Below are 115,343 nucleotides of genomic sequence, written 5' to 3'. Positions count from 1 at the left end.
CATGAGGTGGATGGTGGTCGCGACCATGGGGTCAGTCTCGCAAACCCGGCTGGGTGCTCGGGCCGGGAGGTGGCGGTGCAGCCCGCGGGCGGGGGCTACGCGCGCTCGGCCTCCGCCAGCGCGGCGGCGCAGCCGGCCTGCAGCGCGGCGCCGACGGCGCCCATCGCGTCGCCGAGGGCCTGCAGCTGCCGCGGGGTGAGCACGTCGACGAGGCGTGCTCGTACGGACTCGACGTGGGCGGGGGCGGCCTCGACGAGCCGGCGCCAGCCCGTGTCCGTCATGGTGCAGTTCACGCCGCGGGCGTCCTCGAGGCACGGGGCCCGCTCGACCAGTCCGTCGGCCTCCATGCGGCGCACGGTGTGCGTCAGGCGGCTGCGGGAGTGGGCGAGCTCGCCGGCCAGCTCGGACATGCGCAGCGTGCGGCCGGGCGCCTCGGAGAGCCGGACCAGGACCTCGTACTCGCCGAGCGACAGCCCGGTCTCCTGCTCGAGGTCGTGCGCCAGCACGTCCAGCAGCCGGGCCGTGCCGTCGCGGTACGCGCGCCAGGCCTGCTGCTCGTCCGCCGACAGCCAGCGGACGTCGTCGTGGGCGCGCGTCGCGCTCGTCGTCCGCTCCGTGGCGCTGCTCATCGCCGGTCCTCCTCCCGGGGCGTCCCCGGCGGGCTGCCGCGGTCGCGCGGGCCCGCACTGTGACGTCGGTCGCTGATCGTCCCACAGGTGTTGCGCCCTCGTCCGCAGTGTAGTAGAAATCTCAACTAACCGCAGTTGACGCTTCAACCAATGCAGGAGGCACCATGTCCGTCACCACGCTGCCCACCGGTCTCACCGCCGGCACCTGGACCCTCGACCCCTCGCACACCGAGGCGTCCTTCACGGTCCGCCACGCCGGCATCTCCAAGGTCCGCGGCACCGTCGCGGTGACCTCCGGCGCCATCACCGTGGTCGAGGACCTCACGCTCTCCGCCGTCACCGCGACGCTCGACCCGACGACGATCAACACCAACGACGCCGGCCGCGACGGCCACCTCAAGAGCGCCGACTTCTTCGACGTCGAGACCTTCGGCGAGTGGACCTTCACCTCCACCGCCGTGCGCCCCGACGGCGAGGACTACGTCGTCACCGGCGACCTGACCATCCACGGCGTGACGCAGTCCGTCGACCTGGCCGTCGAGTTCGGCGGCGCGGCCACCGACCCGTTCGGCAACCAGCGCGCGGGCTTCTCCGCCACCACGACGATCTCCCGCAAGGACTTCGGCATCACCTGGAACGCGGCCCTCGAGGCCGGCGGCGTCCTGGTGAGCGACAAGGTCGTCATCTCCCTCGAGGTCTCGGCCATCAAGCAGGCCTGACCTCCCCCGGTCCACGAGGGCCCGGTCGCGCACCCCCTGCCGCGACCGGGCCCTCGTGCACGTCCCCGGGCACGTGCCGGCCCGGGCGGGCACGGCAGCGGCCGGGCCACCGCGCACGACGGCCCGGCCGGTCGGGCTCAGTCCGCCGCGACCGGCTCCGGCTCGGCGGCGGGAGCGGCGACGGGAGCCGCGACGGGGCGGGCGGCCCGCTGCCGCGCGTGGAACCCGAGGATCTGCAGCTCCGACCCGAGGTCCACCTCCCGCACGTCCACGCCGTCGGGCACCCGCACCGTGCGGGGCGCGAAGTTGAGGATGCCGGTGATGCCCGCCGCGACCAGCCGGTCCGTCGTCGCCTGGGCGGCGGACCCCGGCGTCGCCACGATCGCGACGCTCGCCTCCGTCTCGTCGATGACCCGCTCCAGCTCGTCGACGTGCTGGACCACGTGGCCGCCGACGCGCGTCCCCACCAGGTCCGCGTGCGTGTCGAACAGGCCCACGAGGACGAACCCGCGGTCCGCGAACCCGGAGTAGGTGGCGAGCGCGTGACCCAGGTTGCCGATGCCGACGATGACGAGCTGGCGCTCCTCGGCCATGCCGAGCGCGCCGGCGATCTGCTTGCGCAGGTGGTCGACCTCGTACCCCACGCCGCGGCGTCCGCCGGCCCCCAGGTAGGACAGGTCCTTGCGCAGCTGCGCGGGCGAGGCGCCGACCAGCTCCGCGAGCTGGTCGGACGAGGTGGTGGTCACACCCTCCGAGGCGAGGCCGCCCAGGGAGCGCAGGTATCCGGGGAGGCGGGCGACGGTGGTCGGCGGCAGGGCTCGCACCCCCCCAGATTAGGCGGTCGGCGGCCCTGCCAGCGCGTCCCGCAGGCGGTCGGCGTCGATCTGCCAGTAGCCCACCCGCGCGCCGTCCACCTCGACGACCGGCACCAGCTCGCCGTAGACGTCCGCGAGCGACCTCCCGCCGGGCGCCGCGCCCCCGGCGTCGACGTCCACCTCCGCCCACGACGCGCCGCGCTCCGCGGCCACGGCAGCGACCACCGCGCGGGCGTCGTCGCACAGGTGGCAGCCGCCGCGGGCGTAGAGCACCACGCGCGCGCGGTCCGGGCCGACGGGGGCGAGGGGGGCGGTGGGCTGCACGGCACGAGCCTAGGCATCTGGCTACAGTGGCCGCGTGCCCGAGCCCACCGAGCCCGACACCGGCGCCGCCGTGCAGCCGGGCCGGGTGGCCGCCTTCTTCGACGTGGACAACACCATCATCCGCGGGGCCAGCTCGTTCCACCTCGCGGTCGGGCTGTACCGGCGGGGCTTCTTCCGCAGCTCCGACATCGTGCGGTTCGCCGGGCACCAGGCCCGCTACCTCGCGTTCGGGGAGAACCGGCAGCAGATCGACGAGGTCCGGGAACGGGCGCTCGAGATCATGCAGGGCCGGTCCGTCGCGGAGGTCGTCGCCATCGCGGAGGACATCTACGACGAGGTGCTCTCGCTGCGCATCTTCCCCGGCACCCAGCGACTGCTGGACCAGCACCTGCGCGCCGGCCACCAGGTGTGGCTCGTGACCGCGACGCCCGTCGAGATCGCCGACATCATCGCCCGCCGCCTGGGCGCGACCGGCGCCATCGGCACCGTCGCCGAGCACCGCGAGGGCTTCTACACCGGCCGCCTGGTCGGGGACCTGCTGCACGGCAAGGCGAAGGCGTCGGCCGTGCGCGCCCTCGCCGAGCGGCAGGGCGTCGACCTCTCGCAGTCGTTCGCGTACGGCGACTCCACGAACGACGTGCCGATCCTGTCCGAGGTCGGTTTCCCGTGCGCCATCAACCCCGACGGACGTCTCCGGCGGCACGCGGCCGAGGTCGGCTGGCCGGTGCGGGAGTTCCGCGGCCGGCGCAACGCCACCCGCCGCGGCGTCGACGCGGCGACCGTCGCCGGGTCCGCCTGGGTGCTCGGGCTGGTCGTGCGCGCCGTCCGCCGCGCGCTACGGGCCCGCTGGGAGGGCCGGTGACCACCGCCGGGACGGCTCCGGGCCGGGCGGGTGCGACCGTGCGCCGGGCCCGCCCGGAGGAGGCCGCCGCGATCGCCGGGCTCGCCGCCGCGACGTTCCCGCTCGCGTGCCCGCCGTCGTCGACCCCGGCGGACCACGCCGCCTTCGTCGCGGCGCACCTCACCGCCGCGCACTTCGCGGACCACCTGACCGACCCGACGCGCGACGTGCTCGTGGCGGACGAGGACGGCGAGCTGGTCGGCTACACGCTGCTGGTGGCCGGTGAGCCGTCCGCGCCGGAGGTCGCCGCCGTCGTCCCGCTGCGCCCGACCACGGAGCTCAGCAAGTGCTACGTGGTGGCAGGCCGGCACGGCGGCGGCGTCGCCCGGGACCTGATGGCCGCGAGCCTCGACGTCGCGCGCGCCCGCGGGGCCGTCGGCGTGTGGCTCGGGGTGAACGGGGAGAACGTGCGGGCGCAGGCGTTCTACCGGCGCTCCGGCTTCGACGTCGTCGGGACGCGGACCTTCCAGGTCGGCGAGCAGCGCCACCACGACCTGGTGCTGCACCGTCCGCTCTGACCGGCGCGGGGTGCGGGGGCGCGGTCGACCCTCCCCCACGCGGGGACGCGGGGACGCGGGGCGCGGGCCGGTGGACCGACCGCGCCCCGCGTCGTGCCGGCTCAGGCCAGCCGCACCACGTTCCACGACACCGGCGGCACCTGGACGGTGAGCCGGCCGCCGTCGACGACCGCGGTGCCGTTCGGGCGGGGCGCCACCGAGGTGTCGTCGTCGGCCGTCGCCACCCACGTGTGGTCCGGGTTCGACAGGCTCGTCGCCTCGACCACCCGGAGCCCGGGGATCGCGCGGGTGTCGACCTCGAGGGTGACCGTCTCGGTGGTCGAGCGGTTGACCGCGAACAGCGCGACGGCGCCGGTCTCCGGGTCCCGCGTCGCGACGGCGTCGACCAGCGGGGCGTCCCCGAACTTCGCGGTCTCGTACGTCGGGGCCTCGACGGCCACCTGGAGCACGTCGCCCGCCGCGTACCGGGACGCCTGCGCGAACGGGTGGAACGTGGTCTGGCGCCACACCCGGCCGCCGGGCTCCGTCATGATCGGGGCGATGACGTTGACGAGCTGCGCGAGCGACGCCGAGTGCACCCGGTCGGTGTGCCGCAGCAGCGAGATCAGCAGGTTGCCGACCACCACGGCGTCCGCGACGTTGTACTTGTCCTCGAGCAGCACCGGTGCGACCGGCCAGTCGTCACCCGAGGGCGGCACGGACTCGGCGCGCTTCTGGTACCAGACGTTCCACTCGTCGAACGAGATGTGGATGCGCTTGTCCAGCTTCTTGTGGGCCCGCACACCGTCCGCGACGGCCGCGACCGACGCGATGAAGTGGTCCATGTCCATCGCGGAGGCCAGGAACGAGCCGAGGTCGCCGTCCTCCTCGGCGTAGTAGGCGTGGGCGCTGATGAGGTCGACGTGCTCGTACGTCTCGCTCAGCACGATCTGCTCCCACTCGCCGAAGGTGGGCATCCCGACGCCGGAGGACCCGCAGGCCACGAGGGTGAGGTCGGGGTCGACCATGCGCATGGCCCGGGCGGTCTCGGCGGCGAGCCGACCGTACTCGTGGGCGGTCTTGTGGCCGATCTGCCACGGCCCGTCCATCTCGTTGCCGAGGCACCACATGCGGATGCCGTACGGGTCGGGCGCGCCGTTCGCGCGGCGCTGGTCCGACAGCGCGGTGCCCCCGCGGACGTTGCAGTACTCCAGGAGGTCGAGGGCCTCCTGGACGCCGCGGGTGCCGAGGTTCACGGCCATCATCGGCTCGGTGCCGGAGGCCGCGGTCCAGCGCACGAACTCGTCGACGCCGACCAGGTTCGGCTCGGTGGAGTGCCAGGCCAGGTCGAGCCGGCGGGGGCGCTGGTCGCGCGGGCCGACACCGTCCTCCCAGCGGTACCCGGAGACGAAGTTGCCGCCGGGGTAGCGGACGGTGGAGACACCGAGCTCCCGGGTGAGCTCGATGACGTCGCGGCGGAACCCGTCGGCGTCCGCGGTGGGGTGCTCCGGGTCGTGGATGCCGGTGTAGACGCAGCGGCCCAGGTGCTCCACGAAGGCGCCGAACGTGCCGCGGCGGACGGGACCGACGCGGAACGCGGGGTCGAGGGTGAGGGTGACGGTCGGCATGCGGCGCAGCTCCTTCGCTGACGTTTCTGCATCGTTGTACTAGACATCCTGCCGAGCGGGGACGCGCGCCGTCAACCGGCACCGGCAGCGTCAGACGAGCGCGGCGGAACCCGCCGTCGACTCCCGCACGACCAGCTCGAAGTCCGCCACGACCTGGACCGGGGCCTCGGGCGCGGTGCCCGCGACGCGCGCCAGCAGCAGCTCCACGGCGGTCTGCGCGATCTGCTCGCGCCCCGGCGCCACGGACGTCAGCCCCGGCGACGCGTACGCCGCGTCGTCCACGTCGTCGAAGCCCACGACGGCCACGTCGCCCGGCACCGCGTACCCGTGCAGGCGGAGCTCGTGCAGCGCCCCCAGCGCCAGGGCGTCGTTCAGGCCGAACACGGCGTCGACGGCCACCCCCGCCTCGAGCACGCCGCGCATCGCCTCCGCCCCCGTCGCCCGGTGCCACATCCCGGCCTCCGCGACGAGCGCCGGGTCGTACGGCACGCCCGCCTCCGCCAGCGCCTGCCGGTACCCGCGCAGGCGCAGCGCCGCGGACCCCATGACCTCGCCCTCGTGCGCGCCGAGGACCGCGATGCGGCGGCGCCCCAGGCCCAGGAGGTGCCGGGTGGCCGCGCGAGCCGCCTCCACGTTGTCCATCGTCACGTGGTCGGCCGGCCCTCCGAAGATCCGCTCGCCGAGCAGCACCATCGGGACGTCCACCGCGAACCGGTCGCGGTCCTCCGGCCCCAGCGCCAGCGGGGAGAAGATCAGCCCGTCGGTCAGGTGCCGCCGCGGGCCGTGCAGCACCTCGAGCTCGCGCTCCCGGTTGCCGCTGGTCTGCTCGATCAGCACGACGACGCCCCGCGCGTCGGCCGCCCGGATCACGGAGTCCGCGAGCTCCGCGAAGTACGGCAGCCGCAGCTCCGGCACCGCCAGCCCGATCATCCCCGTGCGTCCCCGCCGCAGGCTCCGCGCCGTCAGGTTCACGCGGTAGCCGAGCTGCTCGATCGCCGCCTCGACCCGCGCGCGCGTCTCCGCCCGGATGTACGGGTAGCCGTTGATGACGTTCGAGACGGTCTTGATGGACACGCCGGCCACCGCTGCGACGTCGTGCATCGTCGCGGCACCCTGCCGGTTCCCGGCCACGTCCCGCCTCCCGTCCGGCCCGCGCGACCCCGGTGCCGCGCGAGCCCAGCGTAGGGGCCGGCCGGGCGGCGCCGCGGGCAGGTCCGCGCACGGTCACCCGGTCGGGAGCCCGTCAGCGCCCGCCGAGCCCGGTCGTCGCGACCGCCTTGACGATCTGCCGCTGGAACAGCATGAACAGCAGGATCAGCGGCAACGCGGCGATCATTGCCGACGCCATCGTCTGCGCGTAGATCGTGCCGTACGCGTTCTTCACCGTCGAGAGCCCGACGGGCAGGGTCATGAGGTCCGGGTTGTTCGTGACGATGAACGGCCACAGGAAGTTGTTCCACGCCCCGATGAACACGAAGATCGCGACCGCCGACACGATCGGCCGCGAGATCGGCAGCACGATCGACCAGAACGTCCGCCAGTGCCCGGCGCCGTCCACCCGCGCCGCGTCCTCGATCTCCTGCGGCACCTCCGCGAAGAACCTCGCGAAGATGTAGACCATCACCGGCGCGACGAGCTGCGGGAGGATCACGCCCTGGTAGGTGTCGACCGCGCCCAGCGCGTCCATCTGCCGGAACAGGGGGACGATGAGGATCTGCCCCGGCACCGCGATCAGGGCGATCGTCGCCGCGAACAGCAGGTTCTTGCCGCGGAACCTGGTCCGGGCGAACCCGTACCCCGCGAGCGCGCACACCGCCACCGTCAGGACCGTGACCGACCCCGCGACCAGCAGGGTGTTCACCATCCAGCGCCCCACCTCGCCGCGCTCGAACACGGTCCGGTAGTTCTCGAGCGTGAACCCGCCCTCCGGGAACCACCGCAGCGGGACGGACTGCGCCTGGGCCTCCGTCTTGAACGAGGTGTCGACCGCCCACAGCAGCGGCAGCAGCCACGTCGCGGCCATCAGCACCAGCAGCACCACCGCGAGGACGGTCGCGACGCGGCTGCGCCCCAGCACCAGGGCCCGGGTGCGCCGGTTCTCGTCGCGGCGCTCGGCGTACGCCCGGCGGAAGCCTCCCGCCGGGGCGGGGATCGTCTCAGCGGCCACGGGCCTGCTCCTTCCGGCGGGCCGTGGTCAGCACCTGGAACCCCACGGCGACCACGATGATGAGCGCGAAGTAGATGTACGACATCGCCGAGGCGTACCCCATGCGGTAGCCGGTGAACCCGGTGTCGTAGATGTACTGCAGGATCGGGCGCGTCACGCCGTCGGGGCCGCTGCCGCCGTTGAACGCGATGAACATCTGGTCGAAGACCTTCAGCGACGCCAGCACCTGGAGCACCGTGATGAGCACCGTCGTGGCGCGCAGCTGCGGCAGCGTGATGGACCACAACCGGCGCCACGAACCCGCGCCGTCCAGCGCCGCGGCCTCGTACATCTGGTCGGGGATCGCCTGCAGCGCCGACAGGTACAGCAGGAAGTTGAAGCCGACCGTCCACCAGAGCGTCAGCAGGGCCATCGACCACATCGCCACGGACGGGTCCGTCAGCCAGCCGACCTTCTCCAGCCCCAGCCGGTCCAGCCAGTAGTTGAAGAAGCCGATCTCCGGCTGGTACAGCCACACCCAGATCTGCACGACGACAGCGACCGGCAGCATGTACGGCGCGAAGAACGCCAGCCGCCACACCCACTGGCCGGGCAGCCCCGTGTAGACCAGCAGCGCCATCGCCAGCGCCACCAGCACGAGCGGGACGGTGCTCATCAGCGTGAACGCGACGGTGTTGCCCAGCGTGGACCACATGGTCGCGTCGCCGAACGCCTCCGCGTAGTTGTCGACGCCGACCCAGCCGCCGTTGCCCATCAGCGACTGCTCGGTGAAGCTCAGGCCCAGGCCCCACAGCGTCGGCACCACGAGGAACAGCACGGCGACGACGACGAACGGGATGACGAACGGCCAGCCGCTGCCCTCGCGGCGGGAGCGGCCGCGGCGCACCGGGGGCTCCGGCGTGCGCGGCGGCTGGACGGGGCCGGTGGCGGCCTGCGACTGCTGCGGTGTGGTGACCGTGCTCATGACTGCGTTCCCCCCGTCACGCCGGCGGCTTGGTCTGCAGGGCGGCGTCGAGCGCGGCGATCAGCCGGTCGACGGCGGCCTCGGGCGACGACTTGTCGAGCCAGGCGCCCTGGAGCGCCTCCCCGACGCGCGCCTGGAAGTCCGACCCCGAGCCCGTGAACCACGCCTGGGGGTCGAAGACGGCCTGCTCCGCCGCGACCGCGTAGTGCGACTGCGGCACCTTCTCGCGGTACGCCGCGGACGCGGTGACCTCCCGGTTGGCCGGGATGTGCCCGCCGTCCGACCACAGCAGCGACTTGCGGAGCATCGCCGCCACGGTCGCGTACGCCGCCTCTCGACGGTCGGGGTCGGGGTCCGCCTGGTGCGGCAGCACGAAGACGTGCGAGTCGCCGTACGTCGCGGGCGAGCCGAAGACCGTCGGCATGGGCATCGCGTCCACGTCGACGCCCGCGGTGAGGAACGACTGCAGCTCCCAGTTGCCGTTGAAGCACATGCCGACGCGGCCGGTCGAGAAGTTCGCGACGGCCGACGGGTAGTCGCTGTTCGCGATCGCCACGGTGTCGTCCATCCAGGACTGCACCCAGCTGACGACCTCGACCATCGCGTCGCGGTCGACCTGGGCCCTCTCGCCGGGGTTGAGGACGACCTCCGCCCCGGTCTGCGCGTACAGGCCCCAGAGCATCCGGGACATCTGTGCGCCGTCGCCGGTGTAGCCGTAGCCGACGCCCGCGTAGCCGGTGACCTCGGCCATCGCCCGGCCCGCCTCGACGAAGCCCTCCGGGGAGTCGACGCCGACGAGCTTCCCGTCGCCGCCCAGCAGCCCCGCCCGGTCGGCGAGCCCCCGGTCGTAGAACAGCAGGAACGCGTGGAAGTCGAGCGGGACCGCCCAGAGCTGACCGTCGATGACCGCCCGCTCCCACAGGGCCGGCGCGAACAGGTCCTCGGTCACGCCGTGGTCCGCGAGGCGGTCCAGGTCCCACGGGTCCAGCACCCCGCCGGGCACCCAGCCCGCCACCCGGGTGAGGTGCATGGCCGCGAGGTCCGGGGAGCGGCCGCCGACCGACGCCATCACGAGCTTCGTGTAGTACGGGGCACCCCAGGTGAGCACCACGGGGTCGATGCCGACCGTCGGGTCCTCCTGCTGCACCTCCGTCAGCATCTGCTGGAAGATGCCCCCGTCACCGCCGGAGAACAGGTGCCAGAGCTGGATCCGGGTGTCCGAGGCGGCCGCCGGCGCACCCGCCCCGCACCCGCTCAACGCCCACACCCCCGCCAGCGCTCCCGCGCCTGCGGCCGCCCCGCGGAGCACCGAGCGCCGGCTCAGCGCCGCACCCCCGGCTCCGCCGCGCGCTGCTGAGATCATCGCCGGCCCCCTCGCCCCGGTGCGCGCACCGGATCTTCATCGTTGAAGAACGCTTGCGAGTGAATCAAGGCCACGCGGATCCGTCAAGACCCGGGCGCACGCGGCGCGTCGGGCCGCGGCGACGGCGGTCGCGGCGCGCGGGGGCTGGGCGCGGCGGACGCGCGAGGGCCCGGCCACCGCTCGGTGGCCGGGCCCTCGTCCCCGCGCCGCGTCAGCGGCGGCGGGTCACTTCTTGTTGCGGCGCTGGTGGCGCGTCTTGCGCAGCAGCTTGCGGTGCTTCTTCTTCGCCATGCGCTTGCGGCGCTTCTTGATGACGGAGCCCATGGGTCCTCACTCGCTTCCGGTGGCGAGCGCTCGGGCGTCCGCCAGTTCTGGTCGTTCGACGCGCGGCACGACCGGCCAGGGAGCCGGTCCGATCACCTCGGCCCGGCTGCCGCGGAACGCCCACGCACGGGAAAGTCCGCCCCCCACCTTACGCGATCCCGCGGGCCGCCGCCGAAACGACCGGGAGGACCTGCTTCAGGACGAGAGCCGCCCGGCCCGCGGGCCCTCGCCGGCGTCGCCGTCCACGTCCTGGTCGAGCCGCGCGGTCGCGAGGTAGTGGTCGAGCGCGTCCTGCGGAACGCGGAACGAGCGCCCGACGCGCACGGCCGGCATCTCGCCGGAGTGCAGCAGCCGGTACACGGTCATCTTCGAGACCCGCATGACCTCGGCGACCTCGGCCACGGTGAGGAACCGCACGCGCCCGGGCTGCTCGCTCGTCATGGCCGCTCTTCTCGTTCGTGCGCGCTCGGGGCGCGGGACGGGGTGCGGCGACGGTTCGCCGCGCTGACACCCTAGAGCCTGGTGGGGCTGCTGTGAAAGGGGAGGCAGGTGTGACCACCCGTGCGGGGGCGCAGGCCTGCCGACCCGGCGACGCGCGGGCGGCGCGACTCACCCGACGGCGCCGCGCCTGAGGCGCTGCCGTCAGTCGTGCAGCGGGTCGAGCCCGAGCAACGGGAAGACGGCCGTCCGGGTGGCGCGGACCGCGCGGTCCACGTCGTCGGCCGGGTCGAACCCCGCCGACCACGGGGTCCACCGCAGGTCGGCCCCGTCGGACATCGAGCCCGGCCCCTCCCGGCCGTAGAGCTCCACGACCTGTGCCCGCCACGCCGCCGGCATGCGCGTCGCCGGGTCGAGGGGGTGGTGCGCCGCGATCGCGAGCAGGTGCGTCCACGCGCGCGGCACGACGTCGACGACCGCGTACCCCCCGCCGCCGAGCGCGAGCCACCGGCCGCCGGACACCTCGTGCGCGAGGTCGTGCAGCCACGACGACGCGAGGCGCTCGGCGTCGACGGAGACGTCGAGGTTCGCGATCGGGTCCTCGACGTGGGCGTCGCAGCCGTGCTGCGTCACCAGGACCTGCGGCGCGAACGCCCGCAGCACCGGCGGCACGACCGCGTCGATCGCGCGCAGCCACGCGGCGTCCTGCGTGTGGGACGGCAGCGCCACGTTGACGGCCGAGCCCGGGGCGCCCGGCCCGCCGGTCTCGTCCGGGAACCCGGTGCCGGGGAACAGCGTCGCGCCGCTCTCGTGCACCGAGACGGTCAGCACCCGCGGGTCGTCCCAGAACGCCCGCTGCACACCGTCCCCGTGGTGGGCGTCGACGTCGACGTACGCGACCCGCTCCGCGCCGTCGGCCAGCAGCGCCCGGATCGCGACGGCGGCGTCGTTGTAGAGGCAGAACCCGGACGCCGCGCCGGGCATGGCGTGGTGCATCCCGCCCGTGAGGTTCACCGCGTGGTCGGCCTCGCCCCGCCACACCGCGAGCGCCGCCTCCCGGCTGCCGCCGACGATCCGGGCCGCGGCCTCGTGCATCCGGGGGAACACGGGGTCGTCCTCGGTGCCGATGCCGCGCAGCGCGTCGCCCCGCCCGCTGTCGGAGGCCCGCCGGACGGCCTCGACGTACGCGGCCTCGTGGACGGTCTCGAGCTGCGCGTCCGACGCCGGGTCCGCGCCGACCACCTCGACGCCCGGCAGGTCCAGCAGGCCGAGCGCCCGGGCGAGTCGCACCGTGAGGTCGAGCCGCAGGGGCGCCATCGGGTGGCCGGGTCCGAAGTCGTAGTCCAGGAGCTCGGGGGTCCACACCACGCGCACCCCGGTCATGACCCACACCGTAGTCGCTGCACGCCGGGGACAGCGCGGGCGTGCCACAGTGGAGCCCGCGCCCGGGCCGGAGGCCGGGCGACCGGGGTCGGACGGCGGGCGGGAGGGTCGATGGCTGGGGGTCTCCCCGGGGTGCTGTGGTCGGGGCGCGAGCTCGTCGACCGGCTCGCCCGGCAGTCGCCGGCCCGGCTCGCGCTCGGCGTGTTCGCGTCCGTCGTCGCGCTGTTCACGGTGCTGCTGTCGATGCCGTGGGCCACGGCGAGCGGGGAGCGCGCGCCCTTCGTCGACGCCCTGTTCACCGCCACCTCCGCGGTCTGCGTGACGGGCCTGGTCACCGTCGACACCGGCACGTACTGGTCGGGCGCGGGGCAGGCGACGATCCTCGTCGGCATCAAGATCGGCGGGCTGGGCGTCATGACCCTCGCGTCGATCCTCGGCCTGGCGGTGTCGCGGCGGATCGGGCTGACCCAGAAGCTGCTGGTCAGCTCGGAGACGAAGACCACCCGGCTCGGTGAGGTCGGCTCCCTGGTGAGGACCGTCATCATGACGTCGACGCTGCTCGAGGTCGTGATCGCCCTGGTGCTGCTGCCGCGGCTGCGGGTGCTCGGCGACTCGTGGGGCGAGGCCGCCTGGCACGCGGGCTTCTACGCCGTCTCGGCGTTCAACAACGCCGGGTTCATCCCGACCGAGCAGGGCCTGGCCCCGTACGCCTCGGACTGGTGGGTGCTGCTGCCGATCATCGTCGGGGTGTTCGTCGGGTCGCTCGGGTTCCCCGTGATCCTCAACGTCGCCCGCACCTGGCGCCGTCCGCGCCGGTGGAGCCTGCACTCGAAGCTGACGATCACGACGAGCGCGGCCCTGGTGGTGTTCGGGTCGGTCGTGGTGGCGGCGTTCGAGTGGACCAACCCGCGCACGTTCGCGCCGCTGAGCTGGAGCGAGACCCTGCTCGCCGCGCTGTTCGCCGGCGTCATGCCGCGCTCCGGCGGGTTCTCCACGGTGGACGTCGGCTCGATGCACGAGGGCACGTGGCTGCTCAACGACGCGCTGATGTTCGTGGGCGGCGGCTCCGCGTCGACGGCCGGCGGCATCAAGGTCACGACGCTGGCCGTGATGCTGCTCGCGATCGTCGCGGAGGCCCGCGGGGACCGGGACGTGGAGGCGTTCGGGCGGCGCATCCCCCGCGAGGCGCTGCAGGTCGCCATCGCGGTGTCGCTCGTCAGTGCGACGATCGTCCTGGTGGCCTGCCTGCTGCTGCTCGCGATCACCGGGCTGACGCTCGACGTGGTGCTGTTCGAGGTGATCTCGGCGTTCGCGACGGTCGGGCTGTCCACCGGGATCACCGGCGACCTGCCCGACGCCGGGAAGTACGTGCTCACCGTCCTGATGTTCATCGGCCGGACCGGCACGATGACGCTGGCCGCGGCGCTCGCGCTGCGCAGCCGTCGTCGGGTCATCCGGCTGCCCGAGGAGAGGCCGATCATTGGATGACCTGAAGCGCACCGGCGCGACCGGGCTGCGCCCGCTCGGCGGTTCGCAGCCGCGGTCGCGCGACGAGGCGCGCGCCGCCAAGGAGCCGAAGCGGGACGCGGGCATCCTCGTGATCGGGCTGGGCCGGTTCGGCTCGGCCATCGCGGGGACGCTGGACCGGCTGGGTCAGGACGTGCTGGCCGTGGAGCGCGACCCCGAGCTGGTCGCGCAGTGGACCGGACGCATCCCGCTCGTCGAGGCCGACGCCACGAACCCGGAGGCACTCGAGCAGCTCGGTGCCCGCGAGTTCGCCGTCGCCGTGGTCGGGGTCGGGTCCTATCTCGAGGCGTCGGTGCTCATCACCGGCAACCTCGTGGACCTCGGCACGCCGCAGATCTGGGCCAAGGCCATCAGCACCGAGCACGCGCGCATCCTGCAGCGCATCGGCGCGCACCACGTCGTGCTGCCCGAGGCGGATGCCGGGTCCCGTGTCGCGCACCTCGTGTCGGGGAAGATGCTCGACTACATCGAGGTCGAGGACGGCTTCACGATCGTCAAGATGAAGCCGCCCCGCGAGACGCAGGGCTTCACGATCGGGCAGTCGCGGATCCGGGAGCGGTACGGCGTGACGGTGATCGGCGTGAAGAGCCCGGGGGTCGACTTCGTCTACGCGACGCCCGACACCCGGATCTCCGCGAACGACCTGCTGATCGTGTCGGGGCACGCGGACCTGCTCGAGCGGTTCGCGGCCCGGCCGTGAACCGGCGGGACGGGTCCGGGCCGGCCGGGGTCGCCCCGCGGGACAGCAGGGCGCTGCTGCTCGACGCGCTGCGCCGGGCGGACGCGCTCACGCAGGTGGAGCTGGTCGCCGCGACGGGCCTGTCACCGGGCACCGTGTCGACCGCGGTCGCCGCGCTGCAGGCGGAGGGCCTGGTGCGGGTCGCGCCGACCACGCGGTCCGGACGGCGGGCGCGGGCGGTGTCGCTGGCGACGCCCGGGGGCGTGCTGGCGGGCGTGCACTGCTACCTCGACGAGGCGCGGGTGCTGCTGGACCTCGGTGACGGCGTCCCGGTCGAGCGGACGGTGCCGCTGCCCGGCGGCCACCGGGCGGAGCGCGCCGTCCGCGAGGCCCGGGCGGCGCTGGACGCGCTGCTCGCGGAGACCGGGACCGACCCCGCGGCCGTCGCGGCGGTGGGCGTCGGCGTGCCCGCGCCGGTGGAGGTCCGCACCGGCCGCGTCGCCGGCTCGGGGGTGCGCACCGGGTGGGGCGGCATGGTCGCGGCCCCGGGCCTGCTCGCCCCGGCGCCCGGGGTGCCCGTGGTGTTCGACAACGACGGCAACCTCGGGGCTCTGGCGGAGGCCCGGCTGGGCGCCGGACGCGGCTGCAGCACCGTGGTGCACGTCGCGCTGAGCGAGGGCGTCTCCGGCGGCATCGTCGTCGGCGGGGAGATCGTGCACGGCCGCACCGGCACCGCCGGCGAGCTCGGCCACCTGACCATCGACCCCGACGGGCCCGTCTGCTCGTGCGGGAACCGCGGCTGCCTCCAGGTGTACGCCGGCTCGGCCGGGGTGCTGGACCTGCTGCTCGCCAGCCACGGCCCGATGACGCTGGGCGACGTCCTGGCACGCGCCGCCGAGGGCGACCCCGGCTGCCGGCGGGTGCTGTCCGATGTCGGCCGGCACCTGGGCACCGCGCTCGCGTCGGTCTGCACCGTGCTCGACCCGGACGTCCTGGTGGTCGGCGGCGTCCTCGCCGAGGCCGGCGGGCTGCTGCTCGACCCCTTGCGCGAGGTCCTGGCCGAGCCCACGGCGGTCACGTCCGGCGCGGTCGTGGACGTCGTCGCGGGGCACCTCGGCGCCGCCGCCCCCGCGCGCGGCGCGCTGCTGCTGGCGCGCGACGCGGTGCTGGCGGGGCACGCCGCCGCGGGATGACCGGCGGCCGCCGGGGCGCGGTGACCGCCACCCGCCGGGGCGCGGCGTGCCTGGTGGGACGGGAGGGAAGGGCTCAGGTCGGCCCCGGACCTGCCGATACCGTCGCATGTAGGACCATCTCCGCCGGAGGTGGCGCGGCAGGGACCGGAGGTGCCAGGTGTCCGCACCGGTGACCGCCGGATCGTCGGCGCCCGGACCTCGCGGCGGCGACCGGGCGACCTCGGACACCGACGCCGGCGCGGAGCCCGGGGTGCCGCAGCAGCCGGGGACGACCGGCGAGGCCCTGGCTCGGGACGCCCACGGCGCCGGGCCGGGACCGTCCGCGATCACCCGCCGGCTGGACGCCCTCGAGCGCCTGGGGGCGGTGGCCGCCGGGCCGGAACCCCGGTTCGACCGCGTGGTGCGCCTGGCGCGGCTGGTCTTCGACGTGCCGACCGCGACCGTGTCGCTGATCGGGGCCGACGCACCGCGGGGCACCGCGGCCCCGGCCGTGCTCGAGGACCGCGGCCCCGACGTCCGCCTGCGGTTCTACGCCGAGCACCCGCTGCTCGGCGCCGACGGTCGCACGCTCGGCACGCTGTGCATCGCCGACACCCGGCCGCGGACCTTCACCGCCGACCAGACGGCGCTGCTGCGGGACCTCGCGGCCTGGGTCGCGCACGAGCTCGGGGTGGACGCCGAGCTCGGCCGGGCGCAGCAGGTGCAGATGGGGCTGCTGCCCCGCGAGACCCCCCGGGTCCCGGGGTACGAGCTGGCCGGCGCGTGCCTGCCGAGCCGCACGGTCGGCGGCGACTTCTACGACTGGTACCCGGCCGGCGACGGCCTCGTGGTGACCCTGGCGGACGTCATGGGCCGTGGGCCCGCCGCCGCCGTGCTGGCCGCCGCGGTGCGCGAGCTGCTGCGCGAGTCCGCCCACGGCGAGGCCGTCGACCGGGCGATGCTGCACGCGGGCGCCGTGCTCCAGACCGACCTGTCCGGGGCGGGGCTGTTCGCCACCGCGTTCCACGCGCGGCTCGACCCGGCGACGGGTGAGGTGACCTACGCCGACGCCGGCCACGGCCTGACCCTCGTGGTCCGGGTGGACGGCACGTGGGAGCGGCTCGACGCGCTCGGCCTCCCGCTCGGAGCCTCCGACGAGGCCGCACGGGCGCTCGGGCGGACGGTGCTCGAGCGCGGCGACCTCCTGGTGACGTTCAGCGACGGGGTGCTCGACCTGTTCGACGGCTCGCTGCGCTGCCTGCCGCTCATCGCCGGCGAGCTGCTGGACTGCCCGTCCGCCGACGAGGCCGTGCAGCGCCTGCTGCGCCTCGCCGCCGTGGCGGACCCGCGGCCGGACGACATCACGGTCGTCGCGCTGCGCCGCACGCCGGCCTGACCCCGTCCCGCGCCGCGCACGACACGTGCTCCGCGCACGACACGGGGGCCGGGCCGGATCGCTCCGTCCCGGCCCCCGGCCGTGCTGCGCGGCGTGCTCAGCGAGCGGCGCCCGCGCGGCGCTTGTTGAAGATGTCGAACGCGACGGCCAGCAGGAGCACGAGGCCCTTGACGATCTGCTGCGTCGACTGCGGCACGCCCATGAGCTGCATGCCGTTCGACATGACGGCCATGATCAGACCACCGACCATGGCGCCGGTCACGCGGCCGACACCGCCGGTGGTCGACGCGCCGCCGATGAAGCAGGCGGCGATCGCGTCGAGCTCGAACATGTTGCCCGCGCCGGGCTGGGCGCCGTTGGAGCGGGACGAGTAGATCGCGCCCGCGACACCGGCGAGCAGGCCCATGTTGACGAAGATCCAGAAGTTGACCTGCTTGACCTTCACGCCGGACAGCTGCGCGGCGTTGAGGTTGCCGCCGATGGCGTACACGTGGCGGCCGAACACCGTCCGGTTCGTCACGACGTTGTAGGCGAGGATCAGCACCGCGAGGATGATGAGCACGATCGGCAGGCCGCGGGAGTGCGCGAGCTGCCAGGCGAACGCCATGACGACCGCGGCGACCAGGACGATGCGGAGCACGAACAGCGGCATCGCCTCGACGGCCTGCTGGTACCGGATCCGGCCCATGCGGGACCGCCACGAGCTGATCGCGAAGGCGACCACGGCGAGCGCCGCGACGACGAGCGTGAACACGTCGTAGCCCGGACCGCCGAACAGCCCGTTGAGGAACCCGCCGGCCACCTTCTGGTAGGTCTGCGGGAACGGCGACAGCGAGATGTTGTCCAGCACCTCGTAGGTGAGGCCGCGGAACAGGAGCATGCCGGCCAGCGTCACGATGAACGCCGGGATGCCGACGTACGCGACCCAGAAGCCCTGCCACGCACCGACCAGGACACCCACCACGAGCGCGGCGAGGATGCCGACCCACCACGGCTGGCCGTTCTTGATCACGAGGATCGCGGAGACCGCACCGGTCAGCGCCACGACCGACCCGACCGACAGGTCGATGTGCCCGCCGATGATGACGATCACCATGCCGATCGCGAGGATCAGGATGTACGAGTACTGCAGCACGATGTTCGTGACGTTGTTCGGCGCCAGGAGCAGGCCGTCCGTCAGGAACGCGAACAGCGCGATGATCGCGACGAACGCGATGTAGATACCACTCGTCCGCAGGTTCTTCGTGAAGATGTCCCGCAGGCCGTCGACCGCCGTCATCGGACCGTCTCCCTTTCCTTCGTCATGAGCTCCATGAGCCGTTCCTGGGTCGCCTCGGCACGCGGCAGCACACCCGTGATCCGGCCGAAGGCCAGGGTGTAGATGCGGTCGCAGATGCCGAGCAGCTCGGGCAGCTCGGAGGAGATGACCACGACGGCCTTCCCGGAGTCAGCGAGCTTGTTGATGATCGTGTAGATCTCGTACTTGGCACCGACGTCGATGCCGCGGGTCGGCTCGTCCAGGATCAGCACCTCGGGGTCGGTGTAGATCCACTTGGACAGGACGACCTTCTGCTGGTTGCCGCCGGACAGCTTGCCCGCCAGGGCCATGACCGTCGGCGACTTGATGTTCATCGACCGCCGGTACTCCTCGGCGACCTTGATCTCCTCGTTGCCGTTGACCCAGCCGCCCTTCGACAGCTTGCCGAGCGCGGCGGCCGAGATGTTGCGGCGGATGTCCTCGATGAGGTTGAGGCCGTAGGTCTTGCGGTCCTCCGTGGCGTAGGCCAGGCCGTGCTTGATGGCCTCGGCCACGCTGCGGGTGGAGATCTCCTTGCCGTGCAGGAAGACCTTCCCGGAGATGTTCCGGCCGTAGGAGCGGCCGAAGACGCTCATCGCGAGCTCGGTGCGCCCGGCGCCCATGAGGCCCGCGATGCCGACGATCTCGCCGGCCTTGACCTCGAACGACGCGCCGTCGACGACCACGCGGCCGGGCTGCGTCGGGTGCTCGACGTGCCAGTCCTCGACGCGGAAGACCTCCTCGCCGACGTGCGACACGTGCTCCGGGTACCGGTGCTCGAGGTCGCGGCCGACCATGCCCTTGATGATCCGCTCCTGCGTCACCTGGTCGGCCACCATGTCGAGCGTCTCGATGGTGCGGCCGTCCCGGATGATCGTCGTGGAGTCGGCGATCTCGGCGATCTCGTTGAGCTTGTGCGAGATCATGATGCAGGTGATGCCCTGGCCCTTGAGGTGCCGGAGCAGGTCGAGCAGGTGCTCGGAGTCCGAGTCGTTCAGGGCCGCGGTCGGCTCGTCGAGGATGAGCAGCTTCACCTTCTTGGAGAGCGCCTTGGCGATCTCCACGAGCTGCTGCTTGCCGACGCCGAGCTGGCCGATCGGGGTGGTCGGGTTCTCGTCGAGGCCGACCCGCGCGAGCAGCGCCGCCGACTCGGAGTTCGCCCGGTTCCAGTCGATGAAGCCGCGGCTCTCGCGCTCGTTGCCGAGGAAGATGTTCTCGGCGACGGACAGGTAGGGCACCAGGGCGAGCTCCTGGTGGATGATCACGATCCCCTTGTGCTCGGAGTCGTTGATCGAGCCGAACTCGACCGTCTCCCCGTCGAAGCGGATCTCACCGTCGTAGGTGCCGTGCGGGTACACGCCCGACAGCACCTTCATGAGGGTGGACTTGCCGGCCCCGTTCTCGCCGCAGATGGCGTGGATCTCCCCCCGCTTGACGCTCAGGTTGACGTCCTGCAGAGCCTTGACCCCGGGAAAGGTCTTGGTGATGGAGTGCATTTCCAGGATGTGGTCGCTCATGCGGCCTCGACCGTCCTCGTTCGTCGGGCGATGGGGGGCGCCGCGGCCCTGGCCGGCCGGACTCGTGCCGGCCGGCCAGGGGTGACGCGGGTGCTGTCAGGCGATCAGGCCTGGCCGCTCGCGACCTGCTCCTCGGTCCAGTAGCCCGAGTCGATCAGGAGCGACTGGATGTTGCCGGCGTAGACGATGTCCGACTCCAGCAGGTAGGACGGGACGACCTTGACGCCGTTCTCGTACGTCTCGGTGTCGTTGGCCTCCGGCTCCTCGCCGGCGAGGAACGCCTGCGCGGAGACGACGGCCTGCTCGGCGAGCTTGCGGGTGTCCTTGAAGATCGTCGAGAACTGCACGCCGTCGTTGATGAGCTTGACGGAGGCGATCTCGGCGTCCTGGCCGGTCACGATCGGCAGGCCGGCGTCGATGCCCGGGCCGTAGCCCGCGTTCTGCAGCGCCGTGATGATGCCGCGGGAGATGCCGTCGTAGGGCGACAGCACGCCGTCGACCTTCGAGCCGTCCGCGTACGTGGAGGTCAGGAGGTCCTCCATGCGCTTCTGGGCGGTCTCCTGCAGCCAGCGGAGCGTGGCGACCTGCTCGATGTCGGTCTGGCCGGACTTCACGACGAGGGTGCCCTCGTCGATGTACGGCTGGAGGGTGTCCATCGCGCCCTGGAAGAAGAAGTGCGCGTTGTTGTCGTCCAGCGAGCCGGCGAACAGCTCGATGTTGAACGGGCCGGTGGCGTCGCCCTCGGAGCCGTCCTCGGTGAGCAGGCCGAGGCCCACGAGCAGCGAGGTGGCCTGCTGGACACCCACGTTGTAGTTGTCGAACGTGACGTAGAAGTCGACGTTCTCGGTGTCGCGGATCAGGCGGTCGTACGCGATGACCGGGATGCCGGCGTCGGCGGCGGACTGCAGCTGGTTGGCCAGCGCGGTGCCGTCGATGGAGGCGACGATCAGCAGGTCGACGCCCTTCGTGATCATCTGCTCGATCTGCTGCGACTGCGTCGGGATGTCGTCGGCCGCGTACTGCAGGTCGACCGAGTACCCCAGGTCCTCGAGCTGGCTCTTGACGGCGTTGCCGTCGGCGATCCAGCGCTCCGAGGTCTCGGTCGGCATCGCGACGCCGATCGTCTGGTCGCTGGGCTCCGCGGTGCTGCCGCCGCCGTCGCCGCCCTCGCTGCTGCCGGCGCCACCGCCGGAGCATGCCGCGAGAGCGAGCACGAGCGCGCCGCCGAGCGCGGCGAACCGGATGCTCTTCATGTCCTTCTCCTCCTCGAGAGGGTTGCTGACCTCGTCGTCTGCGGGCACGTCATGCGCCGTCGCCCGTCCTGCCCTGCGCCGCCCTGGAGGGTCACGGACCCCCGCCGTCGGCGAGCACGGAGCACACTCTCCCGGGCTTGAGTTCGGGAAGTCAAGCCAAGGTTCAGGCTCCAAGGTTGCAGATGGATAACGGTCGATCACAACCTGCGTCTGTGCTGGTCAGGGCGTTTGTGCGCGCTCACTTCCTCGGCCCCGGACCCCCGTTCGGACCACACCCGTCTGCCAGAATTGAGTTTGGCTGTCGAACTCATGCGGTCGGTTTCTCGCACGTGATGGGCTTCACGACGGCCCAGGCCACCCTGGTCCTGAACGCAGCGACGGCCCGTACCGCGGAGTGCGGGACGGGCCGTCGAGGCTCTCGGCTGCGGGCTCAGAGCCCCTGGGCGAGGCGGTAGTACACCTGGTTCCACCGCACCTGGTCGCGGAAGCCGCGCCGCGTGGTGTGCTCGTCGATCACCAGCAGCTCGGTGCCGGCGATGTCCGCGTAGATCTCGAACGCCTCCACGCCCGCCGCGGTCGACATCACCGTGTGGTGTGCGCCGCCCGCCGTCAGCCACGCCTCGGCCGACGTCGCGAAGTCCGGCCGGGGCTCCCACACCGCGCGGGCCACGGGCAGGTTCGGCAGCTCGTGCGTCGGGGGCACCACGTCCACGACGTTCGCGGTCATGCGGAACCGGTCCCGCATGTCCGCCAGGGACACCACGACGGCCTCGCCCGGGTCCGCGTCGAACACCATGCGGACCGGGTCCTCCTTGCCGCCGATGCCGAGCGGGTGGATCTCCACCTTCGGCGTCGACGTCGTCAGGGAGGGGCAGATCTCGAGCATGTGGGCGCCGAGGATCTTCTCCGCGCCCGGCGTGAGGTCGTAGGTGTAGTCCTCCATCAGCGACGCGCCGCCGGGCAGGCCCTCGCCCATGACCTTCGCCGCGCGCACCAGGACGGCCGTCTTCCAGTCGCCCTCCGCCCCGAAGCCGTAGCCCTTCGCCATGAGGCGCTGCACGGCGATGCCGGGGAGCTGGCGCAGCGCGCCGAGGTCCTCGAAGTTCGTCGTGAACGCCTTCGCGCCCAGGCCGGTCAGGAAGGTCTCGAGCGCGACCTCCTGGCGGGCGGCGTACCGCAGCGACTCGTGGCGCTCGCCGCCGCGGCGCAGCTCCGCCACGACGTCGTACAGGTCCTCGTACTCGGCCACGACGCGGTCGACGTCGGAGTCGGCCACCGCGTCGACGGCCGCCACCAGGTCGTTGACGCCCCAGGTGTTCACCGAGACGCCGAACCGCAGCTCGGCCTCGGTCTTGTCTCCCTCGGTGACCGCGACGTTGCGCATGTTGTCCCCGAACCGGGCGAGCTTCAGCTCGTGGGTCGCCGCCCAGCCGGCCGCGGCGCGCGTCCAGGTGCCGACGCGCTTCGTCACGGCCGGGTTCGACGCGTGGCCGACGACGGTCGTGCGGGCGACGCCCAGGCGGGACGCGATGTACGCGTACTCCCGGTCGCCGTGCGCGGCCTGGTTGAGGTTCATGAAGTCCATGTCGATGGTGGACCACGGCAGCTCGACGCCGGCCTGCGTGTGGAGGTGCAGGAGCGGCTTGCGCAGGGCGTCGAGGCCCGCGATCCACATCTTCGCCGGGCTGAACGTGTGCATCCACGTGATGACACCGAGCACCCGGTCGTCCGAGTTCGCGTCGAGCATCGCCCGGCGGATCGACACGGAGTCCTTGAGCACCGGCTTCCAGACGACCGTCGCCGGCACGTCCGGGGACGCGTCCAGCAGGCGCGCGACCTCCTGCGACTGCTCGGCGACCTGGCGGAGGGTGTCCTCGCCGTACAGGTCCTGGCTCCCCGTGAAGAACCAGATCTCGCGTGCGTAGGGCTTGGTCATGCGTCCTGCTCCTTCGTGGTGGCGGCAGCACCGGTGCTGCCCTGGCCGTAGACGTTCTGGTACCGGGCGTACAGCGAGTCGACCTGCTCCTGCGGGATCGGCAGCGGCTCGCCGAGCTGGCGGGAGACGTGCACGGTGCGCGCGACCTCCTCGACCATCGCGGCGGCCTTCACGGCGGCCTTGCCGTCCCTGCCGATCGTGAACGGACCGTGGTTCTGCATGAGGACCGCGGGGCTGCGGGAGTCCCGCAGGGTCTCGACGATGCCGCGGCCGATGGAGTCGTCGCCGATGAGCGCGAACGGCCCGATCGGGATGTCGCCGCCGAACTCGTCCGCCATCATCGTCAGCACGCACGGCACCGGCTCGGCGCGGGCCGCCCACGCGGTCGCGTAGGTGGAGTGGGTGTGCACGACGCCGCCGACGCGCGGCATGTGGCGGTAGACGTACGCGTGCGCGGCCGTGTCCGACGACGGCGAGCGGGTGCCCTCCACGAGGTTCCCGTCGAGGTCGCACACCACCATCGACTCCGGGGTCAGCTCGTCGTAGGTCACGCCGGACGGCTTGATGACGAACAGGTCGGCCTCGGACGGCGTGCCGTCGGGCGACACCGGCACGCGCTGCGAGACGTTGCCGGCCGTCCAGACGATGAGGCCCCAGCGGGGCAGCTCGGCGTGCAGGGCCGAGACGACCTCGCGGGTGCGCGCGACGGCGTCGCGCACCTCCTGCGGGTAGTCGGCGAGGGTCGTGGTCATCGCGGGTCTGCCTCCAGGGTCGGGGTGCGGGTCACAGGGCGGTGGTGGCGGCGCGCTCGACGGCCAGCCCCGCCTCGTAGCGGTCGAGGAACGCGGCGAAGCCCGCCACGTCGGCGGCGTCCGGCGTCACGGTGTCGAGGACGACGTCCCCGAACACGTGCTCGGCGAGGTAGGTGCCCAGGTCGGTGTCGCCCGCCGCGTCGAGATAGGCCGCGAGCACCGCGATGCCCCACGCGCCGCCCTCTGCCGCGGTCTCGCCGACGGCGACGGGCGCGTCGACGGCGGCGGCCAGCAGGCGCTGCGCCACGCCGGCGGTCTTGAACATGCCGCCGTGCGCGAACATCGCGTCGATGCCCACGCCCTCGCCGGACAGCACCCGCATGCCCAGCGCGAGCGTGCCGAACGCCGAGGAGATCTGCGTGCGCATGAAGTTCGCGAGCGTGAGGCGGCTGCCCGGCGTCCGGACGACCAGCGGCCGACCCTCCTCCAGGCCCGTGATCGGCTCGCCCGCGAGGTAGTTGTAGGCGAGCAGCCCGCCGCCGTCGGCCTCCCCGTCCAGCGCCGCGCGGAACAGCGCGCCGAACACCGCGTCGGCACCCGCTGGGGAGCCCAGCGCGGTCGCGAACTCGCCGAACAGGCCGGCCCACGCGTCGAGCTCGGAGGCGCCGTTGTTGCAGTGCACCATCGCGACGAGGTCGCCCGCGGGGGTCGTGACGAGGTCGAGCTCGTGGTGCACCCGCTGCAGCGGCTGCTCGAGCACGACCATCGCGAAGATGCTGGTGCCCGCGCTGACGTTGCCGGTGCGCGGGGCGACGGAGCCGGTCGCGACCATGCCGGTGCCGGCGTCGCCCTCGGGCGGGCAGAGCGGCGTACCGGGGCGCAGGGCCCCCGACGGGTCGAGCAGCGCGGCGCCCTCCTCCGTCAGGCGGCCCGCGTCCTGGCCGGCGACCAGCACCTCGGGCAGCAGCTCGCGCAGGGACGTCCCGGGCCGGCGCGCGGCGATCAGCTCGTCGGCCTGCGCGAGCATCCGGTCGTCGTAGTCGCGCGTCGCGGGGTCCACCGGGAACATGCCCGAGGCGTCCCCGACGCCCAGCACGTGCCGCCCGGTGAGCCGCCGGTGCACGTAGCCGGCCAGCGTCGTGAACGAGGCGATCTGCGGGACGTGCGGCTCGTCGTCCAGCACCGCCTGGTAGAGGTGCGCGACCGACCAGCGCAGCGGGATGTTGTACCCGAGCAGCTCGGTCAGCGCGGCGGCGGCCGGGCCCGTCGAGGTGTTGCGCCACGTGCGGAACGGGACGAGCAGCTCGCCCTGCGCGTCGAACGCGAGGTAGCCGTGCATCATCGCCGAGACGCCGAGGGCGCCGACCGACCCGAGGCGGACGCCGTGCCGGCGCTCGACGTCGGCGTGCAGATCGGCCACCGCGGCGCGCAGGCCCTCCCACACCGCGTCGAGCGAGTAGGTCCAGACCCCGTCGACGAGCTGGTTCTCCCACGCGTGGCTGCCCGTGGCGAGCGGCGCGTGGTCCGGCCCGATGAGGCAGGCCTTGATGCGGGTCGAGCCGAGCTCGATGCCCAGCGACGTGCGTCCCTGCGTGATCGCCGTGCGTGCGACGTCGTCGTGCTCCTGCGCCATGGCGGTGCTCCGTCCCTCGTGCGGGCTGCTCTGCCCGGGGCGTGGCGTGCCCGGCCGGCGCTCACCCGTCCGCGGCGCCGGTCACCGGCATTGATGTTAGCGCTCACACACCGCCGGGCCAACCACGCCGGTCAGCGCGGCGCGGCGGAGCTCGCGCGGACCACCAACGTGGCGGGGAGCAGAGTGCGCGGCACGTCCTCGTCGGCGAGCGCGCGCACCAGGGCGTCGATCGCCGACCGACCCAGCGCCGGGAAGTCCTGCCGCACGGTCGTCAGCGGCGGCACGAAGTACGCCGCGCCCGCCTCGTCGTCGAACCCCACCACCGAGACGTCCTGCGGCACCCGCAGGCCCCGCTCCCAGAACGCCCGCAGCAGACCGAGCGCGAGCTGGTCGTTCGCCGCGAACACCGCCGTCGGCAGACCCTCCTCGACCATCCGGAGCCCCTGGCGGTAGCCCGACTCCGCCGACCAGTCGACCTCCACCGGGTCCGGTGCCGCGACACCCGCCGCCGCGCACGCCTCCCGCCAGCCCGCGAGGCGCTCGCGCGCGTCGAACCAGTCCTGCGGCCCCGCGAGGTGCACGACCTCCCGGTGACCGAGCTCCGCGAGGTGACGGGTCGCGGAGCGGGCGCCGTCCCGCTGGTCGACGCCCACCGCGACGACGGGCGCGTGCTCCGCGGCGGGCTCGACCAGCGGCCCCGACGTCACGGTCACCACGGGCACCGGGGCGGCGGCCTCCGCCACCGCGTCCGCCACGTCGACCTGCGGCGCGATGATCGCGATGCCCTCGACGCCCTGGTCGAGGAAGTGCTCGAGCGCCCCGCGCAGCGTGCCGGCGTCGAACCGGTCGATCGCCGCGACGCTCACGTAGTAGCCGACCTCGCGGGCGGCGCTCTCCAGGCCGAGCAGCGTGCTCGTCGGGCCGTGGTGCGCCGACGACGTCGTGACGACCCCCAGGGCGCCCGAGCGACGCGTGACCAGGGCCCGCGCCGCGCTGTTGCGCCGGTACCCGAGCTCGGCGATCGCCCGCTGCACCCGCTCGCGGGTCTCCGGGCGGACGCTCGGGTGCTCGTTGAGCACCCGGGACACCGTCTGGTGCGAGACGCCCGCGAGTGCGGCGACGTCGCTCATCGCCGGCGGGCGGCGGGCCGGGACGCCGGCCACGGCGGGCCTACCGCTCCGCGCCGGGGGCGGGGCGGGCGGCCGCGCCCAGCTCCCGGGACCGGTCGTACGCCGCACGCGCCGCCGCGACGACGCCCGCCCGCACGCCGTGGGCGTCGAGCTGCGCCACCGCCGCCACCGTGGTCCCGCCGGGTGACGAGACGCGCTCGCGCAGCACCACCGGGTGGTCACCCGTGGACGCCGCGAGCGCACCGGCGCCCTCGACGGTCGCGACCGCCAGCCGCGTCGCGAGCTCGCGGGTCAGCCCGAGCAGCACGCCGGCCTCCGCCATGGCGTCCACCAGGTACAGGGCGTACGCCGGGCCGGAGCCGGACACCGCCGTCACCGCGTCGAGGTCCTTCTCCGCGACCCGCACCACGAGGCCGGTCGCCGCGAGCGCGGTCTCCGTCAGCGCCAGGTGCTCCTCGGTCGCGTGCGTCCCCGCGGCGATCGCGCTCGCCCCCTTGCCGACCAGCGCCGGCGTGTTCGGCATGACCCGCACCACCGGGGTGCCCTCGGGCAGCGCGTCCTCGTACACCGCCAGCGGCACGCCCGCCGCGACGGACACCACGAGGGTCCCCGGACGCAGCGACGGCGCGATCTCGGCCAGCACCTCCGCCACCACCTGCGGCTTGACCGCCACCAGCACCAGACCGGCCCGGCGGGCGGCCTTCGCGTTCGGGTCGGCCGCCCGCACGCCGTAGCGGCCCGACAGCTCGGTCGCCCGCGCCGCCGAGCGCTCCGTGACGTCGACGTCGTCCGCCGTCCAGCCCGCCGCGAGGAGGGCGGTGACGAGGGCCTCGCCCATGACGCCGCCGCCGAGGACCGCCGCGTGCGGTCGAGCCGTGCTGTCGGACATGGACGCTCCTCGTGCCGGGGACGCGGCCGCGCGCACCGGCCGTCGGTGGGCGAGCCTAGTCCGGAGCTCGCGCTCCGGGCAGGAAGCAGGGCGCCCGGCCCGACCGGCGCAGGGGGAGGCGGGTCGGACCGGACGCCGTCCGTGGGAGCGGCTCAGGAGCCCGGCGGGGCCATCCCCTGGGCGCCGCCGGCTGCACCACCCGGACCCATCATGCCGCCTCTGACCTGCTCCTGGGTGCCGTTCGACGACCCGGACAGCCCCGTGAGGCCCGCGCCCGACGTCTCGTCCCCGGACTCCATGGCCAGGCCGAGGTCCGCCAGCACCACCACGTCGCCCGCGGACAGCCCGTCGACGATCTCCGTGCGCTCGTCGCCGACCGCGCCGCGCTCCACCTCGACGTCCGCCACGACGCCGTCGCGCAGCACCTGCACCGTCGCGGTCGTGCCGTCGAGGTGCACCGCCGAGGACGGCACCGTCAGCGTGCCCGCCGACGACGCGACCGCGATCGACACCTGCGCGGACGACCCGTCGAACAGGGCCGCCCCCTGCGCGTCCAGGGCGACGTCCACCGTGTAGGACGGGTCCGCCGTCGAGGTCGAGGCGTTCAGCACCCCGATCGCCGTCACCGTCCCCGTGAGGTCCGCGTCCGAGGTCGCCACGGAGACGTCCGCGGACTGCCCCACCTCGAGCAGGTCGACCTGGCTGAGCGGCACCGTGGTCGAGACCGTCCAGCCGTCGTCGCCCAGGACGGTGACGACCGCCGACGTCGACGCGGCCTCGACCGTGTCACCCGCCGCGATCGACACCGCCGCCACCGTGCCGGCGACCGGCGTGGTGAGGTCCACCAGGGCGAGCCGGCTCTGCGCCACCGCCAGGGCGGCCTCCGCCTCGTCGATCCGTGCCTGGTCCGCCAGCAGGTCGGCGGCGCTCGCGACCGAGCCGCCGCCCGCGGCGCCGGCCGACGTCGCGGCCGCACCGGAGCCCGTGGCACCGGCCGTGGACGCCCCGGAGGCCGACGCGACCGAGGCGGCACCGGCGGCGGCCGGTGAGCCGGGCTCCTGCTCACCGGTCTCCGTGGCGGGCGTGGTGCCCGTCCCGTCCGCCCCGGAGCCGTCGGTGCCCGAGGACAGGGCCGCGAGCGCGTCGGTGACGGCCGCGTCGAGGTCGACGGCGAGCTGCTGCAGCGCGCTCTGCGCCCCGTCCACGGCGGTCTGCGCATCGAGCACGGCCGCGGTCGCGTCCTGGCACGCGACGAGCTGCTCCTGCGCGTCGGCGGTCCCCGTCGACGCGGCGTCCGTGGCGGTGCCGTCCGACGTGGTGCCGTCGTCCGGCGACGCACCCGCGCCGTCCTCCCCTGCCGACCCCTCGGTCCCGCCCGCCTCGTCCCCTCCGCCGTCCGCCGAGCCGTCGGAGCCGTCGGCACCGCTCGTGTCCTCGCCCCCTCCGTCCGTGGTCCCGTCGAGGTCCAGGAACGGCCGGCAGGTGTCCTGGGCCGTGGTCACGGCGTCCGAGGCGGTGACCAGCAGCCCCTGGGCCGTGTCGTACTGCGCGAGCAGCGCACGCTGTGCCGCGGTCACCGCGGCGACGGCTGCCGCCGCGGCCCCCTGGTCCGAGCCGCCCGACGAGCCCTGACCCGAGCCCCCGGCCGCGGACCCGTCCGTAGCCTGCCCGCCGGACGCGGACGTGGTGCCCGACCCGGCCGTCGTCGCGTCGCCGGCGCCCGCGCCCCCGCCCGCGCCCGCGGCACCGTCAGACGAGGTGCCGCTCGACGCGCCGGCCGAGGTGCTGCCCGAGGTGCTGCCCGACGACGAGGCCGACGACGACGTCTGCGAGTCGATGTCGTCCTCCAGCTGCTGCTGGGCGTCAGCGAGCACCTGCTCGGCGTCGGTCACGGCGTCCTCCAGGGAGGTCGGGTCCAGCGAGGCCAGCACCTGGCCCGCTGTGACGGTGTCGCCGACCGCGACGGCGACGTCCGCCACGGTCCCGGCGACCGGGAACGCCCGGTCCGAGCGGGTCGCAGCGGCCACCGTCCCGGTGGTGTCGACCGTCTGGTCCACCGTCCCGGGCTCCGCGGTCGCGGTCCGGTAGCCCGGGCCGGACGTCCGGGTCAGGGCGAAGGCCACCCCACCCCCCGCCAGCAGCAGGGCGAGCGCGCCCGCGATGCCGCCGACGACGACGCGGCGGTGCCGGCGGGAGCGGCGCGAGGGCCGCGAAGGGCGCGAGGGGCGCGCGGACGCGGCGTCCCGCCACCGCCGCGGGACCCGGGGCCTGATGCGGCGCAGGCTGTCACGCACCGGCGGCCTCCTGGTCCTCGGTGCCGGCGTCGGGCCGGCCCGGCATCCCGCCGCCGAACCCGCCGCCGAACCCGCTGGTGCAGCCCTCGTCGCCCGCCTCGGACAGCGTCAGGCTCGTGGCGGCGACCTGCCCGGAGTCGTCGGCCTCCCCCTGGGCGACCACGCAGAGCCCGACGGCGATGGCGGACGCGTCGGCGGCGGTGGTCGTCGTGTAGGTCGTCGCGTCGTCGACGGTGACCGTCGTGGTGGTCGCGTCGCCGTCGTCCGCCGTGCCGTCGTCGTCGCCCGCCGGGACGCCGGCGCTCTCCACGGTGATCACGCTGCCGGACACCTCGGTGACGAGCCCGGCGGTCATCCCGCCGCCGGGCGCCATCCCGTCGGCGCCGTCCGGCATCCCGGTCGGGGCCCCGTCCGGCCGGTCGCCGTCCGCGGGTGCACCGGACGGCAGGTCCGACGGCCCGTCGCCGTCCCCCCGCGGACCGCCGGCGAACCCGTCGGAGCCGCCGGACCCGCCGGTGCAGCCGTCGTCGGTCGCCGCGCTCACGGCGACGCTCGTCGCCGCCGCGTCGTCGCCCGCGCCGAGCACGACGACGCACGACCCGACCGTGACGTCCGCGAGCGACGCCGTGACGGTCTGCGTGATCGACGTGCCGTCGTCCCACGTCACCGCGGTCTGCCCGTCGTCGCCCTGCACCTGCATCAGCGCGTCCGCCACGGCGGCGATCTCGCCGCTGGTGCCGCCGCCGGGCCCGCGGCCCGTGCCCGCGCCGGCGGCGGGGTCCTGGGCGGTGCCCGAGGTCGCGGCCGGAGCCGCCTCGGACGCGGCGGTGCCGGACGAGCAGGCGCCGACCAGGGTCAGCAGCGCCACGGTGCCGATCGCGCCGACGGTGGTCCTGCCGGCGCGGGGTCGCCGCGGCCGGCGGGTGCGCGTGGTGGTGGTCATGTCTCTCCTCGGGGTGCGGGCGGGGGTCACTCGGACCGCAGCGCGTCGATGGGGGCGAGCCGGGCGGCCCGGGTGGCGGGGTAGACGCCGAACACGAGGCCGATCGCGAGGGCCACGGCGACGGACCCGGCGACGGCGGCGCCGGACACGACGACCGACGTGCCGAGCACGCCCGGCAGCACGGCCGCGGCGACGACTCCGAGCACGGCGCCGAGCAGGCCCCCGGCCAGGCCGAGCACCGCTGCCTCGACGAGGAACTGCCGTCGGATCGCCCACGGCGGGGCGCCGAGCGCCTTGCGCAGGCCGATCTCGCGGGTCCGCTCGGTGACGGACACCAGCATGATGTTCATGACGCCGATCCCGCCGACCAGCAGCGACAGCGCCGCGATGCCGGTGAGCAGGACCGTCAGCGTCCGGTAGACGGACGTGGCGGTGCTGACCAGGGCGTCCTGGCTGTCGATGCTGAAGTCGGCGCTGTCCGCGTCGGTGATCCCGTGCAGGTTGAGCAGCAGCGTCTGCGCCTCCTGGTACGCCGCCGAGAGCTGGTCGGCCGACGCCGCCTGCACGTAGACCGTGGTCAGCGAGCTGCGCGTCAGGCCGCCGGAGACCGTGTCCGCCGCGGTGGTCAGCGGCACCACCACGACGTCGTCCAGGTCGCTGTCGGTGCTCGACCCGGCCTCGGCGAGCACGCCGACGATCGTGAACGGGGTGTCGGCGATCGTGAGCTGCTGCCCCACGACGGCCGTCGTGCCGAACAGCTCGGTGGCCGTCGTCGCGCCGACCACCGCGACCGCGGCGCCCGAGGCGTCGTCCTCCGCGGTGAAGAACTCCCCGGCGGCGACGGTCCGCGAGCGCACGGCGGGCCAGTCGACCGTCGTCCCGACGACGCTGGTGGTCCAGTTGGTGTCGTTCGCCTCGACCGTCAGCGACGACTCCTTCTCCGGGGCCACCGCCCCGATGTCCGGGGCGTTCACCGACGACGCGAGGGCCTCGGCGTCCGAGCGGGTGAGCGTGGCCCCGGTGCCGAACCCGCCGCGGAGCCCGTCGGAGTCCGTCGACGACCCGGGCGTCACGATGAGCAGGTTCGAGCCGAGGGCGCTGATCTGCTGGCTCACGTCCTTCTGGGTGCCCAGGCCGAGGCCGACGGTGAGGATCACCGCGGCGATGCCGATGAGGATGCCGAGCACGGTCAGCAGCGAGCGGAGCTTGTGCCCGCGCACCGCCGACCAGCCGGTGCGCAGGGTCTCGGACCACGTCATCGTGGGTTCACCTCGTCGGACTGGATGACGCCGTCCCGCACGAAGACGATGCGCCGCGCGTGCTGCGCCACCTCGAGCTCGTGCGTGATGAGCACGATCGTGCGGCCCTGCGCGTGCAGGTCGTCGAGCAGCGCGAGCACGTCCTCGGTGGACGCCGAGTCGAGGTTGCCCGTCGGCTCGTCCGCGAGGATCAGCGCCGGCTCCCCCACGAGGGCGCGGGCGACCGCGACGCGCTGCTGCTGACCGCCGGAGAGCTCGCCCGGGCGGTTCTCGAGCCGGTCCCCGAGCCCCACCCGCTCGAGCGCGGCCACCGCCCGGTCACGGCGCTCGGGGGCCGGCACCCGGCCGTACACCAGCGGCAGCTCGACGTTCCGCCAGGCCGGCAGGGACGGCAGCAGGTGGAACTGCTGGAACACGAACCCGAGTCTCCGGTTGCGGACCTCCGCGAGCTCCTCCTCGTCCAGGTCGCCGACGTCCTCTCCCGCCAGCCGGTACGCCCCCGCGGTGAGGACGTCCAGGCAGCCCACGACATTCATCAGGGTGGACTTGCCCGAGCCCGACGGACCCATGATCGCCACGTACTCGCCGACCGCGATGCCGAGGTCGACCCCCCGCAGCGCCTCGAACTCGATGCTGCCGGTGCGGTAGGTCTTGCGCGCGCCCGCGAGCTCGATGACCGGCACCTCGTCCGGCGGGACGTCGGGCGCCGGGCTCTCCAGCACGGCCTCACCCATTGCTGCCACCGGGCATCTGCCCGCCGGGGAACCCCCCGGAGAAGTCCGGCATCTCCCCGGAGAAGTCCGGCATCCCGCCGCCGGCGCCCGCGCCGCCCTGCTGCTCGTCGTCGGAGTCGGAGCCCGCGCGCGGCGAGAAGGCCGTGACCAGCACCTCGTCGCCCTCGGCCAGCCCGTCGGTGATCTCCACCACGGTGCCGGAGGTCTCACCGACGGTGACCTCCGTGGTGACCTGCTCGCCGTCCGCACCCTCCTGCGTGACGACGGAGCGGCCGTCCACGGTGGTCACCGCCGCCGCAGGCACGGTCAGCACGTCGGTGCGGCGCTCGTAGATGATCGAGACGTCCGCGGACGCGCCGTCGTGCAGGCCCTCCGGGGAGCCGGTGACGTCGATCGTCACCGGGTACGCGGCGACGCCCGAGGAGCTCGACGGGACGAGGCCGACCTCCCCGACCGTGCCGTAGACGGTGTCCGCCACGTCGTCGACGGTCAGCTCCACCTGGTCGCCCGCCTCGACGAGCGCGACGTCGGACTCCCCGACCGACACGGACACCTGCCAGGCGTCGGTGCCGACGATCACGAACGGTGCGGTGGAGGTGCCGCTCGAGGTCCCCGTGGACCCCTGGGACGACCCGCCGGTCGCGCCGGTGCCGGCCGACCCGCTCGACGCGGCGCCCCCGGAGCCGCTCGACCCCGAGGTACCGGACACGACGTCCCCGACCTCGAGGTCCACGGTCGTGACCAACCCGGCGACGGGTGCGGTGAGCGTCGCACCGGCCAGGTCCTCCTGCGCCGCGTCCACGGCCGCCTGCGCGACCTCGACCTGCGCGGTGAGCGCGGCCACCTGCGCGTCGGAGGCGTCCGAGCCGTCCGCGTCGTCCTCGGCGTCAGCGAGCGACGCCGCCGCGGACGCCAGCTCGGCCTTCGCCGACAGCAGCGCCGCGTCGAGCTGCAGGGTGTCGACCGTGGCGAGCTGCTGGCCCGCAGCGACGGTGTCGCCCGCCTCGACGTCGACCGACTGCACGGTCCCGCTCACGGCGAACGCCACGTCCTCCTGCACGGCCGGCGTCAGCGTGCCGCTCGCCGAGACGGACTGCTCGATGGTCGACAGGCTCGCGGCGACCGCGGTCGTCGTCGACTCCGGGACCGCGGCCTGCGCCGGCTGCTCCCGCAGGGCGAGCAGGTAGCCGCCCGCCCCGGCGACGCCGACCAGCAGCACCACGCCCAGCACCCGCACCCAGGCGCGGGTGCGTCTCCACAGCGTCAGCATGTTCTCCCTCACGACGGTCCCGCGCGGTATCGCGGCTGGTCAGGACCGTAGGGAGGGTGACTGGAGCGGTCGTAGCACCCACCTGTGGCGACGCTGTGGGCGGGGGCGGGCGCCGTCCGCACGGCCGGACCGGAGGAGGGCGGGCCCGGGTGTCGGGGTGCAGCCCGGGGCGCTCAGGCGGTCAGCAGCAGCCCGTCCGCGAGCAGCCCCCGGGCCGCGGGCAGCACCTCGGCCGCGACGCCCGCGGCATCCACGCCGAGGAGGGCCGCGAGCGCACCGACGATCTGCCCGACCGTCAGCTCGCCGTCGCAGGCGCCGACGAACCCGGCGAGCGCGGTACCCGCCCGGACCGTGCGGCCGAAGCCGCCACCCTGCCGCAGCAGCACCACCTGCGGGTCGACGTCGCCGGGCCGCAGGTACCGCTCCTCCGTCACGTCCGGCGCCACCCGCAGCCGGGACGCCGCGAGCACCGCGTCGTCCTGCCCGCGCAGCACCTCCTGGGCGCCCAGGCTCGCGCCGATGGCCGGGCCGAGCGGCTGCCGCACGGTGCCGGTGACCTCCTCGAGCCGGCGCAGCAGCGGCCCGTCCGACGCCGGCCGGCGCAGCACGACGATGCCGAACCCGATCGCCTCGACGTCGCGGGAGGCGAAGTCGTCGAGCCACGCGCCGTACCGGGTGCGCCAGGCCGCCGGGTCCCGGTCCGGGGTCGTCCCGCCGTCACGGATCCACGTCTCGGCGTACTGCGCCGGGTCCTGCAGCTCGCGCTGCACCACCCAGCCGTCCAGGCCGGACGCGTCGAGCCAGGCGCCGACACGCTCGTCCCAGCGTTCGCCCCGGCGCACCTCCCAGTTGCCGAGCAGCTGCGCGACACCGCCGGGGGCGAGCACGTCGCAGACGGAGGTCACGAGGTCCGCCACGACGGCGTCCCCGGTGCGGCCGGCGTCGCGGTACTCGTACGTGGGCACGTCGCCGGCCGCGCGCGGCGTGATGACGAACGGCGGGTTGCTCACCACCAGGTCGAAGCGCTCTCCCGCGACGGGCTCCAGCATCGACCCGAGCCGCAGGTCGAGCGCCTCGAGACCCGCGAGCGCGGCGTTGAAGCGCGCGAAAGCCAGCGCCCGGGAGGAGACGTCGGTGCCGACCACCGACCTCGAGTGCCGCGACGCGTGCAGCGCCTGGATCCCGCAGCCGGTCCCGAGGTCGAGCGTCCGCCCGCGCGGGTCCCGCACGGTCACCTGCGCCAGCGTCGTGGAGGCACCCCCGACGCCGAGCACGTGGTCGGTCCGCAGCGCGCCGCCGGTGGCGAGCTCGCCCAGGTCGGACGCGATCCACCAGTCCACGGCGCCCGCGCCGTCCTCGGCCTCGTAGGGTCTCAGGTCGACCAGGGCCCGCACCTCGTCGTCCGCGCCGGCACCCGCGGCGGTCACGAGCCCGAGCCGTTGCGCGCCCTCGACGCCGAGGGCGGGCAGCGCCGCAGCGAGGCGGGACGCAGGCACGGGCACGCCGAGCACCATCGCGCGGACGAGCGTCGCCCGCGGGTCCGCTCCGGAGGCAGCCGTGACCCGCAGCGCCGGCACCGGCTCCTCCCGGTGCAGCGCCGCCGACGCCACCGGGCCGAGCAGGTCGGCGACGCCCGCGACAGTGAAGCCCGCGGCCGCGAGGTCGGTGCGCAGGGCGTCCAGCAGGTCGGCGGGGGCGGCGTCCGGGGAGGTGGGTGGCTGCACCCACCCATCCTCCCCGATCGCCGTCGTCAGGCGCGCCGCCGCCGGACCAGGACGACGCCCAGCGCGATGGCCAGCGCTGCCGCCGCGAGCAGCGCCGCCAGGCCTGCGGGCCCTGTCACCGCGAGGACGGCCGAGGCGGGGCCGCCCGGTGCGGCGCCCTCCCCGGGGCCGGCAGGCACCGTCGGGTCGGTCGGATCCGTCGGATCGGTCGGATCGGTCGGGTCGACCGGGTCGACCGGGTCGGTCGGGTCGGTCGGGTCCGTCGGGTCGACCGGGTCGACCGGGTCCGTCGGGTCGACGGGGTCCGTCGGATCGACCGGGTCCGTCGGGTCGGCGGCGAGCACGGTGACGGTCACCGGTCCGGTCGAGGCCAGGTGGTTCCCGTCCCCTGCGTACCGGGCCTCCAGGGCGAGGGGCCCGGGGACGACCGCGGAGGCCGGGACCTCGGCCGCGTACGTGCCGTCCGCCTCCAGGGGGGCGGTCCCGACCACCTCGCCGGCCGCGACGAGCTCCACGGACCCGCCGGGCACCGTGCCGTGCTCGCCCGCGACAGTGCCCGTGACGGGCAGGGCCACGCCCGACGGGTGCACCGGGGCCGGGCCGGCGTCGATCGTCGTCGTGGTCGCGGCAGGCAGCACCCGCAGCAACGCCGTACCGGCCGCGACGACGTCGCCGCCGGCCTCACGCTGGACGGCGACCGACACCTCGTGGTCGCCCGCGTCGTAGGCGGCGGCCGCGACCTCCGCCGTGACCGTCCCGCCGGTGCTGCTGACGCCCCCGAGCGCGATGCCGTCGACCGACACCGAGGCCCCCGCGGGCACCATCCCGGTCACGGTCGCCGTGAGGGTCGCCGGCAGGCCGTACGTGATCGTGACGTCCGGGACGTCGACGGCCACGGGCTCGGGCACGACGGCGTCGAACAGGTAGACCTTGCCGCTGGCGGTCGCCCCGGTCGCGAAGGCAGCGACGACGGCGCTCCCCCCGGAGACGGCCACGCCGCCGCCGATGTCGCTGCTGCCGAAGCGAGCACCCGGCTCCATGTCGGAACCGCGCAGGGTCTGCACCGGGACGACGGTCTGGCGCAGCAGGCCGCCGTCGTCCGGGAGCGCCGGGTCCACCGCCGCGGGGTCCAGGACGTGCACCTCGCCGCGCAGGCCGTCCGCGGCGCTGGAGGCCGAGGCGAGCAGCACGTCCGCGGTCGCGTCGATGCGGTAGCCGAACCCGTACGAGTGCGGCGGCGGCATCAGCTTGCCACCCACCTGGGCGGGGGCCGCGGCGTCGGACGGGTCGTACACGTACACCGCGCCCTGCGTCGTGGTGCCGGAGTCGATCGAGGAGACGTTGTAGCCCCCGACGGGGTCGGCAGGGTCCTCGGCGGTGTAGTTCACCTCGAGCGGCGAGCCGACGTAGAGCCGCCCGCCCGCCAGGGCGAGGGCGTATCCGAACGCCGGCCCGCCGCCGTTGCCGGGCGGCACGGAGCGCAGCTGCTCGCCGACGGGCTGCGAGGTGAGCGACGGCCCCGCGTCGAGGGCGGCGGTGTCCCACAGGTAGACCCCACCGACCCGGAACTGCCCGCCGTAGAAGTCCAGCGTCCGGCGCAGCTGGGGGGCACCCACGGCGACCCGGCCGTCCGCGACGGCGACGGCCTGCCCGGCGATCGAGTCGCCGACGACGAGCCCCGGCGCCGGGAGCAGCGGGCGCGACGTGCCGGCGTCCAGGTCGTACAGGTACGCGAGACCGGCGTTCGCCTGGCCGTCCACCGTCGAGTTCGGCGCACCGACCACCAGCGTGCCGTCGTCGAGCGCGACGGTCTCCCCGAAGGTGCGGACCGTGCCCACCCGGGGGTCCGCGGGCGCCTGGAGGACACGGTCGACCTCCCAGGTGTCCGGGCCGGTCCGCGCGTAGACCACCACGTGCTGCGAGGCGATCGCCCCGACGACGACCCGCCCCGCGTCGGCGTCGACGGCGACGGAGACCCCGTAGCCCCGCACGTCGGCGGGGACGGGCAGGTCGGTGGTGGTCCAGTCGGTGGCGGCGGGGCCGGTCCGGCGCGCGACCTGGACCAGGCCCGTCCCGGCGGCGCCGCGCGAGTCGTAGCGCCCGGTGTACACGGCGAGGTCGTCGTCGAGGTCGAGGGCGTACCCCGTGGCACGGGGGTCGGGGACGGAGAACGTCCGGGTCTCCTCGAGCGAGGGCGGGGCGGCGACGGCCGCCGGCGCGAGCAGCACGCCCGCGGGCAGGAGGACCAGGGTCGCGACGGTGCCGGCGAGCACACGGGAGAGAGGCACGGGAGGGTCCTACGGAGCACGCCGGTCCGCGCGGCGACGCACCGGGTTCGACGGGCTCGACGGACGCCTCCAGCGTCCCCGCGGCCGGTGGTACCTCCCGCGCCGCTGAGTGGTCCCCACCGCGTCCGGCCCCGGCGCCACTGCGCGACGAGGAGCCGAATGGGGTGGTCGCCGGGCCGACCTGAGTGGCCGCTACTCAGTAGTGTGCAGCGTGACGGCGCCCCGACGGCGTCAGACCGGCAGCGGCTCGCCGCCCGGGCCGTCGCCCGCCGGGGCGTCGTGCGGCACGCTCTCGTCCTGCCACCGCGTCGCGTACCAGCCGCTCGGCCCGCCGGTCTCGAGCGTCACGACGCCGGTGTTGTCGAGCACCTGCACCACGGCCGACCGGGTGTGGAGGTTGGCGGCCCGCGTGATCGACCACAGCCGGATCACCGCGCCGTGGCTGACCGCCGCGACCGTGCCCGCCCCGGTCGCGAGCATCTCCTCGACGACCGCGTCGAACCGCTCGAGCGTGTCGCGCCCCGTCTCCCCGCCGGGCATCCGGGCGTCGAGGTCGCCGCCCGCCCACGCGAGCATCGTGCCGAGGTACCGCTCCACCGCGTCGGCGTCCGTCCGCATCTCCAGGTCACCGGCGAGCACCTCCCGCAGCCCCTCCCGGACGGTCACGCCCAGGCCGTGGGGGCGGGCGACCTCCGCCGCCGTCGCCCGGGCCCGGTCCAGGTGCGAGGCGTAGACGGCGTCGAGCCGCTCCGTCGCGAGCACCTGCCCGACGGCGCGGGCCTGCCGCTCGCCCTCCGGGGTGAGCGCCGCGCCGGGCGCTCCGGTGTCGAGCGCGTGCCGCAGGTTCGACCCGGTCTGACCGTGGCGGACGAGGTGCAGCCGCATCACGCCTCGCAGTTCTCGGCCAGGTAGCTGCCGATGCGGTCGGACGCGTCCGCGAGGCCGTCGGTGTCCGCCGAGCCGGAGAACTCCGTGAGGGCCTGGTCCAGGGCTGCCTGGTCGGTGGTGTCGACGGACTGCAGCGCGTCGTCCAGCTGCGCGAACGCCGTCGCGAACGTCTCCCAGTCGTCGGCGATCTCCGACGGCGGGTCGATGGACTCGAAGCCCTCGCGCTGCTGCGCGATGGCGTCGGCGAACGCCTGCGGGTCGTCGCCGAGCGCGCCCGAGGCGTCGATGCCGGCGAGGGCGTCCTCCGCCTCCGAGCAGAACCGCTCCGCGTCGTCGCCGCCCGAGCAGGCGGCCACGGACAGCGGGAGCAGCACGAGCAGAGCGGCGGTGCGGGGCAGGCGGGGGCCGGTGCGGCGGGTCCGGGTCATGCCGACAGCCTGCCCGACGGGCGCCAGCCGGTCGAGGCGGGAGAGCACGACCGTCGCGTCCGCCGCCTCCTCACGACGCCGGCAGCCCGACCTCCCGCTCCAGGCGCGCCTCCTCGTCCACCCGGGCTGCCCGGAGCCGCGACGCGATGACGGCGCCGAACGCGACGCACGCCGCCAGCACCGCGATGGTGAGCCGGAGCACGGGGTTCGCGTCGTCCCCGACCGACACCGCGACCACCGCCGGGGCGACCAGCAGCGCGACGAGGTTCATCACCTTGATCAGCGGGTTGATCGCCGGCCCCGCCGTGTCCTTGAACGGGTCGCCGACGGTGTCGCCGATGACGACGGCGGCGTGCGCCGCGGAGCCCTTGCCGCCGTAGCGGCCGTCCTCGACGAGCTTCTTCGCGTTGTCCCAGGTGCCGCCCGAGTTCGCGAGGAAGACCGCCATGAGCACGCCGGAGCCGATCGCGCCCGCGAGGAACCCCGCGAGCGGCCCGATGCCGAGCCCGAACCCGACCGCGACCGGGGCGGACGCCGCGAGGAGGCCGGGTGTCGCGAGCTCGCGCAGGGAGTCCCGGGTGCAGATGTCGACGACCTTGCCGTACTCGGGGCGCTCGTCGCCCGTCATGATCCCGGGGTGCTCGCGGAACTGGCGGCGCACCTCGAGCACGATGGCGCCGGCCGCCCGGGTCACCGCGTCGATGGCCAGGCCGGAGAACAGGAAGACCGTCGCTCCGCCCAGGATGACGCCGACCAGCGTCACGGGGCTGATCACCTGGTAGTCCGTCATCGCCAGGACGATGTCGCCCGGCACCTCCGTCAGCCGCAGGTCCGCGACCGCCACCGCCACCGCGTCGGCGTACGAGCCGAACAGCGCGGTCGCCGCGAGCACGGCCGTCGCGATCGCGATGCCCTTGGTCACGGCCTTCGTGGTGTTCCCCACGGCGTCGAGGTCCGTGAGGATCTGCGCGCCCTCCTCCGTGACGTCCCCGGACATCTCCGCGATGCCCTGGGCGTTGTCGCTCACCGGCCCGAACGTGTCCATCGCGACGATCACGCCGACCGTCGTCAGCAGCCCGCAGCCGGCGAGCGCGACCAGGAACAGCGCGAGCGCGATGGACCCCCCGGCCATCAGGAACACCCCGCAGATCGCCGCGGCGATGATGCCCGCGGTGTACACCGCCGACTCGAAGCCCACCCCGATGCCCGACAGCACGACCGTCGCCGCGCCCGTCTGGGACGTCCGCGCCACGTGGATGGTCGGCTTGGACGTCGTCCCCGTGAAGTAGCCGGTCACCCACAGGATCAGGCCCGCCAGCACGACGCCGACCGCCACCGCGCCGGCCGCGACCAGCCGCGGGTCGCCGCCGTGGTCACCGAGGCCGGCGGTGCCCCCGAGCGCCGCGAACGACGACGGCAGGTACGCGAACGCCGCCACCGCGGCGAGCACCGCCCCGGCGACCGCCGCGACGGCGAACCCGCGGTTGATGGCCGTCAGCCCGCTCTCGTCGCCGCGTACCCGGGTCACGAGCACGCCCAGCGCCGCGACCAGCGCCCCGATCGCGGTGACGATCAGCGGGAACACCAGGCCCTCCTCGCCGAACGCCGCCCGGCCGAGGATCAGCGCCGCGACCAGCGTCACCGCGTACGACTCGAACAGGTCCGCCGCCATGCCCGCGCAGTCCCCGACGTTGTCGCCCACGTTGTCCGCGATCGTCGCGGCGTTGCGCGGGTCGTCCTCGGGGATGCCCTGCTCGACCTTGCCGACGAGGTCGGCGCCCACGTCCGCCGCCTTGGTGAAGATGCCGCCGCCGACCCGCATGAACATCGCGAGCAGCGCGGCGCCGAACCCGAAGCCCTCGAGCACCGCCGGCGCGTCGCCGCGGTACAGCAGCACCACGACCGCCGCGCCGAGCAGGCCCAGGCCCACCACCGACATGCCGACGACGCCGCCGGTGCGCAGTGCGATCCGGGCGCCCTCCGCGCGACCCCCGGGCAGCGACGCCGCAGCGGCGACGCGCACGTTGGCGCGCGTCGCCAACCACATGCCCAGGTAGCCGATCGAGGCCGAGAAACCCGCGCCGACCAGGAAGAACACCGACCGGCCGATCTTCACCCCCGCGTCACCCGGCAGCAGGAACAGCAGCGCGAACACCACCACCGCGAACAGCACCAGCGTCCGGAGCTGCCGCGACAGGTACGCCGCCGCGCCCTCCTGCACCGCCGCCGCGATGGACCGCATGGCCGCGGACCCCTCGTCCGCCGCGAGCACCTGACGTCGGAGCACCACCGCCACGACCAGCGCCGCGACCGCGACAGCGGCGATGACGGAGACCACCACGAGACTCGCCGGACCGAGATCGACCATGCATCCTCCTCGGACACGGGCACGGCCTCGCCCGGCCGCCCCCGACCTCACGCCGCCCCGTTGCCGCGTGGAGGACGCCACTGTAGCCACGAAACTCCGACGCGCGTCCGGAGGAGCGGGTACAACCTCCAGCGGGTCCCGGTCGTCGAGGCTGCGAACAACCGGCACGAGCCCGGAGGGGGCGCAGTGGCACACGAGGACGAGGTGGTCGAGGCGCTCGTCCGCGACCGCGGGCGGGCGCTGGTCGGCTACGCCTACCTCCTGACGGGATCCGTGAAGGACGCCGAGGACCTGGTCCAGGACGCGCTGGTGAAGACGGTCCTGCGCGCCCGCTCCGGCCTGGACATCGCGTCGGCGGAGGCGTACGTCCGCCGCGCGGTCCTCACGACGTTCGTCGACGGCCACCGCCGCCTGCGCCGGTGGCGCGACGCCGTCCCGCGGCTCGGCCACGACTCCCTGCTGCCCGTCCCGGACACGGCGGACCGGGTGACGGCCCAGCTCGACGTGCGGGCCGCTCTCGCCACGCTCCCGCGCCGGGAACGGGCGTGCGTGGTGCTGCGCTACTACGACGACCTGCCGCTCGCGGACATCGCCGACGTCCTCGGCGTCAGCACCGGCGCGGTGAAGCGCTACCTGTCGACCGGGACCCGACGGCTCGAGGACGTCCTCGGGCCCGTGCACGGCCACGCCGGGCGCGACACGGAGAGGAGCTCGCTGTGAACCTGGACCTCGGCCGTGCCCTGGAGGAGATCGCCGACGAGGCGGGCGCCCTCGCCGACCTCGGACCGGCCTCGGGTCTGGTGCAGCGCCGGCGGCGTCGTCGAGTCGTGCGCCGGACCGTCGGCGGGACGCTCGCCATCGCCGTCGTCGGGGGTCTCGCGCTCGCGGGGTCCGCGATCGGGTGGGTGGCGCCCGACCCGCAGCCCGCCGTCACGGGCCCGGCACCGACGCCGTCGGCGTCGGCGTCGGCGTCCGGCACGCTGCCCGGCTGCGGGGACACGTTGCCGCGGCTCCGCGGCGCCCTCACCGTGACCGCACCGCCGGAGGTCACCCGAGGCGGTGCGGTGCCGGTCGTCGTGACCGACACCGGCGGAGTCGCCGACGACGCGGACCCGGTGCGGGTCGTGCTCGTCGACGACGGCCGCGTGGTCGCCTTCGCCGACGTCGCGACCCCCGACTGGGAGGACACCTCGACCACGCCGGAGCTGCGGGTCGACGCCGCCCCGGAGCCGTGCGGCGAGCTCCCGGACGAGCTCACGCTGACCGCGGTGGTCCTCACGCAGGAGGGGCCGGTCGTGGCGGACGCGGTCCCCCTCACCCTCACCGCCCCGGAGGAGGGGCCCGACCCCGGCGGCACCGACCAGGGCCAGGGCACGGCACCGGCGGACGGCGCCGACGGCGCGGGTGGCGGACGGCCGCTCGCCGATCCCGACGTGCCCCGCTGGGACGGCGTCACCAGCATCGTCTCCGACATCCCGGTGTCCGGCGACGACCTCGCGGACGGGGACTACCTGGCGGACGTCGTCGCCGTGGACCCGCAGGCGCGGACGATCACCGCCGACATCGTGGTGTTCTACGGCGGCGACGCCGCCGACGAGTGGCTCCGGGTCAACGAGCCGGAGGCCGCCGCCGAGCTCGGCGGGAGGGCCGTCAGCGGGTACATCGTGGTGAACGACGTGACACGCCTGCGGACCCTGGCCCTCGCTCCGGACGCCCCGATCACCGGATTCTGCGTCGACAGCGAGGGGCTCCGGCAGCCCCGCCGGACGCTCGAGGACCTGACGACGCCCGAGCCCAGCGGCGGCTGCCACTCCTCCAGCGTGGTCGAGGGGTCTCCGGGCATGACGATGCGCTACTTCTGGCTCGACGTCCGGGACGGCGTTGTCGCCCAGCTCGTCGGGCAGTACGTCCCGTGAGCCGTGCCGTCCGCGGGGCGGTGCCGGTGCGTCAGTCCGACGCGGGTGCGTCCGCGAGCGCCTCGGCCACGGTCTCGCGGATCGTGAACACCTGCGTCAGGGCCGTGATGCGGAAGACCTTGAGCAGCCGCTCCGAGTCGATGACCAGCTGCAGGCGGCCGTCGAGCCCGCGCACCCGCTTGAGCACGCCCACGAGCAGGCCGAGCCCGGTGGAGTCCATGAACCGCACCCCGGTGAGGTTCACGACGAGGTCGGTGTGCCCCGCGTCCACGAGGGACGTCAGCCGTTCCCGCAACGCAGGAGCGGTGTACACGTCGATCTCACCCGTGACGTCGACGACCGTGCGGCCGTCGACGGTCCTGCTGGCCACGCTCACGTCCACTAGGACTCCCCTCGGCTGTCGTCGCCATTCAAACAGACGCCGCTCACCGGGCGGGGCGTCCCTCCGCAGGCGTGTCCGGGGCCGTCACCGACCCGTCCCGCCCGGGACCGGGGCGAACCGGACGGCGTCGCCGGGACGGAGCTGCGCCGCGACGTCGCGGGACGGGGCGTCGAGCACCGCGAGCACCGGGTAGCCGCCGGTCACCGGGTGGTCGGGCCCGAACACGACCGGCAACCCGTCGGGCGGCACCTGCACCGCGCCCGCCACGAGCCCCTCGGACGGGAGCTCGCCGCGGTCCAGGCGCGGCAGTGCCGGACCAGCGAGCCGCACGGCGACCCGGTCGCTCGCCGGGGCCACCGTCCACGCCGCCGCCACCAGGGCGTCGAGCGCGCCCGCCGGGAACCAGTCGGCCCGCGGCCCGGCCAGCACGCGGAGCACGGCGGGCGACGACGCCGACGGCCACGCGCGTGGCGGGTCCGGCCACGGCTGCGCGGCGGCCCCGACCGCGGAGCCCACCGCCAGCACGTCGCCCGGCCGCAGCGGTGCGGGCCCGATGCCGGCCAGCCGGTCCGCCGCGCGGGAGCCCAGCACCGGCGCGACGTCGACACCCCCGCGCACCGCGACCGTGAGCCGCAGACCGTGCGTGGCCGACCCCGTGCGCAGCACCGCGCCCGCCGGGACGCGCGTCGCGGTGTGCGGGGCGACCGGCACACCGTCGAGCGTCGCCGGCACCTCCGCGCCCGCGAGCGCGACCACGCCGCCGGCCGGGAACGCGAGCTCGAGGCCGCCCAGCAGCACCTCCAGCACCGCCGCGTCCGCGCGGTTGCCGACCAGGCGGTTCGCGAGCCGCCTGGCCCCGGCGTCCGCGGCGCCCGAGCGGCCGACGCCCACCGCCGCGAGGCCCTGGCGGCCGGCGTCCTCGACGAGGGCGAGCGGGCCGGTGGCGAGGACCTCGACGGCGGCCGGGGCGGGTGGGCGGGGGGTGGCGGGGGTGGGGGATGCGGCGGGGGTGGTGGGCGACGCGTCGTCGACGGGCGAGGCGGCCGGGGGCCGGACGGGGGCGACGTTCCCGCCGGCGCGGGGGGCGACGACGCGGCCCGGGGTGGCGGCGGCGTCGTCGGGCGGGGCGGCGTCGGAGGGGACGAACCGCACGCGCGTGCCCGGTCGCAGCAGCGCGGGCGGGTCGCGGTCCACGTCGAAGAGCGGCACGTCGCAGGTGCCGAGCAGCCGCCAGCCGCCCGGGGTGGCCGCCGGGTAGACGGCCGCGTACTCGCCGGCGACGGCCACCGCACCGGCCGGGACCCGCTCGCGCGGGGTCGCGCGGCGCGGGACGTGCAGGGCGGGATCGAGGCCCGTGAGGTACGCGAAGCCGGGCATGAAGCCGCCGAACGCCACGGTGTACGTCGACGCGGCGTGCCGGCGCACGACCTCCTCGGGGGCCAGGCCGGTCAGCCGCGCGACCTCGGCGAGGTCGGGACCGTCGTACCGCACCGGCAGCTCCACCTCCTCCGCGGGCTGCCGGCCAGCCGGCCCGGGTCCCCCGGTCGCCCGCGACGCGGCCCGCGCAGCCTCCGCCACGGCGTCGACCGCCGCGTCCGCCGCGGACGACGACCCGAACCGGACCAGCACCGTCCGCGCTGCGGGGACCACGTCCACCACCCCCGCGGGCGGCGCGGACCGCAACGCGTCGTCGAGCGCCCGGACCTGACCGGCGCCCGCCAGGTCGACGAGCAGCGCGTCCGGCCCGTACCGCGTGACGCGGACGGCTCCCTCGCCGGGTACCGCTGCTGCCCCGGGCACCGCGCCGCCGCCGGCGCGCGCCGGGTCCCCCGCCGGGCTCGGCGTCCCGGTCACCACGTCCTCCGCCGCGGGAGCGCGGACCCGTCCCGGCCCCGACGCCTGCCGTGCCTCACGGCGCAACCGGCCGCAGCTCGACCCCCGCCGCCTCCAGGGCCGCGCGCACCGCCCGCGCGACCGCGACCGCGCCCGGGGTGTCCGAGTGCACGCACAGCGACGCGGCCGTGACCTCGACGTCCCCGCCGTCGACGCTCGCGACCCGTCGCTCCCGGACCATCCGCACCGCCCGGGCGGCGGCCTCCTGCGGGTCGGTCACCAGCGCCCCCGGCCGCCCGCGCGGCACGAGCGTCCCGTCCGCCCGGTAGCCGCGGTCGACGAAGGCCTCCTCGACCGTCCGCAGCCCCAGCTCGCGCGCCCGCACCAGCACCGCCGACCCGGGCAGCCCCACGACGGCCAGCCCCGGGTCGACCTGCGCCACCGCCGCCGCGACCGCGAGCGCCTGCACGTCGTCGCCGACGACGCGGTTGTACAGCGCACCGTGCGGCTTCACGTACCCGACCCGCGCACCGACGGTCCGGGCGACGGCCTGCAGGGCACCGACCTGGTACGCGACCTCCTGCAGCAGGACGTCCGGCGGGACGTCGAGCGGCCGTCGGCCGAAGCCCACGAGGTCGCGGTAGCCCACGTGCGCGCCGACCGCGACGCCCCGCGACGCCGCCGTCGAGCAGCGCGCGGCCATGATGGCCGGGTCGCCGGCGTGGAACCCGCACGCGACGTTCGCGCTCGTGACGACCTCGAGGAGCAGGTCGTCCGTCCCCGGCTCGCCGAGCGTCCAGACCCCGAGCCCTTCGCCCAGGTCGCAGTTGAGGTCGATGTGCACGGACCCATCCTGCCGCGCGGCCCACCCGGGCGACCCGGCATCCCGGTCGCCCGGCCCCAGCGCGTGGACGCGTCCGGGCGGTGGAAGGGCGAGGATGGAGGCGTGACGGACACCGGCGGGCTGCTCGACGTGCTGCTCGCCGGAGGCCGGCGGACGGACCGTCTCACGCACGTCCGCCACCTGCCCGCGCGCGAGGGCCGCACCGCCGCGTGGCCGGACTGGGCCGACCCGGACCTGGTGGCCGGCTACCGGGCGCTCGGCGTGGCCCGGCCGTGGGTGCACCAGGCGGAGGCGGCCGAGGCGGCCTGGTCCGGGCGGCACACCGTGCTGTCCACGTCCACCGGGTCGGGCAAGTCGCTCGCGTTCTGGCTGCCGTCGCTGTCCGCCGTCCGCGCCCAGGCGGCCGCCCGCAGCCTCGACCCGGGGCGCATCGAGTCCGTCACCCGCCGCGGCTCCGTGCTGTACCTCTGCCCGACGAAGGCCCTCGCGGCCGACCAGCGGCACGCGCTCGACCGGCTGCTGGACGCGGCGCGCCTGCGGGACGTGCGGGTGTCGACCTGTGACGGCGACACCGCCCTCGAGGAGCGCCGCTGGGTCCAGGACCACGCGGACGTCGTGCTCAGCAACCCGGACTTCCTGCACTTCGCCCTGCTGCCCCAGCACCGGCGGTGGGCCCGGCTGCTCGGGTCGCTGCGGTACGTCGTGCTCGACGAGTGCCACGCCTTCCGCGGGGTGTTCGGGGCCCACGTCGCGGCCGTCCTGCGGCGCCTGCGTCGGGTCGCGGCGGTCTACGGGGCCGAGCCGGTCTTCCTGCTCGCGTCCGCCACGACTGCCGAACCTGCCGCGAGCGCCGGGCGGCTCATCGGCGTGCCCGCCGAGGAGGTCGTGTCCGTCGCGGACGACGCCTCCCCCGCGGGGCGCAAGACCGTCGCCCTGTGGCAGCCCGCCGAGGTGCCGCCGGCCGAGGGGCCGTGGAGCGGGCTCCTGCCCGAGGACGACCCGTGGGCGCTGCCCCTCGACGAGCCGCCCGTCGACGTCGACCGGGACGGAGGCGGGGCCGCCGGTGACGTGCGCGCGGGAGTGCCCGGACCCCCGCGGCCCGGCGGCGTCGAGGACCGGGCCGGCGCGAGCAGCACCCCGGACCACGACGACGGGGACGCCGGCGGCGGTCCTCGCACCGGCGCGCGGGCGGCGGACCGGGCGGTGCGCGGCGGGGACGCGCGCGGCACCGCCCCGGCCCCTGGTCCGGACGCCGGCTCGGTCGGGCCCGCGCCGGAGGGCTCGGGACCCCTCGGCACCGGGGAGGACCTCGTCGCGGAGGACCCCGAGCGGCCGCGCCGCTCCGCCACCGCGGAGGTCGCCGACCTGCTCGCCGACCTCACCGCCGCCGGAGCCCGCACGCTCGCGTTCACCCGGTCGCGACGGGCCGCCGAGTCCGTCGCAGCGGTCACGCGCGAGCACCTCCGGGACGTCGACCCCGGCCTCGCGGGGGCCGTCGCGGCGTACCGCGGGGGCTACCTGCCCGAGGAGCGTCGGGAGCTGGAGGAGGCGATCCGGACCGGTCGGCTGCGCGCTCTCGCGACGACGAACGCCCTGGAGCTCGGCGTCGACATCTCCGGTCTGGACGCGGTCGTCATCGCGGGGTGGCCGGGCACGCGCGTGTCCCTGTGGCAGCAGGCCGGGCGTGCCGGGCGTGCGGGCGCCGACGGGCTGGTCGTCCTGGTGGCCCGCGAGGACCCGCTCGACACGTTCCTCGTGCACCACCCCGAGGCGGCGCTGGACGCCCCCGTCGAGGCCACGGTGTTCGACCCGGCGAACCCCTACGTGCTCGCGCCCCACCTGTGTGCTGCGGCGGCGGAGACGCCGATCCGGGCGGAGGAGCTCGACCTGTTCGGACCGGCGACCCGCGAGCTGCTCGACGTGCTGGTGGCCCGCGGGGCGCTGCGCCGCCGACCGTCCGGCTGGTACTGGACGCACGCCGAGCAGGCGTCCCGCCTGACCGACCTGCGGGGCACCGGCGGTGACCCCGTCCGCGTCGTCGAGTCGGTGACCGGCCGGCTGCTCGGGACGGTCGACGCGGCGGCGGCGGACTCGACGGTCCACGAGGGAGCCGTGTACGTCCACCAGGGCGCGACCTACGTCGTCGCGGAGCTGCACCTCGACGACGGCGTGGCCCTCGTCGACCGACGGGACGTCGACTTCGGGACGTGGGCCCGGTGGGTCACGAGCACCGAGATCCGGTCGACCACCGCGGAGCGGCGTTGGGGGCCGGTGACGTGGGGTCTCGGCGCGGTCGACGTCACCACCCAGGTGCTGGGCTTCCAGCGCAAGCGGATCCCCGGCATGGAGGTGCTGGGCTCGGAGACGCTGGACCTGCCCGCCCGGACGCTGCCGACCACCGCCGTGTGGTGGACGGCGCCGGTCGAGGTCCTCGAGCAGGCCGGCATCACCGTCGAGACGGCGCCCGGTGCCCTGCACGCCGCCGAGCACGCGTCGATCGGCCTGCTCCCGCTGCTCGCCACCTGCGACCGCTGGGACCTCGGTGGGGTGTCGACCGCCCTGCACGCCGACACGGAGCAGGCCACGGTGTTCGTCCACGACGCGTACCCCGGGGGCGCCGGGTTCGCGGAGCGCGGCTACGCCCTGGGCGCGACGTGGCTGCGCGCGACGCGCGAGGCGATCGCCACGTGCCCGTGCCGCAGCGGCTGCCCGGCGTGCGTGCAGTCCCCGAAGTGCGGGAACGGCAACAACCCGCTGGAGAAGGCCGCGGCCGTCCGACTGCTCGACGCCGTGCTGGCGCACGCGCCGGCGGACTGACCGCGGCCGGCCCCGTCAGCGGTCACGCACCGGCTGGCACACCTCGGTGACCCACCGGGAGGGATCGGGCTCCTGCCCCGGCCCGACCCGGTAGATGTCGAACATCGGCCCCGCGAGCTCGAGGTCGTGCTCCGCGATCCAGTCCCCGAGCGCGGTCGTGACCGCGGTGACCTGGTCGTAGGGGCCGTGAACGTCGCCGCGACCACGTCGCGCGCGGGCAGGTCCACGCAGCGGACGCCGTCCGCGCCGGTGAAGGGCGCCGCGACCTCCACCCAGATCTCGACGTCGACGTCGTGCTCCTGGAAGCCCTCGTCGTGGAACGTGGCGCCCACGGCTCCGTCCGGGGCGGGGACGGCGCCGGACGCGCCGAGGGCGGGCATGAGGCGCTCCCAGAGCCGGCCCTCGTCGGCGTAGGTGGGGATCACGTCCCGCAGGGCCGCGACCGTGGCGGCGGGGACGGTGGTGCGTCGGACGTCGATGGACATGGCGCTCTCCTTCAGGGTGGCGAGGAGGTGGTCGACCCGGGTGATCCGCCGGCGGACGTCCTCGGCGTCCGCCAGCAGCCGGTCCCGGTGCTCGCCGAGCACCTGCCGCACGACGTCGGGCTGGTCGTGCACCGGCAGGAGCCGGGCGATCTGCGCGACCGGGAGCCCCGCGTCCCGGAGCGCGCAGATGCGTGCCGCGGTGCGCAGCTGGTCCGGTGCGTACCGGCGGTACCCGGTGAACGGGTCGACGGAGGCCGGGACGAGCAGGCCGTGGTCGTCGTAGTGCCGGAGCATCCGCACGCTGATGCGCGCCAGCCGGGAGAACTCCCCGATGCTGAACAGCCGGGGCTCGGGTCGGGTCATGTCCACGACTCCACACCCTGACACCGTGGCAGGGTCCAGGGCCGCGTGTCCGCCGGGTCCGCGACGAGGGTCCCGTCCGGGTCCGGACCGGTCCGGCACCGCCCGGTGAGGGCCCGTCAGGTCGCGGCCCGCGGTCCGGCGCGCGCCGCGGCGGAGGCCACGCCCCAGACCCCGGGCACGCTGGCTGCGACCTCGACCACCGCCCCGGGGAGCTCACGGCACCGGTCGAGGCCGGCCCCGTTCCGCGTGGCCACCTCGCGCGCGAGCCCGCACGCATCACCGGCCACCAGGGCACGCTGCGCGCCCGCGAGCGCGGCGAGATCGGCCGCGGCCTGCGCACGTCCGCGCGCCGCGTGCGCGGACGCCAGCAGACCGAGCAGGGTCGCGAGCGCCACCGTGACGGCCACGAGGGCGAGGACGAGCACCGACGCCGACCCGCGCTCGCGAGCAGGCCCACGGGCAGGCGGGCGGCCCGCGCACCGAGCGCCCCGCGGCTCCCCGCGCCGGCCACCGAGGAGCACCGCCGCGCCGACCACGGGGGGCGCCGTTCCCCGGACCGTCGCGCCCGGGCCCATCACGGCTCGGCCCTCGAGGTCGCGGTCCCTCGTACCGTCATCCCCCCGACGAGCGGCAGCGACGGTCCGACCCCCGACTCGACGACCACCTCGACCCACCCGCCGTCGCGCCGGACGGCGACCGCGGCGCCCGACCCCGCGACGCGTCGGGCCACGACCGCGACCTCCCCGTCCGGCTCGCCGAGCGCCGCGGCCCGTGCGCCCGCGCGGGCGGCGTCGGCGCACCGGAGGTGCGTGGCGGCCGTGGACGTCACGGCGACCACTCCGCCGAGCAGCAGCACCACGACGGGCAGCAGGACCGCGAACTCCGCCGTGACGGACCCGCGGTCGGCAAGGGCCCGCCTCGCCGGGCCCCCGGGGACGGACACGTCGGGGACAGGCGGGCCGCCGGGGACGCCCCGGCCACCGGGGACGCGCCGGCCACCGGGATGCCCCGACGGGCCGGCCGCGCCCGCGACCACCCACCGCCGGCACGTCCTCGTCACGAGCCGGAGCCGGAGCCGGAGCCGGAGCACGGTCACACCGACAGCGCGTCGCGCACGAGCGAGAGCAGCGCCTCCCGCACCTCGGCGCTGCTGAGGATGAGCACCAGCAGACCGGCGAACCCCACCGCGGCGATCATCACGACCGCGTACTCGGCCGTGGCCATCCCGGCGTCGACGGGGCGACCGTCCGGCCGCAGCCGAGCGAGGACCCGTGCCGTGCGGCCCGGCCCCTGGTCCTCCGGTCGACGGTCCCCCGGTCGACGGTCCCCCGGTCGACGCCGTCCCCACCGTCGCCCGTGCACGGCGCCCCGTTCCGGACCGTCCGTCACGCCTGCCGGGTCCACCGCCCCCGACCCGGAACCCCCGCCGTCCTGCACCATGTCGCACCTCCCGTCCTCCCCGCCGGCCCGGTGCCCGCGGGGGTGCTCACGACTCTGGTCCGCGCTCCCGCGTCCCCGCCCGCCCCTCGCGCCCGCCCTGGGGACCGCCGGATCCCCCGCCACCTGTGGAGGACTCACGCCCCGCCCGCGGCGGCCGACGACGGGACGCCGTCGCCGCCTCAACCGAGCAGCCGTGACAGGAAGGACGCCAGCACCGGGACCAGCCCCAGGAGCACGAAGGCCGGGAGGAAGCACAGCCCGAGCGGCAGCACGAGCCGCACCCCGAGACGTCCCGCCGCCTCGTGCGCCGCCCGCGCGCGTCGACGGCGCAGCTCGTCCGCGGCCGTCCGCAGCGCCGGTCCGGGGGCGGTCCCGCCGGCCCACGCCGCGCCGAGCCCGTCCAGTGCCGCCCCGAGGACCGGGGCGTGCGCCCAGGCCGTCGACCACGCCGCACCCAGGAGGATGGCCGCACCGGCACGCGCGAGGTCGTCCCCGCGCCGGCCGCCGAGCGCCGCCCCCACGGAGCGGAGCGCGTGCGGGACGCTGGCACCGGCCCCGACGGCGACCGCGACGAGGTCCACCGTCGTCGCGAGGTCCACCTCGACCTCGACGGTCACCGGGTCGCTCGCGCGGGCCGCGGAGACGCGCCGTGCGCCCGGTCGTGCCAGCAGCCACGCCGCCGTGACCAGTGAGGCGAGCAGGACCTCGGTCACCGCGCTCCCTCGGCACCGGTGCCGGGCTCCCGCGCAGCCGCGACGGTCCGGGCCACCCACGCCCGCCCCACGAGCGTGAGGAGCACCCCCGCCCCGGCCGCGAGCGAGCCGGCACCACCGTCGAGCAGCACGGCGTGCGGTCGGGCGCCGAGCAGGACCCCGGTCAGCAGGCCGAGCGCCGGGAGCCACGTCAGCAGCCGGGCGGTGTGCTGCGGTCCGGCGAGCGCCCCCCGGACCTCGGTCTCGGCGTCCGCGTCCGCCTGCATCGACCGGGCGCACTCCTCGAGGACCCCCGCGAGCGGCGCGCCGAGCTCGCCCGCGAGCCGGGTGGCGGCCCGGAGCGCGTGGACCCGGCGCAGGAGCTCCCGGCGCCGCGCCGCCGGGAGCGGACGTCCTCGCGGCAGCCGCGCACTGCCCGGGCGGGTCGTTCCCGGCGGGCCGGGCCCTCGCGGCGGGGTGATGGCCCGGACGCCGCCCGCCCCCGGTGCCCCGACAGCGGCCAGGAGGTCCCACTGCGCCGGGACCCCGTCCGACGCGACGGGGACGTGCGCGCCCACGCGCCACGCGTCGGCCGGGGAGCGCCCGGCACGCAGCTCCGCGGCGACCGCGACGACCGTCGCGGCCAGCACCTCCGACGGGTCGCGGTCACCGGTCCCGCGCACCCGCCACCGCGCCGAACGTCGGTCCGGCCGCCGGGGGACCGCCCCCGCACGAGGCCGCAGACGGCGGCGCGTCCGCCCCGCCGGGGTCGTCGCGAGGAGCACCGCGAGGACCACCAGGACGACGGGCACCGCGGCCCGCGTCATCACGACGGCCCCCGGCGCGCACGCAGGGCGTCCTCGGGACGGGCGTGCACCGGAGGGGGCGTCGGCGGCTCCGCCCCGCCCGGCCCCGGCGACCACCACCGGGCGGCCACGCGCGCCGCGAGCGCCTCCCACCCGGGGCCGGTGCGGACGGTCCCGTCCGGGTCGACGAGGACCGCGGTCCGCACCACCAACCCCTCGGAGCCCTCCCGCTCGACGACCCCGACCTCCGCGACCCGGCGCCGGCCCGCGTCGCGGCGCAGGTGCACCACGGCGTGGAAGGCGCTGACGGCCTGGGCGGCGAGGGCGGCGCGCCCCAGCCCGGCGGACGCACCGAGCGCCTCGAGCCGGGCGGGCACGTCCGCCGCCGTGTTGGCGTGCACGGTGGTGCAGCCACCGTCGTGCCCGGTGTTGAGGGCGCTGAGCACCTCGCGGATCTCGGCGCCCCGGCACTCCCCCAGCACCACACGGTCCGGTCGCATGCGCAGCGACTCACGGACGAGGTCGGCGAGGTCGACGCCTCCGGCGTGCTCGACGTTCGGACGGCGGGCGAGCAGACGGACCACGTGCGGGTGGCGCGGTGCGAGCTCGCCGGCCTCCTCGACGCACACGATCCGCTCGCCGTGGTCCGCCAGCGAGAGCAGGGTCGACAGCAGCGTCGTCTTGCCGGTTCCCGTCGCGCCCGACACGAGCAGGTTGGCGCGCACCCGCACCAGGCGGTGCAGCAGCTCGCCCACCGGTGCGGCCACCGTCCCGGACGCGACCAGCTCCGGGAGGCTGAACGCCCGGTGCCGCACGGTGCGCAGGGACAGCAGCGTGCAGCCGTCCGCGACCGGGGGCAGCACCGCGTGGAGCCGTGTCCCGTCGGCCAGCCGCGCGTCGACGGCGGGGCGCGCGTCGTCGAGGCGCTGCCCGCCCGCCGCGGCGAGTCGCACGGCGAGCTCCCGCACCCGGCCGGGGTCGCCCAGCGAGACCGGGACGCGCACCAGACGCCCCCGGCGCTCGACCCAGACCTGCTCCGGTCCGTTGACGAGCACGTCGGTCACGTCGGGGTCGTCGAGCAGCGGCTGCAGGGCGCCGGCCCCGAGGATCTCGGCGCGCACCACGGGTCCCAGCTCCGCGAGCGCGGCGCTGCCGAGGACGCGCCCGCAGTCCCGCAGCGCGGAGTCCACCGCGGCGGGATCCACCGGGTCGCCGGTCTCGGCGAGCCGTCGCCGGACGGCGGCCACCAGGCCGGTCAGGTCGACGGCTGCGGGCGCCGCTCGTCCGGTCACGGGAGCCGCGCCGCGATCCGGGCGACGGCCCGTGCCGCGGACCGGGTGAGCGCCGGCCCCGCACCGTGGTCGACCGCCGCGGCCAGCCTCCTGACCTGCGGCAGCGTCCCGACCAGCGGCAGCCCGACGGCCTCGGCGAGCTCGGTGGTGCCGAGACCTCCCGGGGCCCGGCCGCACGCGACGATCCCGCTGCGCGGGACGCGGTCCCGGAGCACCAGGTGCAGGAGACGGGCCCCGGCGACGCCGGGCACGTCGCGGGGGACGGCGAGCAGCACGCGGTCGCACGCGTCGAGGGCACCGGCCGGCTCGCCGCCCGGTCCCGCCCCGAGGAGCGCCGACCGGTCGAGGTCGAGCACCACCGAGGGGAACGCGCGCGTGAGGGCGTCGAGGACGTCGGGCAGCACACCGGGCGCCGGCGGGCCGGGGCGCGCGTCGTCCGTGGCCAGCACGGCGCACCGGCCCCACCGGACCAGGCCCCCGGCGAGCGGTACCGGGTCGACGGCCCCGCGGGCACCGGCGAGGTCCGACCACCGCAGCCCGGGGGCGGCCTCGAGGCCAAGCACCGTGTCGACCGACGGCCCCGGGCCGGCCTGGACCAGGACGGCCGGTGCACGGCGGGCCAGGTGCCGCGCGAGGGTCGCGGCGAGCACGGTGGCCCCGGCACCGCCCCGGGCCCCGATCACGCCGACCACACCGGCCCCGGTCCGCCCGTCCGGGAGCGGCCCGGCGCGGCCGCCCGGCACCGCCTCGCCCTGCCTGCGCCACGGCGCCCCGCCGCGCCCGCCGGGCGGCGCCTCGCGTGGCCCGCGCTCCTGCACGACCGTCACCTGCCACCTCCTCCGGGCCAGGGTGCCTCCGGGGTGGCGCAGCCCGGCGGCGTCGGACCGGCATGCTGGGGACGACGCAGCGCTCGCGAACCTGTGGAGGACCCGGCGCCTGGTTAGGCTCGGGCGAGGAGGCCCACCGGATGAGCGAGAACCACGCCGCACCGGCACCCGATGCCCCCGCGCCGGGCGGCGTCCCGTCGGGCGACACGCCGCCGGCGGACGGGCACCCCGACCGCACGACGGAGGACGCCGCCACCCCGGGCCTGCGTCCCGCCGCGTTCTTCGACCTCGACAAGACGATCATCGCGACGTCCGCGGCCACCGCGTTCGCCCGGCCCTTCCTGGCCGGTGGGCTGCTCAGCCGCGGCGCGATGCTCCGGTCCGCCGGCGCGCAGATCGCGTTCCTGCTGGGCAGCGCCACGGAGGGCCGCACGGAGAAGGTCCGCGCGCAGCTGTCGGCGATGGTGACCGGCTGGGACGTGGACCAGGTGTCCGCGATCGTGGCCGCGTCCGTGCACGACGCGATCGACCCGGTGCTCTACGCCGAGGCACTGGAGCTGATCGAGCAGCACCACGCGGCGGGCCACGACGTCGTGGTCGTGTCGGCCTCGAGCCAGGAGCTGGTGCGGCCCGTCGCCGCGCTCGTGGGGGCCGACGAGGTCATCGCCAGCCGGATGGGCGTGCGCGACGGGCGGTACACCGGCGAGATCGCCTTCTACGCCTACGGGGCGGCGAAGGCCGACGCGATGCGCGACCTGGCGGCCCGCCGTGGGTACGACCTCGCGCGGTCGTCCGCCTACACGGACTCGGCGACCGATGCGCCGATGCTCGCGGCCGTGGGTCACGGCTACGTGGTGAACCCCGACCGGGCCCTGCGACGGCTCGCCGCCGCCGAGGGGTGGACGCCACTGCGCTTCCGGCGGCACGCGCCGGTGCGGGTCCGCCGCCGGCCGGTCGCGCTGCGCCAGCTCACGGGTGCCGCGGGCCCTCGGGCGGAGCTCGCGGGCCTCCTGCTGGCCGGCGCCCTCGTCGTCGCCGTCCTGGCGGGGCGGTGCCTCCTCCGGCGCGCCCGACGTCCGGCTCCCGGACCCTGATCTCGCCATGCGGGCGGCACGCACGTCCGACCTGGGACTTCGCCGCGAGGGCTTCCCCCGGCGCGCACCGTGCGGTGTGATAGCACCACAACTGAACGACCCGAGGGAACCCACGCGCGATCCGTCCACGCATAGGACGCGTCGAACGGGCTGGACCCGCCTCGACTGACACCCTGCACGCCTGATACCCCTCGCGGTCGCTCGTTCGGCAACGGCGTCCTCCGGGGCGCCGTTGTCCGGTCCGGCCCCGGTCGAGCACGTGGGCACCCGCGCCATCCGGCGTCACGGGAGGACTACCCTCCTGGGGTGACCGACCAGGACGACCAGCGCCCACCGGGCCGTCCCCGGTCGCCCGACCTCGAGCAGCGCGCACTCGCTGCCGTGCTCGACGTGTTCGCGGAGAAGGGCTGGACCGGGCTGTCGATCGCCGAGGTCGCGGCGCGGGCACGCGTGGGCAAGTCCTCGCTCTACCTCCGGTGGCCGAACAAGACCGCTCTGCTCGCTGACGCGCTCCGTCAGGTGCAGGACACCCCGCACGCCTCGGGCGCCGACGGCCCGGCCGCCGCCGGCCCGGCCGGCGCGCCCGGCACGCAGCCGGCGACGACGCCCACCGCGACCACGCCGACGCCGGCAGCCGGCCCGGCCGCCCCCGACGCCGGGCCCCTCGCGCACCCCCCGGCGGGCCACGCCGCCCCCGCGCCCGGCGCGACCCCCGACCCGGCTACCGCCGCGGCACCCGACGACCGGGCCGCCACGTCCCCCGCGACGACGTCCCCCGGTGCCGCCGCGCCCGACGCCGTCCCGGGCTCCCTGCGCGACTACCTCGTCGCCCACGCCCAGCGCCGCGCGGACCTGTACCTCGGCAAGGACGGCCTGGCGATGCTGCGCCTCTACGTCGAGGCGCGCGCGTTCCCGGTGCCGCTCGCGGAGGTGCGTCACGAGGCGATCACCCGGTTCGTGCTGAGCGAGCGGCAGCGCGTCGAGCAGGCCATCGAGGACGGCGAGCTGCCCGCGGGCACCTCCGTGGTGCACCTGCTGGACGCCATCGAGGGGTCCGTGCTCATGCACGTGCTGGTCACGCCGCCGCACCTCATCGACAGGGTCCGGTCGACGCTGCCCGCGTACCTGGAGCGCATGGTGGACCTGCAGCTCGCAGCAGCGGGCGCGGGCCCTGGACCAGGACCCGCGCCCGCTGCGTGATCGACGGGTGCCGCCCGCCGGGGCGGCACCCCTGCCGCCGCCCCGGAGGGCGGCGGACCGTCAGCCCTCCCGGAAGGACACCCCGAACCCACCGCGCGGGTAGCGCCACGTGAGGGCGCCGGGGGCCGCGACCGCCAGGCAGGTGCCGCACTCCAGGCAGGCGGCGTACTCGACGTCGATCTGCCCGTCCCGCTCGGAGTACACCCCGGCGGGGCACACCGCGATGATCCGCTTGCCCGTGCCGGTGGTCCGGCAGAGCTCCTGGTCGACGACGATGTGGGACTCCTCCTCGTCGACCTCGTACCGGTTGGCTCCGAGCCGCTCCGGGATCGTCTGCGCCTTCACAGGGCACGCACCCCCGCCCATCCGTCGCTGAGCACCGCCTTGAGCCCGATCCCGGAGCGCCCGAGAGCGGTCCGGGCGACAGCCGCGAGGTGCTTGCGCGGCGTGGTGTCGAGGCTGAACACGTCGTGGAACAGGTCGGCGGCGAGCTCGCCGTACGCCCCGTACATGCGGGGGCGCTCGAGGAACTTCGGCGCCTTCGCGTACGTCCGCAGGTCCTTGCCGACGAAGCCCTCGTCGAGACGCCGCCGGTAGCCGGCCAGCCCCCCGGCGCTGACGTCACCGGACCGGATCGCCTCGGCGACCGCCGCGCCCGCGGCGATGCCGGAGCCGATGGCCAGGTCCATGCCGCGGACCGTGAGCCCGGAGTTGATCGTCAGCCCCGCGGCGTCGCCGACGACGACGAGGCCGTCGGCCGCGAGGGTGCCGAGCATGTCGAGCCCGCCCTCGGCCACCAAGTGGGAGCCGTACTCGACGATCTCCCCGTCCCGCAGGTAGGGCGCGAGGCCGGGGTGCTCCATGAGGTGCTCGAAGATGCCCGCGGCCGTGTGGCCGGACGCCACGAGGTCGTCGAGCCGCAGCACGACGCCGACGGACAGCGACTCGGCGTTCGTGTAGAGGAACGCCCCGCCGCCGACGCCGCGGGTGCAGTCGCCGACCAGCGCGTGGGCGGCGCCCTCGTCGCCGGTGAGGCCGAACCGGTCCTCGATGACGGTGCGCGGCAGCCGGACGACCGCCTTGACGCCGACCGCGAGGTGGTTCAGCGGCTCCTTGTCCCGCAGGCCGGCCTCGCGGGCGAGGAACGAGTTGACCCCGTCCGCCGCGACGACGACGCGAGCGCGCAGCTCGTCCTCGCCGGCGCGGACGCCGACGACGCGCTTGCCGCCGGGCCCGGTGCCGGGCTCGGTCAGCAGCTCGTCGACCCGGACGCCGGGCATGACGTACGCCCCGGCCTCCTCGGCCCGCTCGGCGAGCCACGGGTCGAACTTCGCGCGGAGCACGGTGACGGCGTTCACGGGCTCGGACAGCCGCTGCGACGAGTAGTCGAGCGACACCGCGGAGTCCGGGGTGAGGAACGTCGTGACGTGCCGGGTGATCCGGCGCTCCACGGGGGCCTGGTCGGCGAACCCGGGGAACACCTGGTCGAGGACGCGTCCGTAGAGCACGCCGCCGGACAGGTTCTTGGCCCCGGGCGCCTCGCCGCGCTCGATGAGCGCGACGGACAGCCCCTCGGACGCCAGCTGGTGCGCGGTGACGGAGCCGGCCGGGCCGGCCCCCACCACCACGACGTCGAAGTCGGGCTCGTCGGCCATGGTGCTCAGGCCTCCAGCGCCGCGGCGAGCGCGGGCAGGACGGCGTAGAGGTCGCCGACGACGCCGTGGTCGCACTGGGCGAACACCGGGGCGTCCGGGTCGGAGTTGATCGCGACGACGACCTTGGCCCCGGCGACGCCGACCATGTGCTGCACCTGGCCGGAGATGCCCGCGGCCACGTACAGGTCGGGGGCGACGTGCTGCCCGGAGATGCCGATGTAGCGGTCCTTCGTCAGCCAGTCGTGGCCCTCGGCGAGCGGCCGCGAGCACGCGACCTCGCCCCCGAGCGCCGCGGCGAGCCGCTCCACGATCGCCAGGTCCTCGCGGGCCTTGAGGCCGCGGCCGATGCCGACGACCACGCGGGCGCCGCCCAGGTCGACGGCCTCACGCCCGGAGGCGCGCTCCTCGCGGACCCGCACGGCGGTCGACGGGGCAGCACCGGCCTCCTCGACGGCGACGGGCGCGACCGGCTCGGAGGACCCGCCGGGCGCGACGGTCAGGACGGCCGGGCCGCCCGTGACGCGCTCGGTGCGCACCGCGATGCCGCCGTGCACGTCACGCTGCACGACGACCGCGCCGTCCTCCAGCGTCACCTCGGTGACCCCGGTGAGGACCGGCGCCCCGCAGCGCGCGGCGACCGCGCCGGCGAGCGCGCGCCCGCCGTCACGGGCCGGGGCCACGACCAGCCGCGGCGCGGCCTGCGCGACCGCGTCGGCGACCGCGCCGGCCCAGGCCTCGGCGGGCGCGCCCTCGGCGTCGCCCAGCCACAGCACCCGGTCGACGCCGGACGCGGCGACCGCGTCGGCCACCGGCCGCGCACCGACCACCACGGCGGTGACCGTGGCGCCCGGGGTCTGCGACACGGCGGCGCGGGCCACCGCGACAGGGCCCGCGACCGCCGCGTCGCCGTCCACCAGCACCAGGACGTCCTGCGTGCTCTCGTTCATCGTCTCTGCTCCTTCTGGCTGCAAGCGTCCGGCGGTCACAGCGCGCCGGCGGCGCGCAGCGCGTCGACCAGCTCGGCGGCCGCGGCAGCCGGGTCGGCGGTGGTGATGACGTTCCGGCCGCGGGCGCTGGGCGCCGGCCGGGAGGAGCCGACGACCTCGGTCACGGCGACCGGGGCGGGCACGTCGAGGTCGGCGAGCGCGAGCACGTCGGTCGGCTTCTTGGCGGCCCCGAGGATGTCCTTCATCCCGGGGACGCGCGGCACGACGGCGTCGGCGGCGACGGCCAGCACGGCCGGGCCGGTGACGTCGAGCACCTGCACGCCGCGGTCGGTGGCGCGCTCGACGACGAGCCCGCCGTCGGCGGCCTGCACGTCGCCGACGTCGCCGAGGCCCGGCCAGCCGAGGTGGCCGGCCAGCGTCATCGGGACCTGGCGGTCGCCGTTGTCGACGGACTCCGGGCCGGTGACGACGACGTCGACGTCCCCGATGGCGCGCACCGCGGCGGCCAGCACCGCGGCGGTGGCGGTGCTGCCGGCGCCGGCGAGGGCGTCGTCGGCGACCAGCACCAGGCGCTCCGGCCCGCGGGACAGGGCGGCCTTGCGGGCCAGCGGGGTGTCGGACGACGCCGGGCCGACGGACAGCGCGACGACCTCGCCGCCGGTGGCGTCCGCGAGGCGGCGCGCGACCTCGAACGCGACGGGGTCGTGCTCGCTCACGGCGCCCTTGGCGCGGCTCCAGTCGACGGTGCCGTCCGGGCGCACCTCGGCGTCCTGGGGGTTCGGCGCCCACTTGTAGGCGACGACGATCTTCATGGGGTTCTCCTCCGGCAGGCGGTGGTCGGTGGGGTCAGCGGGTGCTCAGCTGTGGTCCTTGACGATCTGCCGGCCGGCGATGTGGACCATGATCTCGTCGGTGCCGCCGCCGAACCGGTGGCCGCGGATGTCCCGCCACAGGCGCGAGACGCGGGTGCCGACGGTGACGCCGACGCCGCCGAAGATCTGCATCGCCTCGTCGGCGACCTCGAACGCGGCCATCGCGCAGTAGCGCTTGCACAGCGCGCCCTGGCTCTTGAGCGGCACGTCCTGGTCGAGCATCCACGCGGTCTTCAGGACGAAGTTCCGCATGTTCTCGATCTTGATCGCCATGTCGGTCAGCTTCTGCTGGATGAGCTGGAACTGGCCGATCGGCTTGCCGAACTGCACGCGCTGGGCGGCGTAGGTGGCGGCGTCCTCGAACGCGCACTCCGCCAGGCCCCAGCACTGCGAGGCGATGACGAGGCGCTCCATCTCGAAGTTGCGCATGAGCTGCTTGAAGCCGGCGCCCTTGACGCCGACCAGGCAGGACTCGGGCAGCGTGACGTCGTCGAGGAAGATCTCGCAGGAGTCGGAGATGTGCCAGACGATCTTCTCGAGGCGGTTGGTCGAGACGCCCGGGGCGTCCATCGGCACCAGGTACATCGAGATGGCGGCGCGCGGGTCGGCGACCGACGGGTCCTTCGCCATGAGCAGCAGGTACTTGGACTGCAGGGCGTTGGTGATGAGGGTCTTGGTGCCGTTGAAGGTCACCATGCCGTCGTGGTGGACGGCGGTGGTCGCCATCGCGGCGTTGTCCGAGCCGGCGCCGGGCTCGGTGAACCCGAGCGCGAACGGCACGTCGCCGTCGGCGAGCAGGCCGAGGATCTCCTGCTTCTGCTCCTCGTTGCCGAACTCGAGGATGTCCATGGCCTGGAGGAGCTCGAGGCCGTAGCCGTTGTTGAGGCCCTGGCGGGCGACGCGCGCCGCGAGCAGCACGAGCGTGGTGGCGTCGACCGGCGTGCCGCCGTACTCCTCGGGGAAGCCCAGCGAGGCGAAGCCGGCCTCGTGCAGGGCCTTGCGGAACGACGTCGGCGGTGTGTGCGTCGCGTCGAGCTCCGCGATGTACGACTCGGGGCACTCGCGCTCGAGCAGGTCGTCGAGGCTCGAGAGCAGGAGCTCCTGCTCGTCCGTCAGGCCGAAGTCCATGGTGCTGCACCCTCCTGGTGGTGGCGCCGGCGCGTCGTCGCGTCCGGGGATGGGCGGGCTCGCGGCCCGCGCTGGATCCATCGTGGGCCGGGCGTCGCGCGCCGTGCGGGGACCATCGTCCCAATTACCGACTCCGGCAGTCCGAAATTGTCCGACGACCTCGGGGACGATGGTCCCAATTACCGACTGCCCCGGTCCGAAATAGTCGGCGGTGCAGCGTCCTGCCGACGAAGGAGTCCGCCCGTGGCCCAGATCATCACTGCCGAGGAAGCCGCCGCCCTGATCCCGGACGGCGCCACCGTGGCCCTGTCCGGCTTCGGCCTGTCGTGCGTGAACGAGGAGACGATGGCCGCGGTCGAGCGGCGCTTCCTCGCGACCGGGGCGCCGAGCGCCCTGCACGTCGTGCACGCCAGCGCGGTCGGCAACCGCCGCGACAAGGGCATGAGCCACTGGGGCCACCGCGGCCTGGTGAAGCGCTGGATGGGCGGCATCGCGATCGCCTCCCCCGCGTTCGCGCAGCTCATCTCCGAGGACGCCGTGGAGGCCTACAACCTGCCGCAGGGCGTCATCACGCAGCTCTACCGGGAGATCGCCGCGCACCGGCCCGGCGTCGTCACCAAGGTCGGGCTCGGCACGTTCGTCGACCCGCGGGTCGAGGGCGCGCGGATGTCCGCCTGCACCACCGAGGACTACGTCCAGGTGATCGAGCTCGCCGGCGAGGAGTGGCTGTTCTACCCCTCGTTCCCGATCCAGGTCGGTCTGGTCCGCGGCACCGTCGCGGACACCCACGGCAACCTCACGATGAGCAAGGAGGGCCTCAAGATGGAGGTCCTGCCCATCGCGCAGGCCGTGCACAACTCGGGCGGCATCGTCATCGCGCAGGTCGAGTCCGTGGCCGAGGCCGGCTCGCTCGACCCCAACGACGTCAAGGTCCCCGGCCTGCTGGTCGACTACATCGTCGTCTCGGAGCCGGAGAACCACTTCCAGACCGAGAACACGCACTACAACCCGTCGTTCTCCGGCCAGCTGCGCGTGCCGCTGTCGAGCGTCGCCTCGATCCCCCTGGGCGAGCGCAAGGTCATCGCGCGCCGCGCGGCCATGGAGCTGCGCCGGGGCGCCGTGCTCAACCTCGGCGTCGGCATCCCCTGCGACGTCGGCTCGGTCACCGCGGAGGAGGGCGTCAGCGACCTGATCCTGGGGACCACCGAGGCCGGTGCCGTCGGCGGCGTGCCCGCGGGCCTGAAGGACTTCGGCCACTCCTGGAACCCCGAGGCGCTCGTCGACCACCACGCGCAGTTCGACTTCTACGACGGCGGCGGCCTCGACGTCGCGGTGCTCGGCCTCGCGCAGACCGACGCCCACGGCAACGTCAACGTGTCGAAGTTCGGCAGCCGCGTCGCGGGCTGCGGCGGGTTCATCAACATCTCCCAGTCCGCCCGCACCCTGGTGTTCGCCGGCACGTTCACCGCCGGCGGCCTCGAGACCGAGGTCGTGGACGGCACCCTGCGGATCGTCACCGAGGGCCGTGCCCGCAAGTTCCTGGCCGACGTCGAGCAGATCACGTTCTCCGGGGCGGTCGCCACGAAGGCCGGCCAGCGCGTGCTCTACGTGACCGAACGTGCCGTGCTCGAGCTGCGCGACGGCCGCATGACGGTCACCGAGGTCGCCCCCGGGATCGACCTGCAGCGCGACGTGCTCGACCAGATGGACTTCGTCCCCGACGTCGCCGAGGACCTGCGGACGATGCCCGCCGGCCTGTTCTCCGAGAAGTGGGGCGGGCTGGCCGACATCGTCGGCTGACCCCGCCCCGGGGCACCACGCCCCCGCACCACCCGCACCACCTCTCCCGCGTCAACCGCACTCGCCGGAAAGGCACACCCCCCATGACCTCGACGACGTCGTCGCCCCCCACCATCAACCGCTGGGCCGTGCTCTGGTCCTCCGTCGCCGTGCTCATGTGCACCGGCGCCATCTACGCGTTCTCCGTGCTCGCCGGCCCGCTCAGCGCGACGCACGGCTGGACCATGCCGCAGGTGATGATGGCCTTCACCATCAACGCGGCGGTCGGCCCGATCCCGATGATCGTGGGCGGCATCCTCACCGACCGCGGCTGGACCCGCTGGCTCGTGCTGGTCGGCGGCCTCATGTTCGCGGCCGGTTTCGCGCTGACCGGCGCGGCCACCTCGCTCACCGCCCTGTACCTGTCGTACGGCGTGCTCGCCGGCCTCGGGCAGGGCCTGGCGTACTCCGGCTGCCTCGGCAACACGATGAAGCTGTTCCCGGACCGCCGCGGCATGGCGGCCGGCCTCATCACCGGCGGCATGGGGGCGGCGTCCGTGATCGCGGCGCCCGTCGCCAACGCGATCATCGCCGGCCCGGGCGTGCGCTCCGCGTTCGTGTGGATGGGCTCGGTCTACGCGGTGGTCGTCGTCGTGGCCTCGTTCTTCCTGCGGGCCGCGCCGGTCGGGTACGCACCCGCCGGCTGGACCCCGCCGGCCGGGCGCCCGGCGCTCGCCGTGACCTGGAAGCGCACCCTGGCCACGCCGGCGTTCTGGGCGATCTTCGTCATGATGGCGTTCGGCGCGTTCTCGGGCCTCATGATCGCCTCCAACGCGTCGCCGATCGGCCAGAACATGTTCGGCCTCACCGCGGCGACCGCCGCCGTGTTCGTGTCGGTGTACTCCGCCTGCAACGCACTCGGCCGCGTGGTGTGGGGCGCCGTCTCCGACCGCCTGGGCTACACCACGGCGCTGACGATCATCTACGGCGTCGTCGCGCTCTGCCTGCTGGTCCTCGTCACCGTCGGCTCGACCGTCGGCTTCGCGATCGGCATCATCGGCCTGGGTCTGTGCTTCGGTGGTGTCATGGGCGTCTTCCCGGCACTGACGATGACCAACTTCGGCCCGCGGTACCAGGGCGTGAACTACGCGATGGTGTTCGTCGCCTACTCGGTGTCGGCGTTCTTCGCGCCGCGCCTGGCGTCGGGCATGGCGGCCGAGCGTGACGGCGACTTCACCGTCCCGTTCGTCATCGCCATCGTGCTCGCCGTCGTCGGCGCCGGCCTGGCCACCCTGTTCCGCCGCATCCAGCGCGCCCACCTCGAGCGGATGTCCGCGGCCTCGCCGGCCCCGGCACCCGCCCCCGCCGTGGCCCGCTGACCCGATGGACCCGGCCGGCCCGGCCCCCACCCCCGTGGGCCGGGCCGGCCGTCCCGCACCCGGAGGACCGATGCACGTCGACCTGAGCACCGCCGCGGCGCTCGAGCAGGTCGCTGCGCACCAGCCCGCCACGCCGAGCCTCGTCTACGGCACGGCGACCACCTCCGCCGGTGACCTCGCGCGGCAGGTCCGCACGCTCGCGGCGGCGCTCGCCCGGGCGGGGGTCGCACGGGGCGACCGGGTGGTGCACGTCGGCCGCAACAGCGCCTCGCTGCTGCTGACCGTCCTGGCGTGCGCACCGCTGCGCGCGGTGGCCGTGCCCCTCGGCTTCCGCAGCGCGCCCGCCGAGCTCGCGGTGCTGCTCGACCGGTGCGAGCCGGCCGCCGTCATCGCCGAGCCGGCCCACGTCGACGCCGTCGCGGCGTGGCGCGGCGGCCCCCGCGTCGTGCGCGTGCAGGTCGACGACGACCCCCTCGCCGGCACGCCCGTCGCGGTCGACGGCTCGTGGCAGCGGTGGTCGGCGCTGCTCGCGGGCGACGACCCCGGTACCGTCGGCGGCGCGCGGGCCGACGACACCGCGCTGCTGCTGTTCACCTCCGGCTCCTCCGGGCGCCCCAAGGGTGTCGTCCTCACGCACGCCAACCTCTGGTGGAGCGCCGTCGGCGCGGACGCCGCCTTCCGGACCGGCCGCGGCGGCACGACGCTCGCGGTCGCCCCGATGTCGCACATCGGCGGCCTGAACGGCCTGACGCTCCGCACGCTCGCGACCGGCGGCCGGGCCGTCGTCCGACGCGCGTTCGACGCCGACGACGTGCTGCACGACATCGCGCGGCACCGCGTCACGTCGCTGTTCGGCGTCCCGGCGATGTACGCGGCACTGGCCCGCTCGCCGTGGTTCGACGCCCTCGACCTGACCAGCCTGCGCACGGCGCTCGTCGGCGGCGCACCGCTGCCCGAGACGCTGCTGCACCGGTTCCTCGAGCGCGGCGTCCCGCTCCAGCAGTCGTGGGGCATGACCGAGACCGCGCCGGCGTGCACCTGCGTGCCGCGGGGCCGGGTCCGCGAGCGCGGCACCACCGTCGGGCTGCCGCTCGCGCACATCCGGCTCCGGCTGGTCGACCCGGCCACGGGTGCGGACGTCGACAGGCCCGGCACGGCCGGGGAGCTCTGGGTCTCAGGGCCGCAGGTCACGAGCGGCTACTGGCGCGACCCCGACGCGACGGCGCGGGCGTTCCCGGAGCCCGGCTGGCTGCGCACGGGCGACGTCGCGGTCCGGGACGCCGACGGCAGCTACCGCATCCGCGGCCGGATCGGCGATGTCATCAACACCGGCGGGGAGAAGGTGCACCCGTCCGAGGTCGAGGCGGCGCTGGAGGGCGGACCCGGCGTGGGGGCGTGCGCCGTCGTCGGCCTCCCGGACGAGGTGTGGGGGGAGACCGTCACCGCCGTCGTCGTGCCGGCGCCCGGCACCGTGCCGGACCTCGCCGAGCTGCGGGAGCACGCGGCCCGCTCCGTCGGGCGCCACAAGCTGCCGCGCCGGCTCGTGCTGCTGACGGAGCTGCCGACGACGGGCACCGGCAAGGTGGACCGGGCGCAGGTGCGGGCGCTCGCGGCAGCCGCGCGGGCCGAGCACGTGCCGGCGTACACGCAGCGGGAGCACTGACCGCCGGGATCCCGCGGCCGAGCACGGCGACACGTGCACGGTCCCACCGGTTCCCTCTTGCATCGACATGTGTCAACATAGAGACATGTCGAACCAAGAGCTCCGCGACATCGTCATCGTCGGTTCTGGCCCCGCCGGGTACACCGCCGCGATCTACGCGGCGCGCGCGGGTCTGGCCCCCTACGTCATCGCGGGGTCGGTGACCGCCGGTGGTGCGTTGATGACGACCACGGACGTGGAGAACTTCCCGGGGTTCCCCGAGGGGATCCTGGGCCCGGACCTGATGGACAACCTGCAGCAGCAGGCCGAGCGGTTCGGTGCGCAGGTGCTGTGGGACGACGCGGTCGAGGTCGACCTGGCCGGGCCGGTCAAGACGATCGTGACCGGCGGCGGGCAGACCGTGCGTGCCCGCGCGGTGATCCTGGCCACCGGGTCGGCCTACCGCGAGCTCGGGCTGGCCGACGAGAAGCGGCTGTCCGGGCGCGGGGTGTCCTGGTGCGCGACCTGCGACGGGTTCTTCTTCCGTGACCAGGACATCATCGTGGTCGGCGGCGGGGACTCCGCGGTCGAGGAGGCCACGTTCCTGACCCGGTTCGGCAAGTCCGTCACGATCGTGCACCGCCGCGACGAGCTGCGGGCCTCCAAGATCATGGCCGACCGCGCCAAGAACGACCCGAAGATCTCCTTCGCCTGGAACAGCGAGGTCGTCGCGATCCACGGCCAGGACAAGGTCACCGGCGTCACGCTGCGCGACACCCTCACCGGGCAGACCCGCGAGCACGGCGCCACCGGGGTGTTCGTCGCGATCGGGCACGTCCCGCGCACCGAGCTGCTGGTCGGGCAGGTCGACCTGGACGACAACGGGTACATCGTGGTCGAGGGCCGCTCCACCCGCACCACCCAGCCCGGGGTGTTCGCCGCCGGAGACGCGGTCGACCACACCTACCGGCAGGCCATCACCGCCGCCGGCTCCGGCTGCGCCGCCGCCCTGGACGCCCAGCACTACCTCGCCGCGCTCGCCGACGTCGACCCCGCCTCCCCCACCGACATCCCCGCCGCCATCGAGAACGCCGACATCGACACCGGCGAGGTCCTCGCCGCCCAGGGCGCCGACACCGCCACCGCGGCGGTGGCCCGATGAGCGCGCAGGCGCCCGACCTGACGGAGACCCGGGGTCGGCTGTCGACGCTCGACCGCTGGTTGGCGGTGTGGATCGGCCTCGCCATGGTCGCCGGTCTCGCGCTCGGGCGGTTCGTGCCGGCCCTGGGCGACGTGCTGGCCGACCTCGAGGTCGGAGGGATCTCCCTGCCGATCGCGCTCGGCCTGCTGGTGATGATGTACCCGGTGCTGGCGAAGGTCCGCTACGACCGCGTCGCCGCGGTCACCGGTGACACGCGGCTCCTGGTGAGCTCGCTCGCGCTGAACTGGGTGGTCGGGCCGGCGCTGATGTTCGCCCTCGCGTGGGTCTTCCTGCCCGACCTGCCCGAGTACCGCACCGGGTTGATCATCGTGGGCCTGGCGCGCTGCATCGCGATGGTCGTCATCTGGAACGACCTCGCGTGCGGGGACCGCGAGGCGGCCGCGGTGCTGGTCGCGATCAACTCGGTGTTCCAGGTCGTGGCGTTCTCCCTGCTCGGCTGGTTCTACCTGAGCGTGCTGCCGGGCTGGCTCGGCCTGGACACCGCCGGGCTGGACGTCTCGATCGGGCAGATCGCCGTCAACGTGCTGGTGTTCCTGGGGATCCCGCTGGCCGCCGGGTTCGCCTCGCGGTGGGTCGGTGAGCGCACCCGGGGGCGCGACTGGTACGAGGAGCGCTTCGTGCCGCGCATCGGGCCGTGGGCGCTGTACGGGCTGCTGTTCACGATCGTGCTGCTCTTCGCCCTGCAGGGCGATGCCGTGACCTCACGGCCGCTGGACGTGGCGCGGATCGCGCTGCCCCTGCTCGTGTACTTCGCCGTGATGTGGGGCGTCGGCATGCTCGCGGGCCGGGGTCTCGGCCTGGGGTACGCCCGCTCGACCACGCTGGCGTTCACCGCCGCGGGCAACAACTTCGAGCTCGCGATCGCCGTCGCGATCGGCACGTTCGGCGCCACCTCCGGCCAGGCACTGGCCGGGGTCGTCGGACCGCTCATCGAGGTCCCGGTCCTGGTCGGCCTCGTGTACGTCAGCCTGTGGGCCGGCCGGCGCTGGTTCACCGGCTCGGCTCGTCCCGCCACCGCCGTCGCACCGCAGGAGGTCCGCTCATGACCACCACGACACCCACCGCCGCCGTCGTCGACGAGGGCTGCGCCCAGCAGCCCTCGCCCGCCGACCACGCGATGGGCCTGGACGCCGCGACGCAGGTCGCCCGCACCCTCAAGGTGCTCGGGGACCCGCTGCGCCTGCGGATGCTGTCGCTCATCGCGACGTCCCCGACCGGCGAGGCGTGCGTGTGCGACCTGGCCACCGTCGCCGACGTCTCCCAGCCGACGGTGTCCCACCACCTGAAGCTGCTCAAGGACGCCGGTCTGCTGACCGCCGAGCGGCGCGGGACCTGGGTCTACTACCGGGTGCAGCCCGCGCTGCGCGGCGCCGTCACCACCCTGCTGGACTCGTTCGCGCCGGCGGCGGCCGAGGCGGCGCACCTCGCGCCGCTGACCGGGCTGACCGACGCCGAGACCGCGCTGACCCGGATCGCGGACCGGCTGTCCGCCGCGTTCCCGGACCGCGACCCCGCCGCGGTGCTCACCGTGGTCCGCGAGTCCTACACCGGCCTGGCGCGGTCCTCCGCGGTCCGGTCGCACCTGGTGGTCAACACCGAGCGGTTCGCCCGGCAGCGTCTCACCGACGCCGCCCGCGCCCTGGCCGCGGCGCAGACCCCGCACCGCCCCCAGGTCCTGTTCGTGTGCGTCGCCAACGCGGGCCGGTCCCAGCTGGCCGCCGCCCTCCTGCACCACTACGCCGGCGACGCCGTCGTCGTGCGGTCCGCGGGCTCCGCACCCGCCGGCGAGGTGCACCCCGGGGTCCGCCCGCTGCTCGCCGAGCTCGAGGCCGACGCCGAGGCGTTCCCCAAGCCGCTGACCGACGACGCCGTCCGCGCCGCCGACGTCGTCATCACCATGGGCTGCGGCGACACCTGCCCGGTCCTGCCCGGCAAGCGCTACGAGGACTGGGTCGTCGGCGACCCCGCCCTGGCCTCCGACACCGGGGTGCGCGCGATCCGCGACGAGATCGACCGCCGCGTGCGGGCCCTGCTCTCCGACCTGCTGCCCGACCTGACCGTCCCCGCCTGATCCCCGAGGAGAACCCCATGAGCGAGACCACCAAGCCCTCCGCCCTGTTCGTCTGCGTGCACAACGCCGGCCGCTCCCAGATGGCCGCCGGCTACCTCCGGCACCTGTCCGGCGGCGCCGTCGAGGTCCGCTCCGCCGGCTCGATGCCCGCCGAGCAGATCAACCCGGTCGCCGTGGAGGCGATGCTCGAGGAGGGCATCGACATCCGCGCCGAGCGCCCCAAGGTCCTCACGACGGACGCGGTGAAGGCGTCCGACGTCGTCATCACGATGGGCTGCGGCGACGCCTGCCCGATCTTCCCCGGGAAGCGCTACGAGGACTGGGCGCTGGAGGACCCGGCAGGCCAGGGCATCGAGTCGGTCCGCCCGATCCGCGACGAGATCCGCCGCCGCATCGAGGTGCTGCTGAGCGAGCTCGGCGTGCAGCCGGTGGGCTGATCCCCGGGACCGGCCCTCGACGCGCAGGTACGCTCCATGGGTGCCGACCTCCGCAGCCAGCGAGCGGCGCACCGACTCCGGTGCGCCGCCGCTGCGCACCGTCCGGCTGGTGCTCGCCCGCGAGGAGGCCGAGCGCACCGCGAGCGTGCTGCGGGCGGTGTCGGACCCCACCCGGCTGCAGCTGCTGAGCCTCGTCCACCACAGCCCGGACGGGCGCGCCCGGGTCAAGGACCTCGCGGCGGCGCTGGAGCTGCGTTCCCCGACGATCAGCCACCACGTGTCGATGCTGGTCGACGCCGGTGTGCTCGTGCGGGAGCCGGTGGGACGTGAGGCGTGGTTCAGCATCGTCCCCGACCGTCTCGCGGCGATCGCCGACCTCCTGCGCTGACCACCGCCCCGCCGGGGCTCCGGTGGTGGCCGCGGTGACGGGCGCCGCGGAGCAGGCTCTCGTCCTCGGCGACCCGGACGCCCTGCAGGTCCTCACCCTGGTGATGACGGACCCGCGCGGCAGCGCGGGTCGCGACGACCTCGTCGGGCCGGGCGTCTCCAGCCGACTCGTGCAGGCGTGCCTCGACCGCCTGTCGGTCGTCGGCCTCGTCGAGCAGAGCGGGGCGGGTGGCCGGTACACCGCGACGGCGGAGGCGTACATGCGGTTCGGTTCCGTCGTCGAACCGGCGGCACCGCCCGGGCGTGCGACCGTGCGCGCGCACGCCGCGGCTCTCGACCGGGTCGCCGCCGACCTCGCCGTCACCTTCCGTGGCGTCTTCAGCGAGCAGACCGTCGCGCGCTACGTCCACGACAGCTACGACGTGCTCGCGCGGCGCGCGCGGGTGGCGCAGCACCTGCCCGTCCTGGCCGCGCGGTTCGCGAGGGACCGGCTGAGCGCACTCGCCCGCGGTGAGGGGAAGGTGCCCCGGGACGGGACCGACGTGCTCTTCGTGTGCGTCCGCAACGCCGCCCGGTCGCAGATCGCCGCGGCGGCGCTGCGCCGCCACGCCGGCGGATCCGTCTCGGTGCGCACCGCCGGCTCGGCACCCACGTCCGGCATCGACCCGGAGGTCGTGGCGGCGATCAGTCGCCGGGGCTGGTCGCCGGCCCTGGAGTTCCCGAAGCCGCTGACGGACGAGGTGGTGCGGGGGGCCGACGTCGTGGTCAGCCTCGGGTGCGGCGACGCGTGCCCGGTCTACCCGGGCCGGCACTACCTCGACTGGGACGTCCTCGACCCGGCCGAGGAGGGCGTCGACATCGAGGCGGTGGTCACCGACCTGGAGTGGCGCGTGCTCGGGCTGCTCAGGCAGATCGGCGCGTGGTCCCCGACCCGCTGAGAGCGATCTCCTCCAGCCGGTACCCGAGCCCCCGCACGGTCGTGATCGCCGCCGGGGCGCCCACCCGGGCGAAGTGCCGACGGAGACGCGCGACGGCGGCCACCAGGTTGCCGTCCCGGTCGGAGGCCGACGGCCACAGCCGGCACAGCTGCTCGCGCGGGACCACCCGGCCCGGCGTCTGCACCAGGGCGAGCAGGAGGTTCATCTCCCGGCGGGCCAGCCCCAGGGGGACCCCGCCCAGGGTCGCCTCGTACGCGCCGGTGTCGACGACCAGGTCGCCCGCCGACAGCACGGACCCGCCGGGCGGCCGCGCCGGCCACACCTCCCCCAGCCGCGCGAGGACGTCGTCGATCTCGAGCGGCAGGCGCAGCAGCGGCTGAGCACCCGCGAGCACCGCATCGGCCGGCGGGAGCCCCCGCGCCGGGTCCCAGGCCAGCAGCACCGGCAGCGCCAGCTCCGACCGCAGGGCCCGCACCACCGGGCCCGCGCCCGGCCGGTCGTCGTCCGCGAGCAGCACGGCGACCTGCACCGGCCGGATCGCGAACCGCACGAGCGCGGCGAACGGGTCGGTGCAGCGCAGCACCACCAGACCCATCCCCGCGAGGTCCCGGGCGAGGCCGTCGTCCAGGGCCTGGCCCGGGTCGATCACCCCGACCGTCCCCGCCGCCCCCTCACGGCGCCACGCGCGGACGGCGTCCTCCGCCCGGCGGGACTGCGGTGTGCTGAGCCGTCGCGTCGTCGTGGCGGTCATGGTCCCCTCCGGTGTCAGCCGAACCGGCCGCTGATGTAGTCCTCGGTGCGCTGGTCGGCGGGGTTCTCGAACAACCGCGCGGTGGTGTCGAACTCGACCAGCACGCCGTGGCGTTCCCCGGCGGCGTCGACGTCGGCGGTGAAGAAGGCGGTGCGGTCGGCGACGCGAGCCGCCTGCTGCATGTTGTGCGTGACGATGACGATCGTGTAGCGCTCTCGCAGCTCGGCCATCAGGTTCTCGATGCGCAGCGTCGCGATCGGGTCGAGCGCGGAGCACGGCTCGTCCATCAGGATCACGTCCGGCTCGACGGCGATCGTGCGCGCGATGCACAACCGTTGCTGCTGTCCTCCGGACAGCCCGTAGGCGCTCTGCTTGAGCTTGTCCTTGACCTCGTCCCACAGCGCCGCCCGGGTCAGCGCCTCCTCGACCAGGTCGTCCATCGACGACGGCCTCATCCCGGTGACGCGGGGGCCGTACGCGACGTTGTCGTAGATGGACTTGGGAAACGGGTTCGGCTTCTGGAACACCATGCCGATGCGGCGCCGGACCTCGATCGGGTCGACGCCCTTCGCGTAGAGGTCCTGCCCGTGGTAACGGACGGAACCGGACACCCGGGCGGAGTCGACCAGGTCGTTCATCCGGTTCAGGGACCGCAGGATGGTCGACTTGCCGCACCCGGAGGGGCCGATCAGCGCGGTGATCTCGTGGAGGCCGAACGTCAGGGAGACGCCCTTGACCGCCTGGTGAGGGCCGTAGTGCACGCTGACGTCCTGGCACTCGAGGACCGGGGAGGGGACGTCGGGGACCTGCCGGTGGACCCCGGTGTGCGGCCGGGAGTCCAGGGAGCCGGTGTCGTCGGGGTGCACGTCGCGCCCGGCGGTGGTGCTCGTCATGTCGGGGTCCTCGGGGAGCGGGGTCACCAGCGACGCTGGGACCGGTTGCGGATGATGATCGCCAGCGCGTTCATGGCGAGCAGGATCACGACGAGCAGGACGGACGCGGCCGCCGCCAGCTCGCGGAACCCCGCCTGGGGGCTGTTGGTCCACCCGAAGATCTGGATGGGCATGGTGGTGAAGCCGCTCAGCAGCCCGTTCGGGTCGAAGGAGATGAACACCAGGGCGCCGAGCAGCAGCAACGGCGCGGCCTCACCCAGGGCCCGCGAGAGCGCCAGGATCGTCCCGGTGGAGATGCCGGGGACCGCGGCCGGCAGCGTCACGCGCCAGGTGGTCTGCAGCTCGGTCGCGCCCAGCGCGAGCGACGCCTGGCGCTGCTCGCGCGGGACGGCGCGCAGCGCCTCGCGGGTCGAGATGATGATCACCGGCAGGATCAGCAGTGCGAGCGCGAGTGCACCGCCGATCACGATGTTCTTGTTCTGCACCCCGATGAGGGACAGGGTGCCGATCGCGAGCATCCCGTAGATGATCGACGGGATCGCCGACAGGTTCTGGATGTTGAGCTCCAGCAGCCGGTTCACGCGGCTGTGCCGGTCGGCGAACTCCTCCAGGTGGACGGCGGCGGCGATGCCGAGCGGGACGGAGAGCACCGCCGTCGTGCCGATCACCCACAGGGAGCCGAGGACGGCGGGGCGCGCGCCGGCCTCCTCCGGCCGGGACGACGGGTACTCCGTGAGCAAGGTGGGGCCGAGGCGGTCCCCCGCCTCGACGACCGTGCTGACGAGGAGCGTCACCAGGGTCGCGAACGCGACGAGCAGGCTCGCCCAGAGCAGGACCAGGAACAGCGTCGCGCCGGGGCTGCGCTCCCGGGAACGCTGCCCGGTCGGCAGCGCCCGGTGGGCGGACGGCGCGGTGGTGGCGGTCATCAGTACTCCTGCCGGAACCGGTGCACGCGGCGGATGCTGATCAGGTTCACCACGAACGTCAGCAGGAACAGCAGCAGCCCCACCGCGAACAGGGTGTCGTACTCGAGGGAGCCCACACGGGAGTCGCCGAGCGCCATGCGGGCGATGAACCCGGTCATGGTGGCGCCTTCCATGGTGGGGTCGGTGACCATCTGGGGCCGGGCGCCGGCGGCGATCGCGACGATCATCGTCTCGCCGATCGCCCGCGAGATGCCCAGGACCACCGCGGCGACGATCCCGGACAGGGCGGCCGGGAAGACGACCCGCAGCGTGGTCTGCATCCGGTTCGAGCCGAGCGCCGCCGATGCCTCGCGGAGCGCGTTCGGCACGGCGCTCATCGCGTCCTCGGACAGGGAGGCCACCGTCGGGATGATCATCACGCCCATCACCAGCCCCGCGGCCAGGATGGAGAACGTCCCGACGTCGATCCCGAGCCGGTCGCGCAGGGCCGGGCCGACGAAGCTCAGCGCGAAGAACCCGAAGACGACCGTCGGGACACCGGCGAGCAGCTCGAGGACCGGCTTGAGGACCTGGCGCACCCGGGGGCGGGCGTACTCCGCGAGGTAGGCCGCCGCGCCGAGCCCGCAGGGCACCGCCACGGTCAGCGCGATCGCCGTGGTCCAGGCGGTGGCGGTCACGAGCGGCAGCACCCCGAACGACGGGTCGGCGAACTGCGGCGCCCAGCGCGTGCCGGTCAGGAACTCCACGACCGGCACCTGCTGGAAGAACCCGATCGCCGGGACCAGCAAGGAGACGACGATGCCGGCGGTGATGAGCACCGACAACGCCGCCGCCGCGCGCAGCAGGAGGCGGACCGCGGTCTCGCCGCGACGAGGGCGCACCTGGCTCAGGGCCCGGTCGGCCCGCAGGCCGGAGCGGCCCTGTGCGGCGGGGCCGCTCCGGAGGTCCTGCGTGGCGGTCATGTCAGCCGACCAGCGCGGCCAGCTCGTCCTGGGCGGTCTGACGCTGCTCGTCGGTCAGCGGGACGAACAGGGCGTCCGAGGCGGCCTGCTCGCTGTTCTCGACGTAGAAGTCCACGAAGTCGCGCAGGGCCTCGTTCTCGGTGTACTTGGCGTTGTTCACGTAGATGAACAGCGGACGGCCGAGCGGCACGTAGGTGCCGTCCTGCACGGTCTCGGTGGACGGGACCACACAGCCGTCCCCGCCGTCGACACCGACGAGCGTGACCTGGTCGGCGTACTCCTCGGCGTAGGACAGGCCGAAGAAGCCGGTGCCCCCGACGGCACCGGTGACGCCCTGCACCGTGAGGTTGTCGTCCTCCGACGGGGAGTAGTCGGCGCGGATCGCACCCTCCTCGCCGTTGATGGCCTCGGTGAAGTAGTCGAAGGTGCCCGAGTCGGTGCCGGCGCCGTAGAGCTCCAGCGGCTCGTCCGGGAAGGACGCGTCCACCTGCTGCCACGAGGTGATCTCGCCCTCGGACTCCGGCCCCCAGATCGTGGCCAGCTGCTCGACCGTCAGACAGTCCACCCAGTCGTTCTCCGGGTTGACGACGACCGACAGGCCGTCGTTCGCCACGACGATCTCGGTGTACTCGATGCCGGCGTCGGCGCACGCCTCGATCTCCTCGTCCTTGATCGGGCGGGAGGCGTCGGAGATGTCGGTCTCGCCGGCGCAGAAGCGCTTGAACCCGCCGCCCGTGCCCGAGGTCGCGACGGTGACGTTCACGCCCGGCTGCTCGTCGCGGTAGAGGGTGGCGGCGGCCGAGCTCAACGGCTCGACGGTGGACGAGCCGTCGATGACGACCTCACCGCTCAGGCCGCCTGCCGAGCCGGACGACTCGGAGGCGGAGCCGGACTGCTGGCCGCCGCACGCGGTCAGCGCGAGCACGAGGGCCGCGGCACCGGCGGCGGCGGCAGGGAGCTGGCGCGGGATGGACACGTCGGATCCTGTCTGATCGAGGGCCTGGGTCCCGGACCGGGACTCGATCGATAGAAGTCTGTCTACATAAATCCTGGGTGAACTCACGGCGAACGACTGCCGATGAGGAGACGTCTGTCTCACCTCGCCGCGGGGCTCGCGCGCGGTCGGCCCGCCACCTCCGGTTCACCGACGTCGTGTTGACTGCCCGCAGGAACCTCGGCCCAGGAGGGAACGGCCATGCACCTGGTCGTCGTCGGCGGCTCGGACGCCGGGATCAGCGCGGCACTGCGTGCGCGCGAGCTCGACCCGCTGGCGGAGGTGACCGTCGTGGTGGCCGACGCCTACCCGAACTACTCGATCTGCGGGATCCCGTACCACGTCTCCGGGGACGTGCCGGACTGGCGGGACCTCGCGCACCGCACGCGTGAGCAGCTCGAGGCCGCCGGGATCCGCCTGCTGCTGGACACCGTGGCCACCCGCATCGACGTCGACGGGCGACGGGTGCAGGTGCTCGACCCGTCCGGCGGCGAGCGGTGGCTGGACCACGACGCCCTCGTCGTCGGGACGGGCGCGGTCCCCGTCCGCCCGCCGGTGGACGGCCTCGACGAGCTCGGCGCCGCCGACGGGGTGCACCTGCTGCACACGATGGGCGACGCGCTCGCGCTGACCGGTGCGCTCGACGGTGCGACGGTGCGTTCGGCGCTGATCGTCGGCGCCGGGTACGTGGGGGTGGAGATGGCCGAGGGGCTGACCGCCCGCGGCATCCGCGTCACCCAGGTCGAGGCGCTGCCCGAGGTGCTGCCGACGGTCGACCCCGAGCTCGGCGCCCTCGTCCGGGCCGAGCTGGCCCGTCACGGCGTCGACGTCCGCACCGCCACCACCGTCACCCGCGTGGAGCGGGCGACGGGCGACGGCGCACGGCTGCGCGTGTCGGCGACAGGGCCGCAGGGCGGCACGGCCTGGGAGGTGGACCTGGTGCTCGTGGTGGTCGGCGTCCGGCCCGACACCGGCCTGCTGGTCGAGGCCGGCGCCGCGACCGGGCCCCGCGGCGCCGTGCTCGTCGGACCGGACATGTCGACGGGCCTGCCGCAGGTGTGGGCGGCGGGCGACTGCGTGACCACCCACCACCGCCTGCTCGGCACCGCGTACCTGCCGCTGGGCACCACGGCGCACAAGCAGGGGCGGGTCGCCGGGGAGAACGCCGTCGGCGGTCGGGCGCGGTTCGCCGGCGTCGTGGGCACGCAGGTGGTGAAGGTGTTCGACCTGGTCGCCGCCCGGACCGGCCTGCGGGAGCACGAGGCGGCGGCCGCCGGATTCCGGCCCGCGACGTCGGCCAGCACGCCGGACGACCACAAGCGGTACTACCCCGGGGCCGCGCCGGTGCACATCCGGGTCACGGGCGACGTGAGCACGGGCCGCCTGCTCGGCGCCCAGCTGGTCGGGGCGCTCACGACGCAGACCGCGAAGCGGGTGGACACCGTCGCCACCGCCCTGTTCCACGAGATGGACGTCGCGGCGCTGGCCGACCTCGACCTCGCCTACACGCCCCCGCTCGGCTCGCCCTGGGACGCGGTGCAGGTCGCGGCCCAGGAGTGGGTCGCCGAGCACGGGCGGGGCCCGGAGCACGAGCGGGGCCCGGAGCACGGGCGGGGCCCGGAGCACGAGCCGGCCGCGCGCGGGACCGTCACGCCGTAGCCGCGCGGCCCGGGGCGCCCACGGGACCTGTCCGGCGCGCGGACCCGCACCCTGGTCGGCGCGCTCCTCACGACGCGAGGTGGGCGGCGAGCAGCTCCGTGACGCGCGCCGTCGTCGGCACGCGACCGGCGACGAGCACCTGCTCGTCGACGACGAGCCCGGGGGTGCTCATGATCCCGTAGGCGGCGATCTCCGCGTAGCCGGTCACCTTGACGACCTCGGCGTCCACCCCGAGCTGCGCGAGCGCGTCGCGGGTGACCCGCTCGAGCGCGGCGCAGTTCGCGCACCCGGGGCCGAGGATCTTGATCAGCATGGTGCTCTCCCTCTCGTGATCACGCCAGGACGGCGTTGAACAGGTACCCGACGAGGACGATCCCCGCGCCGACCACAGCGACGAAGACGGCGATCAGCGGCGGCCGGAGCACGCGGCGGAGCAGGATCATCTCGGGCAGCGACAGCGCGACGACCGCCATCATGAAGGCCAGGAGCGTGCCCATCGGCAGCCCCTTGTCGTGCAGGGCCTCGACGAGGGGCAGGATGCCGGCGGCGTTGGAGTACAGCGGGATCCCCACGACGACGGCGAGCGGCACCGCCCACGGGTTGCCGGGCCCGGCGTAGCGCGCGAAGAAGTCCTCCGGCGCCCAGCCGTGGATCACCGCCCCGACGCCGATCCCGACCAGCAGGTACGGCCAGATGCGCCGCAGGATGCCGACCGCCTCCTCCCACCCCATCCGGAGGCGGTCGTCCCAGGACAGGTCCGCCGTCGCCGTGACCACCTGGCCACGCAGCCGCGTCTCGAACACGAACGGCTCCACCCAGCGCTCCGCGTGCACCCGCCCGAGGACCAGCCCGCCGGCCACCGCGACCACCAGGCCGGCACCGACGTAGAGCGCCGTCGCCCCGGGGCCGAACAGCCCGAGCAGCAGCGCGATGGCCACCTCGTTCACCATCGGGGACGCGATGAGGAAGCTCATCGTCACGCCGATGGGCACGCCCGCGGACACGAAGCCGATGAAGGCGGGCACCGCGGAGCACGAGCAGAACGGCGTCACGACGCCGAGCCCGGCCGCCGCGACGTTGCCCAGCCCCTCCCGCCGACCCCCGAGCAGCGCCCGGGTGCGTTCCACCGACATGAACGACCGCGCGACGGTCACCACGAAGACGATCGCGACCAGCAGCAGCAGGATCTTGACCGAGTCGTAGAAGAAGAAGTGGACGCCCGAGCCCCAACGGGACGCCGGGTCGAGGCCGCCGACGTCGAGCACGAGCCAGTCCCACAGGGCGGCGTTGGACCGGTACGCGACGACCCAGGCCACCGCCGCGCCGAGCCCGAGCACCCAGCGCCGCGCCGCGGGGTGGGCTCGCAGCCCGCGCACCGGCGAGACGGTCACGAGACCTCCTGGAGCGACACCCGGCCCACGGTCGGGAGCGCGGCGACGAGCCGCTCGTGCGCGTCCTCCGCCAGGGTGTAGTCCACCCAGCGGCCCCGCCGTGACGTGGTCACGAGGCGGGCGTCCCGCAGGACCTTGAGGTGGTAGCTCAGCAGGTTCGGGGCCACGGGGACGTGCGCGCGCAGGTCGCACACGCAGCGGGGGCCGTCGGCGAGCCGCTCCAGCACGGACCAGCGCACCGGGTCCCCGACCGCCGAGAGCAGGCTCACGGCCGCGTCCCCGGGCCGGGCTCCCAGTTCAACCGGGGTTGAATCAACCATGATCGAAACGTAGGAGCACCGGGCGCCGTCCTCCAGGGACCTACGTCTCACGCCGGCGGGACGCCTCTCAGGCGGGGCAGCAGGCCGGCACCACCGAAGCCGGCCGGGCGGTGCGCCCGGTGAGGCGCGTCCCGAGCAGCGCCAGCTCCGCGCGCAGGCGGTGCCGGGCGCGGACCACGCAGCCCGGGCACTCCCTCGCCCGGCGCCGCAGCTCGGCGTCGCGCACGACCTCCCGCTCGTGCTGGCGGTAGGCGGTCAGGGACAGGTCCGGGTGCATCACGACTCCTCGGGCTGCTCGGGCTTGCGGGCACGCACCACGGCACCGTGCATGCCGTCCGCCACCGGGTGCGTGAACGTGACCTCGGCGTCGACGAAGCCCGCCGCCGCCAGGCCGCGCAGGTACTCCGTGCGCGACAGGGCACCGGCGATGCAGCCGACGTACGACCCGCGCTCGGCGCGCTCCCCGGGCGTGAGGCGGTCCTCGGCGACGACGTCGGAGATGCCGACCCGCCCACCGGGTACGAGCACGCGGAACGCCTCGGCCAGCACTGCGGGCTTGTCGGGCGACAGGTTGACCACGCAGTTCGAGATGACGACGTCGACCGTCGCGTCGTCGAGAGGCAGGTCCTCGATCGTGCCGCGGCGGAACTCGACGTTCGTCGCCCCGGCCCGCTCGGCGTTCGCGCGCGCCAGTGCGAGCATCTCGTCGGTCATGTCGACCCCGTAGGCGAAGCCCGTGGGGCCGACGCGCCGGGCGGAGAGCAGCACGTCGATGCCGCCGCCGGACCCGAGGTCCAGCACCCGCTCGCCCTCGCGCAGCTCGGCCACCACCAGCGGGTTCCCGCAGCCGAGCGAGGCCGCGAGCGCCTCCGGCGGCACCGCGTCGGCGTCCTCGGCGGCGTAGAGCGCCGACCCGAACCTGTCGTCGATGACGAGGTCCTGGGGCCCGCAGCCCCCGACCGCGTCCGTCGCGCCCCCGCCGCAGCAGCCGGCGTCCCCGCTGCCCTGCACCGCCGCGAGCGCGTACCTCGCCCGCACCTGCTCCCGGATGTCCTGCGTCATGACTCTCCTCCATCCCATCGACGTGTGTCGATGGGATGGAGTGTGACGCGGGAGATCGATGGCTGTCAATATCGACGTCGGTCGATCGCCGGACTACGATCGGGTCATGGCCCTGGACCTGCTCCCCGTCGCTCCGAGCCCCGCGGCCCGGGCGGGCGCGTGCTGCACCCCGGTCACCGGCGCGACGATGGACGCCGAGGACGCCGAGCGCACCGCGCGCACCCTCAAGGCGCTCGCCGACCCGGCGCGCCTGCGCCTGCTGTCGATCCTCGCCGCGCACGAGGGCGGCGAGGCGTGCGTCTGCGACCTCACCGAGCCCGTCGGGCTCTCGCAGCCGACGGTGTCGCACCACCTGAAGGTGCTCACCGAGGCGGGCTTCGTCACCCGCGAGAAGCGCGGCGTCTGGGCGTACTACACGCTGGTGCCCGAGGCGGTCGCCGACCTCGGCAGCCACCTCGGCGCGCACCTGGGCCGCGCCACCCGCTGAACGGCACGGCCGGCCGCGGGCCTCAGTGGCTGCCGAGCCTCCCGGCCAGGCGGCTGTGCCGGCGCGCGCTGTCCTCGTCGAGCCCGACGATCCGCACGGACTTCCCCTTCCGGCCGTACTTCGTCACGATCGCGTCGAGCGCGGCGACGGTGGACGCGTCCCAGACGTACGCACGCGACAGGTCGACGACCACGCGGTCCGGGTCCCCGTCGTAGTCGAACTGGTAGACGAGGTCGTTCGACGACGCGAAGAACAGCTCCCCCGCCACCGCGTACACCCGCGCGCCGTCGGCGTCCGGGGCCTCGAGCCGGGTGACCGTCGTCAGGTGGGCGACCCGGCGGGCGAACAGCAGCGTCGCCGTGAGGACCCCCGCCACCACGCCGTAGGCCAGGTTGTGCGTCGCCACCACCACCGCGACGGTCACCAGCATGACCGCCGTCTCGCTGCGGGGCATGCGGCGCAGCGTCGACGGCCGCACCGAGTGCCAGTCGAACGTCGCGACGGACACCATCACCATCACCGCCACGAGCGCCGCCATCGGGATCGTCCCCACGACGTCGCCCAGCCCGACGACGAGCACGAGCAGGAACGCCCCCGCCAGGAACGTCGAGATCCGGGTGCGGGCGCCCGACGCCTTCACGTTGATCATCGTCTGGCCGATCATCGCGCAGCCGCCCATGCCCCCGAACAGGCCGGACAGCACGTTCGCCACCCCCTGGCCCCACGCCTCCCGGGTCTTGTCCGAGTGGGTGTCGGTCACGTCGTCCACGAGCTTGGCGGTCATCAGGGACTCGAGCAGGCCGACCAGCGCCATGCCGAGCGCGTACGGCGCGATGATGCGCAGCGTCTCGAGGTCCAGCGGGACGTCCGGCCACAGCAGCGACGGCAGGCTGTCCGGCAGGGCGCCCTCGTCGCGCACCTCCGGCACGCGCAGCCCGGCCACCGCGACCACGACGGACAGCACGAGGATCGCGACCAGCGGGGCGGGGACCACGGTGGTGACCCGCGGCAGCAGCACGATGATCGCGAGGCCCGCCGCGACCAGCGGGTACACCGCCCAGGGCACGTCGACGAGGTGCGGGAGCTGGGCCAGGAGGATGAGCACGGCGAGCGCGTTGACGAACCCGACCATCACCGACCGCGGGATGAAGCGCATCAGACGCGCGACGCCGGCCACGCCGAGCACCACCTGGAGGACCCCGGCGAGCACCACCGTCGCCAGCACGTAGTCGAGGCCGTGGTCGCGGGCGACCGGCGCGATGACCAGGGCGACCGCACCGGTGGCGGCGGAGATCATGGCCGGGCGCCCTCCGAGGAACGCCAGCGACACCGCCATGACGAACGAGCTGAACAGCCCGACGCGCGGGTCGACCCCCGCCAGGATCGAGAACGAGATGGCCTCGGGGATCAGGGCGAGCGCGACGACGAGCCCCGCCAGCACCTCCGTGCGCAGGCGGCGGGGCGAGCGCAGGGCCGCCCGGACGGAGTGGGCGGCGTCCGCCTCGGGGACGACGGGGAGCGCGGCGGCAGGGCGGGGCGTGGGCACGAGGGAGAACTCTAACGTGACGTGAGGGTTGCGGCCGCTGCCACCGTCAGACCGGACCGAGTCGACCAGCCAGCACAGCATCGGCCACGACCCGCCCCTCGGCGGCGCCCCGGACGACCGCGTCGGCGCAGCCGGTCAGCCACGCGGCCACGCCGTCCGCCGAGCCCGTCGCGAACCGTGCCGCCGCGGACAGGTAGCGCGGTACCGCGGCCTCCCACGCGACCTCCGGGACGACCGCCCCCGTGGGGTCGAGCCCGCCGGTCGTCAGCAGCAGCCGGGCCGCGGCCCGGGTGACCACCCCGTTGCCCGCCGCGAACGGGCGCAGGGCGAGCAGCTCCCCGTGCACGACCGCGGCGACCACGAGCCCCGGGGCGCGGGTCGCGGCGACGGTGCGCGTCAGCAGGGCGAGCCGCTCGGCGACCTCGGCCCCGTCGGGCGCCGGGCCGAGCCCGCCCAGGTCCCGGGGCGCGACCCCGGGTCCACGCACCCGGCCCAGGTCCTCGGAGGGCAGCCACCCGGCGCCGGCCGCGGTGTGCAGGCGCGCCAGGACGTGACCCAGCGGCGGGAGGGTCGCCGACGACGGTCCGCCGAGGTCCGGCCGCCAGCCCGCGGCCAGCACCGTCGCCCGCAGCGACCCCCCGGCCACCCGCTGCGCGCCGTCGACGCCGCCCGGGCCGGACCCGGTCGCGAGCGCGCGCACGGCGCTCAGCGGGACCGGGGCGCCGTCCACCGCTGCGCTCGCGCGCGCGGCACGCAGGTCCGCCTCCGCGCGGACCTCACGCCAGCGGCGCCGGAACGCCTCGTGCCAGCGCAGCTCCTCGCACGCGACCCGCGCCCGGTCGACGGCGTCCCGGACACCGGGCAGGTCCAGCAGGGGCACGAGGGGGTCGCCGGTCACGGCCCCACCCTACGAACGCCCGGACCGGACCTCGGCCCGGCCCCGCGTCCGCCCGCCCGCCCGCCCGTCCGCCCCTCCGTCCGTCCGCCCCTCCGTCCGTCTGCCCCTCCGTCTGTCCGTCTGTCCGTCGAGAGTCCAGGACACGCCGGGCGGCCGGCTGCGACCCCGGGCGCGTCCTGGCATCTCGACGCGACGAGCGTGCGGGAGGGGCTGCGCGAGGACCGCGGGGGGCGCGGGTGGGCTGCGGAGCCGGGGGCGCGGGGGGCGGCGGGGGCGCAGGGTGGTCCGCGCGAGGTGAGGTGATCCGCGCCACACTGGCTCCATGGTGTCCACCCCGAGCGTGTCCTCGTCCATCACCGTCCGCCTGCACGTCGAGGCCCGGCCCACAGCCGTGTCGGAGCTGACGTCGGCGATCGAGCAGACCGGTGGCATCGTCACCGCGCTCGACGTGACCGCGTCCGGGCACGAGCGGATCACCGTCGACGTGACGTGCGCGACCAGCGGCGAGCAGCACGCAGCCGACATCGTCGAGGCGCTGCGCGCACTGCCCGGCGTGGACGTGGAGCGGGTCAGCGACCGGACGTTCCTCATGCACCTCGGCGGCAAGCTCTCGATCGAGTCGAAGGTGCCGCTGCGCAACCGCGACGACCTGTCCATGGCGTACACCCCCGGCGTGGCCCGGGTCTGCGAGGCCATCGCCGCCCGGCCCGACGACGCCCGCCGGCTCACGATCAAGCGGAACACCATCGCGGTGGTCACCGACGGCACGGCGGTGCTCGGGCTCGGTGACATCGGGCCGCTCGCCGCGCTGCCCGTCATGGAGGGCAAGGCCGCGCTGTTCAAGCGGTTCGCCGGGATCGACGCGTTCCCGCTGGCGCTCGACACGACGGACGTCGACGAGATCGTCGAGACCGTCGTGCGGGTGGCCCCGGTGTTCGCCGGCATCAACCTCGAGGACATCTCGGCGCCGCGCTGCTTCGAGGTCGAGCGACGGCTGCGCGAGCGCCTCGACATCCCGGTGTTCCACGACGACCAGCACGGCACCGCGATCGTCGTGACCGCCGCGCTCACCAACGCCCTGCAGGTGGTCGGCAAGCGCATCGAGGACGTCCGCCTGGTGCTGTCGGGGGCGGGGGCGGCAGGCACGGCCGTGCTGAAGCTGCTGCTCGCTGCGGGGGTGCGGGACGTGGTGGTCGCGGACATCGACGGGCTCGTGCACTCCGGACGGCCGCTGGCGTCGCCGGAGCTGCGGTGGATCGCGGAGCACACCAACCCGCGCGGGGTGACCGGCACGCTGCGCGACGCGCTCGCCGGCGCGGACGTGTTCATCGGCGTGAGCGCGCCGAACATCCTCACGGGCGACGACATCGCCACGATGGCACCCGGGGCGGTCGTCTTCGCGCTGGCGAACCCCCGCCCGGAGGTCGACCCGGTGGAGGCCGCCCGGCACGCCGCGGTGGTCGGGACCGGGCGCAGCGACGTGGCGAACCAGATCAACAACGTCCTGGCGTTCCCCGGCGTGTTCCGCGGGCTGCTCGACGCGCGGTCCCACGTGATCACCGACGCCATGCTGCTCGCGGCGGCGCGCGCGCTCGCGTCCGTGGTGTCCCCGGAGGAGCTGAACCCCGCGTACATCATCCCGAGCGTGTTCCACCCGGACGTCGCCGCCACCGTCGCCGCGGCCGTCGCGCAGGTCGCGGAGGCCGCGCAGGGGCCGCGGGCCGACACCGGGGCGGTGGCCGTCGTGCCGGTGCCGAGGGCCTGACGAGGGCTCCCGGGCGGAACGACGGGCCGGGCGACGAGCGGGGCCCGACCGTAGGATCGCGAGGTGCAGTGCCACCACTACGACGCCGCCCGGTGCCGTTCCTGCACCCTCATCGAGCTGTCCTACGCCGACCAGCTCGCCGCGAAGCAGGAGCGCTGCCGGGAGCTGCTCGCGCCGGCCGGGCGGCCCGAGTGGCTGCCGCCGGTGGCGAGCGCCGAGTCCGGGTTCCGCAACAAGGCGAAGCTCGCCGTCGGCGGCACGGTCGACGCGCCGACGCTGGGGATCCTCGATCCCGGCGGCGCGGGCGTCGACCTGCGGGACTGCGGCCTGTACCCGGCGTCGCTGCAGGCCGCGCTGCCGGTGGTCGCGGAGCTCATCGGCCTCGCGCGGCTGGTGCCGTACGACGTCCCGACGCGGCGCGGCGAGCTGAAGTACGTCCTGGTCACGCAGTCACCGGACGACGAGCTGATGCTGCGGTTCGTGCTGCGCTCGACGGAGGCGCTGCCGCGCCTGCGCAAGCACCTGCCGTGGCTGCTGGCCGCCCTGCCGCGCGCGGTCGTCGTCTCCGCGAACCTGCTGCCGGAGCACAAGGCGGTCCTCGAGGGCCCCGAGGAGGTCGTGCTGACCGAGCGCGCGACCCTGCGGATGCACGTGAACGACGTGGACCTGCACCTGCGGCCGCAGAGCTTCTTCCAGACGAACACCGACGTCGCCGCCGCGCTGTACCGGACGGGTCGCGACTGGGTGGACGCCGCCGGTCCGGCCCGGGTGTGGGACCTGTACTGCGGTGTCGGGGGCTTCGCGCTGCACGTCGCACGCCCGGGCCGGGAGGTCGTCGGCATCGAGACCAGCGCTGAGGCCGTCGCCAGCGCGCGCCAGAGCAGCGCCGACCTCGGGCTGGCCGGCGTGCGGTTCGAGGCCGGCGACGCGACCGCGTTCGCCCTCGCCGCCGCCGAGCCCCCCGACCTGGTCGTGGTGAACCCGCCGCGGCGCGGGATCGGCCCGGCCCTGGCCGGCTGGCTGGAGGCGTCGGGCGTGCGGGACGTCGTCTACTCGTCCTGCAACGCCGCGTCACTCGCCCGGGACCTCGCCGCGATGCCGTCGCTGCGGCCCCGGCGGGCGCAGCTGCTGGACATGTTCCCGCAGACCGGTCACTACGAGGTGGTCGTCGCGCTCTCCCGGTGACGCGGCGGCGTGCCTTTCGTCCCACGTCTCGGCCCGCTGCGCAGGGGACCCTGGGGCACATGCTGACCGTGGCCGAGGCCCTCGACTACCAGACGCACGCGGCCCGGACGAAGACCGACCTCGCCCGCCGGCCCGGCGTGTACCTGGTGAACACCATGCTCGCCGGGGCCTACATCGGCCTGGGCGTCGTCATCATGGCGACCGCCGGCGGCCCGCTCGCCGACGCGGGCTCCGGGTTCACACCGCTGGTGCAGGGGCTGGTGTTCGGGGTCGCCCTGACCATCGTCGTCGTGGCCGGCGGCGAGCTCGCGACCTCCGGGATGATGGTCTTCACCCAGGGCGCGCTGCGCGGCACGATCTCGTGGGCCCGGGCCGGCGTCACGCTGCTGGCGTGCCTCACCGGCAACCTGCTGGGCGCCGTCGTGCTCGCCGCGATCCTCCATCTCTCCGGGGCGATGGGCCCCGGCACCCCGGCGGGTCGCATGATCGCGACGATGGTCGAGCACAAGGCGCACGAGACCGGCACCGAGCTGTTCTTCCGCGGCGTGATGTGCAACCTCATGGTCTGCCTGGCCATCTGGTGCGCGGGCCGGCTGCAGAACGAGGTCGCGAAGATCATCGTGATCTTCGCCTGCGTGATGGTCTTCATCACCTCGGGCTTCGAGCACGTCGTCGCCAACATGACGACGTTCTCGCTCGGCCTCATGGGTGGCCTGCCCGAGGCGACGGTGGGCGAGTTCGCCCGGAACGTGCTGTTCGTGGGGCTGGGCAACCTCGTCGGCGGGGGACTGCTCGTCGGCGCGGCGAACGTCGCAGCCGCGAGCCCGGCCCGCCCGGCAGGCGTCCCCGTCGAGACCGACCCCGCCGTCGCGGCCGAGGCCCCGGTGGGGGCCGGACAGGCCCGTGAGCCCGAGGCCGCCGGCATCCGCTGACACCCCCGATCCGGACATCCCGGGCGCGCCCACCCGGCGGGGCGCGGCGCTGCGCTCTACCGTCGTACGGATCAGGGCCGTCCCGGTGACGGCGCAGACGCGCAGCGGGCGGCGCCGGCCGCTCCCCGCACGGCAAGGGAGCAGACCATGACGAGCACCCCGGACCGGGAGCAGCAGGACGGCACGGACACGCCCGGGACGGCGCCCGCGCCCGAGGACCGCACCGCCGCGGCGGGCGACCAGCGGGCGGCGACGGAGGGACCCGACGCGGGCACCGCGCCGGAGGACCGTCCAGGGGCTGCTCAGGACCGGACCGGCGACGCGAACGCAGCGGGCTCGGCGGCCTCGGCGAACGCGGCGGGTTCGGCGACGCCGACGAACGCGGCGGGCCGAGCGGGCTCGCCCGAGCCGACGGGCCCGGCCCCGGGGACGACCCCGGCCGCCCGTCCGGCCGCCCCGCCGGTGTCCCGCGGGACGACCGGCCACCGGGCGTCGCGCCCGGCGCCGACCCCGCCCGCCCCGGAGGAGCCGGCGCCGTCCGCCCTGCCCGGGGGGTCCCCGTCGAGCCGTCCGACGGCCACGGTCTCCGACGGCACCGGGTCCCCGACCGCTCCGCTGCCGACGACCCCGGCGTCGGGCACCGCGCCGGGCACCGCGCCGGGCACCGCGCCGGCTGCGGCCCCCGCCGCGGCCTCCGAGCCCGCCCGGCCCGCCGAGCCGGTGCGGCGCACCAGCATCGCCGAGGCCCGCGCGGCGACCGCCCTGACGGGCGACACCCCGGTGGCGGGTTCGACGGCGACCCCGGCCGGCGCGGCCCCGGCGGCGTCGCCGGACCTCCCCGGAACGGGGCCGTCGGACGCCACGGTCCCGTACGGCGACCCGGGCGCGTCGCCCACCTCGCCCCCCGCCGCCGGGGCGCTGCCGGCGGCGGCCGTCCCGGACGACGGCACGGACGACGGGACCCGCGCACCGGCGGCCGTGCGCTCGCGCCGTGCCGGGCCGCCGGCTCCGCGCCCGGAGCCGGCCCGCCGGCCGGGCGGCGGCCTCGGGCGGCACCTGCTGGGCGTCCTGGTGGGGCTGCTGCTCGGCGCTGTCGGTGTGTGGGTGACGGTGCTGGGCCAGTCGCGGGTGCTCGGCGTGCAGGCACCGGGCTGGGACGCGTCGTACGACCCGGTGGGCGTGGTGCTGGTGACGGCGGGGGTCCTGGTCCTCGCGCTGCTCCTGGGACTGGGGCTGTGGACGCCGGCGGTGCCCCTGACGGCCGGTCTCGTGACGGCCGTGGTCGGCGTCGTCTACCTGTACGTGCCGGCGACGACGCACGCGGACACCGTCCGGTGGTTCGCCACCGACAGCACGTCGGTGTCGGTGACGCGGGCGACCGTGACGGCGACCTCCGGGACGGTGTTCGTCGTCGGGGCGCTGCTGCTGGCCGCGGGGCTGACCCTCGCGGCGGCCCGTCGCCGGTGGCTGCCCCGCGACTGACCTGCGCCGCCTCGCCGCGCACGGGACGAAAGTCCTACTAGAGTGCGGTGGGCGCGGGCCGCTCGGTCCGCACCCGAACCGCACCGACGTCGTTGCGCTGGAGGCACCCGTGGCCGTCGACAACTCCGCCCCGCAGACCGCGCAGCCCGAGGGGGACCCGGGCGACCGGGGCCTGGAGAACCTGCTCACCGAGGACCGCCGGTTCCCGCCGGACCCCGAGTTCGCCGCCCAGGCCAACGCGCACGCGGAGCTGTACTCGTGGGCCAACGCCGCGCCGCTGGAGTTCTGGGCCGAGCAGGCTCGATCGCTCCTCGACTGGTCCGAGCCGTTCGAGGAGGTGCTCGACTGGTCGGGGGCCCCGGTGGCCCGCTGGTTCGCCGACGGGCGCCTCAACGCGGCGTACAACGCGGTGGACCGCCACGTCGAGGACGGGAACGGCGACCGGGTGGCGCTGCACTTCGAGGGCGAGCCCGGTGACACCCGCACGCTCACGTACGCCGACCTGCAGCGCGAGGTGTCGCGGGCCGCGAACGCCCTGACCGCGCTGGGCGTGCGCACCGGCGACCGGGTCGCGATCTACCTGCCGATGATCCCCGAGGCCGTCGTCGCGATGCTCGCGTGCGCCCGGATCGGCGCGCCTCACTCCGTGGTGTTCGGCGGCTTCTCGGCCGAGGCGCTGCACTCCCGCATCGTCGACGCCGAGGCGTCCGTGGTGATCACGGCCGACGGCGGCTACCGGCGCGGAGCCCCGAGCCCGCTGAAGCCGACCGTCGACGAGGCGCTGGCCAAGGGCAGCGGCGACCTGGTGCGCCACGTGCTCGTCGTCCGGCGGACCGGGCAGGACGTGCCGTGGACGCCGGACCGCGACGTGTGGTGGCACGAGGCCGTCGACGCGGCGGACGACCGGCACGAGCCCGTCGCCGTCGAGGCCGAGCACCCGCTGTTCATCCTCTACACCTCGGGCACCACCGGGAAGCCGAAGGGCATCTTCCACACCACCGGCGGGTACCTCACGCAGACCGCGTGGACGCACCGCAACGTCTTCGACCTCAAGCCGGAGTCGGACGTGTACTGGTGCACCGCCGACATCGGCTGGGTGACCGGCCACTCGTACGTCGTCTACGGCCCGCTGGTGAACGGCGCGACCCAGGTCATCTACGAGGGCACCCCCGACACCCCGCACCGCGGGCGCTGGTGGGAGATCGTGCAGAAGTACCGGGTGTCGATCCTCTACACCGCCCCCACGGCGATCCGCACCTGCATGAAGTGGGGCGAGGACGTGCCCGGCGCGTTCGACCTGTCGAGCCTGCGCGTGCTCGGGTCCGTGGGCGAGCCCATCAACCCGGAGGCGTGGACCTGGTACCGCCGGGTGATCGGCGGCGACCGGACGCCGGTGGTGGACACCTGGTGGCAGACCGAGACCGGCGCGATCATGATCAGCCCTCTGCCGGGCGTCACCACCGCGAAGCCCGGGTCGGCGCAGACCCCGCTGCCGGGCATCGCCGCCGACGTGCTGGACGACGACGCCCACCCCGTGCCGAACGGCTCCGGCGGCTACCTGGTGCTGACCGAGCCGTGGCCGTCGATGCTCCGCGGCATCTGGGGCGACGAGAAGCGGTTCCGCGACACGTACTGGTCGCGGTTCCCCGGCCTGTACTTCGCGGGCGACGGCGCCAAGAAGGACGAGGACGGCGACATCTGGCTGCTCGGTCGCGTCGACGACGTCATGAACGTGTCCGGCCACCGGCTGTCCACCACGGAGATCGAGTCCGCGCTGGTGTCGCACCCGTCCGTCGCGGAGGCGGCCGTGGTCGGCGCGGCCGACGACACCACCGGCCAGGCGGTCGTCGCGTTCGTCATCCTGCGCGGTGACGCGGTGGCGGCCTCCCCGGAGGACGTCGCGACCGAGCTGCGCGCGCACGTCGCCCGGCAGATCGGGCCGATCGCCAAGCCCCGCACGATCCTCGTCGTGCCGGAGCTGCCGAAGACCCGCTCCGGGAAGATCATGCGCCGGCTGCTGCGCGACGTGGCCGAGCACCGGCAGGTCGGCGACGCCACGACGCTCGCGGACTCGTCGGTCATGGACCTCATCCAGCAGGGGCTCGCAGCACCGCGGGTCTGACGGCACGTCGCAGACGTCCACCCTGCGGGCGACCGCCGCGCGGCACCGGCGAGCACTCCGTACCATGGTGCGGTTGCCCCACCACGGCGGGGCCGAACCGGCCGGCCGGCCCCGGGTCCACGGGGTGCTGCGCCCGGCCCGCGACCGCAGCGACACCAGGGGGCACGTCGACATGACCGGGTGGGACCTCACCGCGCGTCGCGCCGTCGACCTCCGCCGGGTCGCCAGCGCGCTCTGTCGCTGACCGCACGACCCCGGTCCCCGTCCGCCACGCGCGGGCACCTCCCCGTCCCCTCCGGGCCGCTGCGGCGCGCCCGGCGAAAGGCCCCGCCATGTCCTCCACCGCACCCGCGGTCCGCGAGCGCTCGCGCGCCCGCACCCTGCTGGGCAGCTTCGGCACCCAGATCGTCCTCGCACTCGTGCTCGGCGTCGCCCTCGGTGCCGTCGCGCTGGCCATCGGCCCCGTCGACGCCGGCACTGACGCCGAGACCCCGAACTGGCTGACCTCGACGCTCGACACCATCGGCTCGTCGTTCGTCACGCTGCTGCGGGCGATCGTCCCGCCGCTGATCTTCACCGCGATCGTCGCCTCGGTCGCGAACCTGCGGAACGTCGCGAACGGCGCCCGCCTCGCCGGGCGGACGCTGCTGTGGTTCGCGATCACCGCCGCGGTCTCCGTGGCCATCGGCATCGTGCTGGGCCTGGTCCTGCAGCCCGGCCGCCACACGACCATCGCGCTCGACCAGGCGTCCGACCCGGGCCGGACCGGCTCGTGGACCGACTTCCTGCAGGGCCTCATCCCGGGCAACGTGCTGGGGCTGGGCGCGAGCACGTCGGCGGCCCCCGACGGCACGCTCAGCACGTCGGTCAGCTTCAACGCGCTGCAGATCATCGTGGTCGCGATCGTCATCGGCATCGCGGTGCTCCGCACCGGCCCCAGGGCCGATCCGTTCCTGACGTTCGTGCGGTCGGCGCTCGTCGTCGTGCAGAAGGTGCTGTGGTGGATCATCCGGCTCGCGCCGATCGGCACGCTCGGACTGGTCGGGCACGCCGTCGCCGCCTACGGCTGGGACTCGCTCGCGTCCCTCGGGCGGTTCGCGGTCGCGGTCTACGTCGGCCTCGCGCTCGTGCTGCTCGTCGTCTACCCCGTGATCCTGCGGCTGAACGGGCTGAGCGTGCTGCGCTGGTTCCGCGGCGCGTGGCCGGCCATCCAGCTCGCGTTCGTCTCCCGGTCCTCGATCGGCACCATGCCGGTCACGCAGCGCGTCACGGAGCGGAACCTCGGCGTCCCGTCGGAGTACGCGTCCTTCGCGGTGCCCCTGGCGGCGACCACCAAGATGGACGGCTGCGCCTCCATCTACCCGGCGATCTCGGCGATCTTCGTCGCGCAGATCTTCGGCATCGACCTGTCGGTGCTCGACTACGTGCTCATCGCGTTCGTGTCGGTCGTCGGGTCGGCGGCCACCGCGGGCCTCACCGGCGCGATCGTCATGCTGACCCTCACGCTGTCGACCGTCGGGCTGCCGCTCGCGGGCGTCGGGCTGCTGCTGGCCATCGACCCGATCCTCGACATGGGCCGCACGGCCGTGAACGTCGCGGGGCAGGTGCTGGTGCCGACGGTCGTCGCGAAGCGCGAGGGCATCCTCGACCAGGCGCAGTACGACTCCGCCCAGGCGGAGGACCTGTTCACCGAGGACGCGGACGCCGCCCCGGGCGCGGACGCCGCGGACGAGGCCGAGCCGGTCGGCGCGGCCGGGGCCCGCTGAGCGACGCCCGGCTCCTCGCCTCCGGCCGACCCGCCGGGCCCGCGCGTGCGGGCCCGGCGGCGGGCGTCAGCGGTGCGGGTGCGTCAGCTCGCCCGTGCGGGCGACCTGCCCGAGCCAGTGCGCGCTGGGCTTCGGCGTGCGCGCGAACGTCTGCCGGTCCCAGGCGATGAGCCCGAACGTCGGGGTGTACGAGCCCCACTCGTAGTTGTCGAGCGCCGACCAGTGCAGGTACCCGCGGACGTCGATGCCGTCGGCCATCGCGTCGTGCAGCCCGACCAGGGCGTCGTGGGTGTAGTCGATGCGGCGGGCGTCGTCCTGCGTGGCGATGCCGTTCTCGGTGACGACCACCGGGACGCCGCCGGTGCGGGCCCACGCGTTGCGGACGCCGATGCCGAGCGCCGGCGGGAAGTACTCCCAGCCGATGAGGGTCTTCTCGACGTCGTCGGCGACGGGCACGGGCCGGCCCTCCCGGTCGATGAACGTGCGCAGGTACGCCTGCACGCCGATCCAGTCGTCGCCGGCGGCCGCGTCGAGGAACACGTCCTCGCGCGGGTACCCGTACGCGGCCGTCGCCTCCACGGCGTCGGGTGTGGCGGGGTGGTACGCCTGCGTCGCGACGGACCACCCGGAGCGCACCTGCCCGACGCCGGACAGCACGTCCCGGGAGCGCCCGTGCGCCGCGATGAGGGCGTCGGTGATCTGCGGGTCGGGCGCCGGCAGGCGGGACGCCGTCATCTCGGTGCCCTCCTCGCCGCGGGTCATCGCGACCATGTTGGGCTCGTTGATGGTGCACACCCACTCGACGTCGTCGCCGAGCACCGGCAGCACCGCCTCGGTGTAGCGGGCGAACAGCTCGGGTGCGACGGGGTTCCGCCAGCCGCCGAGCTTCGCGAACCAGCGCGGGTGCGTGAAGTGGTGCAGCGTCACCGACGGGGTGAGCCCGTGCTCGCGGCAGGTGTCGACCATGCGGCGGTAGTGCTGGAGCTGCGCCCGCGACACGTAGCCCTGCTCCGGCTCGATGCGGGCCCACTCGATGCTGAAGCGGTACGTGTCCAGGCCGAGCTCCGCCAGGAGGGCGATGTCCTCGGGGTACCGGTGGTAGGAGTCGGCGGCGTCGCCGGACGGCTCGGGCAGGTCGGTGCCGGGGGCGTGCTCGCGCACCCACCAGTCGGAGTTCACGTTGTTGCCCTCGACCTGGTGGGCGGCCGTGGCGGCGCCCCACAGGAAGCCGTCGGGGAAGCGGCGGACGGTCATGGCTGGTCCTTCTCGTCGGGGTCGGGGGTGCGGCCGGGGAGGCCGGCCGGGGCGGACCGGGTCAGGTACCCGGCGGGGTCCGGACGTCGAGCACGGCGACGTCCCGCAGCAGGTCGAGCGGCACGGCCGCTCCCCCGGCGCGGTACCGGCGCGGCTGCGGCGTGGCGGGCACCGGCGCGGACGCACCGTCCAGGCGCACCTCGACGCCGGCCGCCGCGGGGTCCACGTGGTACCGCACGCGCCGGGTCCGCCCGGCCAGCACCACGTCGACCTCGAGGCCGTCGTCCTCGGGGGCCAGCGCCGGGTCGAGCACCAGCACGTCCGCGCGCTCCTCGAGGCCGAGCAGGCCCTGGACGACCTGGCGCAGGTAGATGCCGGGCCCGGAGGAGTAGACCCGCCAGCCGTCGGCCGTCGGGACGTCGCCGGTGCGCAACCGGTCGAAGCCCTCCGCGGCGGCGTACCGGTCGGGGAACGTGGCGTCGGAGGACGACGTGTAGCAGGTGCGCTGCCGCGGGAGGGCGCTGGGTACCCGCTCCCGCATCCCGATCGGCGACAGCCGCAGCAGCTCCTCGCCGACCGCGGCGCGGCCGAGGCTCGCGAGCGCCTCGACCCAGCGCACGTGCGCGTGCACGTACATCAGCCCGACCTCGCGGCCGAAGAACGCCGCCTGCTCGGCGCGCAGGAAGCTCTCGACCTCGCCGTCGGCGAACCGCGCCGGGCGGTTCGTCAGCCGCACGCCGTCCGGGAAGTGCAGGTGCTCCCGCACGATCGCCTCGTGCCGGGCGGCCTCGTCGGCGTCGAACAGCTCGGCGATGACGGGGCGGGTCATCGCGATGAGCCGGTACGTGAGGCCGGTCGACGTGTCGCGCGGGTGGATGACGGGCGTGGCCTCGCCGTCCTCGACGGTCGCGAAGCCGGCCGCCACGCCGTCGGGCAGCAGCAGCCGCCGGACGTCCGCGAGCACGTCCGCAGCGGCGGACGCCATGCGGTCGGCGAGCGTCCGCACGCCCGGTGCCGGCGCGTCCCGGAGCTCCCCTGCGGCCAGCGTCAGCGCCTGGTACGTGAGCGCGGCCGTCCAGGTCGACGTCATCCGCTCCCGCATCTCCGGGCGGGCGGGCTGCAGGGTGTCGTCCCAGTCGCCCTCGCCGTACGCCGGCAGCGCGGTGCCCGGGACGCGGTTCTGCTCCTGGTACGCCAGCAGCGCCTCCACGTGGGCGGCGACGGTCACGGGCCCGCCGTCGCGGAACGGCACCACCTCGTCCAGCACGCCCAGGTCACCCGTCGCCCGCAGGTACTGCCCGAGCGCGAACAGCGGCCAGACCACCACGTCGCCGTGCGCGTGCTCCTGCAGCACCTCGGCGTAGTCGTCGAACATGAACCACTGCGGGAACGTCCCCGCGACCGACTGCCGGGACAGCACCCGCAGCAGCACGTCGCGCGCGGTCGCGAACCGGCCGGCGGCGAGCAGCAGCTCGAACGGCCCCTGGCACACGTCGCGGGTGCCCCACGCCGCGCCCGAGTACTGCTCGAGCCCGTGCGGCACCAGGAAGTGCACCCGCGCGTCGTGCGCCCACCACGGCAGCAGCACCTCGAGCTCCGCGAGCCGCGAGCCCGGCGCGATCCGCAGGTCTCGGGTCAGCGCGGCGAGCGTCGCGCGGTGCCCGGCGGCGTGCGCGGCGCCGTCGAGCCCCTCGGCGACGGCGGTCCCGGCCTCCGGCACCGCCACGGCCCCGCGCTCCAGGTCCGCCGCGACGGCGACGCGCAGCAGCCGGGTCCCGGACGCCAGGACGGTCACGACGGACGTGCCGCGGTCCTCGCCGTCGGGCAGCAGCACCCCGTCGCCCGCGACGGTCGCGCCGGGCGAGGCGGCGAGGACGTACGTCAGCGCGTCGTGGTGCTCGGCGACCGCGGTGCCGGGCTCGGCGCGGAAGGCGAGCGCGGCGCCGTCCGCGGCCGGTTCGGCCCGCCACGCCCCGTCGCCGAGCTCGACGTCGGTCGTGACCAGCACGTCCAGGTCCGCGGAGGCGCGCACCTCGGTCAGCAGCACCGCGCGGTCGGAGGCGGCGACGGTCCGCACCTCCACCTCGGCGTCCGCCCACCGGTACAGCCAGCGGGCCTCGCCGACGTCGAGGACGAACGCCGACGGCTGGCCGAGCAGCTGCCACGCGTCACGCGGCCCCGCCGCACCGTCCAGGGAGGTCGCCGCGCCGTCGCGGCGCACCAGCACCCGCACGCCGTTGGACCGCAGCAGGTTGAGGTGGTTGCGGTGCACGCTCGCGAACCGGTCGAACGACGTGTTGCCCAGCACCGTGTGCGAGCCGACCACGCCGTGCGCGAACACGGTGGTGGACAGGGTCGGGCGGTCCGGGGCGAGGGCGTCGCCGCACAGCAGCACGTGGCCGTGCGGCCGGTCGAGCAGCAGGTCCTTCTCCCCGCGCACCACGTGGGCGCCGCCGGGCGTGAAGAACGAGAGCACCGCGCCGGAGGCGGTGTCCCGCTCCGGGTACCGCGCCCCGTCGCCGAGCGCGAGCAGGGCGTCGTCCGTGAGCGCGTCGCCGGCCAGCAGCGGCGCGGTGGCGAGCAGCGAGCGCTCGTCGCGCGCCGGCTCGGCGGCCTGCGACGTGGCCGCCGCGATGCCGGCGCGCGCCACCAGGTCGTCCGCCAGTGCGGGCAGCTCCGCGAGCGCCGCCGTCATCGGGCCGCGACGGTCCGGCCAGAACCCGGTCACGGCGTGCAGGACGCGCGGCGTCGCCAGGTCGCTCGGGTGGGACAGCAGGGCGGCCGTGGCCATCTCGTGCTGCCGCACCCGGTCGGGCCACGGCTCACCCGTGAGGAACGCCGGGGTCAGTCCGGCGCGCGCCCGCGGGGTGTGGAGGTCGAACGCGTCGGTGCCGGCCGCCACCGCGCCCTCGGCGAGCGCCACCACCGCGAGCGGCAGGGCCGGCGCGGAGGTCATCGTCTGCCGGCTCAGCACCACGCGGCCGAACCGCTCGTCCCGCTCCAGGCGGTGGGCGACGTACTGGCTCACGTACGGCTCGGACGACTGCGCCGCGGCCTCCGGCGACAGCGACAGGTCCTGCAGGAACGCCACGTCGTACGTCGTGCCGGGCTCGGCGCCGCCCTCCACCGCGAGCTCGACGCGCCACACCCAGGCGGTGCGGTCCGGGTCCAGCACGAGGTGCACGGTCCAGCGCACGCCCAGGCCGGACCCGTCCCAGCGGACCCACCCGTCACCGACCCGGTGCGCCGCGGACGACCGGGCGCCCGTCAGCGGCACCGCGTCCACGGCGCCGGGGCCGGTGCGGCGCAGGTGCAGGCCGCCGGTCGCGGCGTCGTGCGGCCCCGGAACGTACTGGTTGACGAGCAGGCCGCCGGGGGCGCGGATCGCGCGCACGTCGCCCGCGGGGGTGAGCCGGACGTCGACGCCGCCGGGCGTGGCCACGCCGGCGTCGGGCCCGGTGCGGTGCTGCGGGCGCGGGAGGGTGCGGGTCATCGGTGCGGGAACCTCTTCGGTGGAGCGGGTGCGGGGGCAGGACCGGGCGCCGGGTGCCGGGCCGGGCGCGGGTGCGCCGTCGCGCGACGGCGCACCCGGTGTCACTTCAGGCCGGTGGTGGCCACGCCCTGGATGAAGTAGCGCTGCAGCGCCAGGAACAGCAGCAGGATCGGCGTGATGATGAGCACCGCGCCGGCGAGCAGCAGCCCGTAGTCGGTGCCGCGCTGCCCGGTCGAGTACAGCGACAGCGCCACCGGCAGCGTGTACATGTCCTGGCTCTGCGAGGCGACCAGCGGCCACAGGAAGTTGTTCCAGGAGCCGAGGAACGTCAGGATGCCGAGCGTCGCGAGCGGCGGGCCGCACAGCGGCATCACCACCCGCGCGAAGATCCGCAGCTCCCCCGCGCCGTCCATGCGCGCGGCCTCCAGGAGCTCGTCCGGGATGCCGAGCATGAACTGCCGCATGAGGAACACGCCGACGGGCTGGGTGACGAACGGCAGGATCAGCGCGGCGTACGTGTTGAGCAGCCCGAGCTTGGTGACCATGACGAACAGCGGCACGAACGTCACGACGCCGGGGACCATGAGCATGGTCATCACCACGGTGAACAGCACCTTCTTGCCGGCGAAGTCCATCTTGGCGAGCGCGTAGCCGACCATCGAGCAGAACAGCAGGTTCCCGAGCACCGTCACCACGGCGACGACGAACGAGTTCGTGAAGTACTGCGTGAAGTGCAGCTCGTCGAACCAGGTCGCGAAGTTCGCGCCGGTCGGCTCCTGCGGCCACCAGGTCGGCGGCCGGGTGAGGATCTCGCGCTGCGTCTTGACCGACCCGAGCACCATCCACACGAACGGCAGCAGCCAGAGCGCGACGCCGACGACGAGGACGGTGTAGGTCAGCGCGCGCCCGGTCGGGAACCGGCGGCGGCGCGGGGACCGCGGCGGGGCGGCCTGCGCGCGGGGCGCGGGCACGGCGGGGGTCACGGGCGGTGTCGTGGTGGCCATGTCCCTCAGTCCTTCGAGCGCAGCAGCCGGAACTGCAGCAGGCTCAGGAGCGCGATCGCCAGGAACAGCACGTACGAGGCGGCGGACGCCTGCCCGTACTTGCCGAAGCCGAACTGCTCGAACGTGTAGTAGGCCGTCGACAGGGTGGAGTCCAGCGGGCCGCCCTGCGTCATCACGAAGGCCTCCTCGAAGAACTGCAGGTACCCGACGGAGACGAGCACGGCGCCGAGCAGCAGCGTCGGGCGCAGCAGGGGCAGCGTGATGCTGACGAGCCGGCGCCAGGCGGAGGCGCCGTCCATCGTCGCGGCCTCCTGCACGTCGGCCGGGACGGCCTGGAGACCGGCCAGGAAGATCACCATGAGGGTGCCGACGTTGCGCCACACCGCCATGAGGATCAGCGCGGGCAGCGCCCAGGTGGTGTCGGTGAGCCACGACGGGCCGTCGATGCCGACCCAGCCGAGCGCGGTGTTGATGAGCCCGTCGGGCTGCAGCATGTACCGCCACACCACCGACACCGCGACGATGCTGGTGACGACGGGGGCGTAGAACCCGACCCGGAACGCCGAGCGGAACCGGCCGATGCCGTTGTTGAGCGCGATCGCCAGCAGCAGGGCGACGGCCATCGTCACGGGGATCCCGATGACCACGAACGTCGCCGTGACCCCGAGCGACTTCAGGAACCGCGCGTCGCCGAACAGCGTCACGTACTGGTCGAGGCCCACGACGTTCACGGCGAGCGGGCTGCGCACGTCGCGCGCGGTGAAGTCCGTGAAGGACATGCCGAACGACGACAGCAGCGGCACGAGCATGAAGAACCCGAAGACCAGGACGAACGGCGCGGCGAACAGCCACGCGACCCGGCCCTGACGGCGGCGGCGCGCGGCGACGGGCCCGCGCTCCGGCGTGCTGCGGCGGCTGGCCGTGCGGCCGGGACCGGTGGCCCCGGCCGCACGGGTGGTGGTCGCGCTCATGGCGTCAGCCCACGCCGATCGACGAGGCCTGCTCCTGGAGGGCGGCGAGCGCGTCGGCCGGCTCCTCGCCGCTGACGATCATCCGCTCCAGGGCGGAGTCGGCGGCGGCGGCCACCTGGACCCACGCCGTGTTGACCGGCGGGGACTGGGTGTCCTGGAGCTGCTCGCCGAAGACGGCCAGCTTCTCGTCGTCGGCCAGGGCCGGGTCGTCCCACGCGGACTGCTGCGACGGCAGGTCGCCGGTGAGCTCGTAGAAGTCGACCTGCACGTCGGGCTGGGTCAGCCAGTCGACGAGCTTCCAGGCGGCGTCCTGGTTGTCGGAGTCGTTGAAGACCACGAGGTTGGAACCGCCCGCGAACGAGGTGGACGTCTTCCCCGCCGGGATGCGCGCGGTCGCGTACTGGTCGGCGAACTCCTCGCCGCCGAGCTGCTCGAGCGAGCCCATCATGAACGGGCCCTCGATGAACGCGCCGACGCGGCCGGCGACGAAGTCGGCCTCGGTGGCGCCGGGGGTCCGGTCGGCCTGGGCGTCCGCGAGGCCCTTGTCGAAGAACGACGTGTAGTACTCGTACGCCTCGGCCATCTCCGGGGTGTCGAGCGTCCACTCGGTGCCGTCGTCGTCCATCAGGCTCGCGCCGTTCGACCACGGGGCCCACAGCGAGCCCTGGAACGCGTCGTTGCCGGACGCCAGCATGCGGATGCCGTACTCGGCGTCCGTCTTGTCCTTGATGTCGGTGAGCATCTGCTGCAGCTCGTCCCAGTCGGCCGGCGCCTCGTCCCACCCGGCCTGCTCGGCGAGGTCGGTGCGGTAGTACAGGACGCGGGTGTCGACGTACCACGGCACGCCGACCGCCTGGCCGTCGAGCTCGGTGGTGCCGACCGACCCCTCGAAGAAGTCGCTGGTGTCGATGCCGTCGGGCACCGGGGCGAAGGCGTCGCCGAACTCCGCCATCCACGTGGTGCCCATCATCGCGACGTCCGGCGTGGTGCCGGCGGCGATCGCGGTCTGGAACTTGTCGCGGGCGGCGTCCCAGGGGATCGGGACGACCTCGATGTCGACGTCGGGGTTGTCGGCGACGAAGTCCTGCACGAAGTCGGGCAGGGCCTCGCCCTCGGCACCCATGGCCCACACGGTCAGCTCGCCGGAGGCTGCCCCGGAGGACAGCGTGGACTCGTCGGTGCTCCCGGTGCCGGTGTCGTCGGAGCGGCCGCAGGCGGTGAGTGCGGTCAGGGCGAGCGCGGTCACCAGGGCGACACGCGCAGCGGGACGGATCATGGGTCGTTCCTCCTCGAACGGACGGTGCGGCGGCTGATCGGCGCACGGTGCGCCTCACGGGTCTATGCGCTTAGATCGTGTGTGATGTTAAGCGCATAGAGTGGATCGCGCAACCGGGGCGCCCCCGGACGGACGTCGCGGGTGCCGCGTCCGGCCAGCCCCTACGATCGGACCGGCCCCGGGGCCGCGAGGGAGGTGAGCAGTGCCGCGTCGACCCACCGTGTACGACGTCGCGGAGCGCGCCGGCGTGTCGATCGCCACCGTGTCGTTCACGTTCCGGCAGCCCGAGCGCGTGCGCGCCTCCACCCGCGAGTCGGTCCTCGTCGCCGCCCGCGAGCTCGGCTACGTGCCGTCCGGCAGCGCCCGCGGCCTCGCCCACGGCAGCACCGGCGCGCTCGGCCTGTACTCGTTCGACCTCATGCTGGCCGCCCCGCAGGAGGGTGCCGACGGCGAGCGCCCGGCCCCCGCGCCCGGCCGCAGCGCCGACCCCGACGCGGACCCGCGCGCGTTCCCGCTCTACGTCGACGAGGTGCAGCGCGGCGTCGAGCTCGAGTGCTGGCAGCGCGGCCAGGCCCTGCTGCTGTCCAGCGGCTCCGGGTCGGGCGCGTCCGTCACCGAGATCGCCGGCCGCGTGGACGGCCTCGCGATGTTCCCCGGGCCGACACCCGTCGAGGCGCTCGAGCACGTCGCCCGGCGCATCCCGGTGGTCGCGTTCAGCATGCCGCCCGTCGCCGACGGCCTCCACCACGTGACCGTCGACAACCGCGCCGGCATGCGCGACCTCGTGGGCCACCTCGTCGCCGACCACCACCTGCGCGACCTCGCGTTCGTCGGCCGGCTGAGCACACCCGACTACGCCGACCGGTTCGCCGGGTTCCAGGAGGCGCTCGGCGCAGCCGGCCTGGGCGTCCCCGCCGAGCCGCTCGACCCGACCGACCTGGCCGAACCCCACCGGCTCGAGGTGGTCGCCGCCCTCGCGGACGCCGACCGGCTCCCCCGCGCACTCGTCTGCGCGAGCGACCAGACGGCGCTCGCCGTGCTGGACCTGCTCGCGGCGCGCGGAGTCCCGGTGCCGGAGCGCGTGGTCGTCACGGGCTTCGACGGGATCCTCGCCGGACGCCTCGCGCGACCCACGCTCACGACCGTGCGCCAGCCGATGACCGCGATGGGGCGCCTCGCCGTCCAGGTGCTGGTGCGCCACGCCGGGGCGGTCGGCGGGGAGCCGGAGTCGCACCGCCTGCCGGTGCAGGTGGTGCGGCGCGGGAGCTGCGGCTGCCCGGAGGCCTGAGCGGACGGCGCTCCCGCCCCGGTCAGACCCCGAGCAGCGCACGCACGCGCCGGACCGCTTCCCGCCCGGCGCGGTTCGCCCCGACGGTGCTCGCGCTCGGGCCGTAGCCGACGAGCTGCACGCGCGGGTCGGCCACCACCTGGGTGCCGTCGACGACGATGCCGCCCTCGGCGTTCCGCAGGCCCAGCGGGCGCAGGTGGTCCAGCGCGGGGCGGAACCCCGTCGCCCACAGCACGACGTCGGCGGTCTCGTGCACCGGGCCGGTGACCCAGCCCGCGGCGAGCGGACCGCGCGCCGCGCCCTCGTCCCAGACGGCCCCGTCCGGCACCAGCCGCGCAAACACCGGCCGGGCGCGCAGCACCCCGGCGTCGATGCCCGCACGGTACTCGGGTGTCAGGGGCAGGCCGGTCGCGGACACGATGCTGCCCGGCGGCAGCCCCGCGCGGGTCCGCTCGTCCACCCGCGCCACGGCGGCGCGGCCGAGCTCCGGCGAGAACTCCTCGTCCCGCCAGTCCGGCGGGCGGCGCGTGACCCACGTCGTCGACGCGGCGTGCGGGTGGATGGCCAGCAGGTGCTGCACCGCGGAGATGCCGCCGCCCACCACCAGCACCCGCCGGCCCGCGAGCTCCTCCGGGGTGCGGTAGTCGTGCGTGTGCAGCTGGGTGCCCGCGAACACGTCCCGGCCCGGGTAGGACGGCCAGAACGGCCGGGTCCAGGTGCCGGTGGCGTTGACCAGGGCCCGGGCGTGCCAGGTGCGGACGGTGCGGCGCCGGGCGGGCGCGGGCGTCGCACGGCCGCGGCCGACCGCACCGGGGTCCGGCACCGGGCCGGGCACCGCGCGTGCCGCGCCGACGCCGCAGCCCAGGCCGTCGTCGGGGTCGGGCGGGGCCTCCGGCGCCGTGACACCCGCCCGGGTCCCGGAGCCGGCGTCGGGTGCGGGCGCGGTGGGGCGGGCGACACCGTCCGCCTCTCCGCCACCGCGACGCTCGACCGTCTCGACCGCCAGCAGCCCGCCGTCGTCGCGGACCGCGCGCACCTGCACGGGTCGTCGCACCGCGAGGCCCAGGTCCTGCTCGTAGTCGCCGAAGTACCGGGTCAGCGCCGCGGACGCCGGCTCGTCGGCGGGGAACGCGGGCAGCGCCCGCCCCGGCAGCTCGTAGACGCCGTTGACCGTGCGCATCGTCAGGCCGGGCCACCGCTCGCGCCACGCCCCGCCAGGGCCCGCAGCGGCGTCCAGCACCACGTACGTCGGGCCCCCGGTCCTACCGGCGGGGACGAACCCGGAGCGCACCAGGTGCGCGGCCACCGCGAGCCCGGCCTGGCCCGCGCCGACGACCACGACGTCCGCGACGTCCGCGACGTCCGGCACGGCGTCGGTCGGGGTCACGTCAGGCACACGAGGTCCAACGCCCGGCGCCGCGGGGACGTTCCCCGCGGGAGGCGGCGCATCCCGCACGCGGGGTGGTGGGATGGGGACGTGCCCGACCCGATCACCGTGACCCCCGGACCCCTCGACCCCGACGGCGCCCGCGCCGTGCGCGACCTCGCCGACGCCGCGGCCGGGACGGACGGCGTGCCGCCCCTGTCCGAGCAGCCGCTGCTGTGGCTGACCGGCGGCGGGCCGGGCGTGCACCACCTCCTCGCGGCGGCACCCGACGGGACGACGACCGGCTACGCGCAGGTCGACCTGCGGGACCCGGCGCTCGCCACCGCCGAGGTGGTCGTCCACCCGGCGCACCGCCGACGCGGGACCGGGTCGGCGCTGCTCGACGCCGCCGGTGCGCTGGCCCGGGAGCACGGCGGGGACGGCGTCGCCGTGTGGGCGCACGGCGACCTGCCCGCCGCGCGCGCGCTCGCCGCCGCCCGCGGGCTGCCCGTGGTCCGGGAGCTGTGGCAGATGGCGCTCGACCCGGTCGTGGTCCCGGACGCCCCACCGCTGCCCGACGGCGTGGTGGTGCGGGCGTTCGAGCCCGGCCGCGACGAGGACGCGTGGGTCCGGGTGAATGCCCGCGCGTTCGCCGCGCACCCCGAGCAGGGACGCCTCACGCGCGCCGACCTCGAGGACCGCGAGGCGGAGCCGTGGTTCGACCCCGCCGGGTTCCTGCTCGCGGTCCGCGGCGACCGCCTGCTGGCCTTCGGCTGGACCAAGCTGGCCGACCCGGACGAGGGCGAGGTCTACGCGCTCGGCGTCGACCCGGACGCGCAGGGACAGCGCCTCGGCCCGGCGCTCACGGCGCGGATGCTCGCCCACCTCGCCGGGCGCGGCGTGCGGCGGGTGGTGCTGTACACCGAGGGCGACAACCACGCGGCGATCCGCGTCTACCGCGCCGCGGGGTTCGAGCGGTCCGCGGTGGACGTGGTCTACCGGGCCTGAGGCACGGGCCGCGCTCGCACGCATCGGCGACTCGGCGGCGCCCCTCGTCCCTCGGGGACCGCGTTCGGTCACCCACCGGACACCTCCGGGTGCCACCATGTGGAGATGACCGACGCCTCCGCCTCCGACGGGACCCCGAAGGGTCGCCGCACCCCGGCCGCGACGACGGCGACCGCCCGCGCCTCCGCCGGTGCGAGCACGTCCGCCGGCGGCGCGCGCCCGGCCCGCGCGAGCACCTCCCGTACGCGCGGGACCACGCGCCGCACCGCCGAGCAGGACGGCAGGCCCGCCACGGCCCCCGCCCCGGCGACCTCCGCGCCGACCACGCGGTCGCGCCCGCTGGCCCCGGAGCTCGCCGCGCACATCGCCGAGCACATCGCCCCGCTGGTGCCGACGCCGGTCACGGACCCGGAGGAGCTGCCGCCGCTGCCCGCGGACCGGTTCCTGGACCGCGAGGTGTCGTGGCTGGCGTTCAACGAGCGCGTGCTGCAGCTCGCGGAGGACCCGGAGCAGCCGCTGCTCGAGCGGGTGCGGTACCTGGCGATCTTCGCGTCGAACCTCGACGAGTTCTTCATGGTGCGCGTCGCCGGCCTGAAGCGCCGCATCGCGACCGGCCTGGCGGTCACGGCGGCGTCCGGCCTCAGCCCGCGGCAGGTGCTCGAGGCGATCGGCGTGCGCGCGCACGAGCTCGCCGCCCGGCACGCCCAGGTGTTCGCCGAGCAGGTGCAGCCGGAGCTCGCGCAGCAGGGCATCACGCTGGTCCGCTGGGACGAGCTCGGGGAGGCGGAGCAGGACCGGCTGCGCAAGTTCTTCCGGAAGCAGATCTTCCCGGTGCTGACGCCGCTGGCGGTCGACCCCGCCCACCCGTTCCCGTACATCTCGGGCCTGTCGCTCAACCTGGCCGTCGTCGTGGTGAACCCGACGACCGGCAAGGAGCACTTCGCGCGCGTCAAGGTGCCGCCGCTGCTGCCGCGGTACATCGCCGTGGACGCCCGGGGCCGCCCGAGCGCCGCGCCCTCGCAGGCGCCGACCGACCGCGGGCCGATGTCGTTCGTGCCCGTCGAGGACGTCATCTCCCAGCACCTCGACCAGCTGTTCCCCGGCATGGAGGTGCGCGAGCACCACACGTTCCGGGTGACGCGCAACGAGGACGTGGAGGTGGAGGAGGACGACGCCGAGAACCTGCTCCAGGCGATGGAGAAGGAGCTGCTGCGGCGGCGGTTCGGCCCGCCGGTGCGCCTCGAGATCGCCGACACCATCAGCCCCCGCATCCGCCAACTGCTGGTGCGCGAGCTGGGCGTCGCCGAGGAGGAGGTGTACGAGCTGCCCGCGCCGCTCGACCACACCGGCCTCAACCTCATCGCCGACCTCGACCGTGCGGACCTGCAGTACCCGCGGTTCGTGCCGACCACGCACCGGTTCCTCGCCGAGGTGGAGAGCGCGACGCCGACGGACGTGTTCGCGGCGATCCGCGCGCGCGACATCCTGCTGCACCACCCGTACGACTCGTTCTCGACCTCCGTCCAGACGTTCCTCGAGCAGGCCGCGGCCGACCCGAAGGTCCTCGCGATCAAGCAGACCCTGTACCGGACCTCGGGCGACTCCCCGATCGTCGACGCGCTGATCGACGCCGCCGAGGCCGGCAAGCAGGTGCTCGCCCTGGTGGAGATCAAGGCCCGGTTCGACGAGCAGGCGAACATCGAGTGGGCGCGCAAGCTCGAGCAGGCCGGTGTGCACGTCGTCTACGGCATCGTCGGGCTCAAGACGCACGCGAAGCTGTCCCTGGTGGTGCGCCAGGAGTCCGACGGGCTCCGCCGGTACTGCCACGTCGGGACCGGCAACTACAACCCGAAGACGGCGCGCCTCTACACCGACCTCGGCCTGCTCACCTGCGACCCGGACGTCGGGCAGGACCTCACGCGGCTGTTCAACCAGCTGTCCGGGTACGCGCCGAAGTCGCGGTTCCACCGGCTGCTCGTCGCGCCGCGCTCCGTGCGGTCGGGGCTGGTCGAGCGCATCGACCGGGAGGCCCGCGCAGCACGCGAGGGCCGCCCGGCCTGGATCAAGATCAAGGTGAACTCGATGGTCGACGAGGAGACCATCGACGCCCTGTACCGCGCGTCGCAGGCGGGCGTGCCCGTGGACCTGTGCGTGCGCGGCATCTGCGCGCTGCGCCCGGGAGTCCCCGGGCTGTCCGAGACGGTGCGGGTGCGCTCGATCCTCGGCCGGTTCCTCGAGCACGCGCGGGTGTTCGCGTTCGCCGCGGACGACGGGGTGACGCCGGAGGTCGCGGACACCGGCCGGGACACCGGCGGCGACCGCCTGCCCGGGCCGGAGGTCTACATCGGCTCGGCGGACCTCATGCACCGCAACCTGGACCGTCGCGTGGAGGCGCTCGTCCGCCTGGCCGACCCCGACCAGATCGCGGAGCTCGTGGACCTGCTCGACGAGTCGATGGACGACGGCACCTCGTCGTGGCACCTCGGACCCGACGGCGTGTGGACGCGGCACGCCACCGGCCCGGACGGACCGCTGCGGGACCTGCAGTCGGTGCTCATCTACCGGCAGCGCCGGCGTCTGGGGGGCGCCCGATGAGGACGGCCCGGTGAGGGCGGTCCCCGTCGTCGAGGCCGCGGGCGCACTGGTGTGGCGCGTGCGGCAGGGACGGCTGCAGGTCGTGCTCGTGCACCGGCCGCGGTACAAGGACTGGTCCTGGCCGAAGGGCAAGCTCGAGACCGGCGAGCACGTCACGACGGCCGCGGTCCGCGAGGTCGAGGAGGAGGCGGGGCTCGAGATCGTGCTCGGCCGCCCGCTGCCCGGCCTGGAGTACCCGCTGTCGGACGGCCGCCGCAAGCGCGTGCACTACTGGTCCGCGCAGGTCGCCGGCCGCCCGGACCGTCCGGCGGTGCACGCCCGCCCGCCGGCGGAGCACGCCTCGGCCGACGAGATCGACCGCGTGCGGTGGGTCGACGCCGACGTCGCGCGCCGGCGCCTCACCCGCGACGACGACCGGATCCCCCTCGACGCCCTGGTGGCGGAGCACGCCCGCGGCCGGCTCGACACCCGGGCGTTCGTGGTCGTCCGGCACGGTCGCGCCCGGAGCCGCGCATCCTGGAGCCGGGAGGAGGCGACGCGGCCGCTGACGGACGCCGGTCGCCGGCAGGCCGGTGCGCTCGTCCCGGTGCTGTCGGCGTTCGGGGTCGCGGAGGTCGTGACCAGCCCGTGGGCACGCTGCCGCAGCACCGTCGGCCCGTACGCCGCCGCCGCGGGGCTCACACCCGCGGCGGACGAGCCGTTCACCGAGGCGCAGCACGAGCAGTCGCCCGAGAAGACCGCCGACCTGGTGGCGGCCCTGCTGCGGTCGGCCACCGACGTCGCGGTCTGCACCCACCGGCCGGTGCTGCCGACGGTGCTGGGCGTGGTGTCCGCGCACGCGCGTCCGCGGGCGACCGCCGCCCTGCCCGCCGAGGACCCCTACCTGCGGCCGGGCCAGGTGCTGGTCTGCCACGTCTCCGACGTCGGCGGTGCCCCCCGCGTCGAGGCGGTCGAGCTCCACACCCCGCTCACCCGCGGCTGAGCGCCCGCCCGCGACACCGGGGTCAGTTCAGGAACGGGCTCATCGCGAGGTAGACCAGCGCCGCCACACCCGCGGCGGCGGGGATGGTGAGCACCCACGCGAGGCCGATGTTCTTCGCGACGCCCCAGCGCACCGCCGACAGCCGCTTGGTGGCGCCGACGCCCATGATCGCCGAGGTGATCGTGTGGGTGGTCGACACCGGGGCGTGCAGGGCGAACGCGTTGACGTACAGCACGACGGCGGACACGGACTCGGCGACGAACCCGCGCGCCGGGTCCAGCTCGATGATCTTGCGGCCCAGCGTGCGCATGATCCGCCAGCCGCCGGAGTACGTGCCCAGCGAGATCGCCGCGGCCGCCGCGAGCTTCACCCACAGCGGGATGCCGCCCTCGGGGTCCGCCCAGCCGACCGTCAGCAGCGCCATGAAGATGACGCCCATCGTCTTCTGCGCGTCCTGCAGGCCGTGCCCGAGCGCCATCGCCGCGGCGGAGGCCGTCTGGGCCAGGCGGAACCGGCGGGTGGTGCGCGACGGCGCGGAGTTCCGCACGATCCACAGCACGCCCACCATGACGAGGAACGCCAGGAAGAACCCGATCAGCGGCGAGAAGATCATCGGCAGGACGACCTTCTCGACGATCGCGGAGCCGTAGATCGCCAGCCCGCCGGCGAGCCCCGCGCCGACGAGACCGCCGATGAGCGCGTGCGTCGACGACGAGGGCAGCCCGAACCACCACGTGATGAGGTTCCACACGATCGCGCCGACGAGCGCGCACAGCACGACGACGAGCGCCTGGTGCGACGACGCGTCACCGAGGTCGACGATCGAGGTGGCGATGGTCTCCGCCACCTCCGTGCCGAGCAGCGCACCCGTGAAGTTCATGGCCGCGGCCATGAGCAGGGCGGCGCGGGGCGTCAGGGCCCGGGTCGAGACGGACGTCGCGATGGCGTTCGCGGCGTCGTGGAAGCCGTTGGTGTAGTCGAAGCCGAGCGCCAGGGCGACGACGACCACGACGAGCGCGAGTTCCACCGGGGCTCAGGACTCCTTGAGCGCGATGGTCTCGACCATGTTCGCGACCTTCTCGAACGCGTCGGCAGCGTCCTCGAGCTTCTCCACGACCTCCTTGAGCTTCATGAGGAGGATCGGGTCGGTGATCTCGTCGAACATCTGGGCGAGCAGCTTGCGGTGCGACTTGTCGGCCTGGTTCTCGAGCCGGTTGACCTCGACCCAGTACTCCGACAGGGAGTCCATCGACCGCAGCCGCGGCATCGCCTCGGCGGTGAGCTCGGCGGCGCGCTGCAGCACCTGGACCTGGTCCGCGACGCGGTTCGGCAGGGCGTCCAGCTTGTACAGGACGATGAGGTCCGCGGCCTCCTCCATGTAGTCCATGCAGTCGTCCAGCGCGGACGCCAGGCCGTAGATGTCGTCGCGGTCGAACGGCGTGACGAACGTCTGGTTCAGCCGCCGCATGATCGAGTGCGTGGCCTCGTCGGCCAGGTGCTCCGCCTCGTTCAGCTGCTTGGCGAGCGCCTTGCGGGCGGCACGGTCCGCCCCGAGCAGCTCGGCCAGCAGGTTCGCGCCGGTCACGAGGTGCGCCGCGGAGGCGGCGAGGAGGTCGAAGAACGAGGTGTCGCGCGGGGTGAGGCGCAGGCGCACGGGAGGCTCCGGGGGAGAGGGCTCTTGTCAGGCACAGGCTAGGGCAGCCGCGGGGTGAACTCACAACCCCGAAGGTGAACGCAGGGTGAACGGCCGCGCGGTGCGGTGTCGGGCTCGTCACGTCCGGGCCGGGCCCGGGACCGAGGTCACACGTCGGCGTGCGCCGCGGAGGATGAGGACGCCGGGCCGGGAGCGCCTCTCGGCGCGAGGCCGCTCGGAGCGGCTGGTGTTGGAGCCCGGGGCTACCGCGGCCCGGCGTCGCGAACCACTCTACGCGTCGCCTCCGGGCGCGTCGCGGGGTGGCCGGGGTGAGGAATCCCACGGCATGCGGCGGGCCCCGCCGGCGTCGTGCCGGGAGGACGGCGCGTCACCCCAGCGACCCGGCGCGCCACAGCCCGGCAGCGTGCTCGAGCTCCTCGGCGGTGCGCACCAGCGACCCGGCGCTGCGCGTCAGCCGGGCCGACGAGTCGTCCGCGGCCAGGTCCAGGTGGTCGGCGTCGAACGCCGCTCCGGTGCCCAGCACCCGGCAGAACGCGGCCCCCCGCTCGAGCGCCACGTCGAGGTCGCCGGTCCACAGGCCCGAGAGCACCGCGTCGAGCACCTCACGGACCTCGTCCGGCCCGGGCGGGCTCGGCACGCCGGCGACGACGTGGTGCACCGGTGCCGCGTGCAGGCCCTGCCGGTACCGGTCCGCGATCGTCTGCGGGTCCCGCCGGACCCACTCGCGCAGGACGTAGAGCCGCCACAGCGTGCCGGGGAGCGTGGTCGCCGGGCTGTCGGACCACAGCGCCGCGACAGCGTCCAGGCCCTCGTGCTCGACCAGCCGCACCAGCCGCTCGACCAGCGCCGGGTCGTCACCGCCGGACCGTCCCCGGTGCACGATCGCCGACGCGGTCGAGTGCGCGACCTCGGACCGCAGAGCCGGGTCGAGGTCGCCGGGCAGGGCGTCGGCCGCCCGCGGGTCGAGCATCGCGGGCCGTCGGAAGCGCGGGCGGGAGCTGCCGGAGTCGGGCGTCACGCCCTCGATTGTCCGCCCTGCGGGGGCCCGGGCGCCCGCCGGCCGGCGGCGGTGCCGCTTCCGCATGCGAGATGCGGCGGACAGGTGAAAGGTGGGATGGCCCTGCGCCGCCCCCGCGGCCCGGGGGCGTCACCGTGCAGCGAGGAGAGCGTCATGGCGCAGTCACACGTCCCGTCGGCGGGCCGGCACCCGTCTCACAACAAGGCGATCGGCCTGGCCGTCGCCGCCGCGGTCGGCGGGTTCCTGTTCGGCTTCGACTCGTCCGTCATCAACGGCGCCGTCGACGCGATCCAGGGCCAGTTCGACCTCGGCTCGACGCTCACCGGCTTCGCGGTGGCCGTCGCCCTGCTCGGCTGCGCGTTCGGCGCGTGGGCCGGCGGCAAGCTCGCGGACCACTGGGGCCGCACCCGCGTGATGGTGCTGGGCGCGGTGCTGTTCTTCGTCTCCTCGATCCTGTCCGCGATCGCGTTCAGCGTCTGGGACCTCATCCTGTGGCGGGTCATGGCGGGCATCGGCATCGGCATCGCGTCGGTCATCGCCCCCGCCTACATCGCCGAGATCGCCCCCGCCGCCCTGCGCGGGCGGCTCGGCTCGCTGCAGCAGCTCGCGATCACGATCGGCATCTTCACCGCCCTGCTGTCGGACCAGCTGCTGCAGGAGGCGGCGGGCGGCGCGGCCGAGGTGCTGTGGCTCGGGTGGGAGGCGTGGCGGTGGATGTTCCTCGTCGCGGTGGTCCCGGCCGCGGTGTACGGCATCCTCGCGCTGCGGATCCCCGAGTCGCCGCGCTACCTGGTCGCCCAGGGACGGCGCGACGAGGCCGTCGCGGTCCTCCGGTCGGTGCTCGGCCCGGACGAGGACGCGGACGAGCGCGTCGCGCAGATCGAGCAGACCATCGAGAAGGACCGCCAGCTCGAGCAGCAGGCGACGCTGCGCGGACCCCGGTTCGGGCTGCTGCCGGTGGTGTGGGTCGGCATCCTGCTGTCGGTGTTCCAGCAGTTCGTCGGGATCAACGTGATCTTCTACTACTCGACGACGCTGTGGCAGGCCGTCGGGTTCGACGAGAGCCAGTCGTTCCTCGTCTCGACGATCACGGCGGTCACCAACGTGGCGGTGACGTTCATCGCGATCGCCCTGATCGACAAGGTCGGGCGCCGGCCGATCCTGCTGACCGGGTCCGCCGGCATGACCGTCGCGCTCGCGGTGATGGCCCTCGCCTTCACGCAGGCGTCGGGGTCGGGCGAGGACGTGTCGCTGCCGTCTCCGTGGGGTCCGGTCGCGCTGGTCGCGGCGAACGCGTTCGTCGTGTTCTTCGGGGCGTCGTGGGGCCCGCTGGTCTGGGTGCTGCTCGGCGAGATGTTCCCCAACCGCATCCGCGCCGCCGCGCTCGGCGTCGCGGCCGCCGCGCAGTGGATCGCGAACTTCCTCATCACGGTCACGTTCCCGCCGCTGCTCGACACGTTCGGCGCCACCGGGCCGTACCTGATGTACGCGGTGTTCGCGGGCCTGTCGTTCGTGTTCGTGCTCGGCAAGGTGCCCGAGACCAAGGGCGTCGAGCTCGAGGACATGGAGGACCTGCCGGCGGCACGCAGCCGCGGCGCGGCGCGCACGTGACCCCGGCTTGATCCCGGGCGAGCCCCTCGCGGAAACTACGCGGGGGGCTCGGCCGTTGGACGGACCGGACACCGCTCGAAGGGACACACCGTGGGAACGCCTCACCAGCACGCCACCGGCACGCACCGGGCGGAGGTGGTGGCCCGATGACCGGCCCCGCCACGCTCGCCGCGCACGACGTCTGGGCCGGCTACGGCGGCGCCCCGGTCCTGGCCGGCGCGACGCTCTCGGTCGCCCCCGGCGAGACCGTGGGCCTGATCGGCCGATCCGGTGCGGGCAAGTCCACGCTCGTCCAGGTGCTGCTCGGCCGGCACAAGGCCACGCAGGGCCGCGCGACGTACGGCGGCCGCCCGGTCGCGAAGATGTCCCGCAAGGAGACCAAGGGCTTCCGCGCCCTGGTCCGCGCGGTCCACCAGGACGGCCTGGTCGGCGTCGACTCCCGCTCGACCGTGCTGCGGGTGCTGAAGAGCACGCTCGACGACGCCCGCAAGGCCGGCCGCGCGACGGGCCAGGAGCCGGCCGACGTCCTGGCGCGCGTCGGCCTCGAGCCGCGCTACCTGGACCGGACGCTGCACTCCCTGTCCGGTGGGGAGAAGCAGCGGCTCGCGCTCGCCGACGCACTCGCCACCCGGCCCGAGGTCCTCGTCCTCGACGAGCCGGCGACGGCCCTCGACCCGGCGCTGCGCGACGCCGTGGCGGACCAGCTCGCGGCGCTCGCGGCGTCCGGCGTCGGGCTGCTCGTCGTCTCCCACGACCTGCGGATGGTGGACCGCCTCGCCGCCACGGTGCACGTGCTGGCCGAGGGCCGGATCGCGGAGACCGGGCCGCTGCGCACCCTGCTGTCCGACCCGCAGCACCCGGAGACCCGCGAGCTCGCGGAGGCGTTCCCGGAGGCCGTCGGCGCGTTCCGCTGAGGGCGGCGGGCAGCCGCGTCACGGCCGGCCGTCGGCGAGGACCAGCACCTCCTCCAGGCGCGCGGGCACCGACCGGACCCGGCCGGCGACCCCCGCGGACGCGAGTGCACGCTCCACCTCGCGCGGCGCGGCGCCGGCCACCCGCACCGCCCGGCCGGCGACCGTCACGGGCAGCCCCGCGGCGCCGAGAGCGGCGAACGCGGCCTGCCAGTCGGCCCCGACGACCTCGACCGCGGCCGAGCCGTCGAGGACCTCCGGGAGCGTCCCCGCCGCGACCCGCCGGCCGTGCGCCATCAGCACGAGGGCGTCGCACTGCTCGGCCTCCTGCATGTAGTGCGTCGTCACCAGCACGGCGACCCCGGCCTCGGCCTGGGCGTGCACCGTGTCCCACAGGGCCGCGCGCGCGAGGGGGTCCACGCCGGACGTCGGCTCGTCGAGCACCAGCAGCTCGGGGGCGTGCGACAGCGCGGCCGCGAACGCGAGCCGGCGCTGCAGGCCGAGGCTCAGGCCCCCGACCAGCCGGTCCGCGACCGCGGCGAGGTCGGCGGGCAGCGCCGGGACGTCCCGCAGCCCGTAGGCGGACGCGACGAAGGCGAGGTTCTCCGCGACCGTGAGGTCCGCCGCCAGCCCGAGGCCCTGCGGGACGTACCCGATCCGGCGCCGCACCTCCCGCGACGGTGCGCCGCCCAGCACCCGGACCGCCCCGGAGGTCGGCGCGAGCAGGCCCAGCACCGTGCGGATCACCGTGGTCTTGCCGGCGCCGTTCGCCCCGAGCAGGCCGACCACCTCCCCCGGGCGGACCGTCAGGGAGACGTCGTCGACCGCCCGCAGGCCACCGAAGGTGGTCACGACGTGCGCGGCCTCGACGGCCGGGGCCGGGTCGGGGCCCGGGACGGCGCGCCGGGAGGCGGCGTCTCCCTCGCGGACCGCGGCGGGCACCCGCCCCGGGGTCGTCGCGCGCGCCGACGGCTCGCCCGGGGCGGGGCCGGTCGCCGTCGGAGGCTCCGACGGGCCCCGGCGTTCGAGCGTCAGGGCGATCACGGCGTCCTCCAGGTCGGGAGGCGGGCCCCCGGCACCCGCGGGGACGAGCGCGTGCCGCGCGCGACCACGCCGCCAGACGGCGAGCGCGCCGTCCGTCCCGCCGACCGCCGGCCGCGCCTGCCCGGCGCTGCTCACCAGGACCGACCCGCGGACCCGGTCGGCGGCCCGCGCCGGGTCGCCGCGGTACACCTCCGTCCCGCGGTCGAGCACCAGCACCGAGGCGGCCCGCTCGGCCTCGTCCAGGTAGGTGGTGGTGACCAGCACCGCCGTGCCGCCGGCCGCCGCCGTGGACAGCAGCCGCCACAGCTCGACGCGGCTCACCGGGTCCACACCGGTCGACGGCTCGTCGAGCACCACGAGGTCCGGGCGGTGCAGCATCGCCAGGCAGAACCCGAGCTTCTGCCGCATCCCGCCGGACAGCTGCCGGCCCAGCCGGTCCTGGACCCCGTCCAGCGCCGCGGCGGCCAGGAGCTCCTCGGCGCGGACGCGGGCGGTCGCCGGGTCGAGGCCGTACGCCCGGGCGACGAGCTCGACGTTCTCGGCCACGCTGAGGTCGCCCCACACCCCCGACGTCGCCGGCAGGAACCCGGTACGCCGGCGGTCGGCGCGCCGCACCCGGCCCGACACGGGCACCTCCCGCCCGACCAGCACGCGGGCCAGCGTCGTCTTGCCCGCGCCGTCACCGCCGACGACCGCGGTGACCTCGCCCGCCGGTACCGGGAGCGTGACGTCCGCCAGGGCGGCGCGACC

General features: G+C 75.2%; 103 protein-coding genes and 1 pseudogene (2 of these 104 running past the window's edge). 36 read left to right on the top strand and 68 right to left on the bottom strand.

The features are described from left to right. Both K5O09_RS01795 and K5O09_RS01790 read right to left on the bottom strand, forming a co-directional pair. Positions 1-27 carry the start of a histidine phosphatase family protein gene (locus K5O09_RS01795; protein ID WP_222171181.1) on the bottom strand. Its footprint begins 630 nt before the window's first position, so 27 of the gene's 657 nt are visible here — the first part of the coding sequence; the start codon lies at positions 25-27; the stop codon falls past the left edge of the window. A gap of 68 nt (positions 28-95) precedes the next feature. Then, the gene (locus tag K5O09_RS01790) at positions 96-629 is read right to left on the bottom strand and encodes a MarR family winged helix-turn-helix transcriptional regulator (protein WP_222171180.1); all 534 of its coding nucleotides are present in this window, start codon (positions 627-629) and stop codon (positions 96-98) included. A 164-nt stretch (positions 630-793) separates the two neighbouring features. On the opposite strand from K5O09_RS01790, the gene K5O09_RS01785 reads away from it, so the two are divergent. Next, complete coding sequence (locus K5O09_RS01785) at positions 794-1,348, top strand: YceI family protein (RefSeq protein WP_222171179.1); 555 nt, start codon at positions 794-796, stop codon at positions 1,346-1,348. 137 nt (positions 1,349-1,485) lie between these two features. Here the strand turns inward: K5O09_RS01785 and K5O09_RS01780 are convergent, their stop codons facing one another. Then, on the bottom strand, positions 1,486-2,172 hold the full coding sequence (locus K5O09_RS01780; protein ID WP_222171178.1) for a redox-sensing transcriptional repressor Rex: 687 nt from the start codon (positions 2,170-2,172) through the stop codon (positions 1,486-1,488). A 9-nt stretch (positions 2,173-2,181) separates the two neighbouring features. Beyond that, positions 2,182-2,487, bottom strand: a complete 306-nt coding sequence (locus K5O09_RS01775; RefSeq protein ID WP_255595984.1) for a glutaredoxin family protein — start codon at positions 2,485-2,487, stop codon at positions 2,182-2,184. Positions 2,488-2,521: 34 nt separating this feature from the next. Here K5O09_RS01775 and K5O09_RS01770 point away from each other — a divergent pair, with 34 nt between their 5' ends. Both K5O09_RS01770 and K5O09_RS01765 read left to right on the top strand, forming a co-directional pair. Further along, positions 2,522-3,349 carry an HAD family phosphatase gene (locus K5O09_RS01770; protein WP_222171177.1) on the top strand — a complete coding sequence of 276 codons (828 nt, stop codon included), beginning with the start codon at positions 2,522-2,524 and terminating at the stop codon, positions 3,347-3,349. Continuing rightward, the gene (locus K5O09_RS01765; RefSeq protein WP_255595983.1) at positions 3,346-3,906 is read left to right on the top strand and encodes a GNAT family N-acetyltransferase; all 561 of its coding nucleotides are present in this window, start codon (positions 3,346-3,348) and stop codon (positions 3,904-3,906) included. The genes K5O09_RS01770 and K5O09_RS01765 overlap by 4 nt, the downstream gene beginning before the upstream one ends. 101 nt (positions 3,907-4,007) lie before the next feature. Here the strand turns inward: K5O09_RS01765 and K5O09_RS01760 are convergent, their stop codons facing one another. The 8 genes from K5O09_RS01760 to K5O09_RS01725 form a co-directional block, all read right to left on the bottom strand. After that, entirely contained in the window at positions 4,008-5,513 is a 1,506-nt protein-coding gene (locus K5O09_RS01760) for an alpha-N-arabinofuranosidase (RefSeq protein ID WP_222171176.1), read from the bottom strand. A gap of 90 nt (positions 5,514-5,603) precedes the next feature. Then, entirely contained in the window at positions 5,604-6,614 is a 1,011-nt protein-coding gene (locus K5O09_RS01755) for a LacI family DNA-binding transcriptional regulator (RefSeq protein WP_222171175.1), read from the bottom strand. 142 nt (positions 6,615-6,756) lie between these two features. Continuing rightward, the gene (locus tag K5O09_RS01750; RefSeq protein WP_255595982.1) at positions 6,757-7,680 is read right to left on the bottom strand and encodes a carbohydrate ABC transporter permease; all 924 of its coding nucleotides are present in this window, start codon (positions 7,678-7,680) and stop codon (positions 6,757-6,759) included. Beyond that, positions 7,670-8,644 (bottom strand): carbohydrate ABC transporter permease, encoded by a 975-nt coding sequence (locus K5O09_RS01745; RefSeq protein ID WP_222171174.1) that lies wholly within the window; start codon positions 8,642-8,644, stop codon positions 7,670-7,672. Before K5O09_RS01745 ends, K5O09_RS01750 begins: the two co-directional genes overlap by 11 nt. Before the next feature lie 16 nt (positions 8,645-8,660). Continuing rightward, the gene (locus tag K5O09_RS01740; RefSeq protein ID WP_222171173.1) at positions 8,661-10,007 is read right to left on the bottom strand and encodes an extracellular solute-binding protein; all 1,347 of its coding nucleotides are present in this window, start codon (positions 10,005-10,007) and stop codon (positions 8,661-8,663) included. 225 nt (positions 10,008-10,232) lie between these two features. Next, entirely contained in the window at positions 10,233-10,331 is a 99-nt protein-coding gene (locus K5O09_RS01735) for a 30S ribosomal protein bS22 (RefSeq protein WP_003792170.1), read from the bottom strand. A 195-nt stretch (positions 10,332-10,526) separates the two neighbouring features. Continuing rightward, positions 10,527-10,772, bottom strand: coding sequence for a helix-turn-helix domain-containing protein (locus K5O09_RS01730; RefSeq protein WP_222171172.1), 246 nt, complete (start codon positions 10,770-10,772; stop codon positions 10,527-10,529). Positions 10,773-10,973: 201 nt separating this feature from the next. Further along, on the bottom strand, positions 10,974-12,152 hold the full coding sequence (locus tag K5O09_RS01725; RefSeq protein ID WP_222171171.1) for an acetoin utilization protein AcuC: 1,179 nt from the start codon (positions 12,150-12,152) through the stop codon (positions 10,974-10,976). Between the two features lie 111 nt (positions 12,153-12,263). Between K5O09_RS01725 and K5O09_RS01720 the strand changes: the two genes are divergently transcribed. The 4 genes from K5O09_RS01720 (at position 12,264) to K5O09_RS01705 (ending at position 16,926) form a co-directional block, all read left to right on the top strand. After that, positions 12,264-13,640 (top strand): TrkH family potassium uptake protein, encoded by a 1,377-nt coding sequence (locus K5O09_RS01720; protein ID WP_222171170.1) that lies wholly within the window; start codon positions 12,264-12,266, stop codon positions 13,638-13,640. Positions 13,641-13,743: 103 nt separating this feature from the next. Beyond that, on the top strand, positions 13,744-14,379 hold the full coding sequence (locus K5O09_RS01715) for a TrkA family potassium uptake protein (protein WP_255596277.1): 636 nt from the start codon (positions 13,744-13,746) through the stop codon (positions 14,377-14,379). Then, positions 14,376-15,551 carry an ROK family transcriptional regulator gene (locus K5O09_RS01710; RefSeq protein WP_222171169.1) on the top strand — a complete coding sequence of 392 codons (1,176 nt, stop codon included), beginning with the start codon at positions 14,376-14,378 and terminating at the stop codon, positions 15,549-15,551. The genes K5O09_RS01715 and K5O09_RS01710 overlap by 4 nt, the downstream gene beginning before the upstream one ends. 157 nt (positions 15,552-15,708) lie before the next feature. Further along, complete coding sequence (locus tag K5O09_RS01705; protein WP_255595981.1) at positions 15,709-16,926, top strand: PP2C family protein-serine/threonine phosphatase; 1,218 nt, start codon at positions 15,709-15,711, stop codon at positions 16,924-16,926. A 97-nt stretch (positions 16,927-17,023) separates the two neighbouring features. Here the strand turns inward: K5O09_RS01705 and mmsB are convergent, their stop codons facing one another. The 18 genes from mmsB to K5O09_RS01615 all read right to left on the bottom strand — a co-directional run bounded on the left by mmsB (position 17,024) and on the right by K5O09_RS01615 (position 41,529). Beyond that, positions 17,024-18,205, bottom strand: coding sequence for a multiple monosaccharide ABC transporter permease (gene mmsB / locus K5O09_RS01700; protein ID WP_222171168.1), 1,182 nt, complete (start codon positions 18,203-18,205; stop codon positions 17,024-17,026). Beyond that, positions 18,202-19,740, bottom strand: a complete 1,539-nt coding sequence (gene mmsA / locus K5O09_RS01695; RefSeq protein WP_222171167.1) for a multiple monosaccharide ABC transporter ATP-binding protein — start codon at positions 19,738-19,740, stop codon at positions 18,202-18,204. The genes mmsB and mmsA overlap by 4 nt, the downstream gene beginning before the upstream one ends. A 104-nt stretch (positions 19,741-19,844) precedes the next feature. Further along, the gene (gene chvE / locus K5O09_RS01690) at positions 19,845-20,993 is read right to left on the bottom strand and encodes a multiple monosaccharide ABC transporter substrate-binding protein (protein ID WP_222172518.1); all 1,149 of its coding nucleotides are present in this window, start codon (positions 20,991-20,993) and stop codon (positions 19,845-19,847) included. 430 nt (positions 20,994-21,423) lie between these two features. Next, positions 21,424-22,929 (bottom strand): L-arabinose isomerase, encoded by a 1,506-nt coding sequence (gene araA / locus K5O09_RS01685; protein ID WP_222171166.1) that lies wholly within the window; start codon positions 22,927-22,929, stop codon positions 21,424-21,426. Further along, positions 22,926-23,681 (bottom strand): L-ribulose-5-phosphate 4-epimerase, encoded by a 756-nt coding sequence (locus K5O09_RS01680; RefSeq protein WP_222171165.1) that lies wholly within the window; start codon positions 23,679-23,681, stop codon positions 22,926-22,928. Before K5O09_RS01680 ends, araA begins: the two co-directional genes overlap by 4 nt. A gap of 31 nt (positions 23,682-23,712) precedes the next feature. Then, the gene (locus K5O09_RS01675) at positions 23,713-25,314 is read right to left on the bottom strand and encodes a xylulokinase (RefSeq protein WP_222171164.1); all 1,602 of its coding nucleotides are present in this window, start codon (positions 25,312-25,314) and stop codon (positions 23,713-23,715) included. Between the two features lie 131 nt (positions 25,315-25,445). Further along, positions 25,446-26,444 (bottom strand): LacI family DNA-binding transcriptional regulator, encoded by a 999-nt coding sequence (locus tag K5O09_RS01670; RefSeq protein WP_222171163.1) that lies wholly within the window; start codon positions 26,442-26,444, stop codon positions 25,446-25,448. 40 nt (positions 26,445-26,484) lie between these two features. Further along, positions 26,485-27,333 carry a pyrroline-5-carboxylate reductase gene (gene proC, locus K5O09_RS01665; protein WP_222171162.1) on the bottom strand — a complete coding sequence of 283 codons (849 nt, stop codon included), beginning with the start codon at positions 27,331-27,333 and terminating at the stop codon, positions 26,485-26,487. 152 nt (positions 27,334-27,485) lie between these two features. After that, positions 27,486-29,627 (bottom strand): biotin/lipoyl-binding protein, encoded by a 2,142-nt coding sequence (locus tag K5O09_RS01660; RefSeq protein WP_222171161.1) that lies wholly within the window; start codon positions 29,625-29,627, stop codon positions 27,486-27,488. After that, positions 29,620-30,570: a hypothetical protein gene (locus K5O09_RS01655; RefSeq protein WP_222171160.1), complete on the bottom strand. Its 951-nt coding sequence runs from the start codon at positions 30,568-30,570 to the stop codon at positions 29,620-29,622. The genes K5O09_RS01660 and K5O09_RS01655 overlap by 8 nt, the downstream gene beginning before the upstream one ends. 26 nt (positions 30,571-30,596) lie before the next feature. Continuing rightward, entirely contained in the window at positions 30,597-31,829 is a 1,233-nt protein-coding gene (locus K5O09_RS01650; protein WP_222171159.1) for an ABC transporter permease, read from the bottom strand. Beyond that, a complete protein-coding gene (locus K5O09_RS01645; RefSeq protein WP_222172517.1) occupies positions 31,826-32,563 on the bottom strand; it encodes an ABC transporter ATP-binding protein in 738 nt (245 codons plus the stop codon). The genes K5O09_RS01650 and K5O09_RS01645 overlap by 4 nt, the downstream gene beginning before the upstream one ends. Beyond that, positions 32,556-33,845 carry an efflux RND transporter periplasmic adaptor subunit gene (locus K5O09_RS01640; protein WP_255595979.1) on the bottom strand — a complete coding sequence of 430 codons (1,290 nt, stop codon included), beginning with the start codon at positions 33,843-33,845 and terminating at the stop codon, positions 32,556-32,558. The genes K5O09_RS01645 and K5O09_RS01640 overlap by 8 nt, the downstream gene beginning before the upstream one ends. 161 nt (positions 33,846-34,006) lie before the next feature. Beyond that, the gene (locus tag K5O09_RS01635) at positions 34,007-35,557 is read right to left on the bottom strand and encodes a methyltransferase (protein ID WP_222171158.1); all 1,551 of its coding nucleotides are present in this window, start codon (positions 35,555-35,557) and stop codon (positions 34,007-34,009) included. Between the two features lie 26 nt (positions 35,558-35,583). Continuing rightward, the gene (locus tag K5O09_RS01630; RefSeq protein WP_222171157.1) at positions 35,584-37,845 is read right to left on the bottom strand and encodes an Ig-like domain-containing protein; all 2,262 of its coding nucleotides are present in this window, start codon (positions 37,843-37,845) and stop codon (positions 35,584-35,586) included. A 231-nt stretch (positions 37,846-38,076) separates the two neighbouring features. Beyond that, complete coding sequence (locus K5O09_RS01625; protein WP_255596276.1) at positions 38,077-38,730, bottom strand: histidine phosphatase family protein; 654 nt, start codon at positions 38,728-38,730, stop codon at positions 38,077-38,079. Next, a complete protein-coding gene (locus tag K5O09_RS01620) occupies positions 38,730-39,161 on the bottom strand; it encodes a hypothetical protein (protein WP_222171155.1) in 432 nt (143 codons plus the stop codon). The genes K5O09_RS01625 and K5O09_RS01620 overlap by 1 nt, the downstream gene beginning before the upstream one ends. Before the next feature lie 70 nt (positions 39,162-39,231). Then, positions 39,232-41,529, bottom strand: coding sequence for a sodium-translocating pyrophosphatase (locus tag K5O09_RS01615; protein WP_222171154.1), 2,298 nt, complete (start codon positions 41,527-41,529; stop codon positions 39,232-39,234). A gap of 186 nt (positions 41,530-41,715) precedes the next feature. Between K5O09_RS01615 and K5O09_RS01610 the strand changes: the two genes are divergently transcribed. Continuing rightward, positions 41,716-42,249 (top strand): sigma-70 family RNA polymerase sigma factor, encoded by a 534-nt coding sequence (locus tag K5O09_RS01610; protein ID WP_222171153.1) that lies wholly within the window; start codon positions 41,716-41,718, stop codon positions 42,247-42,249. Beyond that, positions 42,246-43,445 (top strand): hypothetical protein, encoded by a 1,200-nt coding sequence (locus K5O09_RS01605; protein ID WP_222171152.1) that lies wholly within the window; start codon positions 42,246-42,248, stop codon positions 43,443-43,445. Before K5O09_RS01610 ends, K5O09_RS01605 begins: the two co-directional genes overlap by 4 nt. Before the next feature lie 31 nt (positions 43,446-43,476). Here the strand turns inward: K5O09_RS01605 and K5O09_RS01600 are convergent, their stop codons facing one another. From K5O09_RS01600 to K5O09_RS01590, 3 genes are all read right to left on the bottom strand, one after another. Then, positions 43,477-43,827 (bottom strand): STAS domain-containing protein, encoded by a 351-nt coding sequence (locus tag K5O09_RS01600; RefSeq protein WP_222171151.1) that lies wholly within the window; start codon positions 43,825-43,827, stop codon positions 43,477-43,479. A gap of 84 nt (positions 43,828-43,911) precedes the next feature. Next, positions 43,912-45,681: an urea amidolyase family protein gene (locus tag K5O09_RS01595; protein ID WP_255595978.1), complete on the bottom strand. Its 1,770-nt coding sequence runs from the start codon at positions 45,679-45,681 to the stop codon at positions 43,912-43,914. 55 nt (positions 45,682-45,736) lie between these two features. Beyond that, a complete protein-coding gene (locus tag K5O09_RS01590; RefSeq protein ID WP_222171150.1) occupies positions 45,737-46,504 on the bottom strand; it encodes a LamB/YcsF family protein in 768 nt (255 codons plus the stop codon). 102 nt (positions 46,505-46,606) lie between these two features. Between K5O09_RS01590 and K5O09_RS01585 the strand changes: the two genes are divergently transcribed. After that, positions 46,607-49,321 carry a DEAD/DEAH box helicase gene (locus K5O09_RS01585; RefSeq protein ID WP_222171149.1) on the top strand — a complete coding sequence of 905 codons (2,715 nt, stop codon included), beginning with the start codon at positions 46,607-46,609 and terminating at the stop codon, positions 49,319-49,321. A gap of 632 nt (positions 49,322-49,953) precedes the next feature. Here K5O09_RS01585 and K5O09_RS01580 read toward each other — a convergent pair. The 8 genes and pseudogenes from K5O09_RS01580 to K5O09_RS19030 all read right to left on the bottom strand — a co-directional run. Continuing rightward, positions 49,954-50,169, bottom strand: a pseudogene (locus K5O09_RS01580) (MerR family DNA-binding transcriptional regulator); the annotation flags it as partial. 116 nt (positions 50,170-50,285) lie between these two features. Beyond that, positions 50,286-50,744, bottom strand: coding sequence for an Rv3654c family TadE-like protein (locus K5O09_RS01575; RefSeq protein WP_222172514.1), 459 nt, complete (start codon positions 50,742-50,744; stop codon positions 50,286-50,288). Next, positions 50,744-51,112, bottom strand: coding sequence for a TadE family type IV pilus minor pilin (locus tag K5O09_RS01570; protein WP_222171148.1), 369 nt, complete (start codon positions 51,110-51,112; stop codon positions 50,744-50,746). Before K5O09_RS01570 ends, K5O09_RS01575 begins: the two co-directional genes overlap by 1 nt. Before the next feature lie 149 nt (positions 51,113-51,261). Beyond that, positions 51,262-51,393, bottom strand: coding sequence for a DUF4244 domain-containing protein (locus tag K5O09_RS19495; protein ID WP_222171147.1), 132 nt, complete (start codon positions 51,391-51,393; stop codon positions 51,262-51,264). Positions 51,394-51,788: 395 nt separating this feature from the next. Next, a complete protein-coding gene (locus K5O09_RS01560) occupies positions 51,789-52,322 on the bottom strand; it encodes a type II secretion system F family protein (protein ID WP_222171146.1) in 534 nt (177 codons plus the stop codon). Beyond that, entirely contained in the window at positions 52,319-52,984 is a 666-nt protein-coding gene (locus tag K5O09_RS01555) for a hypothetical protein (protein ID WP_255595975.1), read from the bottom strand. Before K5O09_RS01555 ends, K5O09_RS01560 begins: the two co-directional genes overlap by 4 nt. Before the next feature lie 143 nt (positions 52,985-53,127). Then, positions 53,128-54,399, bottom strand: coding sequence for a TadA family conjugal transfer-associated ATPase (locus K5O09_RS19035; RefSeq protein WP_255595974.1), 1,272 nt, complete (start codon positions 54,397-54,399; stop codon positions 53,128-53,130). Further along, on the bottom strand, positions 54,396-55,226 hold the full coding sequence (locus K5O09_RS19030) for a pilus assembly protein FlpE (RefSeq protein WP_255595973.1): 831 nt from the start codon (positions 55,224-55,226) through the stop codon (positions 54,396-54,398). Before K5O09_RS19030 ends, K5O09_RS19035 begins: the two co-directional genes overlap by 4 nt. A gap of 140 nt (positions 55,227-55,366) precedes the next feature. On the opposite strand from K5O09_RS19030, the gene K5O09_RS01545 reads away from it, so the two are divergent. Then, a complete protein-coding gene (locus K5O09_RS01545; protein ID WP_255595972.1) occupies positions 55,367-56,320 on the top strand; it encodes an HAD family phosphatase in 954 nt (317 codons plus the stop codon). A gap of 306 nt (positions 56,321-56,626) precedes the next feature. Then, complete coding sequence (locus K5O09_RS01540; RefSeq protein ID WP_222171144.1) at positions 56,627-57,520, top strand: TetR/AcrR family transcriptional regulator; 894 nt, start codon at positions 56,627-56,629, stop codon at positions 57,518-57,520. 60 nt (positions 57,521-57,580) lie between these two features. Here the strand turns inward: K5O09_RS01540 and K5O09_RS01535 are convergent, their stop codons facing one another. The 5 genes from K5O09_RS01535 to K5O09_RS01515 are packed head-to-tail and all read right to left on the bottom strand — an operon-like array spanning position 57,581 to position 62,122. Further along, a complete protein-coding gene (locus tag K5O09_RS01535; RefSeq protein WP_222171143.1) occupies positions 57,581-57,865 on the bottom strand; it encodes a ferredoxin family protein in 285 nt (94 codons plus the stop codon). After that, on the bottom strand, positions 57,862-59,175 hold the full coding sequence (locus tag K5O09_RS01530) for an FAD-dependent oxidoreductase (protein ID WP_222171142.1): 1,314 nt from the start codon (positions 59,173-59,175) through the stop codon (positions 57,862-57,864). Before K5O09_RS01530 ends, K5O09_RS01535 begins: the two co-directional genes overlap by 4 nt. Positions 59,176-59,180: 5 nt before the next feature. After that, positions 59,181-60,122 (bottom strand): electron transfer flavoprotein subunit alpha/FixB family protein, encoded by a 942-nt coding sequence (locus tag K5O09_RS01525; RefSeq protein WP_222171141.1) that lies wholly within the window; start codon positions 60,120-60,122, stop codon positions 59,181-59,183. Positions 60,123-60,157: 35 nt separating this feature from the next. Next, on the bottom strand, positions 60,158-60,934 hold the full coding sequence (locus K5O09_RS01520; RefSeq protein ID WP_222171140.1) for a hypothetical protein: 777 nt from the start codon (positions 60,932-60,934) through the stop codon (positions 60,158-60,160). A 45-nt stretch (positions 60,935-60,979) separates the two neighbouring features. After that, complete coding sequence (locus tag K5O09_RS01515; protein ID WP_222171139.1) at positions 60,980-62,122, bottom strand: acyl-CoA dehydrogenase family protein; 1,143 nt, start codon at positions 62,120-62,122, stop codon at positions 60,980-60,982. Between the two features lie 243 nt (positions 62,123-62,365). Here K5O09_RS01515 and K5O09_RS01510 point away from each other — a divergent pair, with 243 nt between their 5' ends. From K5O09_RS01510 to K5O09_RS01470, 9 genes are all read left to right on the top strand, one after another. Next, entirely contained in the window at positions 62,366-63,922 is a 1,557-nt protein-coding gene (locus K5O09_RS01510; protein WP_222171138.1) for an acyl CoA:acetate/3-ketoacid CoA transferase, read from the top strand. Between the two features lie 83 nt (positions 63,923-64,005). Continuing rightward, positions 64,006-65,280, top strand: a complete 1,275-nt coding sequence (locus K5O09_RS01505) for an OFA family MFS transporter (protein WP_222171137.1) — start codon at positions 64,006-64,008, stop codon at positions 65,278-65,280. A gap of 70 nt (positions 65,281-65,350) precedes the next feature. Then, entirely contained in the window at positions 65,351-66,943 is a 1,593-nt protein-coding gene (locus K5O09_RS01500) for a class I adenylate-forming enzyme family protein (RefSeq protein WP_222171136.1), read from the top strand. 85 nt (positions 66,944-67,028) lie between these two features. Then, the gene (gene trxB, locus K5O09_RS01495; protein WP_222171135.1) at positions 67,029-68,084 is read left to right on the top strand and encodes a thioredoxin-disulfide reductase; all 1,056 of its coding nucleotides are present in this window, start codon (positions 67,029-67,031) and stop codon (positions 68,082-68,084) included. After that, positions 68,081-69,190, top strand: coding sequence for an ACR3 family arsenite efflux transporter (gene arsB / locus K5O09_RS01490; protein ID WP_222171134.1), 1,110 nt, complete (start codon positions 68,081-68,083; stop codon positions 69,188-69,190). Before trxB ends, arsB begins: the two co-directional genes overlap by 4 nt. After that, positions 69,187-70,215, top strand: a complete 1,029-nt coding sequence (locus K5O09_RS01485; RefSeq protein WP_222171133.1) for a metalloregulator ArsR/SmtB family transcription factor — start codon at positions 69,187-69,189, stop codon at positions 70,213-70,215. Before arsB ends, K5O09_RS01485 begins: the two co-directional genes overlap by 4 nt. A gap of 17 nt (positions 70,216-70,232) precedes the next feature. Beyond that, entirely contained in the window at positions 70,233-70,652 is a 420-nt protein-coding gene (locus K5O09_RS01480; RefSeq protein WP_222171132.1) for an arsenate reductase ArsC, read from the top strand. 40 nt (positions 70,653-70,692) lie between these two features. Continuing rightward, on the top strand, positions 70,693-71,040 hold the full coding sequence (locus K5O09_RS01475) for a helix-turn-helix transcriptional regulator (protein ID WP_222171131.1): 348 nt from the start codon (positions 70,693-70,695) through the stop codon (positions 71,038-71,040). Between the two features lie 34 nt (positions 71,041-71,074). After that, complete coding sequence (locus K5O09_RS01470; RefSeq protein WP_222171130.1) at positions 71,075-71,977, top strand: low molecular weight phosphatase family protein; 903 nt, start codon at positions 71,075-71,077, stop codon at positions 71,975-71,977. On the opposite strand, the gene K5O09_RS01465 is transcribed toward K5O09_RS01470, so the two are convergent. From K5O09_RS01465 to K5O09_RS01445, 5 genes are read right to left on the bottom strand one after another with little or no spacing between them, the layout of a single operon-like run. Next, on the bottom strand, positions 71,943-72,728 hold the full coding sequence (locus tag K5O09_RS01465; RefSeq protein WP_222171129.1) for a winged helix-turn-helix domain-containing protein: 786 nt from the start codon (positions 72,726-72,728) through the stop codon (positions 71,943-71,945). The two genes, K5O09_RS01470 and K5O09_RS01465, sit on opposite strands and share 35 nt — an antisense overlap. Positions 72,729-72,742: 14 nt before the next feature. Continuing rightward, entirely contained in the window at positions 72,743-73,621 is an 879-nt protein-coding gene (gene pstB, locus K5O09_RS01460; protein ID WP_222171128.1) for a phosphate ABC transporter ATP-binding protein PstB, read from the bottom strand. A gap of 23 nt (positions 73,622-73,644) precedes the next feature. Further along, the gene (pstA, locus tag K5O09_RS01455; protein ID WP_222171127.1) at positions 73,645-74,547 is read right to left on the bottom strand and encodes a phosphate ABC transporter permease PstA; all 903 of its coding nucleotides are present in this window, start codon (positions 74,545-74,547) and stop codon (positions 73,645-73,647) included. After that, positions 74,547-75,509 (bottom strand): phosphate ABC transporter permease subunit PstC, encoded by a 963-nt coding sequence (gene pstC / locus K5O09_RS01450; protein WP_222171126.1) that lies wholly within the window; start codon positions 75,507-75,509, stop codon positions 74,547-74,549. The genes pstA and pstC overlap by 1 nt, the downstream gene beginning before the upstream one ends. A 1-nt stretch (position 75,510) precedes the next feature. After that, a complete protein-coding gene (locus tag K5O09_RS01445) occupies positions 75,511-76,485 on the bottom strand; it encodes a PstS family phosphate ABC transporter substrate-binding protein (RefSeq protein ID WP_222171125.1) in 975 nt (324 codons plus the stop codon). Between the two features lie 219 nt (positions 76,486-76,704). On the opposite strand from K5O09_RS01445, the gene K5O09_RS01440 reads away from it, so the two are divergent. After that, positions 76,705-78,162 (top strand): FAD-dependent oxidoreductase, encoded by a 1,458-nt coding sequence (locus K5O09_RS01440; RefSeq protein WP_222171124.1) that lies wholly within the window; start codon positions 76,705-76,707, stop codon positions 78,160-78,162. Between the two features lie 67 nt (positions 78,163-78,229). On the opposite strand, the gene K5O09_RS01435 is transcribed toward K5O09_RS01440, so the two are convergent. From K5O09_RS01435 to arsM, 5 genes are all read right to left on the bottom strand, one after another. Beyond that, complete coding sequence (locus tag K5O09_RS01435) at positions 78,230-78,475, bottom strand: thioredoxin family protein (RefSeq protein ID WP_222171123.1); 246 nt, start codon at positions 78,473-78,475, stop codon at positions 78,230-78,232. Between the two features lie 19 nt (positions 78,476-78,494). After that, positions 78,495-79,553, bottom strand: a complete 1,059-nt coding sequence (locus tag K5O09_RS01430; protein WP_222171122.1) for a permease — start codon at positions 79,551-79,553, stop codon at positions 78,495-78,497. Then, the gene (locus tag K5O09_RS01425) at positions 79,550-79,822 is read right to left on the bottom strand and encodes a helix-turn-helix transcriptional regulator (protein ID WP_255595971.1); all 273 of its coding nucleotides are present in this window, start codon (positions 79,820-79,822) and stop codon (positions 79,550-79,552) included. Before K5O09_RS01425 ends, K5O09_RS01430 begins: the two co-directional genes overlap by 4 nt. A 118-nt stretch (positions 79,823-79,940) precedes the next feature. Further along, positions 79,941-80,150, bottom strand: coding sequence for a hypothetical protein (locus K5O09_RS01420; protein WP_222171120.1), 210 nt, complete (start codon positions 80,148-80,150; stop codon positions 79,941-79,943). Further along, the gene (gene arsM / locus K5O09_RS01415; protein WP_222171119.1) at positions 80,150-80,935 is read right to left on the bottom strand and encodes an arsenite methyltransferase; all 786 of its coding nucleotides are present in this window, start codon (positions 80,933-80,935) and stop codon (positions 80,150-80,152) included. The genes K5O09_RS01420 and arsM overlap by 1 nt, the downstream gene beginning before the upstream one ends. 106 nt (positions 80,936-81,041) lie before the next feature. Here arsM and K5O09_RS01410 point away from each other — a divergent pair, with 106 nt between their 5' ends. Next, complete coding sequence (locus K5O09_RS01410; RefSeq protein ID WP_222171118.1) at positions 81,042-81,422, top strand: metalloregulator ArsR/SmtB family transcription factor; 381 nt, start codon at positions 81,042-81,044, stop codon at positions 81,420-81,422. Between the two features lie 22 nt (positions 81,423-81,444). On the opposite strand, the gene K5O09_RS01405 is transcribed toward K5O09_RS01410, so the two are convergent. Together K5O09_RS01405 and K5O09_RS01400 are read right to left on the bottom strand one after the other, a co-directional pair. Next, a complete protein-coding gene (locus K5O09_RS01405; protein ID WP_255595970.1) occupies positions 81,445-82,968 on the bottom strand; it encodes a SulP family inorganic anion transporter in 1,524 nt (507 codons plus the stop codon). 46 nt (positions 82,969-83,014) lie between these two features. After that, positions 83,015-83,866 carry a Fic family protein gene (locus K5O09_RS01400; protein ID WP_222171116.1) on the bottom strand — a complete coding sequence of 284 codons (852 nt, stop codon included), beginning with the start codon at positions 83,864-83,866 and terminating at the stop codon, positions 83,015-83,017. A 322-nt stretch (positions 83,867-84,188) separates the two neighbouring features. On the opposite strand from K5O09_RS01400, the gene K5O09_RS01395 reads away from it, so the two are divergent. From K5O09_RS01395 to K5O09_RS01370, 7 genes are all read left to right on the top strand, one after another. Beyond that, entirely contained in the window at positions 84,189-85,631 is a 1,443-nt protein-coding gene (locus K5O09_RS01395) for an NAD-dependent malic enzyme (protein ID WP_222171115.1), read from the top strand. 63 nt (positions 85,632-85,694) lie between these two features. Then, positions 85,695-86,816, top strand: a complete 1,122-nt coding sequence (gene rlmC / locus K5O09_RS01390) for a 23S rRNA (uracil(747)-C(5))-methyltransferase RlmC (RefSeq protein ID WP_222171114.1) — start codon at positions 85,695-85,697, stop codon at positions 86,814-86,816. A gap of 59 nt (positions 86,817-86,875) precedes the next feature. After that, positions 86,876-87,748: a formate/nitrite transporter family protein gene (locus K5O09_RS01385; RefSeq protein ID WP_222171113.1), complete on the top strand. Its 873-nt coding sequence runs from the start codon at positions 86,876-86,878 to the stop codon at positions 87,746-87,748. Positions 87,749-87,895: 147 nt separating this feature from the next. Beyond that, positions 87,896-89,230, top strand: coding sequence for a hypothetical protein (locus tag K5O09_RS01380; RefSeq protein ID WP_222171112.1), 1,335 nt, complete (start codon positions 87,896-87,898; stop codon positions 89,228-89,230). 109 nt (positions 89,231-89,339) lie between these two features. Next, a complete protein-coding gene (gene acs, locus K5O09_RS01375; protein ID WP_370635505.1) occupies positions 89,340-91,352 on the top strand; it encodes an acetate--CoA ligase in 2,013 nt (670 codons plus the stop codon). Between the two features lie 64 nt (positions 91,353-91,416). Then, positions 91,417-91,596: a putative leader peptide gene (locus K5O09_RS19490; protein ID WP_370635504.1), complete on the top strand. Its 180-nt coding sequence runs from the start codon at positions 91,417-91,419 to the stop codon at positions 91,594-91,596. 88 nt (positions 91,597-91,684) lie between these two features. Further along, complete coding sequence (locus K5O09_RS01370) at positions 91,685-93,118, top strand: dicarboxylate/amino acid:cation symporter (RefSeq protein ID WP_222171111.1); 1,434 nt, start codon at positions 91,685-91,687, stop codon at positions 93,116-93,118. Positions 93,119-93,184: 66 nt separating this feature from the next. Here K5O09_RS01370 and K5O09_RS01365 read toward each other — a convergent pair whose 3' ends face one another. The 5 genes from K5O09_RS01365 to K5O09_RS01345 form a co-directional block, all read right to left on the bottom strand. Further along, the gene (locus K5O09_RS01365) at positions 93,185-94,372 is read right to left on the bottom strand and encodes a glycoside hydrolase family 1 protein (protein ID WP_222171110.1); all 1,188 of its coding nucleotides are present in this window, start codon (positions 94,370-94,372) and stop codon (positions 93,185-93,187) included. 61 nt (positions 94,373-94,433) lie between these two features. Beyond that, the gene (locus tag K5O09_RS01360; RefSeq protein ID WP_222171109.1) at positions 94,434-97,865 is read right to left on the bottom strand and encodes a GH36-type glycosyl hydrolase domain-containing protein; all 3,432 of its coding nucleotides are present in this window, start codon (positions 97,863-97,865) and stop codon (positions 94,434-94,436) included. Positions 97,866-97,966: 101 nt separating this feature from the next. After that, positions 97,967-98,869, bottom strand: a complete 903-nt coding sequence (locus K5O09_RS01355) for a carbohydrate ABC transporter permease (protein WP_222171108.1) — start codon at positions 98,867-98,869, stop codon at positions 97,967-97,969. A 5-nt stretch (positions 98,870-98,874) separates the two neighbouring features. Continuing rightward, positions 98,875-99,840 carry a carbohydrate ABC transporter permease gene (locus K5O09_RS01350; protein ID WP_222171107.1) on the bottom strand — a complete coding sequence of 322 codons (966 nt, stop codon included), beginning with the start codon at positions 99,838-99,840 and terminating at the stop codon, positions 98,875-98,877. Positions 99,841-99,844: 4 nt separating this feature from the next. Next, positions 99,845-101,116: an extracellular solute-binding protein gene (locus K5O09_RS01345; protein ID WP_222171106.1), complete on the bottom strand. Its 1,272-nt coding sequence runs from the start codon at positions 101,114-101,116 to the stop codon at positions 99,845-99,847. Positions 101,117-101,318: 202 nt separating this feature from the next. Here K5O09_RS01345 and K5O09_RS01340 point away from each other — a divergent pair, with 202 nt between their 5' ends. Then, on the top strand, positions 101,319-102,404 hold the full coding sequence (locus K5O09_RS01340; RefSeq protein ID WP_222171105.1) for a LacI family DNA-binding transcriptional regulator: 1,086 nt from the start codon (positions 101,319-101,321) through the stop codon (positions 102,402-102,404). A gap of 22 nt (positions 102,405-102,426) precedes the next feature. Here K5O09_RS01340 and K5O09_RS01335 read toward each other — a convergent pair whose 3' ends face one another. Continuing rightward, positions 102,427-103,791: an NAD(P)-binding domain-containing protein gene (locus K5O09_RS01335; protein ID WP_255595968.1), complete on the bottom strand. Its 1,365-nt coding sequence runs from the start codon at positions 103,789-103,791 to the stop codon at positions 102,427-102,429. Between the two features lie 90 nt (positions 103,792-103,881). Between K5O09_RS01335 and mshD the strand changes: the two genes are divergently transcribed. From mshD to K5O09_RS01320, 3 genes are all read left to right on the top strand, one after another. Further along, positions 103,882-104,778 (top strand): mycothiol synthase, encoded by an 897-nt coding sequence (gene mshD, locus K5O09_RS01330; protein ID WP_222171104.1) that lies wholly within the window; start codon positions 103,882-103,884, stop codon positions 104,776-104,778. A gap of 105 nt (positions 104,779-104,883) precedes the next feature. After that, the gene (locus K5O09_RS01325; protein WP_255595967.1) at positions 104,884-107,373 is read left to right on the top strand and encodes an RNA degradosome polyphosphate kinase; all 2,490 of its coding nucleotides are present in this window, start codon (positions 104,884-104,886) and stop codon (positions 107,371-107,373) included. A gap of 10 nt (positions 107,374-107,383) precedes the next feature. After that, positions 107,384-108,355, top strand: coding sequence for an NUDIX hydrolase (locus K5O09_RS01320; protein ID WP_222171103.1), 972 nt, complete (start codon positions 107,384-107,386; stop codon positions 108,353-108,355). Between the two features lie 22 nt (positions 108,356-108,377). On the opposite strand, the gene K5O09_RS01315 is transcribed toward K5O09_RS01320, so the two are convergent. The 3 genes from K5O09_RS01315 to K5O09_RS01305 all read right to left on the bottom strand — a co-directional run bounded on the left by K5O09_RS01315 (position 108,378) and on the right by K5O09_RS01305 (position 110,979). Further along, the gene (locus K5O09_RS01315; RefSeq protein WP_222171102.1) at positions 108,378-109,382 is read right to left on the bottom strand and encodes an inorganic phosphate transporter; all 1,005 of its coding nucleotides are present in this window, start codon (positions 109,380-109,382) and stop codon (positions 108,378-108,380) included. A gap of 6 nt (positions 109,383-109,388) precedes the next feature. Further along, positions 109,389-110,009, bottom strand: a complete 621-nt coding sequence (locus K5O09_RS01310; protein WP_222171101.1) for a DUF47 domain-containing protein — start codon at positions 110,007-110,009, stop codon at positions 109,389-109,391. A 367-nt stretch (positions 110,010-110,376) separates the two neighbouring features. Continuing rightward, positions 110,377-110,979: a hypothetical protein gene (locus K5O09_RS01305; protein ID WP_222172508.1), complete on the bottom strand. Its 603-nt coding sequence runs from the start codon at positions 110,977-110,979 to the stop codon at positions 110,377-110,379. A gap of 201 nt (positions 110,980-111,180) precedes the next feature. Here K5O09_RS01305 and K5O09_RS01300 point away from each other — a divergent pair, with 201 nt between their 5' ends. Together K5O09_RS01300 and K5O09_RS01295 are read left to right on the top strand one after the other, a co-directional pair. Continuing rightward, positions 111,181-112,638, top strand: a complete 1,458-nt coding sequence (locus K5O09_RS01300) for a sugar porter family MFS transporter (RefSeq protein ID WP_222171100.1) — start codon at positions 111,181-111,183, stop codon at positions 112,636-112,638. A gap of 146 nt (positions 112,639-112,784) precedes the next feature. Further along, the gene (locus K5O09_RS01295) at positions 112,785-113,552 is read left to right on the top strand and encodes an ABC transporter ATP-binding protein (RefSeq protein WP_222171099.1); all 768 of its coding nucleotides are present in this window, start codon (positions 112,785-112,787) and stop codon (positions 113,550-113,552) included. 18 nt (positions 113,553-113,570) lie between these two features. Here K5O09_RS01295 and K5O09_RS19025 read toward each other — a convergent pair whose 3' ends face one another. After that, a protein-coding gene (locus K5O09_RS19025) for an ATP-binding cassette domain-containing protein (protein WP_255595965.1) crosses the window boundary here: on the bottom strand, positions 113,571-115,343 show its 3' portion. It continues 42 nt past the right edge of the window; 1,773 of the gene's 1,815 nt are visible here — the last part of the coding sequence; its start codon lies beyond the right edge, outside the window — the gene reads right to left on this strand; the stop codon is at positions 113,571-113,573.

The organism is Cellulomonas sp. C5510 (assembly GCF_019797765.1).
Lineage (GTDB): Bacteria > Actinomycetota > Actinomycetes > Actinomycetales > Cellulomonadaceae > Cellulomonas.
The sequence above is the reverse complement of the archived record's forward strand: the minus strand, read 5'-3'. Positions and strand labels throughout refer to the sequence as shown.

Coding starts and splice junctions, on each gene's coding strand:
- K5O09_RS01790 (WP_222171180.1), bottom strand. CDS start 629: ATGAGCAGCGCCACGGAGCGGACGACGAGCGCGACGCGCGCCCACGAC.
- K5O09_RS01785 (WP_222171179.1), top strand. CDS start 794: ATGTCCGTCACCACGCTGCCCACCGGTCTCACCGCCGGCACCTGGACC.
- K5O09_RS01760 (WP_222171176.1), bottom strand. CDS start 5,513: ATGCCGACCGTCACCCTCACCCTCGACCCCGCGTTCCGCGTCGGTCCC.
- K5O09_RS01755 (WP_222171175.1), bottom strand. CDS start 6,614: ATGCACGACGTCGCAGCGGTGGCCGGCGTGTCCATCAAGACCGTCTCG.
- K5O09_RS01745 (WP_222171174.1), bottom strand. CDS start 8,644: ATGAGCACGGTCACCACACCGCAGCAGTCGCAGGCCGCCACCGGCCCC.
- K5O09_RS01740 (WP_222171173.1), bottom strand. CDS start 10,007: ATGATCTCAGCAGCGCGCGGCGGAGCCGGGGGTGCGGCGCTGAGCCGG.
- K5O09_RS01735 (WP_003792170.1), bottom strand. CDS start 10,331: ATGGGCTCCGTCATCAAGAAGCGCCGCAAGCGCATGGCGAAGAAGAAG.
- K5O09_RS01730 (WP_222171172.1), bottom strand. CDS start 10,772: ATGACGAGCGAGCAGCCCGGGCGCGTGCGGTTCCTCACCGTGGCCGAG.
- K5O09_RS01725 (WP_222171171.1), bottom strand. CDS start 12,152: ATGACCGGGGTGCGCGTGGTGTGGACCCCCGAGCTCCTGGACTACGAC.
- K5O09_RS01720 (WP_222171170.1), top strand. CDS start 12,264: ATGGCTGGGGGTCTCCCCGGGGTGCTGTGGTCGGGGCGCGAGCTCGTC.
- mmsB (WP_222171168.1), bottom strand. CDS start 18,205: ATGACGGCGGTCGACGGCCTGCGGGACATCTTCACGAAGAACCTGCGG.
- mmsA (WP_222171167.1), bottom strand. CDS start 19,740: ATGAGCGACCACATCCTGGAAATGCACTCCATCACCAAGACCTTTCCC.
- chvE (WP_222172518.1), bottom strand. CDS start 20,993: ATGAAGAGCATCCGGTTCGCCGCGCTCGGCGGCGCGCTCGTGCTCGCT.
- araA (WP_222171166.1), bottom strand. CDS start 22,929: ATGACCAAGCCCTACGCACGCGAGATCTGGTTCTTCACGGGGAGCCAG.
- K5O09_RS01680 (WP_222171165.1), bottom strand. CDS start 23,681: ATGACCACGACCCTCGCCGACTACCCGCAGGAGGTGCGCGACGCCGTC.
- K5O09_RS01675 (WP_222171164.1), bottom strand. CDS start 25,314: ATGGCGCAGGAGCACGACGACGTCGCACGCACGGCGATCACGCAGGGA.
- K5O09_RS01670 (WP_222171163.1), bottom strand. CDS start 26,444: ATGAGCGACGTCGCCGCACTCGCGGGCGTCTCGCACCAGACGGTGTCC.
- proC (WP_222171162.1), bottom strand. CDS start 27,333: ATGTCCGACAGCACGGCTCGACCGCACGCGGCGGTCCTCGGCGGCGGC.
- K5O09_RS01655 (WP_222171160.1), bottom strand. CDS start 30,570: ATGACCACCACCACGCGCACCCGCCGGCCGCGGCGACCCCGCGCCGGC.
- K5O09_RS01650 (WP_222171159.1), bottom strand. CDS start 31,829: ATGACGTGGTCCGAGACCCTGCGCACCGGCTGGTCGGCGGTGCGCGGG.
- K5O09_RS01645 (WP_222172517.1), bottom strand. CDS start 32,563: ATGGGTGAGGCCGTGCTGGAGAGCCCGGCGCCCGACGTCCCGCCGGAC.
- K5O09_RS01625 (WP_255596276.1), bottom strand. CDS start 38,730: ATGCGGCTGCACCTCGTCCGCCACGGTCAGACCGGGTCGAACCTGCGG.
- K5O09_RS01620 (WP_222171155.1), bottom strand. CDS start 39,161: ATGACCCGGACCCGCCGCACCGGCCCCCGCCTGCCCCGCACCGCCGCT.
- K5O09_RS01615 (WP_222171154.1), bottom strand. CDS start 41,529: ATGGTCGATCTCGGTCCGGCGAGTCTCGTGGTGGTCTCCGTCATCGCC.
- K5O09_RS01575 (WP_222172514.1), bottom strand. CDS start 50,744: ATGGGCCCGGGCGCGACGGTCCGGGGAACGGCGCCCCCCGTGGTCGGC.
- K5O09_RS19495 (WP_222171147.1), bottom strand. CDS start 51,393: ATGGCCACGGCCGAGTACGCGGTCGTGATGATCGCCGCGGTGGGGTTC.
- K5O09_RS01545 (WP_255595972.1), top strand. CDS start 55,367: ATGAGCGAGAACCACGCCGCACCGGCACCCGATGCCCCCGCGCCGGGC.
- K5O09_RS01530 (WP_222171142.1), bottom strand. CDS start 59,175: ATGGCCGACGAGCCCGACTTCGACGTCGTGGTGGTGGGGGCCGGCCCG.
- K5O09_RS01525 (WP_222171141.1), bottom strand. CDS start 60,122: ATGAACGAGAGCACGCAGGACGTCCTGGTGCTGGTGGACGGCGACGCG.
- K5O09_RS01520 (WP_222171140.1), bottom strand. CDS start 60,934: ATGAAGATCGTCGTCGCCTACAAGTGGGCGCCGAACCCCCAGGACGCC.
- K5O09_RS01515 (WP_222171139.1), bottom strand. CDS start 62,122: ATGGACTTCGGCCTGACGGACGAGCAGGAGCTCCTGCTCTCGAGCCTC.
- K5O09_RS01505 (WP_222171137.1), top strand. CDS start 64,006: ATGACCTCGACGACGTCGTCGCCCCCCACCATCAACCGCTGGGCCGTG.
- K5O09_RS01500 (WP_222171136.1), top strand. CDS start 65,351: ATGCACGTCGACCTGAGCACCGCCGCGGCGCTCGAGCAGGTCGCTGCG.
- trxB (WP_222171135.1), top strand. CDS start 67,029: ATGTCGAACCAAGAGCTCCGCGACATCGTCATCGTCGGTTCTGGCCCC.
- arsB (WP_222171134.1), top strand. CDS start 68,081: ATGAGCGCGCAGGCGCCCGACCTGACGGAGACCCGGGGTCGGCTGTCG.
- K5O09_RS01485 (WP_222171133.1), top strand. CDS start 69,187: ATGACCACCACGACACCCACCGCCGCCGTCGTCGACGAGGGCTGCGCC.
- K5O09_RS01480 (WP_222171132.1), top strand. CDS start 70,233: ATGAGCGAGACCACCAAGCCCTCCGCCCTGTTCGTCTGCGTGCACAAC.
- K5O09_RS01465 (WP_222171129.1), bottom strand. CDS start 72,728: ATGACCGCCACGACGACGCGACGGCTCAGCACACCGCAGTCCCGCCGG.
- pstB (WP_222171128.1), bottom strand. CDS start 73,621: ATGACGAGCACCACCGCCGGGCGCGACGTGCACCCCGACGACACCGGC.
- pstA (WP_222171127.1), bottom strand. CDS start 74,547: ATGACCGCCACCACCGCGCCGTCCGCCCACCGGGCGCTGCCGACCGGG.
- pstC (WP_222171126.1), bottom strand. CDS start 75,509: ATGACCGCCACGCAGGACCTCCGGAGCGGCCCCGCCGCACAGGGCCGC.
- K5O09_RS01440 (WP_222171124.1), top strand. CDS start 76,705: ATGCACCTGGTCGTCGTCGGCGGCTCGGACGCCGGGATCAGCGCGGCA.
- K5O09_RS01435 (WP_222171123.1), bottom strand. CDS start 78,475: ATGCTGATCAAGATCCTCGGCCCCGGGTGCGCGAACTGCGCCGCGCTC.
- K5O09_RS01420 (WP_222171120.1), bottom strand. CDS start 80,150: ATGCACCCGGACCTGTCCCTGACCGCCTACCGCCAGCACGAGCGGGAG.
- arsM (WP_222171119.1), bottom strand. CDS start 80,935: ATGACGCAGGACATCCGGGAGCAGGTGCGGGCGAGGTACGCGCTCGCG.
- K5O09_RS01410 (WP_222171118.1), top strand. CDS start 81,042: ATGGCCCTGGACCTGCTCCCCGTCGCTCCGAGCCCCGCGGCCCGGGCG.
- K5O09_RS01395 (WP_222171115.1), top strand. CDS start 84,189: ATGGTGTCCACCCCGAGCGTGTCCTCGTCCATCACCGTCCGCCTGCAC.
- K5O09_RS01385 (WP_222171113.1), top strand. CDS start 86,876: ATGCTGACCGTGGCCGAGGCCCTCGACTACCAGACGCACGCGGCCCGG.
- K5O09_RS01380 (WP_222171112.1), top strand. CDS start 87,896: ATGACGAGCACCCCGGACCGGGAGCAGCAGGACGGCACGGACACGCCC.
- K5O09_RS19490 (WP_370635504.1), top strand. CDS start 91,417: ATGGTGCGGTTGCCCCACCACGGCGGGGCCGAACCGGCCGGCCGGCCC.
- K5O09_RS01370 (WP_222171111.1), top strand. CDS start 91,685: ATGTCCTCCACCGCACCCGCGGTCCGCGAGCGCTCGCGCGCCCGCACC.
- K5O09_RS01365 (WP_222171110.1), bottom strand. CDS start 94,372: ATGACCGTCCGCCGCTTCCCCGACGGCTTCCTGTGGGGCGCCGCCACG.
- K5O09_RS01360 (WP_222171109.1), bottom strand. CDS start 97,865: ATGACCCGCACCCTCCCGCGCCCGCAGCACCGCACCGGGCCCGACGCC.
- K5O09_RS01355 (WP_222171108.1), bottom strand. CDS start 98,869: ATGGCCACCACGACACCGCCCGTGACCCCCGCCGTGCCCGCGCCCCGC.
- K5O09_RS01350 (WP_222171107.1), bottom strand. CDS start 99,840: ATGAGCGCGACCACCACCCGTGCGGCCGGGGCCACCGGTCCCGGCCGC.
- K5O09_RS01345 (WP_222171106.1), bottom strand. CDS start 101,116: ATGATCCGTCCCGCTGCGCGTGTCGCCCTGGTGACCGCGCTCGCCCTG.
- K5O09_RS01325 (WP_255595967.1), top strand. CDS start 104,884: ATGACCGACGCCTCCGCCTCCGACGGGACCCCGAAGGGTCGCCGCACC.
- K5O09_RS01305 (WP_222172508.1), bottom strand. CDS start 110,979: ATGCTCGACCCGCGGGCGGCCGACGCCCTGCCCGGCGACCTCGACCCG.
- K5O09_RS01300 (WP_222171100.1), top strand. CDS start 111,181: ATGGCGCAGTCACACGTCCCGTCGGCGGGCCGGCACCCGTCTCACAAC.
- K5O09_RS01295 (WP_222171099.1), top strand. CDS start 112,785: ATGACCGGCCCCGCCACGCTCGCCGCGCACGACGTCTGGGCCGGCTAC.